At 56.0% G+C, this 113,538-nt stretch carries 104 protein-coding genes and 5 pseudogenes (1 of these 109 cut by a window edge); 45 read left to right on the forward strand and 64 right to left on the reverse strand.

Features of this window, described 5'->3' with window-relative positions; translation table 11 throughout:
• A pseudogene (locus MWH02_RS09630) lies at positions 1–60 on the forward strand (NAD-dependent epimerase/dehydratase family protein); it begins 791 nt to the left of the window's first position.
• Here MWH02_RS09630 and MWH02_RS09635 read toward each other — a convergent pair.
• Both MWH02_RS09635 and MWH02_RS09640 read right to left on the reverse strand, forming a co-directional pair.
• Positions 57–392 carry a DMT family transporter gene (locus MWH02_RS09635; protein WP_008106908.1) on the reverse strand — a complete coding sequence of 112 codons (336 nt, stop codon included), beginning with the start codon at positions 390–392 and terminating at the stop codon, positions 57–59. The pseudogene MWH02_RS09630 and the gene MWH02_RS09635 overlap by 4 nt on opposite strands.
• A gap of 48 nt (positions 393–440) precedes the next feature.
• Positions 441–884: a DUF417 family protein gene (locus MWH02_RS09640; RefSeq protein ID WP_217548333.1), complete on the reverse strand. Its 444-nt coding sequence runs from the start codon at positions 882–884 to the stop codon at positions 441–443.
• Between the two features lie 351 nt (positions 885–1,235).
• Between MWH02_RS09640 and MWH02_RS09645 the strand changes: the two genes are divergently transcribed.
• Entirely contained in the window at positions 1,236–2,306 is a 1,071-nt protein-coding gene (locus tag MWH02_RS09645) for an ABC transporter substrate-binding protein (protein WP_271460473.1), read from the forward strand.
• A gap of 93 nt (positions 2,307–2,399) precedes the next feature.
• Here MWH02_RS09645 and MWH02_RS09650 read toward each other — a convergent pair whose 3' ends face one another.
• Positions 2,400–3,188 carry a sulfite exporter TauE/SafE family protein gene (locus tag MWH02_RS09650; RefSeq protein WP_271460474.1) on the reverse strand — a complete coding sequence of 263 codons (789 nt, stop codon included), beginning with the start codon at positions 3,186–3,188 and terminating at the stop codon, positions 2,400–2,402.
• Between the two features lie 117 nt (positions 3,189–3,305).
• Between MWH02_RS09650 and MWH02_RS09655 the strand changes: the two genes are divergently transcribed.
• A complete protein-coding gene (locus tag MWH02_RS09655; RefSeq protein WP_271460475.1) occupies positions 3,306–4,076 on the forward strand; it encodes an AraC family transcriptional regulator in 771 nt (256 codons plus the stop codon).
• Between the two features lie 119 nt (positions 4,077–4,195).
• Here MWH02_RS09655 and MWH02_RS09660 read toward each other — a convergent pair whose 3' ends face one another.
• Entirely contained in the window at positions 4,196–5,074 is an 879-nt protein-coding gene (locus MWH02_RS09660) for a LysR family transcriptional regulator (protein ID WP_271460476.1), read from the reverse strand.
• Positions 5,075–5,196: 122 nt separating this feature from the next.
• Here MWH02_RS09660 and MWH02_RS09665 point away from each other — a divergent pair, with 122 nt between their 5' ends.
• Positions 5,197–6,048: a Vmh family MBL fold metallo-hydrolase gene (locus MWH02_RS09665; protein WP_271460477.1), complete on the forward strand. Its 852-nt coding sequence runs from the start codon at positions 5,197–5,199 to the stop codon at positions 6,046–6,048.
• 126 nt (positions 6,049–6,174) lie between these two features.
• Complete coding sequence (yddG, locus tag MWH02_RS09670) at positions 6,175–7,062, forward strand: aromatic amino acid DMT transporter YddG (protein ID WP_271460478.1); 888 nt, start codon at positions 6,175–6,177, stop codon at positions 7,060–7,062.
• 160 nt (positions 7,063–7,222) lie between these two features.
• On the opposite strand, the gene MWH02_RS09675 is transcribed toward yddG, so the two are convergent.
• Positions 7,223–8,425 carry an FAD-dependent oxidoreductase gene (locus MWH02_RS09675; protein ID WP_271460479.1) on the reverse strand — a complete coding sequence of 401 codons (1,203 nt, stop codon included), beginning with the start codon at positions 8,423–8,425 and terminating at the stop codon, positions 7,223–7,225.
• Positions 8,426–8,479: 54 nt separating this feature from the next.
• Complete coding sequence (locus tag MWH02_RS09680; protein ID WP_271460480.1) at positions 8,480–9,415, reverse strand: AraC family transcriptional regulator; 936 nt, start codon at positions 9,413–9,415, stop codon at positions 8,480–8,482.
• A gap of 111 nt (positions 9,416–9,526) precedes the next feature.
• On the opposite strand from MWH02_RS09680, the gene MWH02_RS09685 reads away from it, so the two are divergent.
• Positions 9,527–10,360: an oxidoreductase gene (locus tag MWH02_RS09685; RefSeq protein ID WP_271460481.1), complete on the forward strand. Its 834-nt coding sequence runs from the start codon at positions 9,527–9,529 to the stop codon at positions 10,358–10,360.
• 102 nt (positions 10,361–10,462) lie between these two features.
• Here MWH02_RS09685 and MWH02_RS09690 read toward each other — a convergent pair whose 3' ends face one another.
• Together MWH02_RS09690 and MWH02_RS09695 are read right to left on the reverse strand one after the other, a co-directional pair.
• On the reverse strand, positions 10,463–10,789 hold the full coding sequence (locus MWH02_RS09690) for a helix-turn-helix domain-containing protein (protein ID WP_101761582.1): 327 nt from the start codon (positions 10,787–10,789) through the stop codon (positions 10,463–10,465).
• Positions 10,782–11,165, reverse strand: a complete 384-nt coding sequence (locus MWH02_RS09695; RefSeq protein WP_271460482.1) for a type II toxin-antitoxin system RelE/ParE family toxin — start codon at positions 11,163–11,165, stop codon at positions 10,782–10,784. Before MWH02_RS09695 ends, MWH02_RS09690 begins: the two co-directional genes overlap by 8 nt.
• Before the next feature lie 274 nt (positions 11,166–11,439).
• On the opposite strand from MWH02_RS09695, the gene ycgZ reads away from it, so the two are divergent.
• The gene (ycgZ, locus tag MWH02_RS09700; RefSeq protein ID WP_110866812.1) at positions 11,440–11,691 is read left to right on the forward strand and encodes a regulatory protein YcgZ; all 252 of its coding nucleotides are present in this window, start codon (positions 11,440–11,442) and stop codon (positions 11,689–11,691) included.
• Positions 11,692–11,808: 117 nt separating this feature from the next.
• A complete protein-coding gene (locus MWH02_RS09705; RefSeq protein ID WP_101761585.1) occupies positions 11,809–12,099 on the forward strand; it encodes a hypothetical protein in 291 nt (96 codons plus the stop codon).
• 199 nt (positions 12,100–12,298) lie between these two features.
• Here MWH02_RS09705 and MWH02_RS09710 read toward each other — a convergent pair whose 3' ends face one another.
• The 4 genes from MWH02_RS09710 to MWH02_RS09725 all read right to left on the reverse strand — a co-directional run bounded on the left by MWH02_RS09710 (position 12,299) and on the right by MWH02_RS09725 (position 14,882).
• The gene (locus tag MWH02_RS09710) at positions 12,299–12,649 is read right to left on the reverse strand and encodes a DUF3147 family protein (protein WP_222233881.1); all 351 of its coding nucleotides are present in this window, start codon (positions 12,647–12,649) and stop codon (positions 12,299–12,301) included.
• 26 nt (positions 12,650–12,675) lie between these two features.
• Positions 12,676–13,539 (reverse strand): substrate-binding domain-containing protein, encoded by an 864-nt coding sequence (locus MWH02_RS09715; RefSeq protein ID WP_217548363.1) that lies wholly within the window; start codon positions 13,537–13,539, stop codon positions 12,676–12,678.
• 122 nt (positions 13,540–13,661) lie between these two features.
• Positions 13,662–14,303 carry a LysE family translocator gene (locus tag MWH02_RS09720; protein WP_271460483.1) on the reverse strand — a complete coding sequence of 214 codons (642 nt, stop codon included), beginning with the start codon at positions 14,301–14,303 and terminating at the stop codon, positions 13,662–13,664.
• A gap of 225 nt (positions 14,304–14,528) precedes the next feature.
• Positions 14,529–14,882 carry a DUF1428 domain-containing protein gene (locus tag MWH02_RS09725; RefSeq protein ID WP_271460484.1) on the reverse strand — a complete coding sequence of 118 codons (354 nt, stop codon included), beginning with the start codon at positions 14,880–14,882 and terminating at the stop codon, positions 14,529–14,531.
• Between the two features lie 178 nt (positions 14,883–15,060).
• Between MWH02_RS09725 and MWH02_RS09730 the strand changes: the two genes are divergently transcribed.
• Positions 15,061–15,747, forward strand: a complete 687-nt coding sequence (locus tag MWH02_RS09730; RefSeq protein WP_101761782.1) for a RipA family octameric membrane protein — start codon at positions 15,061–15,063, stop codon at positions 15,745–15,747.
• Positions 15,748–15,785: 38 nt separating this feature from the next.
• Here the strand turns inward: MWH02_RS09730 and MWH02_RS09735 are convergent, their stop codons facing one another.
• The 5 genes and pseudogenes from MWH02_RS09735 to MWH02_RS09755 all read right to left on the reverse strand — a co-directional run.
• Positions 15,786–17,219: a 6-phospho-beta-glucosidase gene (locus tag MWH02_RS09735; RefSeq protein WP_271460485.1), complete on the reverse strand. Its 1,434-nt coding sequence runs from the start codon at positions 17,217–17,219 to the stop codon at positions 15,786–15,788.
• A gap of 18 nt (positions 17,220–17,237) precedes the next feature.
• Positions 17,238–18,746: a PTS transporter subunit EIIC gene (locus MWH02_RS09740; RefSeq protein WP_271460486.1), complete on the reverse strand. Its 1,509-nt coding sequence runs from the start codon at positions 18,744–18,746 to the stop codon at positions 17,238–17,240.
• A 117-nt stretch (positions 18,747–18,863) separates the two neighbouring features.
• Positions 18,864–19,622 (reverse strand): MurR/RpiR family transcriptional regulator, encoded by a 759-nt coding sequence (locus MWH02_RS09745; RefSeq protein ID WP_271460487.1) that lies wholly within the window; start codon positions 19,620–19,622, stop codon positions 18,864–18,866.
• A gap of 158 nt (positions 19,623–19,780) precedes the next feature.
• A complete protein-coding gene (locus MWH02_RS09750) occupies positions 19,781–20,263 on the reverse strand; it encodes a glutathione peroxidase (RefSeq protein WP_101761592.1) in 483 nt (160 codons plus the stop codon).
• Positions 20,264–20,357: 94 nt separating this feature from the next.
• Positions 20,358–20,621 (reverse strand): annotated as a pseudogene (locus tag MWH02_RS09755) (MFS transporter); the annotation flags it as partial.
• 7 nt (positions 20,622–20,628) lie between these two features.
• Here MWH02_RS09755 and MWH02_RS09760 point away from each other — a divergent pair.
• From MWH02_RS09760 to MWH02_RS09780, 5 genes and pseudogenes are all read left to right on the forward strand, one after another.
• Positions 20,629–20,709, forward strand: a pseudogene (locus MWH02_RS09760) (hypothetical protein); the annotation flags it as partial.
• Positions 20,710–21,100: 391 nt separating this feature from the next.
• Positions 21,101–22,249, forward strand: coding sequence for a glycosyltransferase family 4 protein (locus tag MWH02_RS09765; protein ID WP_271460488.1), 1,149 nt, complete (start codon positions 21,101–21,103; stop codon positions 22,247–22,249).
• Between the two features lie 364 nt (positions 22,250–22,613).
• Complete coding sequence (locus tag MWH02_RS09770) at positions 22,614–24,314, forward strand: ABC-F family ATP-binding cassette domain-containing protein (protein ID WP_271460489.1); 1,701 nt, start codon at positions 22,614–22,616, stop codon at positions 24,312–24,314.
• Between the two features lie 353 nt (positions 24,315–24,667).
• A complete protein-coding gene (locus MWH02_RS09775) occupies positions 24,668–25,843 on the forward strand; it encodes an efflux RND transporter periplasmic adaptor subunit (protein ID WP_271460490.1) in 1,176 nt (391 codons plus the stop codon).
• The gene (locus tag MWH02_RS09780) at positions 25,840–27,777 is read left to right on the forward strand and encodes a MacB family efflux pump subunit (RefSeq protein WP_101761679.1); all 1,938 of its coding nucleotides are present in this window, start codon (positions 25,840–25,842) and stop codon (positions 27,775–27,777) included. Before MWH02_RS09775 ends, MWH02_RS09780 begins: the two co-directional genes overlap by 4 nt.
• Before the next feature lie 119 nt (positions 27,778–27,896).
• Here MWH02_RS09780 and MWH02_RS09785 read toward each other — a convergent pair whose 3' ends face one another.
• Positions 27,897–28,724: a MurR/RpiR family transcriptional regulator gene (locus tag MWH02_RS09785; protein WP_271460491.1), complete on the reverse strand. Its 828-nt coding sequence runs from the start codon at positions 28,722–28,724 to the stop codon at positions 27,897–27,899.
• Positions 28,725–28,875: 151 nt separating this feature from the next.
• Here MWH02_RS09785 and MWH02_RS09790 point away from each other — a divergent pair, with 151 nt between their 5' ends.
• Entirely contained in the window at positions 28,876–30,435 is a 1,560-nt protein-coding gene (locus tag MWH02_RS09790; protein WP_101761681.1) for a PTS transporter subunit EIIC, read from the forward strand.
• Positions 30,432–31,121: an N-acetylmannosamine-6-phosphate 2-epimerase gene (locus tag MWH02_RS09795; protein ID WP_101761682.1), complete on the forward strand. Its 690-nt coding sequence runs from the start codon at positions 30,432–30,434 to the stop codon at positions 31,119–31,121. Before MWH02_RS09790 ends, MWH02_RS09795 begins: the two co-directional genes overlap by 4 nt.
• A gap of 202 nt (positions 31,122–31,323) precedes the next feature.
• Here the strand turns inward: MWH02_RS09795 and MWH02_RS09800 are convergent, their stop codons facing one another.
• The 5 genes and pseudogenes from MWH02_RS09800 to MWH02_RS09820 all read right to left on the reverse strand — a co-directional run bounded on the left by MWH02_RS09800 (position 31,324) and on the right by MWH02_RS09820 (position 33,807).
• A complete protein-coding gene (locus MWH02_RS09800; protein WP_192413150.1) occupies positions 31,324–31,635 on the reverse strand; it encodes a cupin domain-containing protein in 312 nt (103 codons plus the stop codon).
• A 142-nt stretch (positions 31,636–31,777) separates the two neighbouring features.
• A complete protein-coding gene (locus MWH02_RS09805) occupies positions 31,778–31,993 on the reverse strand; it encodes a YdgH/BhsA/McbA-like domain containing protein (RefSeq protein ID WP_110866788.1) in 216 nt (71 codons plus the stop codon).
• Positions 31,994–32,187: 194 nt separating this feature from the next.
• Positions 32,188–32,403, reverse strand: coding sequence for a YdgH/BhsA/McbA-like domain containing protein (locus tag MWH02_RS09810; RefSeq protein WP_007890154.1), 216 nt, complete (start codon positions 32,401–32,403; stop codon positions 32,188–32,190).
• Between the two features lie 154 nt (positions 32,404–32,557).
• A pseudogene (locus MWH02_RS09815) lies at positions 32,558–32,665 on the reverse strand (dihydrodipicolinate synthase family protein); the annotation flags it as partial.
• A 53-nt stretch (positions 32,666–32,718) separates the two neighbouring features.
• Positions 32,719–33,807 (reverse strand): YncE family protein, encoded by a 1,089-nt coding sequence (locus MWH02_RS09820; RefSeq protein ID WP_271460492.1) that lies wholly within the window; start codon positions 33,805–33,807, stop codon positions 32,719–32,721.
• A 452-nt stretch (positions 33,808–34,259) separates the two neighbouring features.
• Between MWH02_RS09820 and fhuE the strand changes: the two genes are divergently transcribed.
• Positions 34,260–36,413 (forward strand): ferric-rhodotorulic acid/ferric-coprogen receptor FhuE, encoded by a 2,154-nt coding sequence (gene fhuE / locus MWH02_RS09825; RefSeq protein WP_271460493.1) that lies wholly within the window; start codon positions 34,260–34,262, stop codon positions 36,411–36,413.
• A gap of 37 nt (positions 36,414–36,450) precedes the next feature.
• Here fhuE and MWH02_RS09830 read toward each other — a convergent pair whose 3' ends face one another.
• Both MWH02_RS09830 and MWH02_RS09835 read right to left on the reverse strand, forming a co-directional pair.
• Positions 36,451–37,002, reverse strand: coding sequence for a C40 family peptidase (locus tag MWH02_RS09830; protein ID WP_101761687.1), 552 nt, complete (start codon positions 37,000–37,002; stop codon positions 36,451–36,453).
• A 238-nt stretch (positions 37,003–37,240) separates the two neighbouring features.
• Entirely contained in the window at positions 37,241–38,218 is a 978-nt protein-coding gene (locus tag MWH02_RS09835) for an isopenicillin N synthase family dioxygenase (protein WP_271460494.1), read from the reverse strand.
• Positions 38,219–38,263: 45 nt separating this feature from the next.
• Between MWH02_RS09835 and MWH02_RS09840 the strand changes: the two genes are divergently transcribed.
• From MWH02_RS09840 to MWH02_RS09850, 3 genes are all read left to right on the forward strand, one after another.
• A complete protein-coding gene (locus MWH02_RS09840) occupies positions 38,264–38,557 on the forward strand; it encodes a hypothetical protein (protein ID WP_271460495.1) in 294 nt (97 codons plus the stop codon).
• Positions 38,558–38,725: 168 nt separating this feature from the next.
• On the forward strand, positions 38,726–39,694 hold the full coding sequence (locus MWH02_RS09845) for an ABC transporter substrate-binding protein (protein ID WP_271460496.1): 969 nt from the start codon (positions 38,726–38,728) through the stop codon (positions 39,692–39,694).
• Between the two features lie 7 nt (positions 39,695–39,701).
• Positions 39,702–41,117 carry an amidohydrolase family protein gene (locus MWH02_RS09850; protein ID WP_101761690.1) on the forward strand — a complete coding sequence of 472 codons (1,416 nt, stop codon included), beginning with the start codon at positions 39,702–39,704 and terminating at the stop codon, positions 41,115–41,117.
• 5 nt (positions 41,118–41,122) lie between these two features.
• On the opposite strand, the gene MWH02_RS09855 is transcribed toward MWH02_RS09850, so the two are convergent.
• Positions 41,123–42,643, reverse strand: coding sequence for an MDR family MFS transporter (locus MWH02_RS09855; protein WP_271460497.1), 1,521 nt, complete (start codon positions 42,641–42,643; stop codon positions 41,123–41,125).
• Positions 42,644–42,722: 79 nt separating this feature from the next.
• Between MWH02_RS09855 and MWH02_RS09860 the strand changes: the two genes are divergently transcribed.
• A complete protein-coding gene (locus MWH02_RS09860) occupies positions 42,723–43,388 on the forward strand; it encodes a TetR/AcrR family transcriptional regulator (RefSeq protein ID WP_217548407.1) in 666 nt (221 codons plus the stop codon).
• A 161-nt stretch (positions 43,389–43,549) separates the two neighbouring features.
• Here the strand turns inward: MWH02_RS09860 and MWH02_RS09865 are convergent, their stop codons facing one another.
• Both MWH02_RS09865 and MWH02_RS09870 read right to left on the reverse strand, forming a co-directional pair.
• On the reverse strand, positions 43,550–44,032 hold the full coding sequence (locus MWH02_RS09865; RefSeq protein WP_206098199.1) for a type II toxin-antitoxin system YhaV family toxin: 483 nt from the start codon (positions 44,030–44,032) through the stop codon (positions 43,550–43,552).
• Between the two features lie 17 nt (positions 44,033–44,049).
• Positions 44,050–44,388, reverse strand: a complete 339-nt coding sequence (locus MWH02_RS09870; protein ID WP_101761693.1) for a type II toxin-antitoxin system PrlF family antitoxin — start codon at positions 44,386–44,388, stop codon at positions 44,050–44,052.
• Positions 44,389–44,609: 221 nt separating this feature from the next.
• On the opposite strand from MWH02_RS09870, the gene MWH02_RS09875 reads away from it, so the two are divergent.
• The 5 genes from MWH02_RS09875 (at position 44,610) to yahO (ending at position 48,042) form a co-directional block, all read left to right on the forward strand.
• Positions 44,610–45,176 (forward strand): peroxiredoxin, encoded by a 567-nt coding sequence (locus MWH02_RS09875; RefSeq protein ID WP_110866778.1) that lies wholly within the window; start codon positions 44,610–44,612, stop codon positions 45,174–45,176.
• A gap of 15 nt (positions 45,177–45,191) precedes the next feature.
• Complete coding sequence (locus tag MWH02_RS09880) at positions 45,192–46,421, forward strand: protein-disulfide reductase DsbD family protein (protein ID WP_110866777.1); 1,230 nt, start codon at positions 45,192–45,194, stop codon at positions 46,419–46,421.
• Positions 46,422–46,438: 17 nt separating this feature from the next.
• Positions 46,439–46,996, forward strand: coding sequence for a sigma-70 family RNA polymerase sigma factor (locus tag MWH02_RS09885; RefSeq protein ID WP_210080418.1), 558 nt, complete (start codon positions 46,439–46,441; stop codon positions 46,994–46,996).
• A complete protein-coding gene (locus tag MWH02_RS09890; protein ID WP_210080419.1) occupies positions 46,983–47,612 on the forward strand; it encodes an NrsF family protein in 630 nt (209 codons plus the stop codon). Before MWH02_RS09885 ends, MWH02_RS09890 begins: the two co-directional genes overlap by 14 nt.
• Positions 47,613–47,772: 160 nt before the next feature.
• A complete protein-coding gene (yahO, locus tag MWH02_RS09895) occupies positions 47,773–48,042 on the forward strand; it encodes a DUF1471 family periplasmic protein YahO (RefSeq protein WP_101761698.1) in 270 nt (89 codons plus the stop codon).
• Positions 48,043–48,209: 167 nt separating this feature from the next.
• Here the strand turns inward: yahO and MWH02_RS09900 are convergent, their stop codons facing one another.
• Complete coding sequence (locus MWH02_RS09900; RefSeq protein WP_217548414.1) at positions 48,210–49,277, reverse strand: SDR family oxidoreductase; 1,068 nt, start codon at positions 49,275–49,277, stop codon at positions 48,210–48,212.
• Between the two features lie 100 nt (positions 49,278–49,377).
• Between MWH02_RS09900 and MWH02_RS09905 the strand changes: the two genes are divergently transcribed.
• Positions 49,378–50,280, forward strand: coding sequence for a LysR family transcriptional regulator (locus tag MWH02_RS09905; protein ID WP_101761700.1), 903 nt, complete (start codon positions 49,378–49,380; stop codon positions 50,278–50,280).
• A 90-nt stretch (positions 50,281–50,370) separates the two neighbouring features.
• Here the strand turns inward: MWH02_RS09905 and MWH02_RS09910 are convergent, their stop codons facing one another.
• The 7 genes from MWH02_RS09910 to MWH02_RS09940 all read right to left on the reverse strand — a co-directional run bounded on the left by MWH02_RS09910 (position 50,371) and on the right by MWH02_RS09940 (position 58,443).
• Positions 50,371–51,021: a methionine ABC transporter permease gene (locus tag MWH02_RS09910; RefSeq protein ID WP_061719142.1), complete on the reverse strand. Its 651-nt coding sequence runs from the start codon at positions 51,019–51,021 to the stop codon at positions 50,371–50,373.
• Positions 51,005–52,105 (reverse strand): methionine ABC transporter ATP-binding protein, encoded by a 1,101-nt coding sequence (locus tag MWH02_RS09915; RefSeq protein ID WP_271460498.1) that lies wholly within the window; start codon positions 52,103–52,105, stop codon positions 51,005–51,007. Before MWH02_RS09915 ends, MWH02_RS09910 begins: the two co-directional genes overlap by 17 nt.
• Before the next feature lie 2 nt (positions 52,106–52,107).
• Positions 52,108–52,914, reverse strand: a complete 807-nt coding sequence (locus MWH02_RS09920) for a MetQ/NlpA family ABC transporter substrate-binding protein (protein WP_271460499.1) — start codon at positions 52,912–52,914, stop codon at positions 52,108–52,110.
• 20 nt (positions 52,915–52,934) lie between these two features.
• A complete protein-coding gene (locus tag MWH02_RS09925) occupies positions 52,935–54,296 on the reverse strand; it encodes an LLM class flavin-dependent oxidoreductase (protein ID WP_271460500.1) in 1,362 nt (453 codons plus the stop codon).
• Entirely contained in the window at positions 54,293–55,495 is a 1,203-nt protein-coding gene (locus MWH02_RS09930) for an SfnB family sulfur acquisition oxidoreductase (protein ID WP_110866770.1), read from the reverse strand. Before MWH02_RS09930 ends, MWH02_RS09925 begins: the two co-directional genes overlap by 4 nt.
• A gap of 9 nt (positions 55,496–55,504) precedes the next feature.
• On the reverse strand, positions 55,505–56,710 hold the full coding sequence (locus tag MWH02_RS09935) for an SfnB family sulfur acquisition oxidoreductase (RefSeq protein WP_271460501.1): 1,206 nt from the start codon (positions 56,708–56,710) through the stop codon (positions 55,505–55,507).
• Between the two features lie 302 nt (positions 56,711–57,012).
• On the reverse strand, positions 57,013–58,443 hold the full coding sequence (locus MWH02_RS09940) for a hypothetical protein (RefSeq protein WP_271460502.1): 1,431 nt from the start codon (positions 58,441–58,443) through the stop codon (positions 57,013–57,015).
• Between the two features lie 275 nt (positions 58,444–58,718).
• On the opposite strand from MWH02_RS09940, the gene MWH02_RS09945 reads away from it, so the two are divergent.
• On the forward strand, positions 58,719–60,113 hold the full coding sequence (locus tag MWH02_RS09945) for an amidase (RefSeq protein WP_271460503.1): 1,395 nt from the start codon (positions 58,719–58,721) through the stop codon (positions 60,111–60,113).
• 118 nt (positions 60,114–60,231) lie between these two features.
• On the forward strand, positions 60,232–61,179 hold the full coding sequence (locus MWH02_RS09950; protein WP_271460504.1) for a helix-turn-helix domain-containing protein: 948 nt from the start codon (positions 60,232–60,234) through the stop codon (positions 61,177–61,179).
• Here the strand turns inward: MWH02_RS09950 and MWH02_RS09955 are convergent.
• The 7 genes from MWH02_RS09955 to MWH02_RS09985 all read right to left on the reverse strand — a co-directional run bounded on the left by MWH02_RS09955 (position 61,168) and on the right by MWH02_RS09985 (position 67,964).
• A complete protein-coding gene (locus MWH02_RS09955) occupies positions 61,168–61,746 on the reverse strand; it encodes an ANTAR domain-containing response regulator (protein WP_101761709.1) in 579 nt (192 codons plus the stop codon). The two genes, MWH02_RS09950 and MWH02_RS09955, sit on opposite strands and share 12 nt — an antisense overlap.
• A gap of 238 nt (positions 61,747–61,984) precedes the next feature.
• The gene (locus MWH02_RS09960; protein WP_101761710.1) at positions 61,985–62,689 is read right to left on the reverse strand and encodes an ABC transporter ATP-binding protein; all 705 of its coding nucleotides are present in this window, start codon (positions 62,687–62,689) and stop codon (positions 61,985–61,987) included.
• Positions 62,682–63,413 carry an ATP-binding cassette domain-containing protein gene (locus tag MWH02_RS09965; protein WP_137387268.1) on the reverse strand — a complete coding sequence of 244 codons (732 nt, stop codon included), beginning with the start codon at positions 63,411–63,413 and terminating at the stop codon, positions 62,682–62,684. Before MWH02_RS09965 ends, MWH02_RS09960 begins: the two co-directional genes overlap by 8 nt.
• Positions 63,410–64,438, reverse strand: coding sequence for a branched-chain amino acid ABC transporter permease (locus tag MWH02_RS09970; RefSeq protein WP_271460505.1), 1,029 nt, complete (start codon positions 64,436–64,438; stop codon positions 63,410–63,412). Before MWH02_RS09970 ends, MWH02_RS09965 begins: the two co-directional genes overlap by 4 nt.
• The gene (locus tag MWH02_RS09975) at positions 64,438–65,307 is read right to left on the reverse strand and encodes a branched-chain amino acid ABC transporter permease (protein ID WP_192234635.1); all 870 of its coding nucleotides are present in this window, start codon (positions 65,305–65,307) and stop codon (positions 64,438–64,440) included. The genes MWH02_RS09970 and MWH02_RS09975 overlap by 1 nt, the downstream gene beginning before the upstream one ends.
• An 11-nt stretch (positions 65,308–65,318) precedes the next feature.
• Positions 65,319–66,560 carry an urea ABC transporter substrate-binding protein gene (locus MWH02_RS09980; RefSeq protein ID WP_110866760.1) on the reverse strand — a complete coding sequence of 414 codons (1,242 nt, stop codon included), beginning with the start codon at positions 66,558–66,560 and terminating at the stop codon, positions 65,319–65,321.
• A gap of 291 nt (positions 66,561–66,851) precedes the next feature.
• Positions 66,852–67,964: a lactonase family protein gene (locus tag MWH02_RS09985; protein WP_271460506.1), complete on the reverse strand. Its 1,113-nt coding sequence runs from the start codon at positions 67,962–67,964 to the stop codon at positions 66,852–66,854.
• Positions 67,965–68,352: 388 nt separating this feature from the next.
• Here MWH02_RS09985 and MWH02_RS09990 point away from each other — a divergent pair, with 388 nt between their 5' ends.
• Positions 68,353–68,991: a LysE family translocator gene (locus MWH02_RS09990; RefSeq protein WP_192413203.1), complete on the forward strand. Its 639-nt coding sequence runs from the start codon at positions 68,353–68,355 to the stop codon at positions 68,989–68,991.
• Positions 68,992–69,027: 36 nt separating this feature from the next.
• On the opposite strand, the gene MWH02_RS09995 is transcribed toward MWH02_RS09990, so the two are convergent.
• The 4 genes from MWH02_RS09995 to MWH02_RS10010 form a co-directional block, all read right to left on the reverse strand.
• Positions 69,028–69,828 carry an inositol monophosphatase family protein gene (locus MWH02_RS09995; RefSeq protein ID WP_101761717.1) on the reverse strand — a complete coding sequence of 267 codons (801 nt, stop codon included), beginning with the start codon at positions 69,826–69,828 and terminating at the stop codon, positions 69,028–69,030.
• A gap of 14 nt (positions 69,829–69,842) precedes the next feature.
• Positions 69,843–70,904, reverse strand: coding sequence for an ABC transporter ATP-binding protein (locus MWH02_RS10000; protein ID WP_061719127.1), 1,062 nt, complete (start codon positions 70,902–70,904; stop codon positions 69,843–69,845).
• On the reverse strand, positions 70,901–73,123 hold the full coding sequence (locus MWH02_RS10005; RefSeq protein ID WP_271460507.1) for an ABC transporter permease: 2,223 nt from the start codon (positions 73,121–73,123) through the stop codon (positions 70,901–70,903). The genes MWH02_RS10000 and MWH02_RS10005 overlap by 4 nt, the downstream gene beginning before the upstream one ends.
• A 140-nt stretch (positions 73,124–73,263) precedes the next feature.
• Complete coding sequence (locus MWH02_RS10010) at positions 73,264–74,292, reverse strand: ABC transporter substrate-binding protein (RefSeq protein ID WP_101761718.1); 1,029 nt, start codon at positions 74,290–74,292, stop codon at positions 73,264–73,266.
• 217 nt (positions 74,293–74,509) lie between these two features.
• Between MWH02_RS10010 and MWH02_RS10015 the strand changes: the two genes are divergently transcribed.
• On the forward strand, positions 74,510–75,544 hold the full coding sequence (locus MWH02_RS10015; RefSeq protein ID WP_271460508.1) for a LacI family DNA-binding transcriptional regulator: 1,035 nt from the start codon (positions 74,510–74,512) through the stop codon (positions 75,542–75,544).
• On the opposite strand, the gene MWH02_RS10020 is transcribed toward MWH02_RS10015, so the two are convergent.
• On the reverse strand, positions 75,502–76,437 hold the full coding sequence (locus MWH02_RS10020; RefSeq protein WP_271460509.1) for a LysR family transcriptional regulator: 936 nt from the start codon (positions 76,435–76,437) through the stop codon (positions 75,502–75,504). The genes MWH02_RS10015 and MWH02_RS10020 overlap by 43 nt on opposite strands.
• 132 nt (positions 76,438–76,569) lie before the next feature.
• Here MWH02_RS10020 and MWH02_RS10025 point away from each other — a divergent pair, with 132 nt between their 5' ends.
• A complete protein-coding gene (locus MWH02_RS10025; RefSeq protein ID WP_271460510.1) occupies positions 76,570–77,250 on the forward strand; it encodes an SDR family NAD(P)-dependent oxidoreductase in 681 nt (226 codons plus the stop codon).
• A 30-nt stretch (positions 77,251–77,280) separates the two neighbouring features.
• Here MWH02_RS10025 and MWH02_RS10030 read toward each other — a convergent pair.
• Positions 77,281–77,752: pseudogene (locus MWH02_RS10030) on the reverse strand (LysR family transcriptional regulator).
• 83 nt (positions 77,753–77,835) lie between these two features.
• Here MWH02_RS10030 and MWH02_RS10035 point away from each other — a divergent pair.
• Together MWH02_RS10035 and MWH02_RS10040 are read left to right on the forward strand one after the other, a co-directional pair.
• Entirely contained in the window at positions 77,836–78,657 is an 822-nt protein-coding gene (locus tag MWH02_RS10035) for an MBL fold metallo-hydrolase (RefSeq protein WP_271460511.1), read from the forward strand.
• A 4-nt stretch (positions 78,658–78,661) separates the two neighbouring features.
• Positions 78,662–79,984, forward strand: a complete 1,323-nt coding sequence (locus tag MWH02_RS10040) for an amidase (protein ID WP_271460512.1) — start codon at positions 78,662–78,664, stop codon at positions 79,982–79,984.
• Positions 79,985–80,047: 63 nt separating this feature from the next.
• Here MWH02_RS10040 and MWH02_RS10045 read toward each other — a convergent pair whose 3' ends face one another.
• From MWH02_RS10045 to MWH02_RS10060, 4 genes are read right to left on the reverse strand one after another with little or no spacing between them, the layout of a single operon-like run.
• A complete protein-coding gene (locus MWH02_RS10045; protein ID WP_110866750.1) occupies positions 80,048–80,455 on the reverse strand; it encodes a DUF2000 family protein in 408 nt (135 codons plus the stop codon).
• 34 nt (positions 80,456–80,489) lie between these two features.
• Complete coding sequence (locus MWH02_RS10050) at positions 80,490–81,347, reverse strand: AraC family transcriptional regulator (protein ID WP_137387257.1); 858 nt, start codon at positions 81,345–81,347, stop codon at positions 80,490–80,492.
• Positions 81,348–81,368: 21 nt separating this feature from the next.
• Positions 81,369–82,667 carry an SLC13 family permease gene (locus tag MWH02_RS10055; protein ID WP_271460513.1) on the reverse strand — a complete coding sequence of 433 codons (1,299 nt, stop codon included), beginning with the start codon at positions 82,665–82,667 and terminating at the stop codon, positions 81,369–81,371.
• A 58-nt stretch (positions 82,668–82,725) separates the two neighbouring features.
• A complete protein-coding gene (locus MWH02_RS10060; RefSeq protein WP_271460514.1) occupies positions 82,726–83,625 on the reverse strand; it encodes a LysR substrate-binding domain-containing protein in 900 nt (299 codons plus the stop codon).
• A 99-nt stretch (positions 83,626–83,724) separates the two neighbouring features.
• Here MWH02_RS10060 and MWH02_RS10065 point away from each other — a divergent pair, with 99 nt between their 5' ends.
• Positions 83,725–84,495: a 2OG-Fe(II) oxygenase gene (locus tag MWH02_RS10065; RefSeq protein WP_271460515.1), complete on the forward strand. Its 771-nt coding sequence runs from the start codon at positions 83,725–83,727 to the stop codon at positions 84,493–84,495.
• On the opposite strand, the gene MWH02_RS10070 is transcribed toward MWH02_RS10065, so the two are convergent.
• On the reverse strand, positions 84,490–85,563 hold the full coding sequence (locus tag MWH02_RS10070) for a DUF2817 domain-containing protein (RefSeq protein WP_271460626.1): 1,074 nt from the start codon (positions 85,561–85,563) through the stop codon (positions 84,490–84,492). The two genes, MWH02_RS10065 and MWH02_RS10070, sit on opposite strands and share 6 nt — an antisense overlap.
• 73 nt (positions 85,564–85,636) lie before the next feature.
• Complete coding sequence (locus MWH02_RS10075; RefSeq protein ID WP_271460516.1) at positions 85,637–86,407, reverse strand: transporter substrate-binding domain-containing protein; 771 nt, start codon at positions 86,405–86,407, stop codon at positions 85,637–85,639.
• Positions 86,408–86,794: 387 nt separating this feature from the next.
• Between MWH02_RS10075 and MWH02_RS10080 the strand changes: the two genes are divergently transcribed.
• The 3 genes from MWH02_RS10080 to MWH02_RS10090 are packed head-to-tail and all read left to right on the forward strand — an operon-like array spanning position 86,795 to position 89,614.
• Entirely contained in the window at positions 86,795–87,556 is a 762-nt protein-coding gene (locus MWH02_RS10080) for an alpha/beta hydrolase (RefSeq protein ID WP_271460517.1), read from the forward strand.
• Between the two features lie 22 nt (positions 87,557–87,578).
• Positions 87,579–88,253, forward strand: a complete 675-nt coding sequence (locus tag MWH02_RS10085) for a heavy metal response regulator transcription factor (RefSeq protein WP_271460518.1) — start codon at positions 87,579–87,581, stop codon at positions 88,251–88,253.
• Positions 88,250–89,614 carry a heavy metal sensor histidine kinase gene (locus MWH02_RS10090; protein WP_271460519.1) on the forward strand — a complete coding sequence of 455 codons (1,365 nt, stop codon included), beginning with the start codon at positions 88,250–88,252 and terminating at the stop codon, positions 89,612–89,614. The genes MWH02_RS10085 and MWH02_RS10090 overlap by 4 nt, the downstream gene beginning before the upstream one ends.
• A 73-nt stretch (positions 89,615–89,687) precedes the next feature.
• Here MWH02_RS10090 and nfsB read toward each other — a convergent pair whose 3' ends face one another.
• On the reverse strand, positions 89,688–90,341 hold the full coding sequence (nfsB, locus tag MWH02_RS10095; protein ID WP_101761730.1) for an oxygen-insensitive NAD(P)H nitroreductase: 654 nt from the start codon (positions 90,339–90,341) through the stop codon (positions 89,688–89,690).
• Positions 90,342–90,456: 115 nt separating this feature from the next.
• Positions 90,457–91,458 (reverse strand): zinc-binding alcohol dehydrogenase family protein, encoded by a 1,002-nt coding sequence (locus MWH02_RS10100; protein ID WP_271460520.1) that lies wholly within the window; start codon positions 91,456–91,458, stop codon positions 90,457–90,459.
• Positions 91,459–91,600: 142 nt separating this feature from the next.
• Between MWH02_RS10100 and MWH02_RS10105 the strand changes: the two genes are divergently transcribed.
• On the forward strand, positions 91,601–92,521 hold the full coding sequence (locus tag MWH02_RS10105) for a LysR family transcriptional regulator (protein ID WP_271460627.1): 921 nt from the start codon (positions 91,601–91,603) through the stop codon (positions 92,519–92,521).
• Between the two features lie 241 nt (positions 92,522–92,762).
• Here the strand turns inward: MWH02_RS10105 and MWH02_RS10110 are convergent, their stop codons facing one another.
• From MWH02_RS10110 to MWH02_RS10125, 4 genes are all read right to left on the reverse strand, one after another.
• Positions 92,763–93,536, reverse strand: coding sequence for an FCD domain-containing protein (locus tag MWH02_RS10110; RefSeq protein WP_036650080.1), 774 nt, complete (start codon positions 93,534–93,536; stop codon positions 92,763–92,765).
• 78 nt (positions 93,537–93,614) lie between these two features.
• Complete coding sequence (locus MWH02_RS10115) at positions 93,615–93,932, reverse strand: PTS sugar transporter subunit IIB (RefSeq protein WP_101761733.1); 318 nt, start codon at positions 93,930–93,932, stop codon at positions 93,615–93,617.
• Between the two features lie 9 nt (positions 93,933–93,941).
• Positions 93,942–95,369 (reverse strand): glycoside hydrolase family 1 protein, encoded by a 1,428-nt coding sequence (locus MWH02_RS10120; RefSeq protein WP_271460521.1) that lies wholly within the window; start codon positions 95,367–95,369, stop codon positions 93,942–93,944.
• A 9-nt stretch (positions 95,370–95,378) separates the two neighbouring features.
• The gene (locus MWH02_RS10125) at positions 95,379–96,713 is read right to left on the reverse strand and encodes a PTS sugar transporter subunit IIC (protein WP_061719102.1); all 1,335 of its coding nucleotides are present in this window, start codon (positions 96,711–96,713) and stop codon (positions 95,379–95,381) included.
• Between the two features lie 168 nt (positions 96,714–96,881).
• On the opposite strand from MWH02_RS10125, the gene MWH02_RS10130 reads away from it, so the two are divergent.
• Positions 96,882–97,193 carry a PTS lactose/cellobiose transporter subunit IIA gene (locus MWH02_RS10130; RefSeq protein WP_271460522.1) on the forward strand — a complete coding sequence of 104 codons (312 nt, stop codon included), beginning with the start codon at positions 96,882–96,884 and terminating at the stop codon, positions 97,191–97,193.
• Positions 97,194–97,286: 93 nt separating this feature from the next.
• The gene (locus MWH02_RS10135; RefSeq protein ID WP_271460523.1) at positions 97,287–97,916 is read left to right on the forward strand and encodes a LysE family translocator; all 630 of its coding nucleotides are present in this window, start codon (positions 97,287–97,289) and stop codon (positions 97,914–97,916) included.
• Between the two features lie 69 nt (positions 97,917–97,985).
• Here MWH02_RS10135 and MWH02_RS10140 read toward each other — a convergent pair whose 3' ends face one another.
• Both MWH02_RS10140 and MWH02_RS10145 read right to left on the reverse strand, forming a co-directional pair.
• Positions 97,986–98,471 carry a hypothetical protein gene (locus tag MWH02_RS10140; RefSeq protein ID WP_222234276.1) on the reverse strand — a complete coding sequence of 162 codons (486 nt, stop codon included), beginning with the start codon at positions 98,469–98,471 and terminating at the stop codon, positions 97,986–97,988.
• A 173-nt stretch (positions 98,472–98,644) separates the two neighbouring features.
• Positions 98,645–100,831: a TonB-dependent siderophore receptor gene (locus MWH02_RS10145; RefSeq protein WP_271460524.1), complete on the reverse strand. Its 2,187-nt coding sequence runs from the start codon at positions 100,829–100,831 to the stop codon at positions 98,645–98,647.
• Between the two features lie 278 nt (positions 100,832–101,109).
• On the opposite strand from MWH02_RS10145, the gene fes reads away from it, so the two are divergent.
• From fes to entS, 4 genes are all read left to right on the forward strand, one after another.
• A complete protein-coding gene (gene fes / locus MWH02_RS10150) occupies positions 101,110–102,468 on the forward strand; it encodes an enterochelin esterase (RefSeq protein WP_271460525.1) in 1,359 nt (452 codons plus the stop codon).
• A complete protein-coding gene (locus tag MWH02_RS10155; protein ID WP_110866731.1) occupies positions 102,461–102,682 on the forward strand; it encodes an MbtH family protein in 222 nt (73 codons plus the stop codon). Before fes ends, MWH02_RS10155 begins: the two co-directional genes overlap by 8 nt.
• 52 nt (positions 102,683–102,734) lie before the next feature.
• Positions 102,735–111,128, forward strand: coding sequence for a non-ribosomal peptide synthetase (locus MWH02_RS10160; RefSeq protein ID WP_271460526.1), 8,394 nt, complete (start codon positions 102,735–102,737; stop codon positions 111,126–111,128).
• A 105-nt stretch (positions 111,129–111,233) separates the two neighbouring features.
• Positions 111,234–112,496: an enterobactin transporter EntS gene (gene entS / locus MWH02_RS10165; protein ID WP_271460527.1), complete on the forward strand. Its 1,263-nt coding sequence runs from the start codon at positions 111,234–111,236 to the stop codon at positions 112,494–112,496.
• On the opposite strand, the gene fepB is transcribed toward entS, so the two are convergent.
• Entirely contained in the window at positions 112,493–113,443 is a 951-nt protein-coding gene (gene fepB / locus MWH02_RS10170) for a Fe2+-enterobactin ABC transporter substrate-binding protein (protein ID WP_271460528.1), read from the reverse strand. The genes entS and fepB overlap by 4 nt on opposite strands.
• Positions 113,444–113,538: the final 95 nt, after the last annotated feature.

A 113,538-nucleotide genomic window follows, 5' to 3' on the forward strand; every position in this document is an offset into this window, starting at 1 on the left:
CACGCATTATCCCTTAACGCTAACAGGGAAGCCTGTGCTTCCCTGTTATTACTTCATTAATGCAGAATGGTTTTGGAGAAAACCTGAATTACCACAATGCCTAACCCGATTAACATCAAGCCCGCCATTGCAGCGAAATCTAGTTTCTGGTTGTAGAAAAAATAAGACATGACCGACACCAAAAATATACCCATTCCGGCCCAGATAGAATAAGCAATGCCGACATTCATCTGTTTAACCACTTGAGATAATCCATAAAATGAAATGGCATAACCTATTACCACAACTACGCTGGGAATAAGGCGTGAGAATCCTTGCGAGGCCTTCATCATGGTTGTGGCAATCGTCTCAGCGACGATGGATATCGCCAGTATCACGTAAACATTATTCATAAAGCCCTCTTAAATGCCCGAGAGTAAACATGCGTTATAGAGTAGCTGTTAGAGGTTGTTTTTCCAACGGATTAAATCGCGCTTCAGTAACGTCAGACCAATCGCCACCACCATAATATCTTTAAAAATAAACGAATCGAGTCCGCCTAACTGCGGTAACAGACTTAAGGTAACTAACCCGGTAAGTATCAACAATCCAGCGCCGATCATACCTAACAGTGGACGTTTAAAGCCTGCGATGAGCAGAATAACCGTCGTCATCTCTACTACGCCCAGGAAATAGCTGCTGCCATGGAGACCGAGGAAGTAGGGAAATATACTCAGCCATGTTTTTATAAATATGGGTTCCAGCGCCTGAACTTCGAATTCAAACCACTTCGCCACACCAAAAACCAGGAAAATAATAATCACCGATAATCGCAATACCATCGGTTCTTTGCTCGCGAGGAAATGGACCACTCGTGAAGTACAGACTTGATTAGCTGTTGTCATAATAAACTCTCCAGTGATTTATGCAGCCAGCTCAATAAGAAATGAGCTGGCATAAAGTCATGGTTCATGATCTCGATTACATCTCAACGCTGTCGTAATAGGTAGCGGGCGCTGACACATCTGCTGCGTCACGGGCCGTCCTCGCGCCGCCGGTCCGTCAGGCAGACGAGCGAAGTGAAGGTACCGCGCAAGCGGCGCGAGGACCGCTGGACCAAAAGTGACTTCGGCCTGCGCACTCGTCGCTGGCTTAACTGACAAACATGAGGCCATGTATTGTGATGTTAAAAACAGCCATATCTCCGCTCACTTAATCGCTATATACTCCGGTGCATATCGAATTCAGGAGCTTTTATGCATACCTCTCTTAAGCGGATTATTCTGGCGGAATTACTCACTCTCACCTCGTTTCATAGCTATGCCAGCCGCATCGTCACCGATCAAATTGGTCGTCAGGTGGAGATTCCGGACAGGATTGATCGCGTAGTGGTGCTGCAGCACCAAACTCTGAACCTGCTGGTGCAGCTCAACGCCACCGATAAAATCGTCGGGATTTTGGCGAACTGGAAGCAGCAGTTAGGTGAGGGTTATGCGCAATTAGTGCCGGAACTGACGCACAAAGCGATGCTCGGTGATTTGACGCATGTCGATTTGGAAAAGCTGGTGGCGCTGCATCCGCAGGTGGTGTTTGTCACCAACTATGCGCCGAAAGAGATGATCGACCAGATTTCTGCCCTGGGCATTCCGGTACTGGCGATTTCACTGCGTCACGATGACGCCGGTCAGCAAGGCAAAATCAATCCCAGCATGCAGAATGAAGATCAGGCTTACGATCTCGGTATTAAGGAAGGGATCACGCTTATCGGCAAGGTGGTTAATAAGCCAAAGCAGGCGCAGGCGCTGATTGATGCCGCCTTTGCCGGGCGCAAAATGGTCAGCGACCATCTGAAAAATCTGCCTGAGCAGCAGCGCGTGCGCGCCTATATGGCGAATCCCGACCTCACCACCTACGGCTCGGGCAAATATACTGGCTTGATGATGGCGCATGCGGGCGCATTGAATGTCGCTGCCGCGACCGTGCAGGGTTTCAAACAGGTCAGCATGGAACAAGTAGTGGCGTGGAACCCGCAGGTAATCTTCGTGCAGGATCGCTATCCCAACGTGGTGCAGGAGATCCAGCAGGATGCGCGCTGGCAAACCATTGATGCGGTGAAAAATCATCGGGTGTGGCTGATGCCGGAATACGCCAAAGCGTGGGGCTATCCGATGCCGGAAGCGATTGGCCTCGGAGAGCTGTGGATGGCGAAAAAGCTCTATCCGGAAAAATTCCGCGACATCGACATGCAGCAGCAGGCTGATCGCTGGTATCAGCGCTTTTATCGGACGCACTATCATGACAATGCTAAATATTCTGACAGCCGGTAGTTTGCGCGCGGCGTGGCCGGATCTGGTGGCGGCATTTATCTCTTCAGCCACAGCGCAGCTCATCTTGTACCAGCATGGCTTCCAATCCACGGTTTAAACCGCGATAGCCAACAACACCATGCACAACAGCAGCACATAGACACGCGCATGCCAGACATCGGGCACCGCCGGAATACAGCGCCGGGCAAACAGAATTCCTAAAAATCCGGCGACCACCAGCAGCAACAATATCTTCAGGCTGATAAAGCCGAGATAACCGCTGACGGGAATCTGCTGCCAGCCGCTGATGGCGTAAGTTATCGCGCCAAAAACGGCGACCGGCAGCGACAGCGGATTGGCCGCGCTGACGCAGTCGCGCATGGCATAACCATGACGCCGCAGCAGCGGCACGGTCATTACGCTGCCGCCAACGCCGAGCATGGCGGCGATCACACCAATCACTGTGCCGCCCGCGCTGACGGTCAACCGTGACAACCTTCGCGGTGCAGTGCGGCTAATGAAGCCTTTCCGCAGCAGGCAATCAGCGATAGTAACCACCATGTAAAACATAAACAGCCTGCGCACCCAAATGTCGCTCATCACGCCCGCCAGCCACGATCCCATCACCGCTCCGAACGCGATAAACCAAATTAGCGGCAACAAAGGAACATCATGCAATTTGCCCGCCCGCCAGTTTTGATAACTGGCCCAGCCGGCGTTGAAAATCATCACGGCGGTCGAGGTCGCCACCGCGATATGCATCGCCTGCGCCGCCAGTAACGGCTGCTGCAACAACAATTGATAGACAAACGGCACCACGACAAAACCGCCGCCAAAACCAAACAGCACCGTGGAGATGCCGGTAGCAAAACCCGCCAGCCCAATAATTAACAGCTCGTTCATCGCCTTTCTCTGCATCATGAAAAGAGTGATGCAGCTTACGCAGCAAGCTGCCCACTTCCCATTTGCGCAGCGCTCATTTACCCTTGCAAATCAGTCAATTTGCGGTGGATGTCGGGGATGCGAAATAGCCACATTGATGAATACGACCATATTGATCGTGACGTGGTGGCGCTGGGCAATGACTACGCGCAGAGATTTGTGCTGCCAGAGCATCGCCATCGCCGCGCACAGTTGCTGTATGGCGCAACGGGTTTGATGCACGTCGCAACGCAGGCGGGCGAATGGGTGGTACCGCCGCAGCATGCGGTGTGGATTCCGCCAAACACTGCGCACAGCGTGAAGTTTGTGGGTGTCTCGACGCGCAGTCTGTATATTGAGCCGTTTTGTGCGGCAGCTCTGCGTGAAAGCGATCGCTGTCGCGTCATCAGCGTCTCGCCGCTGCTGCGACAGCTATTGATTGAAGCCGTTAATTTACCGCTGTTATACGCATCCGATCGCGATCGAGCGCTGGTGCAGTTGCTGCTGCTGGAGCTAGCGGCGATGCCTGTAAGGGAATTTGATATTCCACTGCCGCAACATCCGGCGCTGTTGGCGCAATGCCAGAACTTCTTACAAGCACCAACCATTCACGACCCGGCCGATCGTTGGGCCAGCACACTGTTTATGAGTCCCAGCACCTTCCGCCGCCATTTCCTGCAGCAGACCGGTTTGTCTTTTTCCGCCTGGCGACAGCGCGCCTGCGTGGTGACGGCGCTGGCGTGGCTGGTGGCGGGCAAATCCGTTAACGACGTGGCGCTCTCGCTCGGCTATGACAGCAGCTCCGCTTTCTCCACCATGTTCCGTCGCGTCACCGGTCAGGCGCCATCATTTTACATCGACCATAACTGAGCAAAGTTTCACCACTCATTTGGCGATTTCAGGCTGAAATCGGCTTTCTGAGGATACGATCTCATGCATAACACACTGAAAATAATCTAATTTCTTTTGAAACAGATACGTGTCGAAATTCAGTCGGTTAACTGCTGCTGCACCGCATCTAAAAACGCCCGCAGCGCTGCCGGTTGCCGTTCGCGTGACATGTAGAGGCCATAGATCGCCAGCGTTTTTGGCTGATAAGCCGGCAGCACGGTTTGTAGCTGTCCATTGTCGAGGGCGTGACGCGCCTCCATTTCCGGCACCATCGCTAAACCGCAACCGGCAATCGCCGCATCACACAACACCGACGAGATACCGGCGCTGAAATTCCCGTGCACTGCCGCTGAGAGGGTTTCGCCCTGCGCATCAGAAAACTGCCAGCTCTGCCCGGCGAAATGGCTGTAATGCAGGCAATTATGCTGTACGAGATCGGCAGGCGTTTGCGGCGCACCACGCGCCTGCAGATAGCCAGGCGAGGCGCACACCACCGAAACACATTCGCCTAAACGTCGGGCAATGGCGCCAGGTTCGGGATCGTCGGTAATCCGCACCGCCACATCAATGCGTTCGCCGATTAAACTCACCGGTTGATTGTTGATCTCCAGTTCGATACGCACCGCCGGAAAACGCGCGAGAAATGCCGGAATTATCGGGCCCAGAATATGCGTGGCGGTGGAGTGCGCGCAGGCGACGCGCAAGGTGCCGTGCGGTTCGCTATCCGCGCCCTGCTCGGCAATCTCTTCAGCCAATCTCGCCAGCGCGCGCGATTTTTCGAGGATCTTCTCGCCAGCGGGCGTAATGGTCAGTTTGCGCGATGAGCGGTGCAGCAAACGTGCACCGGCCCACTTCTCCATTTCATCCAGATAGCGGCTGACCATCGGCCGCGAAATATCCAGCGCACGCGCCGCAGCACTTAAGCTGCCCAGCTCGCAAATACGGTTAAACACCGTTGCCGCCGTAACTCTGTCCATTTGGGCTCCATCTGATCGTTTTATGAAACTGATCATATCCAGTTTCGGGAATTCTACCAGCCAGCAATTTCTCTACAATAAAGCCCTCAAAGACGGCAAGGTGCCGGATAAAGGAAAATTCGATGAAAATGAAAACGTTGACGCTGGCATTGGCCTTTGCCGCCCTGCCTGCCTTCGCTGCGCCGCTCAATTTAGACGTGTATAACCCGCAGGAGAACGGCATTTTCCCGGTCTCTTCGACGCTGGTTTCTGGTCCGCACGAAGCGATACTGTTTGATGCGCAGTTCAGCACCAAAGACGGCGAAAAGCTGGTGCAGATGATCAAAGCTAGCGGCAAGAAGCTGACGCAGATTGTTATTACCTCCGGCGATCCTGATTTCTATTTTGGTCTGGAACCCATTGTTAAAGCGTTCCCGCAGGTGAAGATCGTGGCAACACCGGAGGTGGTACAACACATCGAAGCCAGTAAAGCCGCCAAGCTGGCATATTGGGGGCCGCAGATGAAGGACGGCGCACCAAAGCAGCTGTATGTTCCGCAGGTTACGCATGCCACGACGTTTAAAATTGATGGTGAAACGCTGGAACTGCGTCACGCCAATGATTACGCGGCTTACGTGTGGATCCCGGCGAACAAAGCGATTCTCGGCGGCACCGGTGTGGCTTCCGGCATTCACGTCTGGACCGCCGATACGCAAACGCCTGCCATTCGTCAGCGGTGGCGCAATGTGCTGAGCGAGATGCAAAAGCTGCAACCTAAGCAAGTGATTCCGGGCCATTATCTCGGCGAGCGCCCGGCGGGCGATGCGGCTGTTAGCTTTACCCTGAACTATCTGCAAACCTTTGAGAAAACGCTGCAGCAGCACAAAGGTTCCGCGCAGGTGATCGAGACCATGAAAGCCGCTTATCCGCATCTGCCGGAGGAGAGTTCATTGGATTTGAGCGCCAAAGTGAATACTGGCGAGATGAAGTGGTAATTGATGTTTCAGTGAGTGAGGTCGCCATAAAAGGCGACCAGCGTCGCAGCAGGAAATCGAGCAAATACAAAGCGCGTTTGATTTGATAGGATTTTGGCCCGAATTTGCGAAATAAGGTGGCGGGTCATGCCCCAAAAAAAGGCGACGCTGATTGGCATGCTGGCCATTCTGCTGTGGAGCGCGATTGTAGGACTGATTAAAAATGTCAGCGAAGGATTCGGCGCGGTAGGCGGCGCGGCACTGATCTACAGCGCCAGTGCGGTTTTGCTAATTTTCACCGTAGGCTTGCCAAAGTTGCGCACTTTTACGCGCAGCTATTTGATTATCGGCAGCGTGCTGTTCGTCTGTTATGAACTCTGCCTGTCACTCTCATTAGGCTTTACCCACAGCGGACGCCAGGCAATTGAAGTCGGCATGGTCAATTATCTGTGGCCAAGTTTGACCATCGTTTTAGCGGTGATAGTGAATCGACAAAAAACCCATCCGCTGATTGTTCCGGGCGTATTGCTGGCGGTTGCCGGCATTTGTCGCGTGTTGGGCGGCGACCAGGGTTTTTCATTCAGCGAAATCGCCCATAACGTGATGGATAATCCGTTGAGTTACGGCTTGGCGCTGAGCGGCGCGGTTATCTGGGCGGTGTATTGTGTGGTAACCAAAAAAATTGCTAACGGCAGCAATGGTATAACGCTGTTCTTTATCCTGACTGCGCTGACGTTGTGGCTGAAGTTTTTGCTCTCACCCCAGCCGCCGTTTGTGTTATCACCTGAAGTTTGTATCAGTCTGGCGCTTGCTGCGATGGCGATGGGTTTTGGCTATGCCGCATGGAATGTCGGCATTCTGCATGGCAACGTGACCATTTTGGCCGCCGCGTCTTACTTCATTCCGATTATCTCTTCGATTCTCGCCGCCTTTATTCTGCGCTCGCATCTGACCGTCGCCTTCTGGCAGGGCACCGCGATGGTCAGCCTTGGATCGCTGATGTGCTGGTGGTCAACGCGCGTGCAGCAAGCATAATGCTTATCCTGAGAACAAAATTAACTCGTTGATCATTTCCTGCACAGATCGCGATCTGTTGCTACTATAGCGACGTAACACACAGCAATGCGTTGCTACGAGAATTTCAGATTGGTAACGTTTACCTGGCCCGCGCTTAGCGGGCTTTTTTTTTTGCCGGTTATAAATAACGCGGCTTTTCGGTGCGGAATCCGAGGCCAATCAAGCGGCCAAACAGATGGCGCAGGAACGGAAAGCGGCTGATGATCTGCGGCACTTTACTTGGTGTGCTGCGTTTGCGCTTGTTGCTGCTCATTTTGATTTGCAGGAATTGGGTGGCGACGGTTGGGAACTGGCGGCGCTGCTGCACTTTTTGCAGATCGTGCAAGGCTACATTGCCCTGCTGCAGCGGTTTGGTCAGCATATTGGCTGCGGCCACCGCATCCTGAATCGCCAGGTTAACCCCCACGCCGCCAATCGGCGACATGGCATGCGCAGCATCGCCGATACAAAGTACGCCAGGTTTCATCCAGCGATCGAGTCGGTCAATGCGAATCGACAACAGCTTCAGTTTGTCCCACTCATCAACTTCCGCCATACGCTCTGCACTGAACGGAGCCACCTGAGCCATGGTGCTTTTCAGCGCACCCAATCCCGCCAGTTTTAACTCGTCTAACTGATTTTTCTGAATGGTGTAGCCGCACTGCCAGTAATCACCGCGATCAATGACGATAAAGTTTTGCTTCGGACCTTTATGACCCATGCCGAGTTGCGGATCGTCGGGATGTTTCTCAAGCCGAAACCACAATACATCGCGTGGCGCACCAAAGCTTTTTCCGGTTAATCCGGCTTTGGCTTTGACCTGCGAATTGCGGCCATCCGCACCTACCACTAAAGCGGTGCGTATGATGTGACACTCGTTACCCTGTAACGTTTTTACGCCACTGATTACGCCATTTTCATAAATAAAGTCATTAAATTCGGTGGATTGCAGCAGGGTAAACCCCGGAAATTCGGCGGCTTTTTTAGCGAGAAAGTTGAGGAAATCCCACTGCGGCATAAAGGCGATAAAGCGGCACTCAACCGGTAGACGTGAGAAATCGGCCATGGTGATCTCTTCACCCGCCACTTCCGCCTGCAGCTTCTCCGCGCGCTGGTGCGGCAAGGTGAGCAGCTCATCGAGCAATCCCAGCTGGCGCATGATCTCCAGCGTTGAGGGATGAATGGTGTCGCCACGAAAATCGCGCAGGAAGTCGGGGTGTTTTTCAATAACCACGGCGCGTAAGCCCGCGCGCGCCAGTAAATAGCCCAGCATTAATCCCGCCGGGCCGCCGCCAACGATACAACAATCCGCGCTTATCGCGTTTTCCTGTGCTACCTGCATCCTCTGCCTCACGCCAAAAATGATAATCGTTATCATTTATAGCATAACCTTGCGCTAATGTGATGAAACGAACGTCGAGGCCTGATGCGCCGGCGGCACGGCAAAGTTACGCTGCATGCGTTTGATCTCCTCGGCCGGCGGTAAACCGAACAGGCGTTTGAACTCACGATTAAACTGCGAGGCGCTTTCATAGCCCACCGCGTTGCTGGCCGCAGCCGCCGTCATCTCCTGACGCACCATCAACATGCGCGCCTGATGCAATCGCACCGACTTCACATACTGCATCGGCGGCTGATTGGTGATGCTTTTAAAATGGGTGTGAAAAGTGGGCACGCTCATGCCCGCCAGCGACGCGAGTTGCCCCAGCGTTAGCGGCTGCGCATAGTGCGCGTGAATGTGGCTCAGCGCTTTGCCCACTTTGCCAAATTGGCCTTGCAAGGTTAACGCCGCTCGCAGCGCGCTGCCCTGCGCACCGGTCAGCACGCGGTAATAGAGTTCACGCACCAGCGCTGGGCCGAGCATCTTCGCATCCAGCGGATGATTTAGCGTTGTGAGAAAGCGCAACACCGTCTCGCGCAACGTCTGGTCCATGGGGCTCGACATCATGCTCTGCGCCGCCTGGCACTCAAACACCACATCTTGCTGCTCCAGCTGCAACAGCAATTCCGTCGCCACGCTGAAATCGAGATGCAGGTAAATCGCCAGCAGCGGATGTTCCGCCGATGCCGCGGTTTCCATGGTAAAAGGCACCGGTACCGAAACCGCCAGATAGTGCTGCTCATCGTAGAGATAAACCTGATCGCCAAAGAAGCCGCGTTTCGATCCCTGACAAACAATCACGATGCCCGGGTCGTATAGCACCGGCGTACGCGCCAGCGGCCGATCGGAACGCAGGATACGCACGTCCGGCAGCGCGGTGAGGTTGTAACCTTCATGCGGCGCTAACGTTTTAAGCAGTTTTACGGTTTGCTGCTGGAGCGTTTCTTTCATCGGATAACATCACATTCATAATATTAGGCAAGGATTAAACAAGATAAGGCCTTATGACCGTTTCAGCGCCAGAATATTATGCATCCTCTACTTTTTGAGGAGAAACCGCAAATGTCCAACGTTAAAACATTATTCATCACTGGCGTCAGCAGCGGATTTGGCCGCGCGCTGGCGCAGGTTGCGCTAAATCGTGGCTATCGCGTGGTCGGTACGGTGCGCAATGCTACGGCAAAAGCCGAGTTTGAAAATTTGCATGCGGAAAATGCCTTCGCCTATGAATTGGATGTCACCCATTTCGCCGCCATTGAGGCGGTAATTGCCGATGTTGAAACCCGCGTTGGCCCAATTGATGTGCTGGTGAACAACGCCGGTTACGGTCACGAAGGAGTGATGGAGGAATCATCACTGGACGAGATGCGCCGCCAGTTTGACGTCAACGTGTTTGGCGCGGTGGCGATGATTAAAGCGCTGCTGCCCTTTATGCGCCAGCGCCGTCAGGGCCACATTCTCAACATCACCTCGATGGGCGGTTTTATCACCCTGCCTGGCATCAGCTATTACTGCGGCAGCAAGTTTGCGCTGGAAGGGATTTCGGAAACCCTGAGCAAAGAGCTGGCGCCGTTCAATATTCATGTGACCGCCGTCGCACCCGGATCGTTTCGCACCGATTGGGCCGGGCGTTCGATGGTGCGCAGCGCACGCAGCATCGCCGATTATGATGCGCTGTTCGATCCGATTCGGCAGGCGCGTGAAGAGAAGAATGGCAAACAGTTGGGCGATCCGTTTAAAGCCGCCAGCGCGATGCTCGATGTGATCGAAAGCAGCAATCCACCGGCGCATCTGTTGCTGGGCAGCGATGCTTTGGCATTGGTGCGGCAGAAGATGGAATCATTTAGCGCGGAGATTGATCGCTGGGAAGCACTGACGCGATCGACGGATGGCTGATGGAATAATTGCGGTGATATTCAGGTGCGCATGAATGCGCACCCTATAAAATCTCGCCACGCTGACATTAATGGCGACCGATTTACCCTCAACTGACAGGCATTATTGCAGCACTTCCAACCCCTTTCGCTCGATAAGATTGAGCAATCGCAGTGCTGCTCCGTTAGGTTTTTTCTCTTCTCGTTCCCACTTCACTACCGTCCCCACTGACATGCCGACGTAGGCGGCCAGCATCGCCTGGCTCAGATTATAACGTTGACGTAACTGATTTATTTCATCTCCCGACATCATGTGCAGGACAGGTAGCGAAGCGCGCAATTCACGCAATCTCACACGAGAATCAATTTTTTCTTTTAGCTCATCGGTGACCACGCCAATTTCATTAAAATCCTTGGCGATCTCTTGTAAATCTTTCAGATGATTAACCATCACATTTTACCTCACGCATCTTGCCAGTATTGATGGCTACTTTTGCTTGTTCTGATGTCATTTCAAACAGTTGTTTGGCCACTTCCTTGTAGAGAGCGAGATCAGATTCAGATATCTCTCGACCACTACTTTTGAATGCGGATTTAGCATAGCCGTTGACGAAAAAAAGATGTTTTTCAGTTTTAAAGGCTACAACCGCCCGGGCCCCGCCACTTTTTCCAGCAACTAAAGGAATGCGCTTCTTGTAAACTCCCCCGCCGAAACTGGCTTCATAAATCCCTGCCATGACTTCCAGCGCCGCTTTGCATAATTTTGCACTATCGATAGCGTCACCTTTGGTGTTTCTATCGAATGGCTTTAAGACATAAATTGCCATGTGTTCCCTCCGTTCTTAATGAGGACTCTCCTTGTCCTGGCATGAAAACCTATTGTACTAAGTGCAATACATATACTCAAGAACAGCCTTCATCACTAAGCATTGTATGAAATACACTCAGCCTCCCTGACCTGTTCCTTAAGTGATTGTTAACAATAAATTAGCACTTTTGGCCAAATGACTAGGCAACTGATTCGCCATATTCCTGTACATATTAATTAAACTTGTATAAGTTTGATGGCTAAAGTTATAAGTCAACCTTGAGGATGGAACCATGCGTCAGGATCGTAACTTTTCCACAGCGTCGGAAGCTATTGCACGCTACTTCAAAGAAGCCTCTTTGCCTTCGCAGCAGGAAACGCTGGGGCAGATTGTGGTTGAAATCTTACGTTCAGGACGGACGTTAAGCCGTAAAACACTATGCACCAAGCTGCTGTGCCGTATGGAGCAAGCACGCGGTACTGAAGCGGAAATTCACTATCAGCAATTAATCGGCCTGATGTTTTCCGTAGAACGAGAAGCCTAAATCAGGCGCAGCTGGCCTGAGAATTAACCAAGTGGTTTCCGCCTCATTCAGCTACTGGTTAGACTGAATCCACTTCGTTATTTGCCGCAGGTCTGCCGCGGTAATCAGAGAGAATATATGTACAGAAGTGATGAAGAACGGCTCACCGACATCATCATGGGCGATGCGATTTTACAGTTGCTGAAAAAATCCGGCCCGGTTTCTACTCGCGCGCTGCTTGATAAATTGCGCGTGATGGCTTCGATTGAACGCGATCCGCCGCGCCAGCAAGCGCTGAGCCGTGCGATGTCGGAAGTGATGAATCATATCGAAACCCCGCAGCAGAGCGGAATAGCGATCAAAAACACCGATAACGTGACGCATATTTTCCGCAATCGTGACGGTTCAGGTAATGGAACCAAGCACTAAACGTTGGGCGAATGCTGGTTGATCCGCGTTCGCCCTTTTGTTTTTCAATGTAAACACATTACGCCTGTTTTCTTCGCGCGCCACCCTGGACCGGAAGGATCGCCTTTCGCCGAGAGCAGCCTGCTGACTCAGCTTATTCCTGAAATGCAGATGGATGCATTGCAAGATCGGATATTGGTGAAGCGTTATCCTAATAAACTTACACCAACTCAATACCAAAACGCTTGAGCAGCGTGGCCCAAAGCAGAAATAGCAAGATGGTGAGCACGCAACTCGCGATCAACGTCGGCCAGAATCCGAGGCGTTGATAGAGAAATGGAAAGGCGACAAACATCGGCAAGGTCGGCACCACATACCAGAAGGTGTACCACGCGTGACTGGCAATTTTGGCCTGACTTTGGCCTTCCAGCTTCATCCAGATCAGCACCAGCACCGTCACCAAAGGCAGTGCGGCAATCAGCCCGCCAAGGCGATCGCTACGCTTAGCCACTTCAGATATCAGCACCACCATGCCAGCGGTTATGGCGTATTTGGCGATGAGCCAGAGCATCCGATTATCCTTCCTGCTTAAGGCGATTAATGCCGAATCGCACATCCGCACTGCGACATTTCGCCCGGCACATGTTTGCCGTGATGTGAATGGCGCACCTGCAATTCGCCCTGCTGCCAGGCGTTACTGGTATCGGCACGGTTTTCCAGTAAACGATTCAGCGCTTCGGCCACCAGCAAATCCCGTCGCTGCGCCCAACTGGTGAGATGCCAGGTTGACGCGCGCGCCTCATCGACATCATCAAAACCCACCACCGCAACATGTGCGCCTTGCGCGAAGTCGCGCACCGCTTGTAACGCGCCGAACGCCAGCACATCACTTTCGCAAAACAGCGCATTGATGCGCTCGGCAGCGCGCGTTTTCTTCAAGTACGCCATCATTGCCTGATAAGCCAGTTCGCGATCGTTGCCACCGGCAGAGAGCTCGATATTCAGTTCTTTCTGTTCAGCTTGCAGGCTAGCGACAAAACCGTCCATCTGGCGCGCGGGTGCGCTATTTTCCTGACTGTGCATAAAGCCGAAACGTTGATGACCTTGCGACAGCAGCAGCAATCCCATCTCTTCGCCTGCGTCATAACCATCCGCAATCACAACGTTAGCATCCGCGCTGGCGCTGTGGCTGAGATGAACCGTTGCCGTCTGCGGCAGAATCTCGGCCGACACACTCAATTCATCGCTAAACAGCGAAGTCAGAAAAACCAAGCCGCCGACAGGAAGTTGCGCCGCATTACGCAGCGCGCTTTGAAAACTTTCGCGGGAATTCGCATTCAGCAGCAGCGTAATAAAACCACGCTCATTCAACTGGCGCGTGACTTCATTAAGCAGCTTTACGGTGTTGGGATTGATGAACTCATCGCTGACAATGCCGACGATATTAGAATTAACGGCCATGAAATGACTCTCCTGCAACTTAGCGTGCGGTAATTATTTGTAGGTAACAAAGTTAAGCATTCCACGTTACCCGAATAATCCGCGAGCGCCAATCGCTGGCCGTTGTTCCTAAGATGAATTTGTTAACGACGCGTCAGCGCCAGGCGTACGCCTAAACCGATAAAGGTGATGCCCACCACACGATCAAGCAATCTCTGCAACATCACATTGCGCGACACCGCGCTAGCCGCGCTGCCAGCAACCAGAGCAAATATCACGTCAGTCATTAAACCCACAACCGCATACGTCAGGCCGAGCAACAGAAACGAGCTGGCATGATGATCGCCATCAACTACCACGAATTGTGGAAAGAAGGAGATGAAAAACAGCAATACTTTTGGATTGGTAATCGATGTAATAAAACCGCGAATTAATAAGCTGCGCGTATTAGAGCGTGGAATTTCAGCCTGCGGTGTTTTCTCTTCTTCACGGCTAAAAAAAGTTCCCCACACCATTTTACTGCCCAGATAAATTAAATACGCCGCACCGATATATTTAATCACCGTAAATAAAAGTGGCGAAGCGGTAATTAGCGCCGTCAAACCGACGGCGCTGGCAATGGCATGCGTGCAACTTCCTAGCGCTACGCCACTCGCTGATATCACACCGCTACGTCGTCCATTCGCTACGCTTTGTCCTACGACATAAGCTAAATCCGGTCCCGGTGTAATACACAGCAGAAATACGGATGCGAGAAAAAGCGGAAAGTGCGTGATATCCAGCATAGTGACTCCTTGTAAAGGGTGAATAATTCCAGCACCTATCGTAGCGGCGCAATTAATTGCACACAATAGAAGTAAGAGACACACAATGATTAAAAAAATAGCGCAATAAATCGCGTAAGGCCGATCAATTAAGTACCGCATCAAATCACCGTACATTTTGTAGCGGCGCGAATTACCGCGCAATAAATTGCGCCGCTACGGTTCACTGCAGTTGCAAATACTCAACTACGCCTCCAGCAAAATCGCGAATCCGCCATAGATCATACGTTTACCATCGAACGGCATATTCTCGCCCATCTCTTTCATACGCGGATCGGACATCATTTTGGCATTGGCGGCGTCACGTACTTCCTGCGATGGGTATTCGATCCAGCTGAACACCACCGTTTCGCCCTCTTCAGCTTTTACCGCGCGATAAAAATCGGTCTGCGCGCCTTCGGGAACATCGTCTGCCCAGCACTCGACAACACGCGTGGCGCCAAACTCTTTAAACAGCGGTGCGGCTTTAGCCGCCATGGCACAATAATCCTCCTTATTAGCCTCCGGCACCGCTACAACAAAACCATCTACATACGACATAGCTCGTTACTCCGTCGTCATTTGCGCGGTCAGTAATAACCGCGCATTAATTGTATAAATGATGTGCAAGCTGAGCCGAAACAGAGATGAAAATTTGCGCGCTTACTCGCAGATTCTGCGCGCGCCAGACGATTTACGTTACACTGACGCCTTTGATCGTTACGTCACCGAGAAATCTATGCGCATCACCATTGAACCGGCCGATCAGCCGTTTATTCACCGTTTGTTGGGTGAAGAGATTGAGAGTATTGACACTGCATCCACCGATGCCACCTTATTACAGCAGGCGCTGCACAGCGCACGACAGCAGAAGAATCACGAAGCCGACCTCGACTGGCGCCGCAACGCGCTGTTTCTGCTACTTTTTGTATTTTTATATGCCGCACTCGGCGCGTCGTTAACGCTGGACCTCACGCCGCAGGCATCAAGCCATAAAAGCCTCGCTTACGCGCTGGAAGCGGTGCCGGTACTGATTGCTTTTTCTGGTTTATTCGTTTCGCTGCTGTACGTATTTCTGACTCGCAGCGGCGCTCGACGCTTGCGTAACTGGGAACAGGGAATTTTTGTGCTGGAGAAATACAGCGGCGCGAACTTCAGTCGGCAGATTAATGAAATGGGATCACGCACCACGGATTATTCGCAATCGGCAATTAACGTTGCGCTGGCGCTGTTTATTTGTGTGACCTGGGTGGTGATGTATAACTATTTCACGTTCACCACCAGCGGCGTGATTGGCAGCGTGATTTCACTGTTCATCACCACCATGACCTACGTGATTCTGGATATTCAGCTGCTGAAATCCAATTCATCCATCGCTATTGATGAACCGCTGATTCCAGTTGAAGACGAAAAAGAGAAGCCATAAGGATCTCAATGTGCGACATCCCTGTCGCACATATTTCGCTAGAGTTCTTCGCCGTTGCTGGCGATGACCCGGCGATACCAGTCAAAACTCTTCTTCTTCAAGCGGGAAAAATCTCCGCTACCATCATCGTTTTTATTTACGTAAATAAAACCATAGCGCTTGCTGTATTGGCCGGTCGTGAAAGATACGCAGTCAATACATCCCCAAGGGGTATATCCCATGAGATCGACGCCATCTTCGGTCACGGCTTTCTTCATCTGTTCAATATGCGCCCGCAGATAATCGATGCGGTAGTCATCATTGATCTCGCCCTTTTCATCCATTTTGTCGATGGCACCAAAACCGTTTTCCACCACGAATAGCGGCTTTTCGTAACGCTCATAAAGAATATTCAGCACATAACGCAGCCCAACCGGATCGATCTGCCAGCCCCAATCTGAAGCTTTAACGTGCGGATTCGGTACGCTGCCCTCAAAGCCTGAAAGCGCCGTCCCGCTGCCGGCATTTTCTTTACTGACCGCATTACTCATGTAATAGCTCAGCCCGATATAATCGGCACAGCCTTCCCGCAGGATCTGCGCATCATCGGCTTCCATTGCAATTTGGTATCCCTTGCGTTGCCATTCATTGAGAATATAAGCCGGATAATGACCGCGCATGTGCACGTCGCTGAATAGGAATCGCTCCCTCATCGCTTCCTGAGCATACATCACGTCATCCGGATGACAGGAAAACGGATAGAGCGGCACCATGGCGATCATGCAGCCAATTTGTAGTGCAGGATTAATTTCATGTCCCAACTTCACCACTTGAGCACTCGCCACAAATTGATGGTGCAGAACCTGATACATGCACTCTTCAGGATTAGGCTCGTGGGTGAAAATAACGCCCGAGCAGCAATAACCAAACAGTGGGGTTTTCCAGTTGCGCTGATTATTAATTTCGTTGAAGGTCATCCAGTATTTTACTTTGTGCTGGAAACGATTAATGACCACCGCGCTGAAGCGGACAAAGAATTCCAAAACTTTTCTATTTTTCCAGCCGCCATATTCGGTTACCAGGAAGTTTGGCATCTCAAAATGGGACAGCGTAATTACCGGTTCAATCCCGTATTTCAGCAGCTCATCGAATAGCGCGTCGTAAAAATGCAACCCCTCTTCGTTCGGCTCGGCTTCATCGCCGCGTGGAAAAATACGCGACCAGGCAATTGAGGTGCGGAAGCAGCGGAAGCCCATTTCTGCCAACAGCGCGATATCCTCAGGATAGCGATGGTAAAAGTCTGATGCCTCGTGATTGGCATAAAAGCAGTCATCCTGAATGTCGGCGGTGATGACGCGATCAACACCGTGCGCCCCGCTGGTCAGGACATCGACTATGCTCGGGCCTTTACCGCCTTTATCCCAGGCTCCCTCGACCTGATGAGCGGCAACAGCACCGCCCCACATGAAATTTTCTGGAAATGGCTTATTCATAATCTGTATCTCTATTTATCAGAGGGTGCCAGGCTGCGGCACAGAGCGAACGTCAGGTTGGCTGTTTTCTTGGAATCCCGCGACCCAAGAGAAAACCATGCCCAATATGAAGGCGACGAATATGGATACCAGGAAGCCGAGGAACTGCGTCATGTGCCCCTCTTTAAAGAACACCGGCAGGACGGCAATGCCGGGAATGCAGTAACTCCATGAAACCGCGTTGAAAGCCCCGGCGATCATGCCGCCGGCAGCGCCCGCCAGGCAGCCACAAATCATAGGTCGTTTAAGACGCAGAGCCACACCGTAAATGGCGGGTTCAGTGATGCCGAACAGCGCCGTTACACCCGCAGAGAGCGCCATGCGCTTAAGCTCAGCGTCTTTCGCCTTCAGGTATACGCCCAGCACCGCACCCGCCATACCGAATACCGCGGAGGCTTGCAGTCCGGTAAAGGTGTCGTAGCCCAGGGTGGCATAGTTACCGACGGTCACTGGCGTGATGCCCCAATGCACGCCCAAGGTAACCAGTGGCATCCAGAAGGCACCCACCACAAATCCGGCAATGGCAGGACTGAGATGATAAAGGGTGTTATAGACGCCACCGATGGCGCCGCCGATCATATTGCCGATCGGACCGAATGCCAGAAGCGTGAACGGAACCATGATGGCGAGGCAGAACATGGGCGTGAACAGGTTGCGTATCACCATCGGAAGCAGGCGCTCGAAGAAACGCTGTACATACGACATGCCCCACACCATCAAAATAATGGGGATTACCGACGAGGTGTAACTCAAATACTCTACCGGCAGCCCCATAAAGGTCAGCGGCGCGGCATCAAGCGGAATGCCAGCGATCTGCACCATCACCCTTGAAATCTCGGGATTTTCAACCGCGCTCTTCATCAAAGCCTGCACTGCGGGATCGGCTGAGTTGGCGGTAAGGATTTTGTTGGCCGTCAACATATTCAGGTAATCCGGCGACACCAGCGCGCAGGCGGAGATAACCGCTGTGAACGGATTGACGTTGAATTTTTTGGCGGCGGTAAACGCCACCATCACGGGCAGGAAGGTAAAGCCGGTCCACGAAACGAAGTTAAGGATGCGATAAGTGCCGCTTGCCGGATCCATTAGGTCGATGGCGGTCAGCAGCGAAATGATGCCCTGCAGCACACCGCAGGCTGCCAGTGGATAGAGAAAAGGCGCAAATATGCTGGAGATGATATCCATAATGCGGCTAACCATACCGACACTAGGCGGTGGTACCGCTGTACTTTCGTCGATAGTGAGTAGATTCTGCACTTCGCGGTAAGCATCACCAACGTGATTACCAATCACCACCTGCATCTGGCCGCTGGCCTGCATCGCGGTGATAACGCCTTTTACCCGCTTTAGTGATTCAACCTCGACCAGAGAATAATCTTTCAGCACAAACCTCAGACGTGTAGCGCAATGTGTCACACTTATCACATTATTATCGCTACCTATCAGTCTAACGATCTCTTTCGCAGAATCCGCATAATCTATTGCCATGGTTTTCTTCCATTGCCAGAGGGAATTCAGCCCGTCAGGAGCGGACTAATTCCGGCAATGTTAGAAAATCATCCCGGCAATGTCACGAGGTCACAATATGTTATAACGGGTCGCTAATTACAAAAATGTCACACCGCGTGACATATCGCTGACATTATTCACCACCAGCTTTCTGCCTATCGATTCAAGAATAAAAATGACCGGAACCTGAGTGGTAATATCGTATTCGCTTTCAATCAAAATGCGAGAAACATGGTAAGGAACAATAAAGTCAGAAAGTTTTGCCAGTGTTGAATCCGGATTGCAGGTAATAGAAATCACTTTGCACTTGTGAATAACAAACTGCCTGGCAAGCTTCAATATTTCGGGAGTTTCGCCAGAGACAGAAAGCACGATAGCCACTGAACTCTGCACCATATCGGTACTCACCGGATAATAGGGATCATCAATGTGATTACTGAACTTGCCTACATTAGAGAAGAAACGCGCACCATACCTGCCAAGCGTGCCAGAGCTGCCTGCGCCAGCAAAGAACACCCGTTCGGCATCACGAACGTATTGAGCCGCCTGATTGATCATCTCATCAAATTCATCGTTTCTGATGCTTTTGAAAAAGGTCAATATTTCCTCAGCTCCATGAGGAATCAGTAATGTGTTATTTTTGTTCAGGTGCAACTTCATACTGGCTTTGAGTTCTGAGTAACCTTTGAAGTCCATTTTTTTACAGAATCTCAGAACAGTCGCGGTAGATACGCCAGAATTATCAGCTAGCTCTCTTATCGTCATATAAATAACGGCATTGATGTTTTTAATAATGTAATTATGCACGCTGCTTTCGAGGGCATTTAAGGTTGATAGTTTTCTGGCGTTAAACATCTATTCAAACATCCTGACGATTCAATTATGACGCTTATCATGTCACAAACCGTGACATCTGAGGGATGTTTAACGAGTAAACCCGCGCGGCAAACCAAAAGAAATTGTATTAATTGTGATAGCTCGCACAATTTGGATCAAGCATGGCGGAATGCATATTAGTTTTCCAGCGCAGTAAGGATCGTCGCTTCCATTTTTTCTGGTTTGGTGATCGGTGCAAATCGCTTGATCGGTTTGCCGTCGCGTCCGATCAGAAACTTTGTGAAGTTCCATTTGATCCGCCCGCCCAACACACCGGGTAATTCGGCTTTCAGGTAGCGAAACACGGGGTGCGTTGCGGCGCCGTTAACCTCGACTTTCTCGAACATCGGGAAGCTCACACCGTAGTTGATGAGGCAGGTCTGCGCGATATCATCGGCTCCGCCAGGTTCCTGCTTGCCAAACTGATTGCAGGGGAAACCCAATATCATCAGCCCATTGTCCGCGTACTTCTTGTAGAGCGCTTCAAGGCCTGCATATTGAGGAGTAAATCCACAATGGCTGGCGGTATTCACCACCAGAACCAGCTTCCCGGCGTAATCGGCCATAGAGATGGGCTGGCCTCGCAAGCTGATGGCATTAAGTTGATGAAAGGTGGTCATGTATCAATCCTCAGAGCAGAATCAGTTCGGCATTAAAGACGGTGCTTTAATCAGCGGCCTCTGCGCCTTATTCTATGATTAAAGCGCCTGCGATTCATGTTAGACGTGATGTGTGAAAAGTCATGACTACCGCACCAAGAAGTAATAAACCACTCAAGCCGAAAGCACTTTGCCAACCCAGACTGTCGAAAATCAAACCCCCAACGGTTGATCCAAGCGCAATGGAGAGTTGGATGACAGCAACCATCAGACCACCACCTGTCTCTGCATCTTCGGGTAGCGTCCGCGCGAGCCATGTCCACCATCCGGTTGGCGCGGCTGTCGCAAGCATTCCCCACAGGCTCAGCAAAACGGCAACGGTTACTCTGGAAGCGTCATTTCTCTATTATCCGCATCGCAATGTGTCACCCGCTTTGCGCGCGGTTATTGATACATTGAGAATTTAAAAGGTTTTCAATGGAAAATATGTATACCTGCCAATATCATCATCTCTCTCATTCGCCCACTGTTAATTAATCCTGAAGTAAATAAAGGCTTCTTAGCAACCTGAAACTTTAATCAGCATTGGCACTCTCCCTCCCGACGTTTTCTGGAAATCGATTAAACATCAGCAAATACACGTATTTTTGCTGTTTGGCCGTGCATAATTTGACATGTTGGGAAGCGTCGCAAAAAGCAGATTTTGCTCTGGTATCAACAGTCTGAATAACCATGATGAATTCAGATCTTATCTGAAAAACCATAGCCTACATAACCCAAATACTTTTTTATCCTCTTAATAACGAGGACATTTAAATTAATTCTGTTAATTTTTTGCACTCGCCAGCAGGGGGAAGAATGAAGATTATCGTCGGTGGAAACGGCTACCCAGAAAAGAGAAACATCATTACAGACCCTTCAAATCGCTATCTGGATTACCGTCCCAGAAATATCTGGACCTGGATCAACGTTATAAGGCGGCGCTTATTGCATAAAAATAAACTGTTTATTTTTCGACCGCTGCCCCTGATGTCTTCAGGTGATGCGGACATTATCCACCTTTTTAACGAAGTTTCTTCGGGGCCAGGCGACTGGGTAGCGACCTTTGAAACCGAACTGCCCCGTGTTCTTCCCGTTGAGGGAATACCCAAATTTGCCAACCCCGAGCTGGCGCGGGAACTCCGGTACGTCTGCTCTCCGCGCTGCAAAGGTATCATCGCTATCTCAGAAGCCACACGTCAGATCCAACTGCGGCTGCTGGAACATTTCCCCAGGGAGCAGGCTATCATCGGGCCCAAACTGCACGTACTGCATCCCCCGCAGCCGGTACTGCAGGAAAAAAATGCTCTGGTTGAAAGAGGTCCGCTGAATTTTACCTTCGTGGGCAAGGAGTTCTATCGCAAAGGAGGGGCAGAAGTTGTGCTAGCCTTTAGCCAGTTATTAAGGGAAAACCTGATAAGTGTGAACGACGTACGCGTAAATCTGGTTGGTGATCCTGGCAAAACGCATAACGTGGCTCACCAGGCGTTCCAGGATGATGACGCATTTAGAAGAAGCGTGGAGGATACACTTCGTGAATGCCCTCTATTCCAGCACTATACGTCGCTGACCAACGACGCGGTACTGGCGTTGATTAAGACCTCTGATGTCGGGCTGCTGCCCACATGGCAGGAGACATACGGCTTTTCCGTTCTGGAAATGCAGGCCTGCGGCTGCCCGGTAATAACGACGAATGTCAGAGCCTTGCCGGAAATCAATCCGGAAAATGCCGGCTGGCTGATTCGCTGTCCACTGAATAGCATGTCGGAGCTGACGGTTGGATCGCTCAACGATAAAGCCGCACTGAGAAGCACCATCGTTTCTCAGTTAAAAGCCCACATTTTACATATCTTAAGCGACAGAAAAATTGTCAAAGTGCGCGCTATACAGTCAGTCGCTCGCATACGTAATGAACACGATCCTATGGAGTTCAGAAATTACCTGAGTGCGATATACAGGGGGTTTTGAGCCAGACAAATAAAGAAATTAACCGTTTTCTGTATGGGTATTGTTCACATTGCTCATACGGATAACCTGCCCTCCCAACATTTCGGGCATTCTTAACTGGAAAACAGACCTTTCCGCCACTATCATCAGCTCACTTATTCACCCACTGATAACTAAGGAGGATTACTATGCCACTGTGTGAATTGTTTATTTACTCACACTTCTACAGTAATTGGCCGCGTTCAGGCATTTCCGCACTCGTGCTGCGATAATCCGTCCTGAGCGAAGTTAACTGAAAATCTAATCCCTTCCTCCGGCTTACCGGGTTGTCGTCAGCGATTTCTGACGTCGGGCCTTTTTGCGCCTGCAACTTATGAGTAAGCACATGAGCACTTTACTGTCCGCCCACGCTGTCGGTTTCGATAACGCCTTCGGCACGCTATTTCACGATATCCATTTCAGCCTGAAAAAGGGCGATCGCATCGGTTTGCTGGGTGATAACGGCACCGGTAAAAGCACCTTATTGAAAATTCTCAGTGGTGAACTGGAAGCCAGCCACGGCAGCGTCACGCCGGCTAATCACTGTTTACTGGCGCGCATCGAGCAGCATCTGCCAGCAGAACTGCACAACGCGTCGCTGCTGGATGGCGTGATGGCGCGCTTACCGGAACAAGCCGATCGCTGGCGCGCCGAAGCGCTGCTGGGCAGCCTGGGTTTCACCGCTGAGCAACAAACGCAAACTGCCGCAACGCTAAGTGGCGGTCAGCATATGCGCCTGCTGCTGGCGCGTGCGCTGATCCTGCAACCGGATCTGCTGCTGCTCGATGAACCCAGCAACCACCTCGATTTGCCGACGCTATTGTGGCTGGAGAATTTCCTCAACGGCTGGAGCGGCAGCTTCGTGCTGGTTTCCCATGACAGCACCCTGCTCGATCGGGTGACTAACTGCAGCTGGATTCTGCGCGATCGCGGTCTGCTATTCTTCCGTCTGCCCTGCAGCGTGGCGCGTCAGGCGCTGATCGAGCAGGATGACGCTGACACGCAGCGTTATCAGGCCGAGCAGAAAGAGATCGAACGCGTAGAGAAAAGCGCCAAACGTCTGGCGATCTGGGGCCGCACTTACGATAACGAAGGTTTGTCGCGCAAAGCGCAGCAGATGGAGAAACGCGCCAATTGGTTGAAAGAAGCACAAACCACGCTGAGCGAAGGATCGCTATGGCGGCTGCAGCTGCAAGGTGAAGCGCTGGATGCCGATCGCGTGCTGGCATTGCCGCAGATGTCGATTCGGCCGGCCGATGACGCGCCTGCACTGTTTTCACTACCAACGCTGCAGGTGAAAAGTGGCGATCGCGTAGCGATCGTTGGCCGCAACGGTTGCGGTAAATCGTCGCTGCTGCGCCATTTGTGGCGTGAATTTCAACAAGCAGATAGCGCGCTTTTTCATCCCCGCACGCGCCTCGGTTATTACGATCAAAGTCTGCATCAGTTGCACGATGCGGAAACGCTCAGTGATGCGCTGGCGCATTTTGCGCCGCTCAGCGATGAGCAGCGCAAGATGGCGTTGATCGGTGCGGGTTTTCCGTATCTGCGTCACCAGCAGCTGATTGGATCACTGAGCGGCGGCGAGCGCTCGCGTTTACTCTTTGTGGGGCTGACGCTGGCGCGCTATTCACTGCTGCTGCTCGATGAACCCACTAACCATCTGGATATGGTAGGGAAAGAGGAGCTGGCGGAGGCGCTGAATCAGTTCGAGGGCGCGGTGTTGCTGGTGTCGCACGATCGTCAGTTAATCGCCAACAGCTGCAATCGTTTCTGGCTGATAGAGGACCAGCAACTCAGCCAGTGGCACGATTTTGACGCGGTGACCGAGCGCCTGCGTGCTGAACAGGTGATATCCATGTCTGAGGTTGTTGCACCTGCGGCGACGGAAAACGCGTTGGATGAAGATGCTTTGCTGCTGGCGTTATTAGAGGTGGAAAGCAAACTGGATGAGGATCTGGCGCGTAAGCCGAAGCATCAGAAACCCGCGTTGCAAGCGCAGTGGCGTGAGGAGATCGCGAAGCTGAAAACCCAGCTCGATCTGTAAATCGGTAGTGAACCGGTCGCCATAAATGACGTAATGCCGCTCAGTTAAGCGTCGTATCAAATCACCGCACCTTCCGTAGCGGCGCGATTTATCGCGCAATAAATTGCGCCGCTGCAATGTGTGCTCTCGGTGATGAGGGGTTTCATGGCTTAACTGACAAACATTACGCCATAAATGGCGACCCTACGCCCAATCAGTGACTTAGATACGCTGTAAACAACCTAGCCTCCCTTTCTATTCGGAAAACTTTAATCATTTTTCAACCAGCGCGCATTACCCAGATAAATCCGGCGAATTTTCTCCAGTTTGTTCCCTTTAGTGATTATGATTCTCGCTTCATATAAGGGACGCTTATGCTCAATATCTCAAAAAAGTGGCTATTCGCCACGTTCGCTGCAGTCATTCTCCTGCTGTTGATCTGGCATTTCGCCGGTTCACGCCATAAACCTAACGCGGTGGTCACCGCCGAAGTGCGTCAGGGAAATATCGAAAACGTGATTGCTGCCACCGGCAAAATGGATGCGGTTGAACGCGTCAACGTCGGTGCGCAGGTTTCTGGTCAGGTGAAAAAGCTCTATATCAAATCTGGCGATAGCGTCAGCAAAGGCCAGCTAATCGCCGAAATTGATGATCAACCGCAGCGCAGCGATTTGCGTAACGCGCAGGCGGCGCTGAGCGTGGCGCAGGCCGATTTGGAAACCCGCGAAGCCGCGCTGGTGCGACAGCAAGCGCAATATCAGCGTTTGCAGCAAATGATTAAAACCAATGCGATCTCGCGTCAGGATTTTGATACCGCCGAACAAGAGTGGCGCAGTGCACGCGCCGAGCTAACCGCGCAAAAAGCGCGCGTGATTCAGGCGCAGATTGAGGTGGATAAGAAGCAGCTCGATCTCGGTTATACCCGCATCATGGCGCCAATGGACGGCACGGTCATCGCCATCGTCACTAAGCAAGGTCAAACGGTGAACGCGGTACAAACCGCGCCGACCATCGCCAAGCTGGCGCAGCTCGGCACCATGACGATTAAAGTGCAGATCTCCGAAGCTGACATCAACAACGTGCAGCCAGGCCAGCAAGCGTGGTTCACCACCTTCTCCAATCCAGACAAGCGCTACAACGCCACGCTGCGCAGCCTGGAACTGGCGCCGGAATCGGTGATGAAAGATGACGCGCTGATGGGCAACAGCGAAAGCACGCCAGCCAGCAGCACCAACGCCGCAGTCTATTACAACGCGCTGCTGGATGTGCCAAACCCCGACAACGCGCTGCGCATCTCCATGACGGCGCAGGTCAACCTGCTGCGTGATTCCGCCAAAGACGCTTTGCTGGTGCCGGTGCAGGCGACGAAGAAAGACGCGGATGGCAAAACCTACGTGGAAATCCCCGATCAGGATAACCAGCCGGTGAAACGCATCATCACCACTGGCATCACTGACAGCGTTGATATTCAGGTGCTGAGCGGTTTAAAAGTCGGCGAGAAAGTGATCCTTGCTACGCAGACGGCGGGCGCTGACGAGGTGTTGATGTGAATATCATCGAACTGAAAAACATCCAGCGCAGCTATGTTAACGGTTCGCAATCTCTGCATGTGCTGAAAGACATTAACCTGAGCATTGCTAGCGGCGAGCTGGTGGCGATTATCGGGCCGTCCGGTTCGGGTAAATCGACGCTGCTGAATATTCTTGGCTGCCTGGATGCGCCAGATAGCGGCGACTATTTCATTAGTGGCCAAAACACCGCCACGCTGTCGCCGGATGCGCTGGCGAAAGTCCGCCGCGAGCATATCGGCTTTATCTTCCAGCGTTATCATCTGATGCCGGATCTCAGCGCCTTGAGCAACGTCGAGATTCCATCGATCTACGCCAATCTGCAGGGCAAAGCACGGCTGCAGCGCGCGGCGGATCTGTTGGCACGTTTAGGTTTACAGGGCCGCGAACATCACAAACCGGGCGAGCTATCCGGCGGCCAGCAGCAGCGCGTCAGTATCGCGCGCGCGCTGATTAACGGTGCCGAAATTATTCTTGCCGATGAACCGACCGGCGCGCTGGATTCGCATTCCGGCGAAGAGGTGCTGCGCATCCTACACGATCTCAATCGCGAAGGTCACACGGTGATCATCGTCACGCACGACATGAAAGTGGCGCAGCACGCCGATCGCATTATTGAGATTCAGGACGGCGAGATTTTTGCCGACAGCGGCCGCAAACAGGATGCAACCCGCGCGCAATATGTCCCCGCCGCGCCTAAAAGCCAGAGCAAGCTGCGCGGCTTGCTCGATCGCTTTCGCGAATCATTGCGCATGGCGCTGAATGCCATGAACGCGCATCGGCTGCGCACCGCGCTGACCATGACCGGGATTATTTTTGGCATCGCGGCGGTGGTCACGGTGGTGGCGCTCGGCCAGGGCGCGCGGCAAAAAACGCTGGAGAGTATTTCCGGGCTCGGCACCAATGTGGTGTCGATCTATGCCGGCGGTGATTTTGTCGAGGATGAAGCGCATCCGGTGCTGACGCTGGTGATGGCCGATGCCGACGTGATTGGGCGTCAGCAGTTTGTCGCGGCGGTCAGCCCGGAGATGATCGCCAATCAGCCGATTCGCTATCTCTCTAATGCGTCCAAAACCTCGGTGTACGGCGTCGGCAAAGCGTATTTCCAGATTCAGGGCATTAAATTGCTGGAAGGCAGCAACTTCAGCGATGAACGCCACGCACGTCAGGAGATCATTATCGATACCAACACGCGCAATAAACTGTTTGGCGAACACGGGGAAAGCCCAATTGGCAAGATGATCGTGCTGGGTTCGGTGCCGGTGCGCGTGATTGGCGTGGCGGATAATAACGATGGCATGTCGCCCAATCGCCTCAGCGTGTGGCTGCCGTGGAGCACCGTGATGTATCGCATCAGCGGGCAAACCGCGCTAACCAGCATCAGCATTAAGCTGAAGGACGATGTGGTGAGCGGCCCGGCGGTGGAATCGCTGACGCAACTGCTAACCGCGCGTCACGGCAGCAAAGATTTCCTGGTGTTCAACCGCGACAAATACCGTAAAGCGATTGAAGAAGCCGCCGCAACGTTAACGCTGCTGATTCTGCTGGTCGCCTCGATTGCGCTGATGATTGGCAGCATCGGCGTGATGAATATCATGCTGGTGTCGGTAACGGAACGTACCCATGAAATCGGCGTGCGCATGGCGGTGGGCGCACGGCGCGGCGACATCATGCAGCAGTTTATGATCGAAGCAGTTTTAGTCTGTCTGGTGGGCGGATCGCTCGGCGTCGCGCTGGCGCTGGTGATTGGACCGATTATCAGCCTGCTCGCGGGCGGCATGATTACGGCGATCTTCTCATGGCAATCAGCAGGCGCGGCCTTTGCCTGCTCCACCATTATCGGCATGATTTTTGGTTACCTGCCCGCGCGCAAAGCCGCGCGCATGGATCCGGTGGCGGCATTGGCGAGCGAATAACTGAAATACCGCTTTAACCTATTATCACTGTTCCGTAGCGGCGCGATTTATCGCGCTCTTTTGACCTTTTTACACGTGTAAAAATGCACAATAAGTTGCGCCGCTATGGATTTGCCGTTTTACATCAACATCGGCAAGGTCGCCGTTGCCGTTTGCTGGCTGGCCGCCTGATAACGGGCATCATGCGTCATCAACTCGTTAATCAACACTTCCACCAACATCATTGCACCTACTTTACCGCTCAGCGCGCCAGCGTTGAACGGGCCTTCCGGCCGCGCAGCCACCAGCAGCATATCGGCTAAGCTGCCCATCGGGCTGCGCAGCGTGTTGCTCAGCATCAGCACGCGCGCGTTTTGCTTCTTCGCCACCTTGACCACATGCATTACATCTTTGGTCGAGCCGGAAGCGGAGATGGCGATCACCAAATCGCCCTCTCTGAGCGTCGAGGCATTCATCGCCGCGCGATGCATATCACCAAACAGCTGCGCCGATTTACCTAAGCGCAACAGGCGATAGTGCAAATACTCACCGGTAATCGCGCTGGCCGCCACGCCGTAGATCTGGATAGTTTTAGCCTGATGCAGCGCTTCCACCGCGCTCTGAAGCACTTCGCGGTTAATGAATTTCCCGGTATCGCGCAGCGCCTGCACAGTTTCTTCCACCAGCATGTCGATGCTGTCACCGCTAGCGACGGCGGCGGGCTGATTGTGTTGCACATCCAGCGCCAGCGCCATTTTGAATTCGGTATAGCCTTTGCAGCCGAGATGACGACACAGCCGCGTCACGCTTGCTTCGCTGGTGTCGGTCTCGCGCGCTAATTCAGTGATGGTGAGATACAGCACTTTCTGCGGGTCGGTGAGGATGAAATCGCCCAGCTTTTGCAGCGTCGGACTGTAGCCCGGCAAGCCCTGGCGCAGGTGCAGCAAGATGTTTTCGTTGTCCGTCATGGCGGCCTCTTCTTCACGACATTATGGCGCACAGTGTGCAGCAGATTAGGGCATAAGTGAAAGCTATCACAATAATGATGGAAATTTTCATCTTATGAATGAGATTGTGATAATAATTTTTACCACAAAATCACTTCAGGGATAAAAATTTATGTCATCACTGTTCAGCGGTGCCTCTTCAGGGGGTTGGTTTGAAAAAGCCCAGCGGTTTGGTAAGTCGTTCATGTTACCGATCGCCGTGCTACCGGCGGCCGGTTTGCTGCTGGGCATTGGCGGCGCACTTTCCAATCCCAACACCGTCAAAGCCTATCCATTCCTCGATGTCGCCTGGCTGCAAGGCATGTTCACCATCATGGCGAGCGCCGGATCGGTGGTGTTCGCCAACCTCGCGGTGCTATTTGCGGTTGGCGTAGCGGTAGGATTGGCCAAAAGCGACAAGGGCACCGCAGGATTGGCCTCGCTGCTGGCTTATCTGGTAATGAACGCCACCATCAATGCGCTGCTGACGCTGACCGGCGTGCTGGCGCAGGGCAACCTTAGCGCGGTGGGACAAGGCATGGCGCTCGGCATTCAGACGCTGGAAACCGGCGTATTTGGTGGCGTGGTGATCGGGCTGGTGACGGCCATGCTGCATAATCGCTACAACAAAATCGCCCTGCCGCAGTTCCTTGGCTTCTTTGGTGGCTCGCGCTTCGTGCCGATTATCAGCTCCTTCGTCGCCATTCTGGTGGGTGCGGCGATGACCATCGTCTGGCCGCATTTCCAGAAGCTGATTTTTGGTATGGGCGGATTGGTGGATGCCACCGGTTATTTCGGCACCTTTATTTACGGCTTCGTACTGCGCATGCTCGGCCCGTTCGGCCTGCATCACATCTTCTATTTGCCGTTCTGGACCACCGCACTCGGCGGCAGCGAAGTGATCAACGGACATCTGGTGGAAGGCACGCAGCGCATCTTCTTCGCCCAGCTTGCCGATCCCCACACGCAACAATTCTACATTGGCACCGCGCGCTTTATGTCCGGGCGCTTCATCACCATGATGTTTGGCCTGATCGGCGCGTGTCTGGCGATGTACCACACCGCTAAGCCGGAAAACCGTCAACGCGTGGCCGGATTGCTGCTGTCGGCGGCGCTGACTTCTTTCCTTACCGGTATCACCGAACCGATTGAGTTCTCGTTCCTGTTTGTCGCGCCTGTGCTGTATGTCATCCACGCGCTGTTCGATGGGCTGGCGTTTATGATCGCCCACATCCTGCACATTACCATCGGCCAAACCTTCTCGGGCGGCCTGATTGATTTCATTCTGTTCGGCGTATTGCAGGGCGAAGCGAAAACCCATTGGTGGTATGTCCCGCTGGTTGGCGTGCCGTGGTTCCTGCTCTATTACTTTACTTTCCGCTTGCTGATCACCCGCTTCAATTTCAAAACGCCGGGGCGCGAAGACGCCAGCGTTGAAACTGCGCCGATGGTCGCCGGAGAACGTCCACTGCAGGTGATCGCGGCTTTAGGCGGCAAGCAGAACATCGCCGAACTGGATTGCTGCGCCACCCGTCTGCGCATCACGCTGATCGACAGCAGCAAACTCGATGAAAACGCATTGAAAGCTACCGGCGCACGCGCCGTGATCCAACGTGGCAAAGGCGTGCAGGTGGTTTATGGCCCGCACGTCACCATTATCAAAAATGAAGTAGAGGAGTTACTCGCGCTATGAAAGCACCGATGCTGGCCCAGATTCAGGGAAAACTGGTGGTCTCGTGTCAGGCTCTGGAAGATGAGCCGTTACACAGCCCGTTTATTATGTCGCGCATGGCGTTAGCGGCGATGGAAGGCGGTGCGGCGGCGATTCGCGCCAACAGCCTGATCGACGTGCAGCAGATTATGCAAACCGTGGATTTGCCGATTATCGCCATTATTAAGCGCGACTATCCCGGCAGCGATGTGTATATCACCGCGACGCTGCGGGAAGTGGATGAGTTGATGGTGGCGAATCCGGCGATGATTGCGCTGGATGCCACGTTACACACACGTCCCGGCGATTTGCAGCTGCCGGCGTTGGTGGCAGCGATTCGCCAACGCTATCCGCAACTGTTGCTGATGGCGGACATCGCCACGGTGGAAGAAGCGCGTCAGGCGGCGCAATTAGCTTTCGATTGTGTCGGCACCACGCTGCACGGCTACACCGCAGAAACGCAAGGCTGCTATTTGGCCGCCGATGATTGCCGCTTCCTGCGTGACGTGTTGGCTGCGGTAAAGGTGCCGGTGATTGCCGAGGGGAATGTTGAAACGCCGGAAATGGCGGCGCATTGTCTGGCGCTGGGCGCGCATGCGGTGGTGGTCGGCGGCGCGATTACGCGTCCACAGCAGATAACGCGCCGCTTTGTGAATGCCATCAATTAATTTTTGAGGTGCCCATTAGGCACCTCGCCTAAGGTTATCCACAATCCCCGTGCGTAGAGTCGCCGTTAACCTGTGGATAAAACTCGCCTCGCACCACACCGCGCCCGATGCGCGCAGGCGGTTACTTTTCACACGATTGTGAATCTCAAACACGCTAACACACTTGATGCGTTAGCGTGTTTAGGTGAGTCAGTATCCGGCGTTAAACCGAATCTTCTTTTTCGATCACTAATACGCGCGCTTCGCCTTGCGGGTGCGCAACATGCTCGGTGCCGATGCTGGCGTAAAAAATGTCGCCGCTATTCAGCAGCACTTTCTTCACCTCACCTGCTTCGCGGTAATGCATCTCTACCACACCATCCAGCACCGCAAACACTTCCTCGCCATCATTGATGTGCCACTTGTAAGGTTGATTGGTCCAGTGCAGACGCACGCTGGTGCCGAAGAAGTTGGCGATGTCTAACGCATCCCAGGCTTTTGCGGGAGAGAAGTTTTTGCTGACGTAGATTTTCATGCGATATCCGTGTAGGGGAGAACTGCGTTGATGATACACACAGCCCGGGCGTGCGGCGGGACATGCGCAGGCCATTTACGGACATTCAGATACAACAAAGCCGCCCGAAGGCGGCCTTAACACAACTGCTTGTGCAATTAACTTATTTGTATAACTCGGCAGTCATGTGTACGCGGTTGTTAGTGTTGGCTTCAGTAATTTTATACTGAGCGCCCTGCTCTTGCGCCTGCGCTGCGATTTTCGCTTCTGCGCCATCCAGAGTAGATGACTCAACAGATATACTCTGTGCAAAGCTAGCAGCAGACATCATTGAAAGAGCAGCAACAGCGGCGATAGACAGTGTTTTGATAGTTTTCATGGTCATAATCCTTAGTGGTTTAACGAGAAGGCTGTGTGCCTTCGATGAGAATAATAATAACTTAGGTTATCGTTTCAATATTAACCATTAGTGCGATCACGATAACTTACGTAACTGTACAGTTACTGCGTTATATCGACAAAAAAGGCCGCCCGTAGGCGACCCGTTCTGGCACATCCGTATGCAACCATCCGTTATTTGTAAAGTTCTGCGGTCATATGTACGACGTTGCCGTTGCTCGCTTCTAAAATTTTGTACTGCTCACCATTCTGTTTTGCCTGCGCAGCGATTTTCGCTTCAGCACCATCCAGAGTCAGCGAGGTTGCTGAAACGGTCTGTGCGAAGCTGGCAGCAGACATCAGTGAAAGAGCGGCGGCAGCGGCGATAGTCAGAGTTTTGATAGTTTTCATGGTCGTATTCCTTTGGTTGTTTGATTTGAAAGCTGTGCGCCTTCGATGGAAACAATAATAACCATTGAAACTATTATCAGATTAACTATTAGTGCGATCACAGTTAATCAACTCATTATCACTATGCCAGCTCGAGCTCGGTGATGACCTTTTTAACTTTTGCCACATCCATAAGCGCTTTAGCGGTGCGCGGAAACAGTCCGCCGCACACGGAATACCACACTTCACAACCGGCGGTTAGGCCTGCTGCGGCAAAGACATCAGAAACAAAAATGCCCTCTTACGAGGGCATGGATTATCGCTACAGGTCGGGGATTATTTCAGCGCGATGCGCGCAATCTGATCCTGGCCTTTGGTTGAGGAGTCTTTGTTGAACTCCGCTTTCAACGTGACATACAGCGTGTTGTTGTCCGGGCCAATCAGCAGGCTGTTTGGGTTGTTATCAAACGACCAGCTATTTTTCACCGCGTAAGTGGTGGCATCCAGCTGCAGCACTTTCTTCGATTCGCGCTGGCTGATGTAGATCTCATTACGCTTAGCGTTGAATTTAATCGCTAGCGCATCACCTTCAATACGCTTGATCACTTTCCCAGTGCGCTCATCAAACACCAGCGTGGCTTTGCCTTTTGAGTCATCGGTTACGAACAGGCGGCCGGTAGCCGGATCTTCCGCCATGTTCAGGAACAGATACTCTTTACCGTCGCCGGCGGTCCAGCGCTTCTCAATTTTGCGGGTGCGTGGATTGATCACCAGAATTTCGCCCGCGCCGTTGGTCGCGTAAATGCGCTCAGTTAGCGGGGAATAGATGATGCCGGTTACCCATTTGCCTGCATTCTTGATGGTGGCTTTCAGCTTGAAGGTTTTCTCATCAACCACCGAGATGTAACCCGGATCGGCTACGCGACCGACATACAGTTCGTTGCCGTGCCACAGCACTTCACGCGCGCCCGCCGGATAACCTTCTTTATCTTTCTTACCTGGGAAGACTAAACGTTCCAGCACTTTGCCGCTCTGCGCATCCACTTTAGAGATAGCGCCATCCAGCGAGTTGGTGGTGTAGAACACGTTGCCCGCTTCATCGATCGCCGTACCAAAGTTTTTCAAATCGGTATGCGTAACGCCTTTGGTTTCCAGTGTGGTTGGGTCGAGACGATAAATTACACCACCGTTAACGTCTTTAAAGCTCTGCGCGCTGGCAACGTATAACGCTTTCGCAGCAGGCGAATACGCCATTTCATACAGGCCATCGCCCAACGTGCGCTGGGTCAAAGAAGTATCAACTGGCTTGGCAGCGGCGGCTGGCGCTTCGGCTTTTTTCGCCGGAGCCTGGCAAGCGGTCAGGCTGAATGCAGCGACGATCGCTGCCGCTACGGCGGCTTTGCGCGGGCTAAAAAACGATTTCATGCTCAACTCCATCAATGGATGAACGGCTCCGTTACGCGCGTACGCATACGGAAAACTCAAGAAGAATGAGAATCATACGCATTAGCATGAACTTAGCAACTTTCTCGACGATCTTCCTTACGTTGCCGTAGATCGATTCCAGCATGCCGCACACCTTTCTTTACTAAAAACGTCCAAATATCGCCTGAAAAAATAGGAAAACGTGAGCAATTAACAGGTTATTTTCACCCGTAAACCATTGATTCATAACTTACTTACACATTATTACAATTACAGTTGCAACCTTCCACAGATTCTTTAAAGCAAATGATTATCATTGGCTTTCTCAATAAATGCGCAGTGGCGCTTTGCGTGCCTTCTCTTCTGCCCTTTTGGGCGAATGAGTCACGACGTAAACGATAAAAAACGAAGCAAAACAGCTTCCTATAACACGCGTTTCAACAGGAAATTTTATGTCTGGCATCAGGAAAACCTTTAACGTCTCACTGCTGGCGGTGACGATTCATGCCCTACTTACGCCAAGCCCGGCGCAGGCAGCTAGCGATTCGCCGCAGGATTTGGTGGTCGAGGCATCCGCAACCGGCGACAGCGATAACAATGAAAAGCAGGATTACGCGGTAAAAACCACGCGAGCGGGCACTAAGCTGTTGCTGACGCCACGCGATGTACCGCAGTCGATGAGCGTGGTAACGCAACAGCGCATGCAGGATCAGAACCTGCAATCGGTAAACGATGTGCTGACCAACGCCACCGGCATCTCGACCAATCTGATCGACAGCGAGCGCTCGGAATACTATTCGCGCGGCTTTAAAGTCACCAACTTCTCGTTCGACGGCATCCCAACGTCAGTTAATGACAACTGGAACTACGGTGATGCCGCTTCTGATACCGCCATTTACGATCGTATTGAGATCGTACGCGGCGCCACCGGATTGATGACCGGTGCGGGCAGCCCGTCAGCATCGATCAACATGGTACGTAAACACGCCGACAGCAAAACCTTTACCGGTGCGGTCAGCGCCAGCTACGGTAGCTGGAACAAACAGCGTTATGTTGCGGATCTCTCTGCACCGCTAAACCAGGATGGCAGCCTGCGCGGCCGCGTGGTAACCGGTTACAGCGATGAAGACAGCTGGCTCGATCGCTACCACAAAACCAAAAAATTCCTCTACGGCGTGATTGATGCCGACATCACTGAGCACACCACGCTGTCGCTGGGCTACGACTACGAAGATGCTAACACCGGCAATCCAACGTGGGGCGGCTTGCCGATGTTCTACAGCAACAACGCCACCACGCATTACGATCGCAGCCTCAACTCCGCCGCCAACTGGGCGCGCTACAACACCAATTCGCGCAAAATATTCGCCGACATCGATCATAACTTCGATAACGGCTGGAACATCCACGTCAACGGCACGCACGCCGAGAACACCTTCAACGATAAGCTGCTATATGTGATGGGCAGCGCCGATCAGGACAGCGGCGAAGGCACCACCGGCTTCGGCAGCATGGATCGCGGTAAACGTCAGATGGATTCGTTCGACGGCTACGCCAGCGGTCCGTTTGAGCTGTTAGGTCGTCAGCATCAGTTAATGGCGGGCGTGAGCTACAGCCGCCAGCACAACGCCACTTACAGCCAGGATGGCGTTACCGATCTGGAAAACTACAACATCGCCTCAAACGATATGGGCATTTTCAATAACAGCTGGAACGGCAACATTGCCAAGCCGCAGTGGCAAGGTTGGTATCAGAATGCCGACGATACCATTCGCCAGAAATCGGCTTATACCGCCGCACGCTTCTCGCTGGCCGATCCGCTGTCGCTGATTATTGGTGCGCGTTACACGCAGTGGAGCACCAACGGCAGCAGCGGTGATATGACGAACAATAACACCACGCCGTACGCTGGTTTGGTGTACGACATCAACGATACCTGGTCGGCGTACGGCAGCTATACCTCGATCTTCCTGCCGCAAACCGATCGTGACATCAACGGTAAATACCTGTCGCCGGTAACCGGCAAAAGCTATGAAACCGGTCTGAAGTCCGCCTGGTATGATGGTCGATTAACGGCGACGGTGGCGGTATTCCGTATTGAGCAGGACAACGTGGGTCAGGCGATTAATGGCGTCTACCTGAGCGGCAACAAACAGGCTTATGCGCCCGCCAAAGGTGCGGTCAGTAAAGGTGCGGAGTTTGAGCTGAATGGCGCGCTAACGGATAATCTGCAGCTGACGTTCGGTGCCACACGCTACGTGGCGCGGGATAAAGAGGGACGTTTCAACAGCTATCAGCCGCAGACTTCCTTTAAGCTGTTTAGCCGTTATCAGCTGCCGATGTTGCCGGATCTCACGGTTGGCGGCGGCATCAACTGGCAGAACCGCGTGTTTGAAGATGCCACCAATGCCAGCGGCGATAGCGTGCGTGTTTATCAGGGCAGCATTCCGCTGGCTTCGCTGTTTGCGCGCTATCAGGTGACTAAACAGGTGGCGGTGCAGGCGAACGTCGATAATCTGTTTGATCGCGAATATTACAGCTACATGAACAGCTACGTTTATGGCGCACCGCGCAGTGTTTCGATGAGCGTTTCGTATCAATTTTAAATAAAGGCTAAAGGTGCGCATTTATGCGCGCCTCTCATCAAACCTTGTTTTTATAATTGAAACTAATCTGCGAATTCTGTTCTTTCGGCAAGCGGCGCGCCTCTAAATAAACCGATTTCCAGTACGGATTATTTAGCGAAGAGCGCATCACGCCCTGACTCACCGATGCGTGCAGGAACTGATGATCGGTGTCATAAAACCCGACGTGCAGCTCACGCTTAATGCGGAAGAACACTAAATCACCGGGTTGCAAATGCGCCTGATCCACCGGTTTGCCCATGGCAATTAACTCTTTGGTGGTGACGCGATCCATCGGAATATTGAAACGATCTTTCAGCGTGCGCCAGACAAATCCCGAGCAATCGACGCCGGTTAATTGTGTGCCGCCCCACTGATATTTGGTCCCTTCCCACGAATGCATTTGATCGTGCAGCGCGGCAATCACCGGGATTAAATCGGGCTGTTTGCCGTTGTCTGCCGAGGTATCAACGCTTTCCTCAGCAGGCGCATGCGAAGACTTCGAAGAACAACCTGCCAGAGTGAAAACAAACAGGCAGGCGATAACTTTGCTGGCGGCAGAATTGATCATGTGTTGGTGATTTCGCTGAGGGAGACAGTGGTCTGAGATTTATACCGTAAAAAAGTTGCAGAAATAAATAGGCGTGCAGTGAAATCTTTTATTTGTCGGTTGATTTTACCTAAGTTTACGCAACGGTAACATCTTGTATTTGAGTTAAAAATCTATTTTCCACGCTGGGCTTTTCTGTGCAGGAGAATATTTGCGCTCCTGCACAGAACGACATCAATTTCGGCTTACAGCTGTAAGTTTAATACTTGCCGGAGAAATTGGCGCTAATACGCTGCGCCAGATAATCCTTCGCGGAAATAGGCGGGTATTTTTTCTCCGGTCCTTCAATAATCACATCTTCATTCGCCTGGCAGAAAAACGCCAGGCTGTAGCGTGCCGGCACCGATTCACCCGGCAGCGGATTGCTGACGCGATGGAAGTTCGACGGTAACTTGTCATCACTCCAGCGCATCAACATATCGCCGATATTACAGGTAATTAAGCCTTCCAGCGGCGGAATCGGCGTCCAGATTTGCTCTTCCATCTCTTTGCCCGGACACACCTGCAAACCGCCCTGCCCATCACGCTGGAACAGCAAGGTCAGACAATCGAAATCGGTGTGCGCCCCGGCGCGCCATGGACCATCTGGCTCGCCGCTGATGGCGAAGTAGTGCAGCATCCGCAGCGTGCTTTGGTAGGTTTCGCGCGAAGGCTCATGCGCTTTGGCAAAGAAATCGTCGGGGAATCCCAGCTTCAGGGCAAAACAGGAGAGTAAGCGCATGCCGACTTCCCAGCACTGACGCTCGAACTTCAGTACATCATGCTGAAAACCCGGCAAGGTGGCCTCATCCGGCCACAAGCCTGCCATGCGCGGACGCGTCACCTGATACGACTCTTTTTGGTCAGGTTTGCCGGTAGATGGACGGATTTGCGCGCGGTATTCCCAGCCGGCATTGCGGCTAAGTGGATGACGCGCTTTGTCACTTTGCGGCAGAGAGAAAAAGCGCTCTGCGTTGGCAAAAGCCGCATTGATGTCGTCGAGCGGAATACCGTGGCCGGAAACCTGGAAAAACCCAATCTCGGTGGCGGCTTGCCACAGCTGATCGGCTATTTCCGCTTTACGTTGGTCGAAATCGGAGAGATCGATGATACGCACATCACGTGCAGCTTCTACGCCGCGCGCGCCCATACGCGATTCTTTCGCCAGTTCATGCATATCATAAGTGGTCTTTTCCATTGGTGCACCTCGTTATTGAGCGATAACGGATGACTTACCCGCAGCGTGGCAGTCATCCCCGCGCCTGCTGAATGCCGCAGGCGATCGAGCAATGACCCACCGGGTGAAACCACGGTTGACAGCTTCTACTCAGTTTCAGCCAAGCAAAGGCTGTGCCAGCACGCTGCGCCGCTTAAAATCAATACGTTAGGGAATCTGCCACATCCGGTCTGCACAATGGCGGTGCAAAACGCGCTGATTTGCCTCATCAATGAGCGGTCAATGAAGCAAAAGCCCGGCACCATCAATATCAACTCGATTGCTTTCAGTGGGTTGCACGAATGGCATGCGCTTTGCTAAATCCCCACTGAGTATAAGCGGTCAGCGTGACAACAGATGCACGCAGGACATTGCTCTACAGCATTAGCTGTACCTCGTCAGGGGACGATGCGCATACGCATCGTGAGCACGCCATGCGCCGCTACGCCCCTGATGACGACAACAAACTCAACGTTTATTGGGGGTTATATGACAATGTCGCGTTTCCGTTTCTCCTTATTCGCTGCTCTGCTGAGCAGCTCTGCACTGTCGCACGCCGCCGACAAACTGGTATTGCAAACCACCTGGGTCGCGCAGGCTGAACAAGGCGGTTATTACCAGGCGCTCGCCACCGGCATTTATAAAAAATATGGGCTGGATGTTGAGGTGCGCTCCGGCGGGCCACAGCTGAATAACATGACGCTGCTGCTGGCGAATCGTGCTGATGTCATCGTCAGCTATGACCTGCAAGTGCTGCAGGGCGTTGAGCGCAACTTCCCACTGAAAGCCATCGCCGCGCCGTTTCAGTTTGACCCGCAAGGCATTGTCACCCATGGCGATGTGAAGTCGCTGGATCAGCTGAAAGGTAAAACCGTGCTGGTTTCTGCCAGCGGACAAGCCAGCTGGTGGCCGTGGCTGAAAGGCAAATATCAGCTGCAGGATGGTCAGGCGCGCCCTTACACCTTCAACATGCAACCGTTTCTCGCCGACAAAAACACTGCGCAGCAAGCCTACGCCACCTCCGAAGTGCAGCAAATTAAAGAGGTGCAGCCGGACAGCAAATTCTATCTGTTTGCCGATTATGGCTATCCGGCATACGGCGGCATTCTGGTGACGCGCGACGATTTGCTGCAAAAAGAGCCGGATGTCATGAAGCGTTTTGTGGCGGCATCGATGGAAGGCTGGAAATCCTACCTTGCCAATCCGGCTGCCGGTAATGCGCTGATCAAAAAAGAGAACCCGCAGATGACCGACGCGGTTTTGGCCTTTGGCGTATCGCAGATGAAAGCCCTGCACCTGATTGACGGCGGCGATGCCGCGCAGCAAGGTTTAGGCGTGATGACGGATAAACGCTGGCAGGCAACGCGTGACTTTATGGTCAACGCCGGTTTACTCAAAGCGTCCACCGACTGGCAGAGCGCGTTTAGCACGCAGTTTGTTGCGGCGAAAGTGGAGTGAGGTGCTCATGAGCCAACTGCTAATTCAACACTGCGCCGCGATCCTGACCGGCGATAAACAGCAACCGCGTAGCAGCGCGCGCGATATTCGACTGCGCGATGGCCTGATTGTGGAGATGGGCGAACTTGAGGCTGTCGCCGATGAAACCGTGATCGACGCCCGCGATTGCGTGGTTTATCCCGGCTGGGTTAATACGCATCATCATCTGTTTCAATCGCTGCTGAAAGGCGAACCCCAAGGTCTGAATCTAAGTCTGGGCGGCTGGCTGGCGGCGACGCCGTATCGCTTTCGTGGTGCCTTCGACGAACAGACATTTCGCATCGCCGCGCGGGTGGGTCTGGTCGAGCTGGTGCGTTCCGGCTGCACCACCATCGCTGACCATCACTATCTTTATTGGCCTGATATGCCGTTTGATGGCGCAGAAATCCTGTTCGATGAAGCCGACAAGCTAGGCGTGCGCTTCGTGCTGTGTCGCGGCGGTGCGACGCAAAGCCGTGGCTTAGAGAGCGACTTGCCCACCGCGCTGCGCCCGGAAAGCTTTGACAGCATGATGGCCGATGTTGATCGTCTGGTGGCGCGCTATCACCAACCGCAGAATAGCGCGATGCGCCGCATCGTGATGGCGCCGACCACCACGCTGCACTCCACCACGCCGCAGGAGCTGCGCGAGAGCGCGCGCCTGGCGCGTCAGCTCGATATTCGCCTGCACAGCCATCTGTCGGAAACCGTTGATTATCTCGATGCCGCACGCGCGAAGTTCGGTATGACGCCGCTGCAGTTTTGCGCCGAACACGACTGGATTGGCAATGACGTGTGGTTTGCGCATCTGGTGAAACTGCTGCCGGAAGAGATCGCCATGCTGGGCGCGGCGGGCAGCGGTATCGCGCACTGCCCGCAAAGTAACGCGCGCCTCGGCAGCGGCATTGCCGATTTGGTGGCAATGGAACACGCAGGCGTGAAGATCTCAATTGGCGTTGATGGCGCGGCCTCAAATGAAGCGGCGGATATGCAAAGCGAAGCCCACGCCGCCTGGCAGCTCCAGCGCGCACGCAAAGGCATGCTGGCGCAGCCGCGTTATGCCGGTGGAACCTTTGAAGGCGGTGGCGACGCCGCCCGCATTGAAGATGTGGTGCGCTGGGGCACATCCGGTGGCGCGCAGGTTTTGGGCTTAAACACCGGCCGCCTTGCACCTGGCATGGCCGCCGATATCGCCATCTATCGGCTCGACGACCCGCGCTATTTTGGCTTGCACGATCCCGCCATTGGCCCGGTGGCCAGCGGCGGACGCGCCAGTTTAAAGGCGCTGATTTGTGCCGGAAAACTGCTGGTGCAGGATGATGTGATGGCCGGAGTGGATTTAGCGGAACTGGGCCGCGACGCTGCACAAGCGGTAAAAACCTTGCAGCAACGCGCGGCGGTTTAACCGCGTTACGCCGCTGCGTCTTTCTTGCGCAGCGGTGATTCTGGCAGAAACAGCGACAGCACAAAGGCCAGCAGCATCACACCCGCCGCCATTTGAAAGGCTGAATGCACCGCATCGCCAAACACCTGCAAATAGGCTTGCTGGACATCATGCGGCAAACGGTGCACCGCATCAGGATCGAGCGTACGCGGCAATGCTTTGCCCTGCTCCACCAGCGTGGTCAAACCCGATTTCAGCACCTGACTAAACACCGCGCCAAACAGCGCCACGCCAATCGAACCGCCAACCGAGCGGAACAACGTGACCGACGAGGTAGCGACACCGATGCGATCGGGCGTTACGGTGTTCTGTACCGCCAGCACCAGCACCTGCATCACCATGCCCATTCCCATCCCCAACACGCAGGCAAACAGGTAGATATGCCACAGCGGCGCATCAATGGTCAGCGTGGTCAGCAGCGCCATGCCGATAGTCGCCAGCAAGGTACCGCCAATCGGGAACAGGCGATATTTGCCGGTACGGCTAATAATGCGTCCGCTGACGATGGAAGTGATCAGCAATCCGCCCATCAGCGGCAGCAGCTGTAAACCGGCTTCGGTCGGCGTCGAGCCCTTCACCACCTGCAGATAGAGCGGTAAAAACGTCACGCTGCCAAACAGCGACATGCCAACGATAAACGCCATCAAACTGGCGAGCGAGAAGCTGCGATTGCGGAACAGTGACAGCGGAATAATCGGTTCCCAGGCGCGGCGCTCCTCATAAATAAAACCGAGCACACCAATTACACCAAACGCCAGAATGCACCACAGCAGCGGATCGGACCATTCACGTAACGTGCCGCCTTCGCTGGTAAACAGCGTGATACCCACCAGCGCCAGGCTGAGAAACACCGCGCCAGGATAGTCAATCTCATGCGGCTTGCGTTTGTTGTCGGTCTTAAACACCGCGTTGATGATCACCAGCGCAAACAAACCTAGCGGCAAATTGATGTAGAAAATCCAGCGCCATGAAGCGTGCTGTACGATAAAACCGCCCAGTAGCGGCCCAATCACCGTTGCCAGACCGAAAACGCCGCCAAACAGGCCCTGATATTTACCGCGCTCTTGCGGGGGAATCACATCGGCGACCGCCGCCATGCTCACCACCATCAAACCACCGCCGCCTAAGCCTTGCAGCGCACGAGTGAAAATCAGCTGCTCCATATTTTGCGCCAGACCGCACAGCGCCGAGCCGATCAGGAATAGAATCACCGAGATCTGCAGCACCGATTTGCGACCAAACAGGTCGCCGAATTTGCCGTACAGCGGCACCACAATCGTCGAAGCCAGCATATAAGCGGTGACGATCCACGACAGGCGATCGAGCCCACCCAGTTCGCCGACGATAGTCGGCAACGCGGTGGAGACGATGGTTTGATCCAGCGCCGCCAGCAGCATCACCAGTAATAAAGCGCTCATCAGTAAGCGAACAGAAGGAGGATTCTCCTGCCCGCTGCCCGACTGCGGCGCGAGTGTTTGGGGTTTCATAACAGACACCAATTGAAATTAATTAAATACACAATTAATATTGCCTGCAGTCTGTCATGAATCAAGTGAGCGAGTAAAGATGACCGCACGAAAAGTCCCTGCTGACGATATGGCTAACGCAGTCAAACCCCGCCGTCCCGGCCGTCCGCGCGGCGGCGCGATCAACGTGCAGCAGCGCGAACATCTGCTCGACATCACCTTAGCGCTGTATGCCGAAAAAGGCATCGGCGAAACCTCGCTCAACGCGATTGCGCGCAAAGCGGGCGTGAGTCCAGCGATGCTGAATTACTATTTTCAGTCGCGCGAATCGCTGCTGGATATTGTGGTTGAGGAGCGTTTTTTGCCGTTACGCCAGCGCCTGGTGGCGCACTTTATGGATGACCCGCGCGATCCTGTCACCACCTTCAGCGCCTTTATCCGTGAAGTGGCGGACATCGTCACCACACACAACTGGTTCGCGCCGCTGTGGATGCAGGAAGTGATGCAAGGTGAAGGCGGTTTAGGTCAGCACATTAAAAAGCGCTTTGGTCACGGTGAACGTGATGAAGTGAAAAAACTGATTGAAGGCTGGCAGCAGCAAGGATTACTCAACCCCCATCTGGAGCCACAACTGCTGATGACTTCGATTCTCAGCCTGGTGCTGGTGCCCTTTACCCGCTTTGCCAGCGATCCCGCTTACTCGCGTGAAATCATTGTCCAGCACACGTTGAGTCTGTTTTGTCAGGGGATCCAGCCAACTTCGTAGGGTTGCTTATCATGGCGTAATACCGCTCACTTAAACAATAAATTGCCTATGTATGCAGGTGCGCATGAATGCGCACCCTACGAAAACTTTGTCAAACCACTGTAGAGTCGCCATTCATGGCGACCTGGAGTTAAGCAAATTTATTCCATTAAAGGGATAAATTATGAGAATGGTGCCCGGAAAAGAAAACCCGATTCGCCTGTCGATTCACGCAGTAGCTGTCCCCAATCACTCGGTGGATGTCCGGCATCCAACATCCTCTTAAATGTTTTGTATGCATCGTTCTTACTTTCGTAAGCGCGTAATGTGCCAAAATCATTCACCCAGCCAAGAATGATGGTTTTACTCTGTTCGCTACAGCGGAAAAACAATCGAAACTGCTGCAAAAATTTCGCGCGATACCAATATCGATTTTCATCCCCTAAAGTTCCCCCTTGTCGAAACTGGGGATTCAGCGGATCTCGCGCAATAACTTCTGTAACGACCTTATAAATTGCTGCCAGTAATTTCGTCTGTTTCTTTTTATGGTATTCATGCGGTTTTTCAACTTTAAGCTGCAACACTTCCTGCGCTAAAGACGTTACCTGAGCAGTAAAACAAGCGTGGAAATAAAATTTCCATCCGTTGATTTCCATGTAATCCACACCCTTTCTCCCGCAGTTTAGTCATCCGTGAGCGGAGCATCTAAATCAACATCAATTCCAGCGACCAAATTTTCCAGACCTGACCAAAATTCGACAGGAACTGAGTGAATATGCTGCGGGTTATTCACCATATCTCGTTCGAGAAAAGTCAGAAAATGCAGTACAGCAGGATCATCCTGCTCATCATTTTGCTTAGAAATGATGACTTTGCCGCCCGATAACAGGGAATATTCGATAATTTCACCCGGTTTAAGCTGTAGAGCATCGCGAATTGCCGCTGGAATAGTTGTTTGACTCCGTTCTGTCAGCCTCGACTCTGCACGGAGTGATACATCCACTAGATCAAATTTAAACACTTCTTCCTCCTCAGCCGCTCACAAAGCAACATCGCTTATAAAGCCGCCTATCCGCCAAGATGACCCACAGTAATGCATTTGCATTGTGCAATGCAAATGCAAATGCATTACTGCACCTTTTTAAATTATTCTTCCCAGCACCGAAACTTTCCTCCCTGCCCCAGCGAACTGAACTAATGAGATATCCAAATCGGAACTCCCATACATCGCAGGAGCAAAAAATGAAACGCATCAAATCCCTCGTTTGTACCCTGACCATGACAGCAGCGCTGGGTCTTTCCGCCTTTAACGCCGGTGCCGCATTGCCGGTGGGCGCGAAAGCGCCGAACTTCGAACTGCAGGGCGCGTTGGCCGGTAAGCCGTTGACCTTCTCGCTGGAAAAGGCGCTGCAAAAAGGTCCGGTGGTGCTCTATTTCTTCCCGGCGGCGTTTAGCGCGGGTTGTACCATTGAAGCGCACGATTTTGCTGAAGCCACAGACAGCTTCAGCAAAATGGGTGCCACGGTAATTGGCGTGACCGCGGGCAATACCGATCAGGTCAGCGATTTCTCTAAACTCGAGTGCCGCGATAAATTCACCGTTGCCGCCGATCCCGGTGCGAAAGTGGCGGCGCAGTATCAAACCACCATGCAGATGAAAGGCAAAACCCTTTCCGATCGCACCTCTTACGTGATTGCGCCCGATGGCGACATTCTGCTGAGTTACACTGACAGAAACCCGGACACACATATCGAGAAAGCGCTTGCCGCCGTTAAGCAGTACGACGCTTCTCACCCGCAAACTCATTAAGTAAAGAGGCCAGCGATGTTAACCGCCATGCTGGCCGCCTTCATCGGCGGCATCATTCTGAACTTAATGCCCTGCGTGTTTCCGGTGATCTCGCTGAAAGCGCTCGGCCTGTTGCGCCATACCGATAACGCCGCCAGCGCGCGTCGCGAAGGCTTGGGCTTTTTACTCGGCGTTGTGGTGACCATGATGGCGCTGGCCGGCATCCTGCTGGCGGCACGCGCCGGTGGTGCGGCGGTCGGCTGGGGTTTCCAGCTGCAATCGCCGCTGGTGATCGCCTTGCTGTCGCTGGTGATCCTCGCCGCCGCGCTCAACTTGCTCGGCGTGTTTGAAGTAGGCTTATCCGTGCAGCGCGTCGGCTCGGTTGATGTTGGTCGCGGTGCCTTTGCGCGTTCGGCGTTAACCGGTGCGTTGGCAATCGTCGTCGCCACGCCGTGCGCCGCACCCTTTATGGCGAGCGCCATTGGTTATGCGTTGGTACAGCCGCCTGCCGTCGCCTTAGTGATCTTCTTTGCGCTGGCCATCGGCTTCGCCGCACCGTTCACGCTAGTTTCACTGTTCCCGGCGCTGGCGAAATTCCTGCCGCGTCCCGGCGCATGGATGGATGTATTGAAACGCGGTCTGGCGTTCCCGATGTTTGGCGCGTATGCCTGGCTGGTGTGGGTGCTGGCGCAGCAAGCGGGAAGCGCGGCGCTGGCCACCTTGCTGGCCGCTTCCGTGGTGGTCGCCTTCGCCGGCTGGTTGTACGGCATGGCGCAACATCGCCACTTTGCCGGTAAAAGTCACAAGGTGCTGTTTGCCGTTACGGCGCTGCTGATTATCGCGGTGATCGCCCCGCTGCCAACGCTGATCAAACCCGGTGCAGGCCTGGCGGGCGATCAGTTGACGGCGGAAGTGACCAAAGCCAAATGGACGCCGCAGGCGGTTGAAGCGCAGCGCGGTCACGGGAAAGCGATCTTTGTCGATTTCACCGCATCCTGGTGCATCACCTGTCAGGTGAATGAAAAAACCTCGCTCTCAACCCAGGCGGTTAAAGAGGCCATCGCTAAAACCGGCACGCTGTACATGGTGGCAGATTCCACTAAATTTAACCCGGACGTGGATGACACCATGAGTGAGTTTGGTCAGGGCGGATTACCGATGTATCTGGTCTATCCTGCCGACGGCGGACCGCCCAAAGTGCTGCCGCAGGTGCTGACACCGAGTATTGTGGTGAACGCACTGAATCAGGCGAGCAAGAAGGCGTAAGAACAACAAGGCGGATTATGCAAACAAGCGATAGCGCGCGCGAAGGTTGGCCCGCGCTAATGGAACAGGCGCAGGCGGGCGATCAGCTCGCCTATACCCGACTGCTGAAAGCGCTGGTGCCGGTGATTCGTTCGCAAACACGCAAACAGATCGCCGATGATGCACTGGTAGAAGATGTGATTCAGGATGTGCTGCTAACGGTGCATCGGGTGCGTCACACCTATGATCCTGCCTACCCTTTTTTACCCTGGCTGATGGCGATTATCTCGGCGCGCGCGATTGATGCGCTGCGGCGACGTGGCCGCCATCAGCAGTGGGAAGTTAACAACGATATCGTGCCGGAAGCCGCCAGTGCGCCAGACGCACCGCAGCAGGACTCGCAGGAAGAGCTGGCCGGATATCTGCGCCAGCTCCCTTCGCGTCAGCGCGAAATTGTCGAACATGTGCATCTGCGCGAAATGAGCCTGACGGAAGCGGCCGCGCATAACAATCTGAGTGTGGCCGCAGTGAAATCGCTGCTGCACCGCGCGCTGACCAATCTGCGCCGCTTTGGAGCCAATCATGACCGATCATGACCTGTTAATTGAAAAACTCGGGCGCGAGATGCGACCGGTTAAACCGCTGCGCTCCACTAGCTGGCGCGTTATCACATGGCTGTTGCTGGCATTGCCCTGCGGCATTGCCGCCAGCTTCCTGGTGCAGCGCAGTGTCACCGACTGGGCGCAGCCGGGCGCGCTGCAGGCGATCTTGCAGCTGGTGCTGGCCTTTGTACTCGGCACGCTGGCAATTCGTAGCGCTTTCAACATGAGCATCGCCGGACGCCGCAGTATCAGCTGGAAAGCGCTGCTGCCAATTGGCCTGCTGTGGCTCGGCATGAGCATCAGCCAGATTCCCGGTGAAGTGCCAATCGAACATGACAATGACAGCGCGCGCTGCTTTACCTTTCTGCTGGTGGTCAGCACGCCGATGATGGTGCTGATGATCGCCAGCCTACGCCGCACCCGCGCATTGCATCCGGTGCGCAGCCTGGCGATGGCCGGTTTGGGCGTCTCCTGCATGGCGGTCACGCTGCTGGCATTTTGCCATCCGGTGCATCTGCATCCGCTGGATTTTGTCATGCATCTGGCGGCGATAGCGACGATTGTGGCGATGACGGTGCTGGTGGGGAAACGTTGGGTGACATTGAAGTGAGTCGAGTGAAAGAGTGCAATGGTTAAGTTAATTCTTTGGTGTGATATTTCCGCGCAAAAGATTAAAAATCAGCTCACTCACATTGTAAATACGCTATTTCTAAACTATAGAATAATAGCAATAATTACATTCCCATCAATTACCTCATCCAAGGATACGTATGAAAAAGTTAATTTTCGTATTATTAGCAAGCTCGGTATCTTTCAGCTCACTCGCCGCAGACCTGATGAGCAAAGTTGAGTTTGAAAAGGTAAAAGATCAATATGTAGAGGTAGGGAACATTTCCACCTCAGGTGAAACGGATCCCGCCAGCGCCAGAGAGGAACTGTCTAAATTGGCTGAAGAAAAAGGCGGCGATATCTTTGTCGTAACCTCCGCGAATACCAATAACAAAATACATGGTACCGCCATCGTTTATAAGAAAAAGTAAGTTTCCATTTTGCCTCAGTATAAGCTTAAAAACCTAGCTTATACTGGGGCATTATTTTCAATAAATTAAATTGCCGATCCGGTTGCCTGACAATAAAGCGGATAGTGAGTCGCGATATTTTAATTATGCAAAAGCGGCCCCTATGAGCCGCCCTTTTTAATCAAAATTTACTGCGGAATCACTTTCTCCGCTTTCAGTCGATCAAATAACTGCGTAAATGAATCCAGCGTTGAACGATAACCGGTAAAGCCCGCTTTGCGGCTCTTGCTCATATCGGTGAACGCTTCCATTGGGCGTCCCAAATCCGCGTCGGTATGCCACCAGGATGCCAGTTTAGTGATGTCCGCTTCACGCAATTGATAACGTGCCGCCACCTCGCGCCACGTTTCAGCCGCATCCTGCATGCGTCCTTCCAGTGGCATCATCTGCGCCGGATACTCCGCCGCTTCCACGCCAAAGTAAGCCGCCAGACGTGGCCACAACCAGTTCCAGCGGAACACATCGCCGTTCACCGCGTTGAAATCCTGATTGGCCCCTTCTGCCGCAGTTGCGGCCCACAGCAGCTGTTCCGCCAGCAAACCCGCATCGGTTACGTCGGACACACCGTTCCACTGCTCTGGCGAACCCGGGAAGATAAACGGCAAACCTTGCTCGCGGCACAGCGTGGCATACACCGCCAGCGTCTGTCCCATATTCATCGCGTTACCCAGCGCAAAGCCCACAATCGAGTGTGGACGATGTACGCTCCAGCGATAGCCATATTTCTCCGCACCGGCAAACACCTCGTCTTCCTGCGCGTAATAGAAGTTATCGACCGGCTGGCGGCCCTGCTCTTCGCGGAATGGCGTCACCGGCACTGCGCCTTTACCGTAGGCTTCGAACGGGCCGAGGTAATGCTTCAGGCCGGTCACCAGCGCCACATGCGATCCCTTCAGACGCTCGCCCAGCGCGTCAATGACGTTACGCACCATGCCGCCATTGACGCGGATGTTCTCTTTCTCATTTTCCTGGCGCGACCAGACGCTAAAGAACAGCGCATCCGGCTGCTCTTCTGCTAGCGCAGCACGCACCGCATCACCATCCGTTAGATCGGCGGTCAGGCTGCGGCAACCTTCAGGCACTGCGCCACGTCCGCGCGATAAACCGCTGACCTGCCAACCTTCGCGCTGCAATTTTTCCGCCAGCGCACGTCCAATCACACCGCTAATGCCTACAATCAATGCCTGCTTTTGCATTTCAATTCTCCTTGGTTTCAGTAATGATAAGTTTAATAGAGAATTTAATTCCTATCATTGGCATTAATTCACGGCATTCACAACCTGAGTTCACGAATCCATGCACGATCAGCGCCTGAAAGATATCGTTCCTTTTGTTGCCAGCGTCGAGGGCGGCAGCTTTGCCGCTGCCGCTGAGCGCCTGCATCTCACGGGTTCGGCGGTGAGCAAAAGCGTGACGCGGCTGGAAACCCGCCTGGGTTCGCGCCTGCTGGAGCGCACCACCCGCAGCCTGAAACTCACCGACGCCGGAAACGCCTATTACCAAACCTGTTTACGCATTATGGAGGAGCTGGCAGAAGCCGAAGCGGTGCTGGCGGCGCAGCGCACCATTCCTTCCGGCCGCTTGCGTTTAGCGGTGCCGAACACCTATGGACGCCTCGGCGTGATGCCGCTGCTGATTCCGTTTTGCCACCAGCATCCGGATGTAGAGCTCAATCTGACTTTTTCCGATCGCTTTATCGATCTGTTTGATGAAGGGATTGATGTTGCGGTGCGCATTGGTGGATCGCCGGATCTGCCCGCCTCGCTGGGCTGTCGCCAGATGGGCCGCGAACGCATGGTGTTTTGCGCATCACCCGATTATCTGGCGCGCGTGGGTCGGCCCACCAGCGAAGCCGAATTGTTGCAGCATCAGGCGATCATGTATGAACGCGTCGATGGCAGCACCAAGCCGTGGCTGTTCACCACGGAAGATGGCTATCCGCACTGGCGTAACCTGCCGCACCGCATGGCGCTGGGTGATGTGGATGCGCAGATGCAGGCGCTGTGTGCCGGATTAGGCGTGGCACAGATGCCATCGTGGCTGGTGCGTGAACCGCTGGCGCGCGGCGAGCTGGAGATCATTCTGCCCGAGCAGCAGCCGGATGGTTTGGCCTTAACCCTGATTTGGCCGCGCCGCAAGCAGCTGCTACCCAAAGTGGATGCGTTGCTGGCGGCGTTAGAGGGATTGCAGATCAGATAGAAACATAAGGCCAAAAGCGCGCGATGAATCGCGCCGCTATCCCTCTGCACACCTGGCATAGCGGCGCAATTTATTGCGCTTTTCCTAATATCAACGATGGTTCAACCGGCGCGACAACCTGTCGCCAAAGAACTGCAGCACCGTCACCAATGCCACCAGCACCACAATCACCGTCAGCATCACCTGCATATCAAAACGCTGATAACCATAACGATACGCCAAATCGCCCAAGCCGCCCGCACCAATCGCGCCGGCCATCGCCGAGGCGTTAATCATCGTCACCAGCGTAATGGTAAAGCCGCTCACAATGCCGGGCCGCGCTTCGGGCAATAAGACATGCCAGATAATATGCCAGCGATGAAAACCCATCGCCTGCGCCGCTTCGGTCAGCCCTTTATCCACTTCGCGCAGGCTCACTTCGGCGATACGCGCAAAGAACGGCGTCGCCGCCAGCGTCAGCGGCACCACCGCCGCCCACACGCCGTAGGTGGTGCCGACGATCCAGCGGGTAAAGGGAATCAGCGCCACCATCAGAATCAAAAACGGGATCGAGCGGAACAGGTTCACCACCCAGCCCAGCACGCGATTCAGCAGCGGGCTGGGAAACAGATCGCCGCGTCCGGTTACCACCAGAATCACCGCCATCGGCAAACCCAGCGCCAGCGCCAGCAGCGACGACACGCCCACCATCAGCAGCGTGTCCAGCAGCCCAATCCATAAACGATCAATAGCCAGTGACATAGCCCGGTATCTCCAGTTGATCCGCAATCGGAGTTAAAAGCGTCCGCGCGGTGTCAGCGTCATGCTGCGCATCAAGCAGCAGCAACATTTGCCCGGTCGGTTTGCTGTCCACCCACTCCACCGCGCTATACATTAACGTCAGTTCCCCGCCAACTCGTGCGCTTAGCGCCGCCAAATCCGGCTGTGCGCCCTGTCCGGTGTAGCGCAACCGCACCAGCAGACGTGAATCGCCACGCTCGCGCGTCGGCGTCAGCAGCGGTTGAATCGCTTCCGGCAGCGCGCTGAACTGCGGATTGAGCAGCTGCCGCGTAGTCTCTTGCTGCGGATCGCTGTACACCTGCCACACCGGCCCGCGCTCGATGATTTCGCCCTGATCGATTACCGCCACCTGATGGCAGAGATCGTGCACCACGTCCATTTCATGGGTAATCAGCACAATGGTGATGTGACGCTGTTGATTGATCTTCTTCAGCAGCGCCAGAATCGAGCGCGTGGTTTCTGGATCGAGTGCCGAGGTGGCTTCATCACACAGCAGCAATTCCGGATCGTGCACCAGCGCGCGCGCAATGCCAACGCGCTGCTTCTGCCCGCCGGACAATTGCGCTGGCCACGCGTGCTGGCGCTGCTCAAGGCCCACCAGCGCCAGCAGTTCATCCACTTTGCGCCGCCGCTCCGCCGCAGGCACGCCCGCCACTTTCATCGGCAGCTCGATGTTTTCGCGCACCGTTTTCGCCGACAGCAAATTGAAGTGCTGGAAAATCATGCCGGTACCGCGTCGCCAATCCACCAGCTGACGATCGCTCAGCGTACCGAGGTCAATCCCGTCAATCACCACCAGACCGCGAGTAGGCTTTTCCAGCCGATTAAGGCAGCGGATCAGCGTCGATTTACCGGCCCCGCTGCGGCCAATGATGCCGAATATCTCGCCGCGCTTAACCTGCAGATCGACCTCTTTCAGCGCATCCTGGGCTTGGCCGGGATAGCGTTTACTCAAGCCACGAATCTGCACGTGGATTTTCCCTGCCGTCTCGGCCGTCGGTGACAGCAACGCATCGCGCTCGCCGGGTAGCGTCAGGCTCACCATGCTTACTGGCTCCAGCCCGGCTGATACAGCTTGCCGTAAAAGTCATCGAGTTTGGCGCGTACCACCGGCGAATGCTGGTAGATATCAACGAACTTCGCCAGGCGCGGATCGTTCTGATGACCGTCGCGGATCACGAACTGAATTACGTATTCCGGATGTTCCAGGCCATCGAACAGCAGCGCGTTGTTCGGATCGATGGTCTTCGACAGGCGCAGATAGTGCGGATAACCCTGCGCTAAATCGACTTCATCCAGCGAACGCGACAGCTGCACCGCTTCCACTTCGATAATCTTCAGATGCTTTGGATTACTGACAATGTCATTCACGGTAGATTTGAGGCCCGCGCCCGGTTTTAAGCTAATCAGCCTGGCTTTTTGCAGCAGCAGCAGGCCGCGCGCGCCGTTAATCGGATCGTTGGCAATCGCCACCGTGCCGCCATCGGGAATCTGGTCAATCGCGGTATGTTTTTTCGAATAGAGGCCGATGTTGTTAATGATCGCTGGCGCGAACGGCACCAGATGGAATCCGCCCTGCTGGTTGGCATTCTCCAGGAACGGTTTGTGCTGGAACAGGTTCACATCGATATCGCCGTTTTCCACGCTGACGTTCGGCGCGGTCCAGTCGGTGAACTCCACCAGCTCAACGTTCAAACCCTGTTTTTTCGCCTCAGCCACCGCGGTTTCCAGCGGCGGCGCAAAGGCCGCAGTAGTACCGACTTTCAGCGGTCCGCTGTAGTTTTCGGCGGCGACGGCGCTAAACGCCAGCAGTGCGACGCTGGCAGCCAGCGCAAAATGACGTGCAATGTTCATATCAGATCCCTGAGGTTAAATTAACGAAGGTTAACGCCGTCGCGCCAGCGCGCCGCCGGATGGCGATCGGGCAAGCGGTCCTGCTGTTGAAAAATTTTCTGCCGCAATGAACCGTGCTGATACGCGGTCTTGAAGCGGCCGCGCTGCTGTAATTCCGGCACCACCAGATCGATAAAATCGCGGTAGCTCTGCGGATTAAGGATGCGCGTCAGGTTAAAGCCATCGATATCGCCTTCATCGATCCACTTAATCAGCGCATCCGCGACCTGGCTCGGATTGCCAACGATCAACGGATAGCGGCTGCCCATCGCGTGCTGCTCCAGCAAACGACGCCGCGTCCAGCCGCTGAAGGCTTTGCTCACCGATTCTATGGCGCGCGTGTCGCCGGTCTGAATCGGCTCATCGAGTTCGAACGCCGCCAAATCCAGGCCAATCGAGCTGGAGAAGTGCGCGATGCCGGCTTCTGGGCTGGCGTAGGCGAGGTAGCTTTGATGCTTCTCCTGCGCTTCACGTTCGGTGGGCGCGACAATCACGCTGACGCCCATAAAGATGCGCAGATCGTCAGGATGGCGTCCGGCCTGCACCGCCGCCTGGCGCAAGCGCGTCGATTGCTCGCGCATCGCTGCCGGTGACGCGGCATTTACAAAGCTGCACTCGGCGTGACGTCCGGCGAACTGTACGCCGCGCGCCGAGGAACCGGCCTGGAACAGCAGCGGCGTGCGCTGCGGCGACGGGCTGCTCAGGTGATAACCCTGCACCTGATAGAACTCGCCCTGATGATTGATTTGGCGGATTTTATTGGCATCGGCGTATTGGCGATTGGCTTTATCCTGCACCAGCGCATCATCCTGCCAGCTGCCTTCCCACAGCTTGTAGGTGACATCGAGAAACTCATCGGCCTGATCGTAGCGGCGATCGTGCGCCAGCAGCTGTTGCTGGCCCATGGCACGCGCGGCGCTATCGAGATAACCGGTGACGATGTTCCAGCCGATGCGCCCTTTGGTCAGGTGATCGAGCGTGGAAAGGCGGCGCGCGAACGGATACGGCGCTTCATAACTCAGGTTGGCGGTGACGCCAAAACCCAGATGCTGCGTAACGCTGGCCATGCCGGAAATCAGCATCAGCGGATCGTTCACCGGTAGCTGAATCGACTCTTTGGCGGTCAGGCCAATGCCTTGCTGATAAACGTCATACACGCCGAGAATATCGGCGATAAACAGCCCATCAAACAGCCCGCGCTCCAGCAAACGCGCCAGATCCAGCCAGTGATCCAGCGAGTTGAAATCCACCGAACGATCCTGTGGATGCGTCCACATACCGTGATGAATGTGCCCAACGCAGTTCATATTGAAGGCGTTAAGCAGAATCTGTTTTTGACTCATATTGTCCCCCGACGCGGCGGCAACACGCCATTCAGCAGGTAGTTGCCGATGGCCGGATATTTCCAGCGCACCGGATCGTGCAAGGTGTGGGTACGCGCATTGCGCCAGTGGCGGTCAAAGTTGTGCTCGCGCAGGCTGGATCGCGATCCGCCAAGTTCAAACAGCAGGTTGCTGGCCTCCAGCGACACGTCCGTGGTCCAGGCGCGGGCTTTGGCGACTTCTACCGACGCCAGCGCCACGTTTTCGGCGCTGGGATCGCGCTGCGCCACGTCAACCGCATCACCCGCAATCGCCAGCAACGCATCGCCGGCGCTCAAACGTGCGGCCAGACGACCGGTACGATCAAGCGTCAGCGGATCGTCGCTCGCACGGTCGACGCCGCTGTCCGGCCACGGCCGCGCGCGCTGACGCAGGAAATCGAGCATGTCGTCAAACGCCGCCCGCGCGATGCCCTGATCGATAGCCGCATGCATAATCTGCGCAAAGGGCCCAACGGTGCTCGGACGCTCAAACGCCGTCTGGAACGGCACCACATCTTCCGGCGCAATCGCTACGTCGCGGAACTGCACGCTGCCGCTGCCGGTGGTGCGCTGGCCAAAGCCGCTCCAGTCATCAATCACGTTGACGCCGTGCTGATGGCGCGGCACAAACACCAGCTGCTCTTTGCCATCATCGGCAATCGCCAGCGTCGGAATGCGATCGGCATACAGCGCGCCGGTGCAGTAAAACTTATTGCCGTTGAGGCGTAATCCTTCCGCCTGCTGCGAAACGGCCGTAGAACGCTGATGCGCGGCGGGCGAACTGAATTCCGCCAGCGCGTTGCCGTGATGCACGCCTGCCAGCACTTCGGCATAGAGCCGCTGTTTCTGCGCCTCGCTGCCGTTGATGCGCAACACTTCCAGCGCATAAAAATGGTTCTGCGGCACCTGACCAATCGAACCGTCGGCGGCGCTCAAAAGCACGAAAATCGCGGCCAGTTCGGCGGTAGAAATCTCAATGCCGCCAAAGTCACGCGGCACGGTGATGGCGCCGAGTCCGGATTGAAAAAGCTGCTGCAACTCGGTGTGCGGCAGTTCACGTTCGCGGTCGCGCTGGGCAGAACCGGCACGAAAACGCTCCGCCAGCTCCTGCGCGACCTGCAACGCCTGCTGGGCATTCTCAATGCGCGTCGCGCGCTGTTTAGGCGATACCTGCGTCATGGTTACTCCTTAAATCCACGCATGACGCGCAGGCAGCGCATCATTGAGGTAATAGTTGCCGATGGCATGAGTTTTCCAGCGCACCGGATCGTGCAGCGTGTGAGTGCGCGCATTGCGCCAGTGACGATCAAGACCGTGACGCAGCAAGGTGCCGCGACTACCGCCCCATTCCAGCAGCTTCTCACTGGCACGCAGCGCCACTTCGGTGGTCAGCACTTTGGCTTCCGCTACCGCAATCGATGCGCGTGCGCAGTTTTCGGCGGTCAGCGCCTGTTGATCGATGCTATCGAGTACGCGGGCAGCACGAGCCAGCAGCGCGTTGGCGGCGCTCAGTTCGGTGCTGATGCGGCCCACATCGGCGAGGATGTAGGGATCGTCGGCATTGCGACTGACATTGGCATCCACCCAGGGTCGCGAGCTGCTGCGCACAAACTCCAGCGCCTCATCCAGCGCACCTTGCGCAATGCCCGCATCAATCGCCGCCTGAATCAGCTGGGAAACTGCGCCGCGCAGCGTCGGCTTTTCAGCGGGAGGCAACGACATCAATAACGCGGGATCAACCACAACCTGATGCAACTTCACCGTACCGCTGGCGGTAGTGCGCTGGCCAATACCGGACCAGTCATCCACAATTTCCACGCCCGGCGTCGGCAGCGGAATAAAGGCCATTTTCGGCTGCTGATCGTGCATCGCCGTGGTGACCAGAATGTCGGCGAACAGCGCGCCGGTAGAGTAGAACTTCTCGCCGGTGAGTTGCACGCCGTGTGACGTTGTCACTAGCTGCGCCTGTACGTCTCGCGTATGTTTGGTGTTTTTCTCCGGTCCGCCGTTACCCAGACGTTTGCCCTGCACCACCGCGCTCAGCAGCCGCTGCTGTTGCGCGGCAGAACCTTCGCCAAGGATGAACTGGATCAGACCAAAGTGGTTTTGCGGGATTTGCCCCAGCGAGGGATCGCTGGCGGAGATCAGACGAAACACTTCGGCCATGGTCTGGTACGACAAACCCGCACCACCCAATTCGCGCGGCACGCTGATGCTGCCAAGTCCCAACACGGTGAACTGGTTGAGCAGCGCGATGGGATAGATGCGTTGCTGATCGCGCTCAATTGCGCCACTTTTCGCCTGCCCGGCCAAATGGCGTGCCGCGGCGATGGCTTCTTCATCGCTGTTTAATACCGCTGCGCGGTTAATAATCTCGTCACTGTTTTGCGTCATAGCTGATTTCACTTTACTGCACAGCGAAGTGTAAGCCTGCACTGAAAAACTCAGCAGGCCGTGGAATGAATAACGGATTGAAAGCGATGATAATCAGCGGGGTTAAAGCAAGTAAATAGCGCGGTTATGCTATATCCGGCAATGCGTTGCCATTATTAAGCTATGGATTTATTGAAGCACAACAATAGGCTAGCGGCGGCGCTGCAGGCAATTAGCGAGTATTAAAAAGCAGTGAGTAATTCTTAAGATCAAATAACGCTAAGAAAAGTTTAATTCCGCAAATAATGTAGCGGCGCGAAATATTAATTATTTAATTGCGCATCAAACTGCGCGGCAGCGAAACTGCGGGTGGATTCGCTCTTCACACTATGCGGAATCTGCACGCTATCGATCAACTTCGCCAGCTGATAGGTTTTCACCGTCTCATTTTGCGTTAGCTGCTGCGCATAATTCGCGGTCAAATCCCCTTTCTTATTCTGCGTCACCGAGGTCTGGCTGCGCTCTTCATCATCGATCAAATGATACTTATAGTTTTGCGACGACTTCTGTTCGGTCAGCTTCGCCGCTGAGACAGAATCCAGCGCGGTGTGGAAGCTGGCCTTGAGTTTAAACAGCGTTTGCTGGGTCAAATCCTGGGTATCACCATGCGTTTGCGTAGCGGTTTTCTGCGCCACGTTCAGGGAGAAGGTGTCTTGCTCTTCCGGCTTATACGGATTACCGGAAACCGGCGTCTGCTGATAGCTCGCCGAGAAGTCCGCCAGTCCGCTGATTGCGCCGTTCTTCGCCGCATTGGCATCAATCGACTTCACACGCTGCGTATTGATGCTTTCAGCCGCTCTGCCTTCGGTGGTATTGAGCGCGCGGAAGCTGTCTTTAAACAGCGTCAACATGTCGCTATCGCCGTGACCGCGCGAAGCGGCCTGATCAAATTTGCTGCTCCACTGATCCAGCGCCGCTGCCTGCTGTGCCGCGCTGCCCGCCTGCGTCAGTTTCGAAACATCGGTATCGAGTTTGATGCTGACATCGCCGTTGTGGAAGCCGAGCCAGCGTGCCTGATCGTCGGCATGCAAGTTCAGCGACTGCGTGACGTTATTGCCATTACGCAGATCGGTCTTCAAATCGACGCTTTTCAACACTGAAGTGTCGAACTTCATCAGATCGCTGATATCGAGTTTGGTGGTGCTGCCATCCAGGCCATCCAGCGCCTTCTGCAAACCGGTGGATAGCTGACCCATCGCCGCCGCTTCAACGTTGCTGAGCTGGCCGCCGCTGGTTTTCAGCTCCACCACCATGCCGCCCTGTTGACGCGTCATCTGCAAACTCACCTGCACACCAGATTGGGTAGTGATGGTCAGCGCCAGCGCACTTTGGCTGCTGCTCTGCGCGCCGTTCAGCGCTTGCGTCGCTGGCACGCTTAAGGTTACGTCGCCGCGATGGCTGGCCAGATTACTCAATAAGGTGCTGCCGAGACCGTTCATGCCGACGCCGCTGGCGTGCGCGGCACCGTTGAGCTGCGCTTGCAAGCTGCTGGTGACATCGACGGAACTCTTGACCTGCGCGGGCTCGATTTTGTAGATCGCGGCGATGGCGTCACTCGCCTCGCTAAAGATGACTTTGGTCGACGCTTCCGCCGTCAGAGCGTTTTGCGAGGATTTGTTGTTCATCGCCGGCGTCACCACCGCATTCGATGCGATTAAATTTCTCAGTACGCTGCTGCCAATCCCATTTAGCATGAAAATAATCCTCGTTGTGTACTATTCCTGAGAGTTATCGGCGAAATGTTCAGCGGCTTTAATGGTTTTTGCCCTCACCCTAACCCTCTCCCATAAACGGGAGAGGGAACCGATTGTGCACCGTCTGCTCCCTCTTCCGCCTGCGGGAGAGGGCTGGGGTGAGGGAAATGCATTGGCAGTTCTGACATACCATTTGTCCGCCTAAACACAGCCGCACTTCACGCAGTGACTTAGGTTATTCATCAACACATCTCTCACTCACGAGGTAGGTCACGATGGATAATCTGCATTACAAAAGCTTGCTGGAAATTGGCCGCTTGATTCAGTCGGGCGAAATCTCTTCGGTAGAAGTCACGCAAACCCTGCTGACGCGCATTGATACGCTCGATCGCGACTTACACAGCTACTTCTACGTGATGCGCGATAGTGCACTGCAACAGGCGGCCGAAGCCGATGCTGAAATAGCCCAGGGCAAAATGCGCGGTCCGCTGCACGGCGTGCCGATCGCGCTGAAAGATCTGATCTGGACCAAAGACGCGCCCACCAGCCACGGCATGATCATCCACAAAGATCGTTACCCAACCGAAGACTCCACCGTGGTGGAGCGCTTCCGCGCGGCGGGGGCGGTGATTCTCGGCAAACTGACGCAAACCGAAAGCGCCTTCGCCGATCACCATCCTGATATCACCCGGCCCAATAATCCGTGGAACAATGCGCTGTGGACCGGCGTCTCCTCCAGCGGATCCGGCGTCGCCACCGCCGCAGGGTTATGCTTCGGCTCAATTGGCACCGATACCGGCGGATCGATTCGTTTTCCCTCCAACGCCAACGGCCTGACCGGCATTAAACCGACGTGGGGCCGCGTCACGCGTCACGGTGCCTGTGAACTGGCGGCATCACTGGATCATATCGGCCCGATGGCACGTAACGCCGCCGATGCCGCCGCCATGTTGCAGGCGATTGCCGGTCGCGATGATAAAGATTCCACCTCCAGCAGCGAGCCGGTGCCCGATTATCTGGCGCTGATGACGCGCGGCATAAGCAAGATGCGTATCGGTGTTGATAAAAGCTGGGCGCTGGAGAAAGTCGACGAGGAGACGCGTGCTGCGCTGCAATCCGCGATCGCCACCTTGAGTTCGCTCGGCGCGACGCTGGTAGATATCACCTTGCCCGATACCGAAAAAGCCGCCGCCGAGTGGAGCGCACTCTGCGCCGTGGAAACCGCGCTGGCGCATGAAGAGACCTATCCGGCGCAGAAAGATCACTACGGTCCGGGCCTCGCTGGTCTGCTGGATCTCGGTCTTAGCGTCACCGCGCTGGAGTATCAACGTTTGCTACTCAGCCGTGCGGCGCTGCGCGGCGATATCTCAGCGCTCTTTACTCAGGTTGATCTGATTCTGGCACCCGCTACCGCGTATGCCGGATTGACCTGGGACACCATGACCCGTTTTGGTAGCGATCAGGCACTGTTTAACGGCGTGCTGCGCTATACCAGTGCATTCGATGCCAGCGGTCATCCCACCATCAGCCTGCCGTGCGGCAAAACCGCAGGCGGCGCGCCGATTGGCTTCCAGTTGGTGGCAGCACATTTCGCCGAAACCACCATGATTCAGGGCGCGTGGGCCTTCCAGCAGGTCACCGACTGGCATAATCAGCATCCTGCGTTATAAATCTGCGTTGTTTGCCGCCCCGATAGCTTCGGGGCGGTCATTTCACCCGCTCATGGCCTGAAACTTGCTTCAACTTCCTGACTTCCGCCCTTTTTCGCCATGTTTAGGGGATGCTGATATGAAAGAGCTTTTCACCACCGACGATCTTGATAACCGTCATCGCTTCGATGCCTGGCGTGATGCGGTGTGCTCGCGTCTGATCAACGCACAAGCGCGACAGATGCATTCAGGCACATTTTCCGGCAGCTTTGCCTATTCGATGCTCGGTCACATGGATATTGCCAATCACGTATCGCATACCGCGCTGATGTGGCAACGCACAGCAGAATGCATCCGCCGCCATCCTAATCACGATTTCTATCTGGGCTACGTCTGCGCCGGCAGCGGCACGCTGCGGCAGAATGGCCATCAATCACGCGTCAGCGCCGGCGATGTGGTGATTTACGATGCTGCCACGCCGTTTGATTTTGCGATGGAGAAGGTGGCGATCAATATCGTGCATCTGCCACGTCACATCATGGAGAAGGAAGCGCCTGCCACCGCCAAACTGGCAGGCAAAACGCTGGATCTCACGCGCCCCGGCATGGCATCGCTCAAGCTGCTGCTGCAGGAAGCGTTCGTGTTTAATCCCGACCGCGAGAACCCGTTTCTGGCCGAGCAGTTTGCCAACACGCTGCTGAATATGATTTCGGTGAGCGTCAATTTGCAACACAGCGAAGAGGCGCTGAAGCCGGATCTCTACTCACGCGTAGTGAGTTTTCTGCGTCACAACCTGCAGGAGCCAGAGCTGTCGGTGGCGCAGATCGCCAATGCGCATCACGTCTCTCCGCGCACTATCAGCCGGGTGTTTGCCGCGCACGGCACCACGCCGATGAACTTTCTCTGGCAGGAGCGATTGCAGGCGTGTCATCGCATTCTCGCCGAAGGCAAAGCGCGCAATGTCACCCAGGTGGCGTTGGATCACGGCTTCAGCGATATGTCGCACTTCAGCCTGGCGTTCCGCAAAACCTTTGGTTATACGCCCAGCAGCCTGTTACGGCAGCCGGACGCGCCGCTACTTTTGTAGCGTGGTGATCACGCGCTCGGCGGTGTATTCCATGCTGCTGCGCGTGTTCATCGCTTCACTGCGCATCAAGCGGTACGCCCCCGATTCATCCAGCCCGAAGGTTTGCATCAGCACGCTTTTGGCTTGCGCCAGTCGCTCACTACGCGCTTGACGCGCCTGCTGTACCGCACGCAACCGCTGCTGGTGACGCACGGTTTTTAGCGTGCCAATCATTTGCACAATCAAGGCAAACGGATTGAGTTCACGCGCAGCGATGGCATTCGGCTGGAGTTGCAGCAGTAGCGGAAACAGCCGTGCGTTGTGGCTATCCGCCAGCGCGATGATGGGAATATCCCTCTCGCGCGCACTGATAAACAGCGGGGTTAACAGTGGCTGCTGATGCATATCGATCGCCACCAGCAGCAGCTGCGTATCCGTGGAGAGTGACGCGGCAGGCGGCCAGCTGTGCTGCGCGTGACAGCCCAGCTGCGTCAGCGAGGCGCAAAACGCGCGCACGCTCTGTGAATCAGGATGGAAAATATGCAGCCGGACACCAGAAAGCGTTGCCAGTAATGATTGTTCAGTCATGCTTCACCCTATGCGCATCCCGAATGAGGAAAGCTCACAGTAAGCGAGCGGATGGGTTAACGCTTTGCTGATGCTGCCGGGTGCTGTGTCAGGGCGGACAATGTCCGCTGCGCGCTGATGCCCTCACCCCGGCCCTCTCCCACAGGGAAAGGGAGACACTGCCATATACGAGCCCGCTCAATCTGTCCCCTCTCCCGCCTGCGGGAGAGGGCTAGGGTGAGGGCAAGGGTAAAACAGCTCAAGCATGAAACCCCAAAAACTGTTCCGCCACGCTGGCGCTCGACTGGGTTTTCGGATCGATCCTCTGCACAATCTGCCCCTTTTCGATCACATGAATCTGGTCAGAGAGCGCGTATAGAAACTCGATATCCTGCTCCACCAGAATGATCGAAATATCCATCTCATGCCGCAGCCGTCGTAATGTCTCGATAATCTCCTCGCAGATATTCGGTTGAATCCCTTCCGTTGGCTCATCCAGCAGCACCAGCTGCGGCTGGCCGCACAGGCAGCGCGCCAGCGCCAATAGCTGCTGCTCGCCGCCTGATAGCGCACCGCCGGGCTGCGCCAGCAGGCGTTTCAGGCGCGGAAAATACGCCAGCATCTGCTCGATAATCTCTCCGGCGCGGGAAAAATGTTTCACGCAGCCCATGCGCAGATTTTCCTCCACCGTCAGCTGCGGGAAAATCTGTCGCCCTTGCGGTACAAAACCGATGCCCGCCACCGCCCGCTGGTGCGCCTGATAACGGGTAATATCGATGCCGTTCAGCGCGATCTGGCCTTGCCAGGCCGGCAGTTCCCCCATAATGGTGCGCAGCAGCGTGGTTTTGCCCATGCCGTTGCGGCCCAGCACGCCGGTAAACGACTTCGCGCCGACAAACAGCTCGGATAAGTTCAGCACCGGAATCTTGTTGTAGCCCGAGACCATCTCTTTAATTTCAAGCATGTTTAATCTCCAGATTGCCGAGATACGCCTCTTTCACCCGCGGATTTTGCGTCACCTCGCGGAAGCTGCCTTCCGCCAGCACCGCGCCCTGGTTAAACACCGTCACCTGCTGCGCAATCATGCTGATGAACTCCATGTCGTGTTCCACCACCACCACCGTGCTCTGCTGATTAATCGCCTTGATCAGCTGCGCGGTTTTGCGCACTTCCTGATGCGTCATACCCGCCGCCGGTTCATCCAGCAGCACCAGCTGCGGTTTGGAGATCAGGATCATCCCCAGCTCCACCCACTGCCGCTGACCATGCGCCAGTTCCGAGAGCACCGCATGTTGCAGATCGACCAGACCGATATCCTCCAGCACCTGTTCTATCGCCGCCGGCAGCGCCGCTTTCGCCAGCTTATTTGCTGCCGCCTGCCACAGGTTTTCCCGCACGCTTAAGCCTTCGAACACGCTCGGCACCTGAGTTTTAATGCCAATCCCCAAACGCGCGATTTCCCATGGCCGTTTGCCGGAGATCACCTGTTCGCGATAGCGGCACTCGCCGCGCGTTGGCGTGACCTGGCCGCTCAGCATCTTGAAGAAAGTGCTTTTGCCTGCGCCGTTAGGGCCGATCAGGCAGCGCAACTCACCTTCACGTAGGGTGAAATCCACCTCTTTCACCGCATGCACGCCGCCAAAACTGACGCCCATTTTGCGGGTTTCCAGTAACACGTTGGCCGTCATGGTTTCACCTCACTGACCTGCGCGCGGCTGGCGGGCGCGGCGGGACGCTTGCGCCGCCGCAGGCGCTGCAACGTTGGCAGAATGCCGCCTGGAATCAGCAACACAAACACCGCCAGAATCACGCCGAGCACTAAGTTGACATCCACGGTTTGCTGCGCGCCCAGCCGCGTCACCATCCACTGCAACAGCACGCAGCTGATCACCGGACCCAGCAGCGTGCCGCGGCCACCGACAATCACCCAGATAATGATCTGCGCCGACTGGCTGATGCTAAACACGCCGGGACTGACAAAGGCACCCCAGTTGACATACAAACAGCCCGCCAGTCCGGCAATGGCCGCGCCGATGGCGAAGGTTGCCAATTTATGCGCCGGCACGTTATAGCCGAGCAATCCGGCGCGCTGCTCGTTCTCACGAATCGCCACCACGGTTTTGCCAAAACGGCTCAGCAGCACGAACTTCAGCAAGGCGTAGCACAGCGCCAGACATCCGGCGGTGACCATAAAGATCGCCTCGGGCGATAAAATCGCATCCGGCTGGAACGGCAGGTTAAGCGTCGGCACCGAAGGAATGCCGTTAAAGCCGCCCAGCAACGCCTCGCCGATGTGGTATTCGCTGCCGGAGGTGGAGTTGACCCAGTTAAACAGCACCAGACTCACCGCCAGCGTGATGGCGCCGAGATAGACATCGCTGACGCCGCCATAAAAAATCACATAGCCGAGCAACAGCGAGAACAACGTTGGCAGCAGCACCGCCATCACCACCGCCCAGGTCGAATCGCCCCAGTTGATAGCGCAAATCGCATAGGTATAGGCCCCTAAACCGAAAAACGCCGCCTGACCAAAGCACAGGATGCCGCCGTAGCCCCAGATGAACGCCAGGCTGAGCGACAACAAACCCATCACCAGAAACACCGTCAGCGACAGCAAGGTGTAGAGCTCAATCGCGCCTGACAGCCACAGCGCCACCAGCACCATCGCCAGTGAGATGACGATAATCTGGATCTTTTCCGAGAACAGTTTCATTACAGCGATCTCCTGAAGAAGCGTCCGGTGATGCCCTGCGGCAGCAAGCGCAGCAGCACAATGGCGCTCAGCAATAGCGCGACGGCACCAAACACCGGCGTGGAGAAGTAGGTCACCAGCTGCGAAATGGTGCCGAACAGCGTCGAGGCGGAGAGCGTTCCGGCGATGATGGCGCTACCACCGCCAATCACCGTGATAAAGGCTTTAGCGATAAAGCTGACGCCAATGGTCGGGATCACGCCGGTAATCGGCGCTAACAGCGCGCCGCCTAAACCCGACAGCGCTGCGCCCAGGCCAAACGTCAGGCTGTAGATTTTGCCCGGATTGCTGCCGAGCGCCGCCGCCATGCGCGCATTCTGCATGGTGGCGCGCGCGCACAAACCTAAAGTGGTGAAGCGCAGCAACAACCACAGCGCGCCGAGCAAGCCGATCGCAAACACAATCATGAACAGCGAATAACCGCTGGTGCTGTAGCTGCCGATGCTGACGCTGGGCAGCGGTGAACTGATGCCCAGCGTGGTGTTGCCGAACAGCATGGTGGCGGCACCAATCAGTGCCAGACTCAGCCCCCATGTCGCCAGCATGGTGTCGATCATCCGCCCGTACAGATGACGGATAATCACGCGCTCAATCACCGCGCCAAACACCCCCACAGTGAGCGGCGCAATCACCAGCATCGAGATCCAGATCGGCACGCCCCACTGATTGGTGGCGAGAATAGCGCTGTAGCCGCCCAGCATCATGAATTCGCCGTGCGCCATATTGACGATTTTCATCATGCCGAACACCACCGCCAGCCCGACGCTCATGATCACCAGCACGGCGATGGCATTGAGCACTTCAATGGCGTAGATAATGAACAGATCCATAGCGGCTCCTGTCACAGCTCAATTTGATACTGTTTGGTATCGCGCGGGTTTTTCTTCAGATCGCACACCATCGCGGTATCCACCGGCGCTTGATCGGTGAAGGTTTGCAGAATTTTCATCTGATGGTTTTCCACTTCGGCGATATGCACATCCAGCGAACAGTGATGCGTCGCAGGATCCACGCTCAGCTTGCCGCTCGGCGAGGTCAGCGTGACGCCGGACTCCAGTGCCTCGATCACCTTCATGCGATCGATATCGCCCGCTTTGCGCACCCCTTCCGCCCAGATCAACATGCCCTGATAAGCGCCCATCGCCAGGTCGCTGATGTACGGCGTATTGGCGCCGTAGCGCGCATGGAATCGCTCAACGAAAGCTTTGTTTTCCGGCGAGGGGATTTCCTGCATATAGTTGGCGGCAACCAGAATGCCGTTGCTCTCTTCCGGCGACAGAATGATATGTTCGTTGCCGCCGCCAAACACCGTGGAGGCAATCGGGATCTTGCCGCTCATACCAGCCGCATGCCACTGGCGATAGAAGGAGATGTGCGCGCCACCGACCAGCGCTGACCACACCATGTCGGGTTTTGCGCTCTGGATTTTAGAGATCGCCGCACCAAAATCGGTGACATCCAGCGGAAAGAATTCAACCGTCACCACTTCACCGCCGTTATCGTGTACCGATTTTTTCACCCACGCCGAGACAATTTGGCCGTAGTTATAATCCGCCGCCAGCACGTAGACTTTTTTGCCCCACTTCTTCACCGCATAAGGCACCAGCTTTTCCACGGTTTGTGCCGGCGTAGAACCGGATGAGAAGTAATTGCGATCGCACACGCCGCCTTCATATTGCGCCGGATAAAAATAGAGTGAACGAAAACGATCCAATACCGGACGAATAACCTCACGCGAGGCCGAGGTAATACCACCATGCACCACCGCCACTTTATCTTTCAGCGCCGCCTGCTGCGCATATTGCGCATAAAGCTGCATATTGGATTGCGCATCGTAATTAATCACCTGCAACGGTCGACCTAATAAACCACCCGCCGCGTTGATCTCTTCTGCCGCCAGATTAATGGCGTTCGACATCGGCTTACCGTAAATATCGAGCCCGCCGGATAAGTCGAGAATACTGGCGATTTTGATGGCGTCTTTGCTGTCGGCGGCGAAAGAGAATTGAGGCGCAACGCCTGCAGCCAAGCCTAATGCCGAAACGGCTGAACCCTGGATAAATGAACGACGACTAATAGCCATAGCAACCTCTTGAAAAGAGAAGGATCAAACAGGAGTGTTTCCGGGAGGCCGGAGAGAATAAAAGCGATCTACAGACGGCGCTGTCTGCATTGACAAGAGGGTTGCCACATCGTTGGGGCGTTATTTTGTATGAAGCAAGAAGTGGGCCAAATTAATTAGGCTCTGCACATTCACATAGCGGCGCGATTCATTGCGCGATAAATCGCGCCGCTACGACAACGTGCGCACTGTTAAATGGCAATTAGCACCAATTAGGTGCGAGGTCGCCATTCATGGCGACCTCAATAAAACTCAGTTAAAAAACTTAATATCCGTCGGCGTGGCAATCTTCGCCACTTCACCCGCGGCTTTCAGCACACCGCTCTGTTCATCGAAATGGAACAGGGTGATGTTATTGGTAAACACGTTCGCCACATAAAGGTATTTGCCGCTGGCATCAAAGGCGAAAGCGCGCGGTTCAATGCCATCCGCTTTATAGCGCACCGGCGATCCCAGTGAACCATCCTGCTCAATGCGGAACACCACTAAGCTGTTATCCGATCCGCGATTAGCCGCAATCACAAACTTGCCGTTCGGGCTGAGGATAATGCCGCCGCCGCTGCGGTACTCGGCGCTGCTGTTTTCCGTATTCAATTTGACGCTGGATTGCTGCTGCAGACGATCGTCCTTAACCGCAAACACCGCCACTTCACCGGCCATTTCGGTGGTGACATAGGCGTGTTTGCCATCCGGTGAAAACACCATGTGACGCGGGCCCGATCCGGCCGGGAAGGTGACATCGCGTGAAGTATCCGCTTGCAGCGGCTGAGCGTTGCCCGCGTGATAGGCATAAGCGTGCAGTTTGTCGCCGCCGAGATCTGCAGCGTAAAGGTATTTGCCATCATGAGTGAAGGTGGTGGAGTGCGCATGTCCGCTATCCTGACGATCTTTCACCGCCCCGCTGCCGCTGGCGAACGGGAAATTCTGTACCTGCTCGCCGAGCGAACCGTCGTGATGAATCGGGAATACCGCCACGCTGGCACCGCCTTTAGCCACCGAGTAGTTGGCGACAAACAAGAATTTCCCGTCCGGGCTAATGGTGGCATGCGTCGGCTGCTGGCCGTGGCTATCCACCGCGTTAATCACGCGCACTTCGCCGCCGTGATCAATCGCCAGCGCAGTCACAGCACCGGCGTTTTCTTCGTTAGTGGTGTAGGCAAAACGTCCATCGTGCGATTTCACAATCCACGATGGGCTTTTCATTTTGATGAAATCGAGCGGCGTTAGCGTGCCGTCGCTATTGACCTTCAAACGGTATAAACCTTCGCTGGGATGACCTGGATTTTGCACTAACGGCGCATCCGGGATGCTGGTCCATGTGCCCACTAAAGCCGTTTGGTTATGATGTTCCGCTGCAGTTGCCATTGCACTTCCCGCTAATGTGAAAACAGCTAGCGATAATGCCACGCTTAAACGTGACGCCATACCGCCAGACACCGTTTTATTGTGATTTTTCATTGTGGTACCCACCATAATCGGAATGTTCTTTATAAAAATCGTTCGCAGAGTTGGATTTTTTATTGTGATTGCGGCTAATGCTGCAGGCCGCATAACGACTATAGTGGGATTGCTTTGATTCGCGGCGAACAGGCGTGATCGTGTTCACATTATCGTGGATTTATCCGCCGGTAGAGCACGATTACCTCCAAACGTGGCAGCCGGAATAGCACAAATGCGTAATTCTTATTATTACTGCGTTTTCCTGCATGCTTTAATACAGCCTTATTAACATGCCAGGGATGCTGACGTTGCTATGCTGCAGTTTTCAAATGGTTTTCTGCTGAGTTTGTCGTTATGCCTTGATATCGGTCTCGCCAATATCGCCATGATCACGCTGGCGATGCAGCGCGGCTATTTTCACGGTTTTTGGTTGGGGATTGGCACCTGCATTGGTGACTTAGTCTATGCGGTGCTGGCGCTGGCGGGCATGGCGATAGTGCTTCAATTCACCGCCGTGCGCTGGATATTGTGGATTGGCGGCGGTGTGATGCTGCTGTGGTTTGCCGGGAAAATGCTGTATGCGGCGTTGCAAAAGCAGGCTGCACTGCCGGAAACCGAACAACAGCCCTATCGATCGCTGCTGCGCGAGTTCAGTCGTGGCGTGATGCTGGCGATGTCATCGCCGACTGCAATTTTGTGGTTTGCCAGCGTCGGCGGTGCGTTGATTTCCCGCATGGGACACGGCAGCGCGGCGGCAACCTCATCGTTTCTTGGCGGCTTCTTTATTGCGGGCGTAGTGTGGACCTGCGTGCTGTGCCTGGTGGGGAGCATGGGCGGCAAGCTGCTGGGGCAGCGTTTGTTGAAGTATTCCTATCTTGCTTCGGCGTTGATTTTTGTTTATTTCGCCATCTATGTGATTTGGTCGGGTTACCGGGAATTTATTCTGGTTTGATAGAAGGTCGCCATTCAATGGCGACCGCAACCAACATCACAACCCGGCAATCCGCTTCAAATCGGCTTCCGCGCCTGGCGCAACCGCCAATACCTGTGCGCCTTTCAACAATCGTTCACCTTCGGTATTGAACGGGTGATACCAGCCGCCCGCTTCCTTCACCAGGCAATAACCGGCCAGGCAATCCCACGCATGCATGTACGGTTCGTAATAACCGACCACGCGCCCAGCCGCGACCCACGCCAGCATCAATGCGCCGGACCCAATGCGGATAAAATTCCCCCCTGCCGCCAGCAGCGATGCGAGGATTTTCCCTACTTCATCCGGGCTGACGTGGCTGTTGGCACCAAAACCGGTGACGTGGTTTTGCAGCGTGCGCGACGCATCCACCTGCAAGCGCTTGCCGTTGAGCGTGGCACCCTGACCCATCGCCGCCACGTAACACTCCTGATAAGTGGGCGCGAAAATCACGCCAATCACCGGCACGCCGTCATGCAGCACCGCCACGGACACGCACCAGTTCGGCATGCCGTTAAGGAACGGGCTGGTGCCGTCGATCGGATCGACCACCCACGTATAACCCGATGAACCTTCCTGCAATCCGTACTCTTCGCCGAGGAAACCGTCGTCGGCAAACTGCGCGCGAATTTGCTGGTCGATCATCTGCTCCACTTCGCGGTCAGCGCGCGACACCACATCCTGCAAATCGTATTTGGTCTCCACCACCAAGGTTTCACGCTGATGGAAATACTCCAGCGCCTTCGCGCCGCCGGCGCGTGCCACCTTCTCCGCCAGAATCAGGCGCGATAACAGCGGGTCATTGTCTAATTCACTCATCATCCATCCTTACATTAACCGGCAATCAGGGCCAAACCCTGAGGTTTAAAATCAATCGCGACGTTCGAGGCCAGCGGCAACTGCTGCTCCATCTCGGCATCGACAATAAACAGTGAACCCAATTCGGTGGCGACTTCATATTCGATATGGTCGCCGAGCCACGTGCTGTGCGTCACTTCGCCGCGCAGTGCACCTGCGCCTTCTCCGCGCAGGGTGATGAATTGCGGTCGCACCGACAGCTGTGCTGCGCCGGTTTTCAGGCCGTTGCCGCGCACGCGATAGCGCTGGCTGCCGAGTCGCACCAGCGCTTCGCTGCCATCAAGCTGCTCCACTTCGCACGGCAGGATATTGGCCTCGCCCATAAAGTCGGCGATAAACACCGAGTTCGGCGCGTGATAAAGACTTTCCGGCGCGCCCTGCTGTGCAATATCCCCCTCTTTCATGACAATAATCTTATCGGAGACCGCCAGCGCCTCTTCCTGATCGTGCGTGACGTACACCGCGGTGAAGCCGAGTCGCTGTTGCAGATCGCGGATATCGGTGCGCACCCGGCGACGCAAACGCTCATCGAGATTCGAGAGCGGTTCATCCAGCAGCAGCACCTGCGGCTCCAGCACCAGCGCGCGCGCCACCGCAATGCGCTGCTGCTGCCCGCCGGAGAGCTCAGACGGCAATCGCTGGCCCTGATGTTCGAGGCCCACCAGCTTCAACCCTTCGCGCGCGCGGTCCTGCGCTTCACGTTTATTCATGCCCGACGACTGCAAGCCATACATGATGTTGTCGAGCGCGCTCATGTGCGGGAACAGCGCGTAAGACTGAAACACCATCGCCACGTCGCGCTCATTGGCGGGCAAGTTGGTGACATCTTTGCCGCCAATCAAAATGCGCCCGGCGCTGGGATGCTCGAGCCCGGCCAGCAGGCGCAGCGTGGTGGTTTTGCCGCAGCCGGACGGACCCAGCAGCGTTACCAGCGTGCCGGGCTCCACCGTCAGCGAGAGATCGGGAATGGCATCAAATCCGGCAAAGCGTTTCGAGACGTGTTCAAACACCACAGATCCAGCGGTTACGCGTGTCATACGGCTCTCTCCTGCGTTAATGAGGTTGTTGCGGGCGGCACCGCAATATCGACCGGACGGGCCACGCGGCGCAAACGCCGTTCGCCCACCAGCCACTGGAACATGCCGATGATCAGCAGCATCACCACAATCAAGACGGTTGAGTAAGCAATCGCCACACCGTATTCGCCGTTTTCCACCAGCCCGACGATGTAAGAGGTTGCCATGTTGTATTGCGCGCTCACGAGGAAGATCACCGCACTGATTGAGGTAATGGCACGCACGAAGGCGTAGACCAGCGCGGCGCTGATGGCAGGTTTCAGCAGCGGCAGTACCACTTTGCGCAGCGTGCGGAAGCTGTTAGCCCCGAGCGTTAATGACGCTTCATCCAGACTTTTATCCAGCTGGCTCATCGCCGCGATGCCGCCGCGCACGCCGACCGGCATGTTGCGGAACACAAAGCAGGCTACCAGGATCATCGCGGTACCGGTGATCTCCAGCGGCGGCAGGTTATAGGCCATCACATAACTCACGCCGATCACCGTGCCGGGAATGGCGAAGCTCAGCATCAGCAGGAACTCGAAGGTCTGACGACCGGCAAACTTCTGACGCACAATTAGCCATGCGGTAAGCAGGCCGACAATCGCCGTCAGCGGCGCGGCAATCAGCGCGATCTCCAGCGTGGTCCAGAACGAGTTCCACGCAACGCCGCTCCACAGCAGGTGCCCGTTGCTGAAGCTGACGCCAAAGGCGCGCACGTAATGCTCGATGGTCAGCGCATCATTCAATCCCCACGACTGCACAAAGCCGCCGACCACAATCATGCCGTAGATCACCAGCGTGAACAGGCCCCACGGAATCACCATGCCGTACACGCCAAAGCGCAGCACGCGCGGCAGCTGCACATGTTTGCCGCCGTCGCCTTTGCCGGTGACGGTGGCGAAGTTTTTACCGCCGAGCCACCAGCGCTGCAGCACAAAGGCCGTCAGCGTGAAGCACAGCAGAATCATCGCCAGCACGGCCGCACGACTTGGATCGTTCTGCGCGCCAACTACCGAGAAGAAGATCTCCGTGGAGAGCACGCCGTGACTGCCGCCCAGCACCATCGGATTACCGAAATCGGCCATGCTTTCGATAAAGCCAATCAGGAAAGCGTTGGCTAAACCCGGCGCCATCAGCGGCAGCGAGACGCGCGTAAAGGTGCGCCAGCGATTGGCACGCAGCGTTTGTGATGCCTCTTCCAGCGACGGACTAACACCTTCCACCACGCCAATCAGCACCAGAAACGCGATCGGCGTAAACGACAGCACCTGCGCAATCCAGATGCCGGTTAAGCCATATAGCCAGCGGCCCGGCTCGATGCCAAACAGCGCCGCCAGATGTTCCGTCACTACGCCGGAGCGACCAAACAGCAGGATCAGCGCCAGACCAATGACAAATGGCGGCGTGATGATCGGCAAAATGGTCAGCATGCGCAGCGCTTTCTTAAACGGCAGCGGCGTGCGCGTAGCGGCTAAGGCAAACGCCAAACCGAGCAGCGTTGATCCGGCGGCAGTCATCAGCGCCAGCCACAACGTGCGCCATGCGGTGCCGCAGGTGCCGCCCGACAAGCAGGACAAGCTCCAGATCGACGGATCCTGAATGTTGCTGATTAAGCCATCCGGTTTGAAGCTGCCGTCTACGTCCTGCACCGACACCACAAACATGCTCAGCACCGGATAGAGCACAAAGATGCTCACCAGCGCGGTGAGCAGCACCAGCGACGCCACCACAAAGGCGTCGCCTTTCATCACGCCGCGTTCAGCCAGCGCGAAGGAGAACAGCAGCAGAAAAGTGGTCAGCAACAGCAGCGCACCTGCGCCCATTGCCGGCTGGCCGGATGCGAGCGTGCCGAAGCGGTTTTCCAGCCACAGCCAGCTCCAGCCGCTGTAGCCAATGGCGTGACCTTCGATGATGAGGAACAGCACGCCAAGTGCGCTGAACAGCAGCAGCAAACGGCTGCGCGCCGCGCCCGGCAGGAGGCCGCAGCCAGCGCACAGCACAAACAGCGCGATGGCGATGATGAGCCACGGATGTTCGCCCACTTGCCACAACGCAGGCGCGTTGGCGCTATCGCTCCACAGGCTGGTTAACCAGCCGCGGCTGAAGAAACCGGCTTCCAGGCTGAACCACGGCAGCAGCAGTAACGCCACTGCGCCGATGAGCAGCGCGCCTGTCAGACGACGATTATTTGCATTCATCCAATCCCCCAAAACGTCATTGCGTGCACGTATGCGTAGCGGCGCGATTTCTCGCGCGTCTTTGCTTTTCAACATTCGAACCGCATGCACCGACGAACAACGCGCAATAAATTGCCACGCTACGGTGTGCGCAAATTCTGTTACTGCGCGCTGGCACCAATCTCTTTATCCCAACGTCCCAGTAACGCTTTACGTTTGGCCGAATCGCCGTAGGTCTTGAAGTCGTAATCGATCAGTTTGATGTTCTCAAAGCGCGGCGCGTACTCTGAAATCTCCGCGTTGCGGTTCGACGGCAGCTGGAAGGATTTAGCCTCTTTCATATGCGATTGTGCTTCGGCGCTCAGCGCCCAGTCGTACCAGACTTTGGCGTTCGCGAGATTGCGCGCTCCTTTAACAATCGACATTGAGCCAATCTCATAGCCGGTGCCTTCGCAGGGCGCCACGGTCTTAATTGGGAAACCGTCGACTTCCATCGCCACCGCATCATGCATAAACACAATGCCCACGGTGGTTTCGCCACGCGCCGCCGATTTCACCGGCGCCGAGCCGGATTTGGTGTACTGCGAAATATTGGCGTTGAGTTTTTTCAGGTAATCAAAGGCCTGATCTTCACCCATGATCTGCACCAGCGTCGCCAGCGTGTTGTACGCCGTGCCCGACGAGTTCGGGTTGGCGATCTGGATTTCCCCTTTGAAGCTTGGGTCCAGCAGATCGGCCCAGCATTTCGGCTCTTTTAGCTTTTTCGACGCCAGTAATTTGGTGTTATAGCCCCAACCGAGCGCGCCGGCGTAGATGCCCACCGTGCGGTAATGAGAGTTTTCCGCCTGCTTCTGCGCCCAATCCTGCTGCTGATCGAGCAGCGGCGATTTGTACGGCTGCGTCAGCCCCTCTTCCGCCGCCTGCATATGCGGATCGCCGGTGCCGGCCCACCAGATATCAGTGCGCGGATTGCGTGCTTCGCTGCGCAGGCGCGCATAAGCTTCGCCCGCCGAGAGGCGCACCATGCTGACTTTGATATCCGGATGTGCCTTGCTGAAGATGTTGGTCATGTGCTCGCACACCACCACATCGGCGGAGCAGACCATGTTCAGATTGCCCGCCGCCGAAGCGGCAAAAGGTATGGCAGTGCAACAGAGGGATAGCGCGATGGCCATTGAGGTGACTCGCATAGTGTTCTCCTGGATTGTAGGGTTGGTGCTTCATTGGCACCTTTTCTTGCACGTGTGTGCAAAGTAGTAATGAACAAGAAATGTCCTGTCAAACACCAAGCTGCGCAATTGTTAGGCGATGTCACAAAAATGCAACAAATGAGATCTTAAGCAGTTTGCACAGCTTTGCAATCTGAGGCAGACTCAGTTGCAGCCAGATTGTGAAGAGGTGTTGAACATGCAGCATGAGAAAGCGGTGGTGAGCGCGCAGGATGTCGCTGAACGCGCGGGCGTATCGCGCTCAGCGGTGTCGCGCGCGTTTACGCCGGGCGCCAGCGTGTCACCGGCAACGCGAGAACGGGTGATGAAGGCGGCGGAAGAGTTGGGGTATCACGTCAATCATCTGGCGCGCGGTCTGGTGCGCAATCGCAGCAGCATTGTCTGCCTGATCGTCTCGGAAATCGCCACGCCCTATCGCGCCAGTCTGGTGCGCTGGCTGACGCAGTTTTTGCAGGAAGCAGGCAAAGTGGCGATGCTGATCAACACCGATCGCTCGGATAACAGCGTTTCGGCGGCATTGCAGCAGGCGATTAATTTCCGCGCCGATGCCTCAATCATTCTCTCCGGCATGCCGGATCGCACCATCACGCGCCAATGCTATAAACACGGCCAGCGCATCATTTTGATCAACCGCGACGAATCGCTGCCGGGCTCGCTGAGCATCAATCTCGATGCCGAAAGCGCCGCGCAAACGGCGGTGATGGCGTTTCAGCGCGCCGGTTGTCAGCATCTGGCGTTTGCCAATTCGCTGGCGGGCACGCCGAGCCTGAAAAAGCGCGAAGACACCTTTGTGCTGGCGGCCGAACGGGCGGGATTAACCGTGACCATCGAACGTTTTGGTACCACTTCGTACGAGAGTGGGCAGATTCTGGCGCACCGCTTGCTGACGCGTCATCAGCGCCCAGACGGCGTGTTTTGCGTCACCGATTTGGTGGCCTGCGGCTTTATGGATGAAGCGCGCCACCGCTTTGCGCTGCGCGTGCCGGAAGATCTCTGTTTGATCGGTTACGACAACATCGCGCAGGCCGGCTGGTCCTCCTACAATCTCACCACGTTTTCCCAGCCGGTTGAGCAGTTCGCACAGGACGCGGTGAAATGGTTGATACAAACCGAGCAGGAGGAAACCGGCTTCACGCCGCAAGTTGAACAGCAGCACGACAGCCTGCTGTATCAGGCCGATGTAGTGTGGCGTGGTTCGGTGCGCGGCGGCTGACAAACCTTTTTTACCACGCCGCGTAACCAATGATGCGCCGCGTCATTTTCCAGTCGCGGATGCCACAGTTGTGACACGGTCATTTCTGGCGTGGCGAACGGCAGTTCAAACATCGCTAAGTGGGTGCTGTTTTTGATCAACGGATGATGCAGAAACAGCGAACGCGGCACCAACGCGACGAGATCCGATTCCTGCGCCAGCGCCACCGCGCTGGAGAATGCCGCTACCACCGCCGCCACCTTGCGGGTTAATCCTGCCTGCTGTAGCGCATCGTGAATCGGCCCGCCAAGCTCACCGCGCCGTGACGCCACGATATGACCAAAAGCGGCGAACTGGGTGATATTCAGCCGCTGCGTGAGCGGATGCCCGGCGCGCACCACGCCAACGAAGCTATCGCGGAACAGCGCCTGCAGGCGAATCTCCGGGCCCATATTGCCCAGGACGCCAATCTCCAGATCGATGTTGCCTTCGCGCAAATCGCGCGCGCTTTTCTCCGGCTTGGGCACAAAACTGAGCCACGCGTGCGGCGCTTGTTGCGCCACGGCAGCGATAAGCGTGCTGCCAAAGGCTTCGACGAACCCTTCATTGGTGCGCAGGGTGAAGCAGCGATCTAGCTGATGCAGATCCAGCGACTGCGCCGTCGGGCTCAACACCGCACGCGCCTCGCGTACCGTGTGATGCGTGCGCTCGCGAATCGCTTCGGCATAAGGTGTCAGCACCATGTTACGTCCGGCGCGCACTAACAGCGCATCGCCGGTGGTGGCACGTAAGCGTCCCAGCGTGCGGCTCATCGCCGATTCGCTCAAGCTCAAGCGACGCGCAGCGCCAATCACGCTGCCTTCAATCAGCAGTGCATCCAAAGCAATTAACAGATTCAAATCGGCATCATTCATACGCTTTATCCTCGCCTATTGCGCACTTTGAGACAAGGCGTTTGGCGCAGGTTAATACTGCGAGTGCTGCGCGTTCCGCCTGCCCTAACCCGGCGCTACACTCTTCTTATCGCAAACACCAAGGAGAACAACATGAAGATATTACTGATTGGCGCATCGCGTGGCCTGGGTTTGGCACTGGCGGAAACCATGCTGCAGCGCGGTTTTCAGGTGGTCGCCACCGGACGTGAAAACTCGACAGGGAATTTACAACAACTGGTCGATCGCTTCCCCGCACAGTTGACGGTGGAAAGCGTGGATATCAATGAACCGGAACAGGTCGCAGCGCTGCATACGCGGCTAGCGGATTGGCAGTTCGATATGCTGTTCGTCAACGCAGGGGTGAAAAATGATGACCGCGAAACCATCGCCGATGTTTCCACCGAAGAGTTCACCCGCGTGATGGTGACTAACGCGCTAAGCCCGTTGCGGGTGATTGAAACCTTTAAAGATCGCGTTACGCCCAGCGGCACTATTGCGGTGATGTCATCTGGCCAGGGCAGTTTGACCAACAACACCAACGGTAACTACGAGGTGTATCGCGGCAGCAAAGCGGCGCTAAATATGTTTATGCGCAGCTTCGCCGCACGTAGCGGCGGCGAGCGCACGCTATTGCTGATGGCACCCGGCTGGGTGCGCACCGATATGGGCGGCCCGGAAGCGCGCCTGACCATTGAGGAGAGCATTCCGAACTTGCTGAACACTATGGAAAGCTACGCTGGGCGACGCGGAATTCATTATCTGGATTATTTAGGGCGTGTGGTGCCGTGGTAAACGTGCAGGTCGCCATTTATGGCGACCTCATCAAAGCGGCTTACTCTTTATCAGCCCGCGCAGCCTCTCCCGCAGCCAGCGGTTGGCGGCATCTTCGCTGCGCGCGTTATGCCACAGCAGCGACACTTCATAATCCGGCATATTGACCGGTACTGGCGCGGCGCTCAGGTCATACAAATCGCACCAGGATGGTACCAAACCCTGCGGCACCGTAGCGAACAGCGGCAAACGCTTAAGCAGCATCGGCAACGCGGAGAAATTTGGCGTCACATAGCGCACGCGCCGCGCTACACCTTGTTATTGCAGCTGCCGATCCAGCGCGCACAAATAGCGGATCGTCAAACATCTCGCGCAGCCGTTTTAACGCCGCGCTCACTGCCGGTTGTCCGAGATAGAGCCGATTTGCCGCTTGCGTGACACTGCGCACCTCGTACATCACCAGCAACACCACCAGCAAATTCAGGTCGATGCGCAAGAAATCATTTTCGTTGATGCTTTGCATGATTCTAATCGATTTAAATAATGATCGTGCCGCCAGTATAGTGAGGCTTCTTCCCTGCTACCAAAAAACTTTAGGAGCTCCTCATGACGATTCGCGTCGGCGATTGCCTGATTACCAAAGTGAGCGAACAAACCGCTGCCTTCCCGCTGGGCGTGCTGTTTACGCCACATCGCGCGGAAATGAGTGACGAATTAGCTGAGCAGCCCGCCGAAATGTCGATTCATAGCTGGGTGGTGCGCACCGGTGAACACACCATCATTATCGATACCGCCACCGGCAACGGCCGCAATCGCGATAACAAGCCGCTGTTTCACCAGCTGAATACGCCGTATGCCGCAAACCTCGCGCAGGCGGGCGTTGATCCAGCCGAAGTGACGCTGGTGCTGATGACGCATATTCATACCGATCACGTTGGCTGGAATACGCATCAGCGTGATGGCGAATGGCTGCCGATGTTCCCGAATGCGCGCTATATCTGCTCGGCGCGGGAACTGGCGCACTGTCAACAGAATCCGGCGGCGCAGGAGCTCTATCGCGACAGTATTCTGCCGCTGATCGGGAGCGGCCAGCTTGAGACTATCAACGTGCAGGATTCACCTTTGTTTGCTGGCGTGCTGCGCTATTTCTCCACGCCCGGTCACAGCGTTGATCATGCATCGATTGTGCTGGAAAGCGCCGGTGAATCGGCGATCTTTGCCGGCGACGTGATGCATAATGCCATTCAGTTTCAGTATCCGTACTGGAACTCACTGTTTTGCGAGGATAAAGCGCTGGCGGTCACTTCACGGCAACGGGTGGTGGACTGGTGCGCACAACATCAGGCAATCTGGTTCAGCACCCACTTTAATGGCAGCGCGTGCGGACGCGTCACGCGCGACGGACAATGGATTCCGCTGGAGAATTAACCTAATGCAATACGCTGATTATCCCACCGCTTCGATTAACGATTTACATCAGGCGCTGACCCAGCGCACGGTGAGCGCGCGCCAGTTAGCTACCTTCGCGCTGCAGCGCATTGGCGAGGTGGATCAACCGCGCTACAACGCCATCACCTGGCTGTTTGCCGAACAAGCCTTAGCGGCAGCGGACGCCAGCGATGCGCGTCGTCAGCGCGGCGAGGCGGCGGGACCGCTGGAAGGTATTCCGGTTCTGATTAAAGACAATATCGAAGTGCAGGGCTGGCCAACCAGCGCCGGTTCGGTGCTGCTGCGTGAGGTTATTGCCAGCGACGATGCGCCGCTGGTTACCCGACTGAGAAAGGCAGGCGCGATTCTGATCGGCAAAACCGCCATGCATGAGCTGGCGGCGGGCATTACCGGCGCGTCGTCGTTAAGCGGATTTACCCATAATGCGTGGGTTGAAGGCCGCTCGCCGGGCGGATCGAGCAGCGGTTCCGCCGTGGCGGTCGCAGCCGGTTACGTGCCGCTGGCGATCGGCAGCGATACCGCCGGATCGGTGCGCATTCCGGCGGCGTTTAACCATCTTTTTGGCCTGCGCATGACGCGCGGTGCAATCAGCACCGACGGCATTGTGCCGCTGTCGCCAACTCAGGATATTCCCGGCCCGCTGGCGCGGTCGGCGGCGGATTTACGTTTAGCGTCTGAAATTCTTAGCGGACAACAGTTTGCGGAGAGCGATGAGCCGCTGCGCATCGGCATCTGGCTGGAAGGGTTTGCAGCCGATGAAGACGAGATTAATCAGGCGGTTCGCGCGGCACTGGCGGATTTCGCGCCGCGTGAGGTGAGTTATCCGCAGCTGGAGACGTTGGCCGCCGACGCCAATATCATCGGCTACGAATTTGCCGCTGCGCTGGCGGCGTATCTGGCGAATAAATCGCAGGCGCAGGTCCGCACGCTGGCGGAAGTGGTGGCGTCCGGGCGCTATCATCCGCAGCTGGAAACGGTGTTTACCACGCGGGCCCAGCATCCGGGCGTTGAGAGTGAAGGTTACCGGCGGGTGCAGCAGCGTCAGCGCGATCTGTATTTGCAGCTGGCTGAATTTTTCGCCGCGCAGCAGATCAATCTGTTGGCTTATCCGGTAGTGCGCCGTGCGCCGGTTAAGCACGGTGAGATGCAGGAAGGCAGCAACGCGCTGATTTCAGCGGTGACCGGCGCGCCGGCGATCAGCATTCCAGCGGGATTCAGCGCCGCAGGATTGCCGATTGGGCTGGAGCTGCTGGCGCTGCGTGGGCGGGAAGATTTGTTGCTGAGCGCGGCGGATAAGTTTGTTTAATAGCGCCCTCACCCTGGCCCTCTCCCGCCCGCGGGAGAGGGTTAGTGTGAGGGAAAACGTGCTTTACCCGTGCAACGCCAATCCCTTAATCGCCTTATCCACCGCCTTCTTCGGGCCGCGCAGCGCAATGCCGACCAGATTCAAATGATCAGCATCCTCCGCCATAAACACTTCGCGGTTCGCCGCATCGTGACCGGTGGAAAACATCGCTTCCACGTAAGGAATAATGGTTAACTCGCGCTCCAGTCCCTGACGGTGCGCACGCTGCAAACCGGCCAAATCCCCGGCAAACACCAGCATCGGCTGGCCCGCCATGTTGCCGTACTGTCGCGCTTTGGCATCAATATAAGGTTCGCCCATCATCTCGGGGGCGGCGGACGCCACGCCGGTAGCGAGGAACGCCACCACATTCAGGCGCTGCCAGGTGGCTAAATCATCACGTACGATCAGGGCGATTTTGGTATCAAACATCTGCAACAACTCTCCAATGACAACGAAAACCTCATCATCTAAGAGCAGGTGGGGAAGCGTATAGAACGTTTGTGCACTGACGTTGATAAGCGGCGGGCGTCATGCGATAGGCGCGCTGAAACCAACGGCCCAAATGACTTTGATCGGCAAATCCAACCTGCGCCGCCACCTGCACCGGCTCAATGCCCTGCGCCAGCAACGTGCGCGCGCTGCGCAAACGCAAACGCACCAGATAGGCATGCGGCGATTGGCCGAACGCCTGTTTAAACTGGCGCGTCAGGCGAAATCGATCAATGCCGGAAAGGCGCGACAGTTCATCCAGACCAATATCCTGCGCCATAAAATCGTGCAGATAGTCGCGCAGCAGCTGCATCTGACGCATCGCTTCGCTGTGCTGCAGGCTTGGTTTGGTATCCAGATGGCGTGACAGCAGGGTGAGCAAATGATCGAGGCTTTGATCGCGCGCCAACCGCCCTTCGCCCTGATGCACGGCAAACCAGGCTTGCTGAATGGCGCTGGCTAACAGCGCATCGTCAGTCAACGTGTGGCGGAAAGCGCCTTCGATATTCGACACATCACCCAAGCCGCGACGCTGCATCATTTCCGCCACCCAGCTTTGCGGCAGATAGAGCATCACGTAAGTGAAACCCTCGGCGTCCGGCGCATGGCCATCATGTACCGCACCCGGTTCAATCAAAATCGCCCGGCCCGGCGTGCTGGTGTGCAGCGAACGATGGCAGTTAAAACGTTGCAAACCTTGTTGCGTCACGCCCACCAGCAGTTCGTCGTGATCGTGCGGATCGTAAGCGTGTCCGCGAAAGTGCGCGTTGACGCTTTCAATTCCGGTTTCATCATCACGACGAAAATCAACCCAATCATTATTGGCTGGCATAGGCAATCTCTGGCAAACACATCAGGCATAGCCTAGCAGCCGAAACCACAGATAATCCAGCGGTAACAGCAACACCGCGCTAAGCAGAAAAATCAGTGCGCACAGCTGTAAACCGGCCTTCGCCGGAACGTTGCCGAGTCCCATCGCCACCACCACCGGCGATGCCTGATACGGCAGCAGCGGCGTAGCGTAGGCAAACACCTGCAACATGATCACGGTGAGTAGCGGAAAGCCAGACGCGTTCGCCAGTTCTTGCGCCATCGGCGTCACCATCGCCGGTACGCCGTTGGCGGTGAGCACGAAATTCAGTAGTGACACCAGCGCATTGAGCACCGCGAAATTGCTGAAGGACGGGTGTTCGTGCAGCGGTAACACGTTAAGCAACGCATTGGCGATCATCCGTCCCAGGCCTGAATCCACTACCAGCGTGGCGACACCAAGAATCCCGGCAATGTAAATGCAGGTGCGGAAATTTACCCCGCTGGCAAAGTCCTCGCTGGAGATAAAACCTACGCGCGGCAATAAACAGATACAGGCTGCCGCCAATCCCACCCACGCAGCCGGTAAGCCGTGCACGCTGTCGGTCATCCACAGCAGCAAAGTGATCGCCAGCAGACCAATCAAGCGCCATTCGCTGCGGCTAAGCGCGGTTAAGCTGTCGCGCTGGTGGACCGCTTTGGGCTGCGCGCGAAACAGAAACAGCAGGCAACCTATCAACAACAAGCCCTTAACGACGCCCACCACCGGCATATGCAGCAACCACCACGGCAACCATTGCAGGTGCAGCTGATACGCGCTCTCCGCCGCGCCGCTCAGCACCAGATTCGGCACATTGGCGGGCAAAATACTGGCGGAGAGCTGGAAGGTGCCAAATCCCACTGCCAGCGCCAGGCCAATACTGCCGCGGCTGCCCGCTTTGATTCCTGCGCGTTCGCCCATCGCCAGCACCACCGGCATCAGCAGCGCGATGCGTCCCATATTTGAGGGCATAATAAACGCCAGCAGGTAAGTCAGCAGCACGGTTCCCGCAATCATACGCGGCCAGCTTTGGCTAAGCGGCACCACCAGCCAGTTCGCCCAGCGCTGCGCCAGACCAACTTTGCGGATCGCCGCGCCCAGCACAAATCCGCTGAGCACCAGCCAAAACGCCGACGAGGCAAAACCGCTGAATATGCTGCTGGCAGGAGCCAACTTTAGCAACATCGCCGCCGTGAAAAACAGCAGCGCGGTGACGTATTCCGGCAAACGCGCGCTGGCCCATAGCAAAATGGTGCTGCCCACCACCAGCGCGGTGAGCCAGAAGTTGAGATCGGCGGTCATTGATGAACTCCCTTTCTTTTCCAGGTCGCCATAAAGGGCGATGCTACGAGTGGGTATATTATCCCGCCAGCTGCGTGAGCCAGTGGATTAGCGCAGCGCTGCCCGGCTGGCTGAGCGAGCGCTGCGGCCAGACGAGGAAATAGGGTTTGCTGAGCGGCAAGCTAAGCGGATCGACAACCACCAGCTCGCCGCGCGCCAGTTCGTTGGCAATCAAACGCCGCTGACCGAGCAGCAAGCCCGCGCCTGCCACGGCGGCATCAATCGCCAGCGAGGTAAGATTGAAACTGAACGACGGCTGCGGCGGCGCATCGTCAATGCATTTAGCCTGAAACCAGCTGCGCCAGTCAGGTAAGAAACGCCCTTCGTTGCCCCAGTCGAGGTGAATCAGCGGCGCGTACTGCAACACATCCATACCGGCAAAACGATGCAGTAGCGCCGGGCTCGCCACTGGCAACACCTCATCGAGAAACAGCAGCTGCTTGTCCAGCTGCGGATAGCGATCTTCGCCGAAACAGATGACAAAATCGGCTGGCGTGGCGTTGAAATCCACTTGCGTATGGGTGCCGTGCAGCGATAAATCAATTTCAGGACAGTGCGCGCGCCACTGCGCGATGTTCGGCAGCAGCCATTTTGAGGCCAGCGCCGGCAGCGAATAGAGCGTTAATCGCGGTGCCGACGCCGCATGGCGCAGGTTTTGCTGGCCGAGGTGCAGAATGTCGAACGCCTCAGTGACATAACGCAGATACTCTTTGCCCATCTCCGTCAGCATCACGCCGCTTTGTGTGCGCACAAACAGCGTGCTGCCCAATTGCTCTTCCAGTTGGCGAATTTGCTGGCTCACGGCGGCGGGCGTTAACGCCAGCTGCGCAGCCGCTTTCGCCAGGCTGCCCAGTTCCGCCGCCACTTTGAAGGATTGAATGACGCTGATTTTGGGCAAACGTGGTGATGGGGCGGGCATTAAGGTTTCCTTAGCAAGGTGTTAAATTTTTATCGTTACGTATTAACATATCAGCGAGTTACAGTCTTTACACACCTGTAACACATGAGAAGTAAAACTATGTCTGCCTTGATTCGTTTCGATCTGCATCCGCTGGCCGATGCCGACTGGCGTCGCACCTGCCGTGACCAACTTAATCAGCACGGCGCTTTAGTTTTGCGTCAGTTCCTGCAGCCCGCTGCGCTGCAGGCCATCATTGCCGAAGGCGATGCGCAGCGCCATCTGGCGTATCACACCGCCAGCAAACACAACGTTTATCTGATGAAAAAAGATGAGGCTTTCAGCGCCGATCATCCGCGTAATCGCGATGTCATTAGCACCAAAGGCTGCATCACCGATGATGTGATTGCCGCCGATTCGCCGCTGCGCCAGCTCTACAACGATGAACTGTTCAAAAGCTTCCTGTGCGATGTGCTGGGTGAAGAGGCGCTCTATCCGTATGCCGATCCGCTTTCGTCGATCAATCTGCACTACGCGCCCGACGGCCAGGAACTGGGCTGGCACTTTGATAACTCGTCGTTCGCCATCACGCTGCTGGTGCAGAAACCGCGCGCCGGCGCCGTGTTCCAGTATGTGAAAGATCTGCGCGATGCCGATGCCGGTGAGATGAATTTCGACGGTGTGGCGGCGGTGCTGGATCAGCGCCAGCCGGTGGAAGCGCTGGCGATTGATGCCGGGGATCTGGTGCTGTTCCGTGGGCGCAATTCGCTGCATCGCGTTACGCCAACCGAAGGCGATATCACCCGCATGCTTGCGGTGCTGGCGTATAACACCGAGCCAGGCATTGCCCTGTCGGAAACCGCCCGCATGACGTTTTACGGACGCTTATAAATCGATTAACGCCCGCCAGCCACGCACAAAAATCTGCTGGGTGCGAAAAGCCACCAGCGCGCGCCAGTCAGCGTCGGCGGGCCAAAATCCTTCTACCAGCTCCTGCTTAATCGCCCGCCCGCTTTCACTGGCTGGATCGCCTTGCAGATGCAGCCAGTGATCGTCGCGCACGCGGCGATGCATCTCCTCGCCAGGATAGGTGCCGCACTCCACCACCAGCGGCAAAATCTGCGTCTTCGGTAGCGACGTCAGCAGAAATTGCGACACATAGCCGGTAGCCGTCGCGGTCACGCCGGTTTCGCTGTCGCGCCCTGCGCCGGTGAATAGCAGCGTTAACCATTCTCCATAAATCTCCTTGCCCCAGTCATGTGCGGCAAAACGTTGCTCGGCAATCGACAGCAGCATCGGATGTCCCCACGCGCCCGCGCCGGTGTGCAGATCGAAGCTGATGATGGTTTTGGCGTGCGACAAGTGATCGGCGATGATGGTTTGCAGCGTGCGGTACGACCAGCCTGGCTGTTGGCCGCCGAAGAAGAAACCGTCCGCCGCGCCATATTGCCCCGCTTCCACCACGCGTTTTATCGCCGGCCAACCGGCGCTGTTGAGCGCGTCAGCTAACAGCTTATCGGCGCGGGCACGGTCGCCGTGATAAATGCCATGCCACGCGGCGTAATCGGGATTGGCAGGTGTGGGCTGTGAAAAATCGATAAAGTTGCGATTAAGGTCGATGTTGTCTTCATTGACGCGGCGTAAATGCGCCGCGCCCCACGGATTGAGCAGATGCAGCATCACGATAGCAGTATCCGCGGGCAGCGCCGTGAGGTTGAAGGTATCCAGCCAGGCGATCTGGCAATCGGAGCCGTAATAGCCTTCTACGCCGTGCGTGCCGGAGATCACCAGCATCAGCCGTGATGCGTTGGCATCGCCGATTACCGCGACGTCAGTGAAAAGTTCCTCGCCCTGCGGACCGGGTAACGGATGCGCGTAGGACGTTAATGCGCCGTTTTGCCGTTTGACGGCGGCGAGAAAGCGGGCGCGTTGAGTTGGGTAGTGCGGTAAGTTCGTCATGATTTTTGAGTGAGTGTGGGTGCGGTTGGTGGGCAAGGTCGTCATCAATGGCGACCTTGCGTGCATATGACTTTTACGGATAGACCTTGAATTTGAAGTACTTCTTCGCCAGTTGGTCGTAAGTGCCGTTGCTGTGCAGTTCGGCCAGCGCGCTGTTGATCAACTTCAGATTGGCCGCATCGTCTTTACGCAATCCAATGCCCACGCCATTGCCCAACACCTCTTTATCCACCAGCGTGGCACTGATGACGTAGTCTTTGCCGGCTGGCGTGTTAAGAAAACCTTGTTCTGCCGAAACCGCATTGGCCAGGCTGGCGTCGAGCCGTCCCGCCACCAAGTCAGGGTAGATCTCCATCTGATTAGGGTAAGAAACCACACTCACGCCCTTGGTTGCCCACTGCGCTTTGGCGTAGGTTTCCTGAATGGTGCCCTGCGCGACGCCGATTCTTTTGCCGCGCAGCGCGTTAATGTCTCCCGTTAGCGGCGCTTTGGCGGGTGTAAGCAATGCGCTCGGCGTGACGTAAAGCATGTCGCTGAAAGCGACCTGCTCGCGGCGTTTCTCCGTCATCGACATCGCCGAAAGAATCGCATCAAACTTTCTCGCCTGCAGCGCCGGAATGCTGCCATCAAAACCAATCTGCACCCATTGGCACGTCACTTTGGCCTGGGCGCAGATCGCGTTGCCGAGATCGATATCAAAGCCCTGCAAAGAACCGTCGCTGGCTTTGGATTCAAACGGTGGGAACGTCGGATCAACGCCGAAACGCAAGGTTTGCTGGGCAAATGAAGCGTGGCTGAAAGCACTCAGCGAAAGCAGTAAGGCGAAAGAGAGATTCTTCTTCATTATTAACTCCGGCAGGCAGAAATATTCACAAAGGGATGCAGAGTTAATAACATGGTGGACAGGTTGTCACTACAGAAATTACGGATTTTGAGTAGAGCAAATACTTATAATAGTTAATAAGTTAGCTTTTATTTATGCCACATTAAGTTTTACTTAATGCTCGTCGGTCAAGATATGAAAACCGCTAATACCGAGAGCACACATTGTAGCGGCGCAATTCATTGCGCGATAAATCGCGCCGCTACGGAAGTTGCGATGATTCGATACGGCGCTGAACCGAACGGCATTACGCAAGCTGCACGTCATTCTTTTGTCATAACTCGCTCACACTGATGTCAGAGCCGATTGCTTACCCTGATGGCCTACCTTGCCATCTGGAGCATTACGATGAAATTGAACAAACTCACTCTTGCAGCAGGCATGCTGCTGGCTATCGGCGGCGGCGCGGCGCAGGTTCAGGCGCTGCCGGTTAAGAATATTGTGCTGGTGCACGGCGCGTTCGTCGGCGGTGCGGGCTGGCGTCCGGTGTATGACCGTTTGACGCATGACGGCTACAACGTGACGCTGGTACAGGAGCCGCTCACCGGCTTCCCGGAAGATGTGACGGCGACACGCCGCATTATCGATCAGCAAAATGGGTCGGTGATTCTGGTTGGCCACAGCTACGGCGGCGCGATCATCAGTGAAGCCGGTAACGACACCAAAGTCGCTGGGCTGGTTTACATCGCGGCGCATGCGCTGGATAACGGCGAAACCGAAGCCAGCAATGGCAAGAAATTCCCCAACAGCGCGCATCCGTTTGCTAAATCCAGCGACGGTTATCTGACCATCGCGCCGGAAAATTATCACAGCGATTTCGCTGCTGATTTACCCGCAGCGCAGGCTGATTTTGAAGCGCACGCGCAGATGCCCACAAACTCCGCCGTGTTCACCGCCAACATTTCTGACCCGGCGTGGAAGACCAAGCCTAGCTGGTACATGGTGGCGAAAGCTGACAAAATCATCAGTCCCGATCTGGAGCGCATGTACGCCAAACGCGCGCACAGCCACACGGTGGAGATTGCCGGCGCCAGCCATTCGGTGTATCAATCGCATCCTGACGACGTCGCGAAGTTGATCGAGCAAGCCGCGTTACACGCCCAGCCCTGAAACCCCTCCCGCGGAGAAGCGCATGAAAATTTTGGTGATTGAAGATGAAGCCAAAGCGCGCGATTACATGCGCAAAGGATTGACCGAAGCGGGATTTATCGTTGATGTGGCGGAAAACGGACAGGATGGCTTGTTCTACGCGCAGGAGCATCATTACGATTTGATTCTGCTCGACGTAATGATGCCCGGCATCGACGGCTGGCACGTGATGGCGGCGCTGGATAAGCAGATCCACACGCCGGTGATTTTCCTCACCGCTAAAGGCACGCTGGAGGATCGCATCAAAGGGCTGGAATTGGGCGCTGATGATTATCTGGTCAAGCCCTTTTCGTTCGCCGAACTGCTGGCGCGCGTGCGCACCCAACTGCGGCGCGGCGCTCAGCAGAAGTTGCCGGATGTTCTCCAGTTGGCCGATCTGCAACTGGATATCCTGAAACGTCGCGTTGAGCGCGGCGGCCAGCGTATCGATCTCACCAACAAAGAGTTCAACCTGCTGCACTTGTTCCTGCTGCATCCCGGCGAAGTGCTGACGCGCACCGTGATCGCCTCACGCGTGTGGGACATGAATTTCGACAGCGACACCAATGTGGTAGATGTGTCGGTGAAACGCCTGCGGCAGAAAATTGATGGCCCGTTTGCCCAGCCGCTAATTCACACCGTGCACGGCGTAGGTTACCGCTGTGAAGCTGAATTATGAAAACCCGGTCTCTCGCCACGCGTCTGTCGCTGCTGCTGAGCGCCACGGTGATTTTCATTTTCTCCCTCAGCGGCATCGCGCTTTATCACTCGCTGGCGACGCAGATTGGCGTGCGCGACGACGCGGCGCTGCTGACGCGCATCGATCAGATTCGCACGCTACTGCGCGATGAAGATGCGCTTACGCTGATCCAGCAAAAACCCCGTTTGTTCGCCAATATGCTCGGCAATACCGAATCGTTATTGGTGCTGCGTTTTCCCGGCCAGCCGCCGCTGATTGTGGTCAATCCCGGCCAGCGTCCAGTCCCCGCGATTACGCCGGTTGCCGCCGATCAGCCGCTGGCGCTGTCGTCGGTGCATCATCTCGCCGCCGCCGACGGTACGCCGTTTATTTCGGCGGCCGCGCTGGCGCCAACGCGCGATGGCAATGGCCAGATTGAGATCATCACTGGCCGCCTGATGAGCGACCGCACGCAAACGCTGCGCAGTTATCGCGATCAAATCATCCTCGCCACCGCGCTGGCGGCGTTGCTGGTGGCGGCGATCAGCATCTGGCTAGTGCGGCGCGCTTTAACCCCGCTGCGTCGTTTGGCGGCGCAGGCGGATGCGATTGACGCACGTCATTTGTCGCAGCGCATGCCACAACAGGCAGCGGCGGAATTGCAGCCGCTGGTGGCGGCGTTTAATCAGATGTTGAGTCGCCTTGAGCTGGGTTATCAGCAGTTGAGCCAGGTTTCTGCCGATATGGCGCACGATCTGCGCACGCCGATTAGCACGCTGATCGGCCAAACCGAAGTGGCGCTGAGTCAAACGCGCAGCGTTGGCGATTATCAGGCGCTGCTCGGCTCCAATTACGAGGAGCTGGAACGGCTGGCGAAGATGATCGACAACATGCTGTTTCTTGCCAAAGCGGAAGATGCCAGCCAGGCAATGGATTGGCAGAACATCGATCTGGCGCTGCTCGGCGAGAAGTTGCAGGACTACTTTGACGGCATGGCGGAAGAGCAGTCGATGCGGCTGGAGATGGCGCTGCACGGCGAACTGCTCGCTGATCCGCAACTGCTGCAACGCGCGCTGGCCAATTTGATCGCCAACGCGCTGCGCTATGGCGACCAAAACTCAACCATTCGCGTGTTTAATCAGGACCATTCGTTGACAGTGGAAAACCACGGCCCGGCATTAAGTGAGGAACAGCAGGCGCGCATTTTTGATCGTTTCTGGCGCGCCGATAGCTCACGACATCAGGGCAGCAGCGGTTTGGGATTGTCGATTGTACGCAGCATTATGCGTTTGCATCAGGGAAGTTGTGAGATGCATAGCGAGCAGGGTGTGAACCGTTTTACGTTGCGGTTTCCGTATTGATCTTGCGCGATAAATCGCGCCGCTACACATACGTGCGTCCATCCGTAGCGGCGCAATTTATTGCGCGAAGTATTTAAATAAAGGTAAAAATCTCGTCACGTGGCAAACGTGATTTCGGCAGCGCGGCGTTGAAATCCGCATCGCTGCGATAGCCCAGCGACACCAGCACCACGCTGGTAAAGCCCTTCTCACGCAGACCCAGCGCCTGATCCAGCGCGCGCTGATCGAAACCTTCCATCGGTGTGGCATCAATGCCCAACATCGCTGCGCCCAGCAACAATCCGCCCAACGCCAGGTAAACCTGCTTTTCCATCCACTGCGGCACATCGCGTGATTCATAGCGATGCATATCGACATAGCTGCGACGCACCATGTCATTGTTCGCTTTGCTTTCCGGCCTGGCGTAACGGCCATCAGCATCTTCCTGATCGAGCACGTTCTGCAAATGCGCTTCATCCAGATCGGTGCGCATGCACAGCGCGATAACGTGCGAGGCATTGCGCACTTTCGGGCTGTTATAGGCAAAGGCGCCATCGGTGGATGCGGCGATTTGCTCGCGACCCGCTTCGGTGGACGCCACCACAAAATGCCACGGCTGGGAGTTCACTGATGACGGGCTGTTGCGCAGCACGTTCAGCAGGGTTTCGATTTCATCCTGCGGCAGGCTTTTACCCTGTTCAAAGGCTTTTACAGTGTGACGACGAGCGACTGCATCATTGAGTGTCATGGCCTATTCCTTTTTCTTTGTAGCGCGATAAATCGCGCCGCTACAGAAGTGTGCGGATATCCGTAGCGGCGCAATTTATTGCGCGTGGTTTGCATCATTTATTGCGTTAATTTGGTTAAAACCCGCTCAATACGATCTTACCGCGTGCGCGACCGCTCTCGATCAGCGCATGCGCCTTGCGCAAATTGGCGGCATTGATCATGCCGTGATGTTCGCCGGCGGTGGTTTGCAGCGTTTTGTCATCAATCAGCTGGCTCACGCGCTGCAGAATCTCATGTTGGCGCTGCATATCGGCGGTATGGAACAGCGAGCGCGTAAACATCAATTCCCAGTGCAGTGAAATCGCTTTGCGCTTCAGCGGCACCGCATCCAGCGTCTCGGGATCGTCGATCAACGCCAGCTTGCCCTGCGGCGCGAGCGCATCAATCAGCTGATCGTAATAGCTGTCGGTATGCGTCAGCGAGGCGACATAGCGCACCTCTTTATGTCCAATCGCCGCCAGCTGTTCGCCCAGCGGTTGAGAATGATCAATCACATGGTGCGCACCGAGTGAACGCACCCAATCCGCCGTTTCCGGGCGGGAAGCGGTGCCGATCACCGTCAATTTGGTTAGCTTGCTGGCGAGTTGCGTCAATATGGAACCGACGCCGCCACCTGCGCCAATAATCAGTAGCGCGGCGTTGTCATCGGCTTGTACCTCAAGACGATCAAACAGCAGTTCCCACGCGGTCAGCGAGGTCAGCGGCAGCGCGGCGGCCTCGGCGTCGTTCAGCGAACGCGGTTTGTGCCCGGCAATACGTTCATCCACCAGGCCATATTCGGCATAGCTGCCGGCGCGCGTGATATCACCAGCATAAAACACCTCGTCGCCCGGCTGGAACAGCGTGACATCTGCGCCCACTGCTTCCACCACGCCTACCGCATCCCAACCGAGAATGCGCGGCTGATCGGTTGGCGCACCGGCGCGCACTTTGGTGTCCACCGGATTCACCGCAATGGCGTGAATTTTTACCAGCAGATCGCGTGCGCCCGGCGTTGGCTTATCAACCTCAAGCTCATACAGCGCATTTTCATCGGAAATCGGTAAACCGTTTTGGCTATAAACAATGGCTTTCATCAGGCAGATCCTTATTCATCAGCAGGTTTGGTGAAGTAAATTCAGCATAGCGGTCCGCAGCGCAATGAAAAATGCCAGTTGCAGGTGAACACTTTCACTCTTAGAGTGAAAATCCCTGCTGACTACCACGATGAATAAGAAGATGATCCGACTGGAAGATGTCACTCTGTTTGTGCGTTCAGCCGCACTCGGCAGCTTTTCACGCGCGGCGCGCGAGGTGAATTTACTGCCCGGACAGGTCAGCGCGGCGATTCAGCGGCTGGAGCGGGAACTGGATCGCCGCTTGTTCGCCCGTTCCACCCGCAGCCTGCGCTTAACCGCCGAAGGGGAAAAGTATCTGCCCTTTGCGCAGGAGATGCTGGCGCTGATGCATGCCGGTGCCGAAAGCTTGCAGAGCGATGAAGATGCGCTGAGCGGCGAGCTAAAAATCGCGCTGCCGTCGGATATTGGTCGCAATATTTTGCTGCCGTTGATCACTGACTTTTGCCGCGCGCATCCGGCGCTGGCGGTGCGGCTCTCCTTTTCCGACCAGATCAGCGATGTGTTCCGCGATCCGGTGGATATCGCCATTCGCTACGGCAAGCTGGAAGACAGCAGCTACGTGGCGTTGCCGCTGGCGGAGGACAATCGCCGCGTGATGGTGGCGTCGCCGGATTACCTTGATCGTCACGGTCGACCGCAACAGCTGGAGGAAATCGCCCAGCAGCATCATGGCCTGCTGTTTATGATGGGCGGCCACGTTTACGACAAATGGACCTTTCCGCAGGATGGCATGCGCCGCCAGATCACGGTGAAAAGCCGCATGCTGTGTGATGACGCCGAAGTGGCGCGCCGCTGGGCCATCGCCGGCATGGGCATCGCTTATAAATCGTGGATTGATGTGTGTGAGGATGTGCTGGCCGGCAGGCTGGAACGCGTAATGCCAGAGATGCCGGGCGAAAGCACGCCGCTGCACCTTATCTGCCCGCATCGCAAACAGTTTTCCCCCGCGATCCGCGCGCTACATGAGGTGCTACGCACGCCGCTGCGTGCGTTAACCGCGAAGCTCACCCAGCATGAGTAGCGTCGCGATTTATCGTGCAGCTTAGTCATTGAACTTTGCGCGCTGCGTTGTAATTACTGTCACACAGGGGCCCGCATTTAGGTCGTTATGCTCGTCAGGTAAGACGTGAAAATCCTTAGTTACCGAGAGCTCACATTGTAGCGGCGCAATGCATTGCGCGATAAATCGCGCCGCTACGGAAGAAGCGGTGATTTGATACGGCGCTTAACTGAGCGGCATTACGCCATGAATGGCGACCTCATCACATCAACTTACCCTGGAATATCGGCACGGATTCGAACAAATAGCCATCAAAGTCAGGCGCGTCGGCATCCGATAACTCCAACAACGTGTTCTTGACGTTTTCCAGGTGCTGCCACATCGCCTGCCAGGAACCCATCACATCCCGGCGGCGCAGCGCGGCCAGAATGGTTTGATGATCGCCCAGCCACTTCAGGCGATAGGCGCGGGTTTCATACTGCGGTCGCAGTTGCTGCCAGAGCGGGCTGGCTTCGTGATGACGCCAGACGCTGGTAACGGTATCGAGCAGCATCTGATTTTGCGTCGCGCCTGCCAGTAGCAGATGAAATAACTTGTCGTTATCCTGGCTGCTGTCGTTGAGTGCAATGGCGCGCTGCTCCTGCTCCAGCGTGCGGCGCAGGTTTTCAATATCGGCTTTGGTGGCCATTTTGGCGGCGAAGGCCGCGATGTTGCTCTCCAGCAGCTGACGCGCCTGCAACATCTCGAACGGGCCGACATCGCTGCGGAAAAAGGCCTCTTCCGCATCCTCGCTTTCCGAAGGAATGCGCATCACGTAAACGCCAGAACTTTGACGAATATCCACCGTGCCTTCCAGCTCCAGCATTAGCAACGCTTCACGCACAATGGTGCGGCTCACGCCCCAGGTTTCGGCCAACTGCCGCTCTGGCGGCAGTCGTGATCCAACCGGATAATGACCATCAAGGATTTGCTGACGCAGATGCTGACCAATTTCCTGATACTGCTTTTTCTCTTGTGGCGCTTCGGCTTTTTCCACGCTCTCACCCTTTTGCATCATGGTGCATTCGGCCCGGCCGCGTCCTGTGCGAGCCGGAGCCTGACTGCTATCTGGGCGCTAGTGTACCAAAGCCAGTGCCTGATCGAGTACCTTTGCACCATTCAACGTGCCGTAAGCCACGCTATCGATCACCGCAATCGGCAGCTGATAGCTGTCGGTCAGCTTTTTATTCTCCTCCAGCTTAAAGCGCACCTGCGGTCCCAGCAGCACCACCACCACGTCCTGGCCGTAGTTTTGTAACTCTTCACGCAGGTTTTGTTCCGGAATAGCGTAGATCTGGTACTCAAGACCGCGTGCTACCGCCTCTTTCTCAATGCGGGTGACTAACATCGAAGTCGACATGCCTGCCGCGCAGGCCAGAATAATGCGTTTCATTGTTGGTCCTTATTTGGCTTCATCGTCAATGTTGAGGGTCAATTGCTGGGTATCGCGCAATTGACGGAACCAGTGCGCGGATTTCTTCATCCGCCGCTGCCGCTGGTTGTCGAGGTCGATCTCGATCAGTCCGTAGCGGTTTTTGAAGGCGTTCATCGGCGAAACGTTGTCGGTGAACGCCCACAGCATATAGCCCTGACAGTTGCTGCCCGCTTCACGCGCACGCACCGCCTGGTATAGATGTTCAGCAATAAAGTTGATGCGGTAGTCGTCCTGAATTTCGCCCTGCGCATCCTTAAACTGCGCTTCATTTTCGATGCCCATGCCGCTCTCGGCTACGAACCACGGCAGATTGCCGTACTCCTCTTTCATGCGCTGCGCCATGTCGAAAACAATGCGTGGCTGAATCTCCCAGCCGCGCGAGCTGTTCATGCGGCGGCCTGGCAACTCAAAATGTTCGTAGTAAAAAGCGGGATGGAATGGCGTCTCTGGGTGCCAGGCGCGTGAAGGCGCTTTAACACGATGCGGATAGTAAAGATTCAGCCCCACTTCATCGACGGTGTTGGCGGCGATGATCGCCAGCTCTTCCTCGGTCGCATCCCACTGCACCTCATGTTTATCCAGCAACTGCAGTAATTCCGCTGGATAAACGCCTTTGATTGCCGGATCGAGAAACACCCGGTTGTAAAACAGATCGTAGATTTTTGCGGCTTTAACATCGTGCGCCGCCGACGAGCGCGGATAGGTCACTTCCGGATTGAGAATGGTGCCCACCGTGCCGGCATAACCCTGCTGGCGGAACAGCTTAACTACCTTCGCTGTGGCGAGATTTTTATGGTGATTCCACTGCATCCACTTATGGGTGTTCTGCTCATACGGCCAGCGGAGCGCATCAAGATAGACGCGCGTCTGCACCACAATCGGCTCATTGAAAACAAACCAGCGCGTCACTTTTCCGGCGTAGCGGGCAAACACCTTCTCGGCATAGCGAGTAAAAAGCTCAACCACATGTTTTGATTGCCAGCCGCCGTACTCTTCCAGCAACTGCAGCGGCAGTTCGTAATGTTCGAGACACAACATCAGTTCAATGCCCTGTCGCTGCATCTCATCAATCAACTGGTCGTAATAGGCCGCGTACTCCTCATCAACCACCGCGTTTTCATAATCGGTGAGAAAACGCGACCAGTTGATGGAAGTGCGATAGTGCGTCAGCCCCGCCGCTTTCATCAGCGCCACGTCTTCGCGGAAGCGGTTGATAAAATCTGTCGCCACCGCCGGTCCATAGCCGTTATGCCAGACGTGGCGATCCTGCTGATACCAGGCATCCAAATACGAATCCTGGCCGGCTTTTTTGCCGCTCCAGCCTTCGGTTTGCCAGGCCGATGCCGCCGCGCCGAGAATAAAACCCTGCGGCAGCGCAATGGTGTGCTTACTCATAGATTCTCCTTAATTTTGTGCCAGTTCGGCCTGCAGATTTTTCGCTTCCGCCGCTTCAGCGCGACGCGCGGCCACTTTGACAAAAGGCAGATAAATCAACACCGAAACCACGATGCAGATGATTTGCGTCACCACCGCGCCCATCGAACCGGCGGTAGAAAGCCACGCATTGATGATCGGCGGCGTAGTCCAGGGAACCATCACCACCGCTTTACCGGCAAAGCCCATCACCGTGGCGAAATAGCCAATCGAACCGGTTACCAGCGGCGTGATGATGAAGGGAATGGCGAGAATGGGGTTAAGCATGATCGGCATACCAAAAATCACTGGCTCATTGATGTTGAATAAGCCAGGTCCGAACGACAGTTTGGCGATTTCACGCATCTCTTTGCGTTTGGTGGCGATCATCACGGCGGTTAACAGTCCGATAGTCAGACCGGAACCGCCGATGCTCATGTACACGTCCCAGAATGGCATGGTGATGATGTTTGGCGCTTCCTTGCCCTGCTCGAAGGCGTTCATGTTGACCAGAATCGCCCCCAGCAGCAGCGGCTCACGAATCGGTTTCACCATCTGGTTGCCATGAATACCAATCACCCAGAACAGCTGGGCAACAAACATCAGCAGCAGAATGCCCCACAAGCTCTGCACCACCGATTCCAGCGGCTGCTGCACCACTTTGTACACTGCGTCGTACAGGTACATGCCGGTGATCTGATGGAAGATAAAGCCAAAGGTGGCGACCAGCGTGACGGTGATGATCGACGGAATCAGCGCAGAAAATGACGCGGCAACGTTCGGCGGCACGGTATCCGGCATTTTGATCTTCAGCCGTTCAACCTGCTCCAACCGGCAGTAAATCTCCACCGACAGAATGGCGATAAACATGCCGAGGAACAGACTTTTGGTATCGGAGAACTGTTTCGCCAGCACATCGGTTACCACATGCATCTGGCCATCCACCAGCATTTGCAGCGTGGTGGGCGTCACCGAGATGAAGCAGATGATCGCCAGCAGGCCGGGAAACAGCGTTTTAATGCCGTTAATGCGGCCCAGTTCGATACCAATCAGAAACACCGCGCCGATATTCAGAAAGCTCAGCGTGGCGTAGTTAATGCTGCTGGTGATCGGTTTCAGATCGGCGAGAAACGACAGCGCAGAGAAACTGGCGAGGCCATTTTTCGGATCCAGCACCATGTTGGAAATCAGCACCGAAAACGCGCCGACGATGATCACCGGCATCAGCGTAATAAACGAGGCTTTGATCGCCATAATGTAGCGGTAGCTATTGAATCGTGTGGCAAAGCTACCCAGTGAATCGATAAGACGTTCCTGTAGAGACATTGGTCAACCCTCAGCGGTTTTAGGTGTTATGCATCAGCTTGATGGTTCGTGGCATACCAAAATGGCGATATTCGCCGTTAATTTCTGTGATCATGCTCGCGGAACTCCTTTTTGGTATTCCGGTAGCATCGTTGTTACCAATTTGGCATACCAATAAGTGAGGCGGATATGGATTTTGAACAAACGATGATGGAGTTGCTGATTAATGCCGGTGAGGCGCGATCGCAAGCCATGATGGCGATCCAGCAGGCGCGTAAAGCTGACTGGCAAGGTGCCGATGAGGCATTAGTGGCATCCGACGAGGCGGCTAAGGCAGCGCATAAAATCCAGACCGCGTTAATTGGTGCCGATGAAGGCAGCGGTAAAGTACCGGTCACGCTGATTTTGGTGCATGCGCAGGATCATCTGATGACGGCGATGCTGTGCCGCGATTTGGCGGGCGAGTTGGTGCTGTTAAGGAAGGAGTTGCATGGGAAGTAAGGATGCAGCAAGGATGAATAGTTAAACCATTTTGGAAGAATGCAGCTTCAGGCGATATAACATTGGTTCACTTCCGCCATCGCAGAGGAACCTATGGCGCTGTCACATGAACTGATTCTGATCTACACCACCTATTTCGTCGCTACCGCCAGTCCCGGCCCGAGCAATATGGCGATTATGGGTACGGCGATGAAACAGGGACGCGGCGCGGCGCTGGCATTAGCGAGCGGCGTGATTGGCTGTTCAATGATGTGGGCGCTGCTGGCGGCTTGCGGGGTTCTCACCGTGCTGGCCACCTTTGCGCAACTGCTGATTGTGCTGAAGATTGGCGGAGGACTGTATCTGCTGTGGCTGGCGTTCAAGGCGGGGAAATCGGCGCTGCGTCGGCCAGATGCCAGTGAATTCGCACCGGTCAGCGAAAAAGCGCGCTTCGGCAGAATGTTTCGTCAGGGCATTTTGATGCACGTCGGCAATCCTAAAGCGATTTTGACGTGGGTAGCGATCATGTCGGTGGCGTTAAAACCGGGTGCGGCGGCATCAACCTTACCGATGATTATTGCGGGCTGCGCGGCAATTTGTGTGCTGGTGTTTGGCGGTTACGCGCTGCTGTTTTCCACCGCGGTGATGGCGGCTTTCTATCGCCGCATCCGTCGTGGGCTGGATGCGCTGCTGGCTTGCTGCTTCACAGTTGCGGGATTGAAACTGGTGTTTAGCCGGAGTTGATGTGGGGAGGTCGCCATCAATGGCGACCTGAAAAAACCATATCGGTGCGCATTTATGCGCACCCATACATCAGGAATTATTCGGCGGCGTGGCGTCGGTTTCACTGAACGCGGGCTTCTGGCGCGTTACAGAATAGACCACGTTTTTCGGGCTGTTCGGATCGGTGGTGACATCCACGGACGCGATGGTCACTTTGCCAAAACCAAACAGCGTCTGCACGTAACCACCAATCTGGTGTTTACCTGGCGCAACACGAATTTCTCGTTTTTCACCCTTCTTCAGCAGCCCCGCATCCTGACCATCTACCGTCACATAGACAGAAGAACCGTCATCGGTACGCGTCACCAGATGCGAAACGTTAATCACCGTTGGGCCGGTCTCGAATGGAGAAGGCGAATCATTATTGTCGATTGGCGCGCCGGTTGCAGGCTGAGCGGCGGACGTGTCCGCAGTCGCAGTGCTGTCATGAGATGTACCAGTAACGGCGGCAAGGCGGGCGCAGCCGGTGAGCATGATTGTTGCCATCAAAGTGGCTAAAGTGAAGCGCGATAACATCGTGACGAAAAACCCCTGCTAAATGAGAAGCGCGTATTTTAACGTGACTTGCAGAGTGATGACAGTCACACAAATACAGTATTTTCCGAAAACCGCTTAATAAATACCTGGCTGAAAAGCGCGTCGCACGGAATGCGAAACGAAACGGCGGCCACGCAGGCCGCCGGAGGGAATTACCAGCTGTAGCTGACCGAAGCCACAATGGTGCGACCGCTGCCGTAGAAGCAGGCACTTTCGTTACTGCATGACGCCACGTAGTGCTTATCCGCGATGTTGTTGACGTTCAGCTGCAGCGTGGTGCCACGCAGCGAGTTCGCCGCTTCGCCCAGCTCATACTTGGCCATCGCATCATACAAGGTGTAATGCGGTACTTTGTCGACGCCAATTTCATCCGCTGGCGCGGTGCCGGTATAACGTACGCCGCTGCCCAGCGTTAAGCCGCTCAGCACGCCATCAAGGAAGGTATAGCTGCCCCACGCCGACGCCGCATGACGCGGAATGCTCGACGGTGAATGGCCGATGCGCTGCGTGATGCTGCTCTCTTTGGTCACCGCATCGGTGTAGGTATAGGCCGCTAACAGTTTGATCTCTGGCGTGATCTGCGCATGCGCTTCGGTTTCGATGCCCTTCGAACGCACTTTACCAATCTGCTCGTTGTAGCCGGTCACGCTGTTATAAGCGGTGATGTTTTTCTGCGTGATATCAAACGCTGACACGGTAAACACCGCATCCCAACCCACCGGCTGATACTTCACGCCGACTTCGGTCTGTTCGCCGGTGGTCGGTTTGAACGGATCGGTGCCTGGCGCGCCGCTGTTGAGGTTCGGCTCGAAGGAAGTGCTGTAGCTGACGTACGGTGAAATGCCGTTATCGAAGGCATACAGCAGACCCGCGCGGCCAGTGAACTTGTTGTCATTCTGCTGAGTTTGGCTGTCGTCGGTGCGATCCTCCGTGCGCACTTCGCTCCAGTCGTGACGTCCGGAGAGCAGCAGGTTCCACTGATTCCACTCCAGCTGATCCTGCAGATAAACACCCACCTGATCGAGCTTCTTGCGCGTGCTGGTGGTGAGCGTCAAATCGCTCTCGTTGATCCTGATGCGCGTCGGATTCGCCCAGTCGAGGATGTACTGATCGCCGCTGTCGCGCCACAGTTTGTTATCGACGTCGCTCCACTTGTAATCGAGCCCGCCGAGCACGGTGTGCGCGATGTTGCCGGTTTCAAAGGTGGCTTTCAGCTGGTTATCAAGACCCAACTCTTTCGACTTGATCTTGTCATGCTGCGGACGACGATTGATGGAGTGATCGTTATCGGCATCAAAGGTATACACCAGATATTTGTACGATTTGTCCATGTTGCTGTAGCGCAGATTCTGCGTGAAGCTGATGTTATCGCTTAAATTGTGCTCGAAGATATAGCCAATCGACGTCTGTTCGCGCTTGGCTTCGTTAAAGCTTGGATCGCTGACGTTGAAATCGTAAGGGATAAAGCCCGCGCTGCTCTCTTTCAACGTACCACTGGCCGGCAGGAAGTTACGGTATCCCGCTTTCGGCTCGTTTTGATACATCGTCAGCAGCGTGAAACTGGTGTCTGCGTTCGGCAGCCAGGTTATCGCTGGCGCAATCGCCATGCGCTGCTGTTTGTTGTCCTTAACGAACTCATGTTTGGTGCTGGCAATACCGTTCAGGCGGTAAAACAGCGTGTTGTCATCATTCAGCTTGCCGCCAAAATCAAACGCCGCTTCACCCAAATGCTGATTGCCGGTGCTGAGCTGTACTTTGTGAATGCTCTGCGCGGTCGGGCGCTTGCTGGTCATGGCCACGATACCGCCCGGATTCACCTGGCCGTACAGCACAGAAGCTGGGCCGTGGATCATCTCTACGCGCTCCAGCAACCAGGGATCGATCTGCCCCGCTGCGCCCGCCTGGCCGGATAAACCGTAGCTCAGGCCATCAAGGAACTTCGGCGCATAGCGGAAACCGCGCGCGATGATCTCATCATTTCGGTTGGAGTTACCGCGATAGTTGGTCAACACGCCGCTGCTGTAGCTCAACGCATCCGCGACGGAGGCCGCAGCCTGATCGTCCATCTGCTCGCGGGTAATCACCGAAATGGATTGCGGGGTTTTGCGCAGCGGCGTCGCGGTTTTGGTGCCTGCCGCGCTCTCTTTCGCCACGTAGCCCTGCAGCGGCGAGGTCACGCTTTCACGCGTGTCGGCGTTGACGGTAAGGGTCTCTTCGGCGGCCACGCTGAAGGCGGCTGGTGTCACCAACAGAATTGAGGCCAGAGAAAGGTACAGAGGATTGAATCTGAACTGCCGTGCCACAGCAGGTATTGCTGAATTTTTAGCGTTAACGGACATAGTTGCTATCTCTATTTCAAACTGCCTTGTAGATGAAATAATCCGTTCAGTCGCCCTCGCCCAACGACAAGGGCTGTAACGGATTGAAATATTAATCTCTTGCGTAATTGACGGTCCTAATCTCCCTGCGTGACGTCCTTCACAAAATAATCCACTGAAATTACGAAGGTTTATCAGGCACGAAAAATCATATTGCAAATGTAAATCGTTATCAATAGCATTTGCATTAGCTTTGATTAAGTAAAGACAGTGAACAAAATGTGGAGATGGGTTGCAGGATGTTTCTAACAAGCGCAGAAAATACGACGCAGACGTGGTTGCCCGCCGGAACAGTTGCGCAATGGTTGCAGCAGGCCGAAATAGGAAGCGAAAGCTGGTGGCAGCGGCTGTATGCGGTAGGTACGCCGCTGGTGGAGCGTGACGAAAGCGGTCAAACGACCATGCACTTCTTCTGGCGCGATCCCGAAGGGCATTCCGCACGTTCTTCCACTGAACGGGTTTATGTCGATATTAACGGCGTCACCGATCACCACAGCGAAGCGCCAGAAAGTCTGGTGCGTGTCGGCGACAGCAACGTCTGGCATTGGTCAACCGCCATTGAATCTGACTGGCGCGGCAGTTATAGCCTGATCCCCGCCACCGCGCAGCAGTTACCGCCGCTGTTTTGTGGCGATGATGCCGAATGCCGCGCGCTGCAGCGTAAGTGGTGGATCTCGCTGATGCCGCTGGCGATCCCCGACAAATTCAATCCCACGCCGCCGTTTCTCAGCAGCCGCCGTTTTGCGCTGAGCAACGCGCACATGCCGGATGCGCCGGATCAATCGGCCTGGCGCGCGCTGGATGCCGGCATGGCGGAAACCTGGCCGGATACGCTGCAAACCCTGCAGTGGCACAGCGCGTTGCTCAACGTCACGCGCAACGTCTGGCTTTATAGCACCGGAACAACCGCTCAGCCCGAACAGCGTCCGCTGGCAATCCTGCTCGACGGACAAAACTGGGTGTACGGCCAACCGATTTTCAGCGCGCTGGATCAGGTCACCGCCGATGGCGCACTGCCGCCCGCCTGCTGGCTATTTATCGATGTTATCGACAGCCAGCACCGCGAAGCCGAACTGCCGTGCAATGAAACCTTCTGGCAAGCGGTGCAACAGGAACTGTTGCCGCTGGCACGCCAGCACGCGGCGTTCAGCAGCGACGCCGACCGCACGCTGGTGGCCGGGCAAAGCTATGGCGGACTCGCCGCGCTCTATGCCGGTTTGCACTGGCCGCAGCGTTTTGGCCGCATTCTCACGCAATCCGGCTCCTTCTGGTGGCCGCATCTGCAATACATCCGCGACTACGCCAACCGCGAGCAGCACGCACCCGGCTTGCTACTGGAGCAGCTGCAACAGGGCGATTTACCGCCGGGCAAGCTGAAGATTTTCCAGGAAGTGGGCGATCGCGAGGCGGACATGGTGTACGTCAACCAGCAGATCGTTCCGGCGCTGCAGGCCGCTGGCCATGAATTACATTTTCGCCGCTTCGCCGGAGGGCACGATGCGTTGTGCTGGCGTGGCGGTTTGATCGACGGCTGCCGCTGGCTGCTGGCCGATTTTCTCTCCCCTACATCAACCTCTGAAGGTAACCACCATGTCTGAACAACAGAATCCGTTTGATAACGACGCGCTCGATTTTTTTGTGCTGCTTAACGCGCGCCAGCAATACAGCCTGTGGCCCGCTTTTGCTCCGGTTCCGGCAGGTTGGCATAACGTGGCGGGACCGCTGACGCGCAGCGCTGCCATTGAGTTTATCGAAGCAAACTGGCACGACATGCGGCCAGCGACGCAACAGACGTCGTCTACCGCGCATTAAATTTTTTTAACTTTCTCTTTTTTAAATTGTTTTTCTCGACAGGAATTGTCCTTTGGCAACGTTCAACCAACCTTATCCTTTAGTCGCGGCGCAGCCCGGCATCTGGATCGCTGACAGCATTGCGCAGCAGCGCAATCAATTTACCGTGGCGCACTACAGCGTGCTGCACGGCGACATCAATCGCGCGGCGCTGGACAGCGCCATTCAGCAGGCAATGGCGGAAGCCGATACCGTGCAGGCGCGCTTCGGCCTGGATGAGCAGGGCAATCCGGCGCAGTGGTTTGGTGCACAAGCGCCGGTCGCGCCGGAATGGCACGATTTCAGCCAGCGCGGCGATGCCAGCAGCCAGGCTCAGAAACTGATGCAGGCCGATCTCGCTGCCGATCTGCCCGCCGACGGCGACAAACCGCTCTATCGTCATGCGCTGATGCGCATCGGCGACGGCAGCTGGCTGTGGTATCAGCGCTATCACCATTTGCTGGTGGATGGCTTCAGCTTTGAAGCGCTGACCCAACGCGTCGCGGCGATCTACGCCGCCCTTTGCGCCGGCGAATCGCCCGCGCCCTCGCCGTTTACCCCGTTCACCACGGTGATTGACGAGATTCAGCAATGGCAGGATTCGCCGGCTTTTGCCCGCTCGGCTAGCCACTGGCAAAGTTACGCAGCGGATTTGCCGGAAACCCTGACGCTTGCCAGTGAAAACGTCAGCGATCCCGGCGATCGCCCGATCAGCTGTCAGGTAACGCTGCCGCAACTGACCACGCTGCGTCAGCAGCAGCCACTCGCCGACAGCAGCGAAGGCGATATCGTCAGCGCGCTGTTGGTGACCTATCTGGCGCGCTTCAGTAATTGCCAACGTTTGTCGATTGGCTTCCCGTTTATGCGCCGCATGGGTTCGGCAGCAATTTCTACCCTCGGCCCGGTGGTCAACGTGTTGCCGCTGATTTTCAGCATCAGCGATGAGATGACCTTGCCGATGCTGGTGCAGCAGGTGCAAGGCGAAATCCGCAAAGCGCGCCGTCATCAGCGTTATGAAGCGGAACAGCTGCGCCGCGATCTTGGTCTGGTCGGCAGCAGCCAGGCGCTGTATGGTCCGGTGATTAACGTCAAGGTTTACCACGACGATCTGCAGTTCGATGGCCATGCAGCTCCAACGCACACGCTGGCGATGGGCCCGGTCGACGATCTCGAGTTTGAAGTCGGCTTCCGCGCTGGCGCATTGCAGCTGACGCTGGTGGCAAACCCGCGCCGCTACGAGGCAAAAACGCTACAACGTCACGCCGAGCGCATCAGCCACGTGCTCACGCAATTTGCGGCGGATGCCAACACGCAAATCGGCGCGCTGTCACTGCTGGCGCCCCAGGAACTGATCGATCTGCAACGCTGGTCGACCGGACCAACCATCGTGCCGCCCGTCGCCACTCACACCATCGTCGATATCCTGCTGCAAGCCGCTGAGCACTACGGCGAGCAAACCGCGGTGGTGTGCGGTGCGCGCAGCCTGAGCTATCGCCAGTTAGCCGATCGCGCGATGCAACTGGCGCATCTGTTGATCGCGCGCGGCCTGCAGGCTGACGATGTGGTGGCGATTGGCATTCCGCGTTCGGTGGATTCACTGGTAGCGATGTTCGGCGTGCTGGCGAGCGGCGCGGCCTATATGCCACTCGATCTCGACTATCCGCGCGAACGCCTGGCGCTGATGTGCGATGACGCGCAGCCGAAGCTGCTGCTGACGCACTCCAGCACGCTGGCGCAAATGCCGGAGTTAACGCATCTGCTGATCGATCAGATTGCGTTGAGCACCCTTTCCACCGCACGACCCGATACCCAACTGTGCGGCGACGATCTGGCCTACATGATCTACACCTCAGGATCGACCGGCCGCCCGAAAGGCGTGATGAGCACTCATCAAGGTTTGCTCAATCTGTTCCTGTCGCACCGCGAGCATCTGTTTGGCCCGGCGATTGCGCGCTTCAGCGCTAGCAGCCCGCGCCGCATGTGCGCTGGTCACACCGCTTCCTTCTCGTTCGATTCCTCATGGGAACCGCTGTTCTGCATGCTGATGGGCTGCGAGCTGAATATCTTTGACGAAGAGCTGCGCCGCGATGCCTGGGGCCTGATTCAGCAGATGAACGCGGTGCCGGTCGATTTACTGGATATCACGCCGTCATTCTTCTCGCAGATGATCGACAGCGGCCTGCTGGAAGCCGATAACCATCGTCCCTCTTTCGTGATGATTGGCGGTGAAGCGGCCACGCCAACGCTGTGGAAGCTGATGCAGCAACAGCAGCAGATGGAGATCCACAACTATTACGGCCCATCGGAATACACCATCGATACGCTGGGTGCCAGCGTCATGGCGTCACCGCAGCCGGTGATTGGTCGTCCGGTGGGCAACAGCGAAGTCTATTTGCTGGATAACCAGTTGCGTCAGGTGCCGATTGGTTCTGCTGGCGAGCTGTATATCGCCGGAAGCGGCATCGCGCGCGGTTATCTGCGTCGTCCCGATCTCACCAGCGGACGCTTTGTCGCTAACCCCTTCCGCGATGGCGATGTGATGTACCGCAGCGGCGACCTGATGCGCTGGCGTCAGGATGGACAGCTGGCGTTTATTGGGCGAACCGATCACCAGATTAAAGTGCGCGGCTTCCGCGTTGAACTCGGTGAGGTGGAAAATGCGCTGGTGGCGCTGCCGGAAGTCAGTACCGCCGTGGTGATCGCCGAGGTGATGGGCGCCACGCATCGCCTGATTGGTTACTGCTCGGTGCAGGATGATGCGCTGCGCGCCGATGCCGATCTCAACGCCCGTTTGCTGGCGCAGCTCGCCACGCAGCTGCCGGATTACATGGTGCCTGCGGTGCTGATGGTGATGGACGAATTGCCGCTCAACGTTAACGGCAAGATTGATCGTCAGGCGTTGCCGAAGCCGCAACAGGCGCAGCAAAGTCAAAGTCGCGCCGCCAGCACGCCGCAGGAGCAGCTGATTTGCCACGCGATTGCCAGCCTGCTGGGGCTGGAGAGCGTTGGCGCGGAAGATGATTTCTTCGCGCTCGGCGGCGACAGCATCTCAGCGATGGGGCTCAGCACCGCCGCCCGTCGCGCTGGCTATCTGTTGCGTCCACGCGAAATCTTTGCCGAACGTACCGCTGCACGCATGGCGCGGGGTTTGCAGCCGCTGGCACAACACCACACCGGCGCGCGCGTCGCGCAACAGGGCGCGATTGGCGGCTTGCCGATTCTGCACTGGTTCAACGCCCAGGCGGGCATCAATGCGCGCTTTGCTCACGGCGTGCTGCTGTCGGTGCCGCCGCAGTTGCAGCTCGTTCAGTTGGAACAACTGATCGATCAGCTGGCGCAGGCGCATCCGGCGCTCAACGCCTTTACGCGCGGTGATCAGCTGATTGTCGGCGAAGCGCTGACGACGCGCCCTGCCCGCGTGCGTGCGCTGGAGGTGCAGGATCGCGACCAAGCAGCGGAACGGGCGTTCCGCCAGGATGCTGAGGCGCTCGACCCGGCTAACGGCGCGCTGCTGCACGCCACGCTGCTGCAGCAAGATGGCGCCAGCTGTGGGCTGGTGCTGACGCTGCATCACCTGATTGTCGATGGCGTCTCGTGGCGCGTATTGCTGGAAGAACTGCAACAGGCCGGTGACGCGCTGCTCAATAACACGCCGCTGGTGATCCCCGCCGAGGAAACCTCACTGCACGACTGGTCTGCCGCGCTGCTGGCGAACCTTGCGGCGCGCGCCAGCGAGTTACCGTTCTGGCAGCAGATGCTGGCCGAGCCGCTGCCGCTTGTCGGTCAACGGGCGATTCAGTCCGGCGATCGCCAACAGCATCAACGCACGCTGCTGGATGCATCAACCACGCACGCGCTGCTCAACACGCTGCCGCAGCACTATCGCGCCACCAGCGAAGAGCTGCTGCTGACCTTGTTGACCCTCGCTCTGCGCCAGCTCAACGGCAGCGCACAGCAGCGCGTCACGCTGGAATCGCATGGCCGTGCCGAACTACATGCGCAGCAGGATCTGGCGCGCACCGTCGGCTGGCTGACGGCAGAATACCCTTTACTGCTGCCGTTGCCAGAAAATCCACATGCGCCGCTCAATGAGTGCGTACGCGCGGTGAAAGCGGTACTGCGTGCGGTGCCGGATCGCGGCATTGGCTACGGGCAGCTGCGCTGGCTCGATGCACATCGCGGCGTGACGCTGGAAAAACTGGCAGCGCAACACGCGCCGCAGGTGCTGTTTAACTACCTCGGGCGCTTTACACCGCGCAGCGGTGACTGGACGCCACAGCGCACCGCGCAACAGTTCCGTGACACTTTCGCGGTATTACAGGATGACGCGCTGCCGCTGCAGAACGCGCTGGAACTCAACGTCTTCGTTGAGGAGCAGCCACATGCGGCGCAGCTGGCGCTGAACTGGAGCTGGGCGGACGGCGTGCTCAACGCCGAAGCGATTGCCGATTTACATCAGGCAATGGCGGCTACCGCGCAGGCGCTGATCGCGCTGGCCCAACAGCAACCGCAGCACGCCGCCCACACGCTGGTGGCCGCCGAGGTGGCGCTGGAAGGCGTTGATGACGCGCTGCTGCAACAGCTGCATGCGCGTCACGGTGCGTTTAGCCATGCGCTGCCGTTGTTACCGCTGCAAAAAGGTTTGCTGTTCCACGCGCAAACCACCGCGCAGCAAGGCAGCTATAACTCATTAACCCGCCTGACGCTGAGCGGCGACATCAGTGCCGCAGCGGTACAAACCGCGCTCGACGCGGTGTTACAGCGTCATCCGCAGCTGGCGGCGCGCTTCGACGCCGAACTCAGCCTGCAACCGCTGCAGCTGATACCGGAAGGCGAATTGCACTGGCCGCTGACGCTGCTTCAGTTGGGCGAGGAAGAGGACATTCAGGCGTTGGAACATCAGGCGCTGGCGCAGGATCTGTTTAGCCAGCCAATCATGCTGCACGCCACGCTGATCGCCCATCGCGATGGCGCGCGCTGGACGCTACTGCTCAACGCGCATCACTTGGTGGTGGATGGTTGGTCAACGCCGGTGATCCTCAACGATCTGCTCAGCGCGCTGCGCCAGCAAATCTTGCCCGCGCACAGCAGCAGCTACGCCGACATCGTGCGTCAGCTCAGCCAGCGCGACAGCCATGAAGCGCGTCAGCAGTGGCAAGCTTGCCTGAAAGACGTGCGTCCGACGCTGCTCTATCCGCAGGCCGCCGACAGCGCGGTCAACGAAAAGCGCATTACGCTGGATGCCACGCTGGAGCGGGAACTCTATGCCCTATGCCGGGCGCGCGGCTTAACCCTGAACACCGTGATGCAGGGATTGTGGGGCTTGCTGCTGTCGGTCGCCAGCGGCCAGGAAGACGTGGTGTTTGGTGCGCCGGTTTCTGGCCGTTTTGGTCAGATTGACGGCATCGATCAGCACGTTGGCCTGTTCAGCAACACGCTGCCGGTGCGCGTACGCTTCGATCATCAACGTTCGTTACTGGCGCAGCTCGCCGATCATCAGGCGCAGCAAATCCAGCTGATTGAGCAGGATTGCCTTGGCCTCGCCGAGATTCAGCAATGTGTCGGCGCCGGTACGCTGTTCGATACCTTGCTGGTGGTGGAGAACTATCCGGACAACCAAACGCTGCTGGATGCCAACGCCACCGTGCGCTGCGAAGCGATCCATAATCGCGGTTACACGCACTATCCGCTGACGCTGTTGGTGCTGCCGGGCGAACAGCTGACGCTGCTGATGGAGTATCGCGACTGCGTTAGCGAGCCGGAACGTCTGGCCGAGCGGCTGTTATTGCTGTTGCAACAGCTGGTCAGCACGCCGGATCTGCCGCTGACGCAGTGGAAGTTGCAAACGCTGGCCGAGCAATCGCTGCTCGCCTGGGTGAATAACACCGGCGTGCAGCTGGAAAATGAAACCCTGCAACAGGCGATTGCCCAGCAGGCGGCGCGCACGCCCGACGCGCTGGCGCTAATGGATGTCGACCACCGTCTGAGCTACGGCGAAATGCAGCGTCAGGCCGCGCTGCTGGCGGATCGCCTGATTGAAGCGGGCGTAATACCAGGCGATATCGTCGCCGTGGCGCTGCCGCGCTCGGTGCGTCTCAGCATTGCACTCACTGCCATCCTGCAGGCGGGCGCGGCCTATTTGCCGCTGGATATCGGTTATCCCGATGAACGTCTGGCTTATATGGTGGAAGATGCGCGGCCGTGGGTGCTGATCACCGAATCCGCGCTGGAAACCCGCTTTGCCACGTTTGGCACGCTGATGATGTTTGATGGTTTAGCCAATGAAAACCTTCAGCCGCGTCACCCTTTGCCGCAGGCGGACGCCAGTCGCCCGGCTTACGTGCTTTACACCTCGGGCTCGACCGGTAAACCTAAAGGCGTGGTGGTGAATCAGCGCGCCATCGTCAACCGCCTGCGCTGGATGCAGGCCAGCTATCCGCTGCGCGCCGACGATGTAGTGTTGCAGAAGACGCCGTGCAGCTTTGATGTATCGGTGTGGGAGTTTTTCTGGCCGCTGATGACCGGTGCGCAGCTGATGATGGCGCCGCCGGAAGCGCATCGCGATCCGCAGGCGCTGTGGCAGCTGATCGACGATTATCGCGTGACCACCCTGCACTTCGTGCCCTCGATGTTAGCGGCCTTTGTCGGCCATCTCGCCGCGCAAACCGAGCAAGCTTGCCCAACGCTGCGCCGCGTATTCTGCAGCGGTGAAGCGCTGGCGTGCGACCTGGCGCGCAGCTATCAGGAAGCGATCGCCGCGCCGCTGCACAATCTGTATGGTCCAACCGAAGCCGCCGTCGATGTCACCTGGCAACCGGCCAGCGGCAGCGCGCTGGAAGGCCTTAACGGGCCGGGCGTGCCGATTGGCCGTCCGGTGTGGAACACGCAGCTGCATATTCTCGATAGCCTGCTGCGACCGGTGCCGGTTGGCGTGCCGGGCGATCTCTATCTCAGCGGCGTGCAGCTGGCCGATGGCTATTTGCATCGCGCTGATCTTACGTCACAGCGCTTTGTCGCCGCGCCGTTTGCCGAAGGCGAGCGCATGTATCGCACCGGCGATATCGCCAGCTGGCGCGCCGACGGCGCGGTGGAGTATCTCGGCCGCAGCGACGATCAGCTAAAAATGCGTGGACAACGTATCGAGCCGGGCGAAATCGAACAGGCGCTAGTGGCGCTGCCGGGCGTGGCGCAGGCGGTGGTGGCGGCGCGCGCGCTGACGCAGCACGCCACGCTGGGCGTCGATAACCGTCAGCTGCTCGGCTGGCTGGTGGCCGAAACGGGCGTGGCGCTGGATATCGACGCGGTTAAGCAGCAGCTCGGCGAACGTCTGCCGGCGCATATGCAGCCGGTCAGCTATCTGCTGCTCGACCATCTGCCGCTCAGCGCCAACGGCAAGCTGGATCGTAAAGCGCTGCCGATGCCGCAGCTCAGCGCGCGCAGCGGCCGCCTGCCGCACAGCGCCAACGAGCGTTTGCTGGCGGATCTGTTCCAGCAGCTGCTTGGTTGCGACAGCGTGTTTGCCGATGACGACTTCTTCGCGCTCGGTGGTCATTCGCTGCTGGCGATGCGTCTGGCGGCGGAACTGCGTCGTCGTGAGGTGCCGCCGCTCAGCGTCGGGCAGATCATCGCCGCGCGCAGCGTGGAGAAGCTGGCGGCGCTGCTTGACGGCGGTGCCAACAGTGAAAGCGGTGGCAACGGCGAACTGCTGCCGCTGCGCGCCGGTCACGGCCCGACGCTGTTCTGCATCCATCCGGCATCCGGCTTCGCCTGGCAGTACAGCGCCCTGCTGCACTATCTCGACGGCGACTTCCCGATTGTCGGCCTGCAATCGCCGCGGCCAAACGGCGTGATTGCTGCCTGTCACAGCGTGGAGGCGATGTGTGAACGTCATCTGCAGGCGATTCGCCAGCAGCAGCCGAGCGGTCCGTATTTCCTGCTCGGCTATTCACTCGGCGGCACGCTGGCGCAAGGCATTGCGTCACGTTTGCAGGCGCAGGGTGAAACGGTGGCATTTCTTGGCCTGCTGGATACCTATCCGGCAGAAGGTCAGGACTGGCGCACGCCGGATGCCGATGAAGCGGAACAGGAAGTGGCGCGTGAGCAGGCCGGGTTTATGGCTGCGACCGAAGATGAGCGCGATCCGCTACTGCGTGAAGAGAAGGCGGCGATGTTTAGCACCATCGTCGCGAACTACAAAGACGCCGTCGCACGCCTGGCTGAAGCGCGAACGCCGCGCTATGCCGGCCACGCCACGCTGTTTATGGCCGAGAAAACCCTGCCGCCGGAGATGGATGTGCGCGCCAGTTGGGCACTGTTCGTTGATGAATTGACGATCTTCCCGCTGGATTGCGAACACGCCGATATTCTTTCAGCAGATTCGTTGCAGGTGCTGGGACCGTTGATAAATCGTTTGTTAGCTCGGCGTTAATTAAGGCACATACCGTAGCGGCGCGATTCATCGCGTTTTGACAAAAAACGCGCAATAAGTTGCGCCGCTACGGGTGATGCAAATGTGATTCACCGTTGGAGATTTATGGCTAAGCCCTCGATATTCCTAGATTTCAGTTTGCTTAAAAACAATGCATCCTTCCGCGCGATATTCTGCGCGCGCATGCTCTCGGTATTTGCCCTTGGCATGCTGGCGGTTGGCGTGCCGGTGCAAATTCAGGCGATGACCGGCTCCACGTTGCAGGTTGGTGTGGCGGTAATGCTCGATGGCATCGGCATGTTTATCGGCCTGCTGCTCGGAGGCGTGCTGGCCGATCGCTACGATCGCCGCAAATTAATCCTGTTCGCGCGCGGCACCTGTGGCATCGGTTTTGTGCTGCTCAGCCTCAACGCCTTCAGCCCAGCACCTTCGTTGCTGGCGCTCTACTTCCTCGCTTTCTGGGATGGCTTCTTTGGCGCGCTTGGCATGACCGCGCTAATGGCAGTGATTCCGCTGATCGTCGGACGTGAACATCTGGCGGAAGCAGGTGCGCTCAGCATGCTAACGGTGCGCCTCGGCGCGATTTTGTCGCCCGCGCTCGGCGGCATGATCATCGTTGCGGCGGGTGTCGGTTGGGCGTTTGCGGTCGCCGCGATTGGTACGCTAGCAACGCTGATTCCGCTGGTGCGTTTACCGTCGATGAAGCCCGAACAACAGGAGCCGGAGCATCCGCTGCGCGCGCTGGCGAGCGGCATGCAGTTTGTCTGCCAGCATAAAGTGGTCGGCGCGGTAGTGCTGGTTGGCTTGCTGCTCAGCATGGTTGGCGCGGTGCGTATTCTGTTCCCGGCGCTGGCGCTGACCTATCACGCCGATGCATCCGCATTAGGATTGATGTACTCGGCGGTGCCGCTGGGTGCGATGATCGGTGCCTTTACCAGCGGCTGGGTGCGGCAGTTAACGCGCCCGGGATGGGTGCTGATGGGTTGTGCGCTGCTGGCATTTGCCTGCATCGCCTCGCTCGGTCTTTACAGCCATCTGCTGCCCGCACTGCTGGCGCTGGTGTGTTACGGCTACAGCAACGCCATCGCCTCGCTATTGCAGTTTATGCTGACGCAGCACCACACGCCGGATGCGCTGCTGGGACGCGTCAACAGCCTCGGCACCGCGCAGGATGTGACCGGCGATTCGGTCGGTGCATTGGGTTTAGGCGCGCTGGCACGCGTGCTGGCACCGTTGAGCAGCGTGCTGTGGTTTGGCGGATTGGCGGCGGGATTGCTGGTGCTGTTGTCGCTGGCGGCGCGCGGCCTGCGCTCGGCGCGCCTCAGTGAACAACCGGACGCGCCGCAGCCCGCCACCGCAGAGGCTTAACGGGTAAACTGCCGCTCGATGCTGCTGAGCATATTGCTGGCGCTGTAGTAATCGAGACGAAAAGTATCGTTACCCACGGCAAAGATGTCGTGCTGCTGTACCGCCGGCAGATGGGCGAGGAATGGATTCTTCGCCACCTGCGGCACGGTTTTCACATCAGCGGCGAACAGCAATAGCGTGTTGCCGGTGATGCCATCGGCCATGTTTTCGCCATTCAGCTGAATAATGTCATTGCGCTTACCCATGCTGGTGCTGCCCTGAAAACTGGCAGGCGGCGCGGCCAGCGTAAAGCCCAAATCCTGTAATAGCGCGCCCTGCGCCGATGCTGGCGTCCACAAGTTCATTCCGCGTCCATCTTCGTAATAGACCAGCGCAGAGGTCGGCTGCGGCGGCAGCGTAATCTTGTGACGCACTGCTTCGACTCGTTGGTCGAATGCTGCGATCACCTTTTTGGCATCAGCTTCATGGCCGGTAATCTCGCCCAGCTGCAGGGTCAATGCCTGCCAGCTCTTATCGCCATAGTCGATCACTAACACCGGCGCGATGGTTTGCAGCTGATCGTAGAGGCGCAGCGCCGAATCGCCGCCGGTGGCGGCAATCACAATCAAATCCGGCGCTTCGGCGGCAATCGCTTCGGCATTCGGCTGTGAAATATAGAGCGGTTTAACCTGACGCGCTTTGGCCACCGCGCTCCATTGCGTAAAAAAGCCCTGCGCATCCGATACGCTGCTATTGCGACTGGTGGCGCCGGAGCCAACCAGCGGCGCGTTAATTGCCAGCAAAGTGCCACTCAGCGTAACGCTGGTCGAGACAATGCGCTGCGGCGGCTGTTGCAGGGTGAAGGGGCCTTTCGGTGTGGCGATAGTGCGCGGCCAGGCGGCGTCGGCTTGTACATGGGTGCAGATGAAAAACAGGCTAAGCAGCAGAGAAAGAGCGGGGAAACGCATCAGGTTGTCCATCACTTGATAGTTGAGAATAAATATCATTATCAAAAATAAGTGTAGGTGCAAGGGAAATTGTGCGTGGTTTCCCCTCACCCTAA

Origin of the sequence: Pantoea leporis (genome assembly GCF_028048155.1) — a bacterium.
Lineage (GTDB): Bacteria > Pseudomonadota > Gammaproteobacteria > Enterobacterales > Enterobacteriaceae > Pantoea > Pantoea leporis.

Bases quoted from the DNA above. Each gene is read 5' to 3' on its own strand.
- MWH02_RS09885 (WP_210080418.1), top strand. From the start codon at position 46,439: ATGCAAACAAGCGATAGCGCGCGCGAAGGTTGGCCCGCGCTAATGGAA.
- MWH02_RS10120 (WP_271460521.1), bottom strand. From the start codon at position 95,369: ATGAGTAAGCACACCATTGCGCTGCCGCAGGGTTTTATTCTCGGCGCG.
- MWH02_RS10130 (WP_271460522.1), top strand. From the start codon at position 96,882: ATGGATTTTGAACAAACGATGATGGAGTTGCTGATTAATGCCGGTGAG.
- MWH02_RS09685 (WP_271460481.1), top strand. From the start codon at position 9,527: ATGTCCAACGTTAAAACATTATTCATCACTGGCGTCAGCAGCGGATTT.
- MWH02_RS09785 (WP_271460491.1), bottom strand. From the start codon at position 28,724: ATGACGGACAACGAAAACATCTTGCTGCACCTGCGCCAGGGCTTGCCG.
- MWH02_RS10140 (WP_222234276.1), bottom strand. From the start codon at position 98,471: ATGTTATCGCGCTTCACTTTAGCCACTTTGATGGCAACAATCATGCTC.
- MWH02_RS09695 (WP_271460482.1), bottom strand. From the start codon at position 11,165: ATGGCAATTTATGTCTTAAAGCCATTCGATAGAAACACCAAAGGTGAC.
- MWH02_RS09955 (WP_101761709.1), bottom strand. From the start codon at position 61,746: ATGACTGAACAATCATTACTGGCAACGCTTTCTGGTGTCCGGCTGCAT.
- MWH02_RS09665 (WP_271460477.1), top strand. From the start codon at position 5,197: ATGAAAATGAAAACGTTGACGCTGGCATTGGCCTTTGCCGCCCTGCCT.
- MWH02_RS09835 (WP_271460494.1), bottom strand. From the start codon at position 38,218: ATGGAAAAGACCACTTATGATATGCATGAACTGGCGAAAGAATCGCGT.
- MWH02_RS09920 (WP_271460499.1), bottom strand. From the start codon at position 52,914: ATGAACATTGCACGTCATTTTGCGCTGGCTGCCAGCGTCGCACTGCTG.
- MWH02_RS09845 (WP_271460496.1), top strand. From the start codon at position 38,726: ATGACAATGTCGCGTTTCCGTTTCTCCTTATTCGCTGCTCTGCTGAGC.
- MWH02_RS10155 (WP_110866731.1), top strand. From the start codon at position 102,461: ATGTCTGAACAACAGAATCCGTTTGATAACGACGCGCTCGATTTTTTT.
- MWH02_RS10020 (WP_271460509.1), bottom strand. From the start codon at position 76,437: ATGAATGATGCCGATTTGAATCTGTTAATTGCTTTGGATGCACTGCTG.
- MWH02_RS09960 (WP_101761710.1), bottom strand. From the start codon at position 62,689: ATGCTTGAAATTAAAGAGATGGTCTCGGGCTACAACAAGATTCCGGTG.
- MWH02_RS09935 (WP_271460501.1), bottom strand. From the start codon at position 56,710: ATGACGCAAAACAGTGACGAGATTATTAACCGCGCAGCGGTATTAAAC.
- MWH02_RS09850 (WP_101761690.1), top strand. From the start codon at position 39,702: ATGAGCCAACTGCTAATTCAACACTGCGCCGCGATCCTGACCGGCGAT.
- MWH02_RS09930 (WP_110866770.1), bottom strand. From the start codon at position 55,495: ATGACGCAGGTATCGCCTAAACAGCGCGCGACGCGCATTGAGAATGCC.
- MWH02_RS09720 (WP_271460483.1), bottom strand. From the start codon at position 14,303: ATGCTGGATATCACGCACTTTCCGCTTTTTCTCGCATCCGTATTTCTG.
- MWH02_RS09775 (WP_271460490.1), top strand. From the start codon at position 24,668: ATGCTCAATATCTCAAAAAAGTGGCTATTCGCCACGTTCGCTGCAGTC.
- MWH02_RS09770 (WP_271460489.1), top strand. From the start codon at position 22,614: ATGAGCACTTTACTGTCCGCCCACGCTGTCGGTTTCGATAACGCCTTC.
- MWH02_RS10005 (WP_271460507.1), bottom strand. From the start codon at position 73,123: ATGAATGCAAATAATCGTCGTCTGACAGGCGCGCTGCTCATCGGCGCA.
- MWH02_RS09655 (WP_271460475.1), top strand. From the start codon at position 3,306: ATGCGAAATAGCCACATTGATGAATACGACCATATTGATCGTGACGTG.
- MWH02_RS09710 (WP_222233881.1), bottom strand. From the start codon at position 12,649: ATGCTCTGGCTCATCGCCAAATACGCCATAACCGCTGGCATGGTGGTG.
- entS (WP_271460527.1), top strand. From the start codon at position 111,234: ATGGCTAAGCCCTCGATATTCCTAGATTTCAGTTTGCTTAAAAACAAT.
- MWH02_RS09965 (WP_137387268.1), bottom strand. From the start codon at position 63,413: ATGACGGCCAACGTGTTACTGGAAACCCGCAAAATGGGCGTCAGTTTT.
- MWH02_RS09905 (WP_101761700.1), top strand. From the start codon at position 49,378: ATGCACGATCAGCGCCTGAAAGATATCGTTCCTTTTGTTGCCAGCGTC.
- MWH02_RS10050 (WP_137387257.1), bottom strand. From the start codon at position 81,347: ATGCCAGCCAATAATGATTGGGTTGATTTTCGTCGTGATGATGAAACC.
- yddG (WP_271460478.1), top strand. From the start codon at position 6,175: ATGCCCCAAAAAAAGGCGACGCTGATTGGCATGCTGGCCATTCTGCTG.
- MWH02_RS09635 (WP_008106908.1), bottom strand. From the start codon at position 392: ATGAATAATGTTTACGTGATACTGGCGATATCCATCGTCGCTGAGACG.
- fepB (WP_271460528.1), bottom strand. From the start codon at position 113,443: ATGCGTTTCCCCGCTCTTTCTCTGCTGCTTAGCCTGTTTTTCATCTGC.
- MWH02_RS09880 (WP_110866777.1), top strand. From the start codon at position 45,192: ATGTTAACCGCCATGCTGGCCGCCTTCATCGGCGGCATCATTCTGAAC.
- MWH02_RS09650 (WP_271460474.1), bottom strand. From the start codon at position 3,188: ATGAACGAGCTGTTAATTATTGGGCTGGCGGGTTTTGCTACCGGCATC.
- MWH02_RS09745 (WP_271460487.1), bottom strand. From the start codon at position 19,622: ATGTTTAACGCCAGAAAACTATCAACCTTAAATGCCCTCGAAAGCAGC.
- MWH02_RS09730 (WP_101761782.1), top strand. From the start codon at position 15,061: ATGCGCATCACCATTGAACCGGCCGATCAGCCGTTTATTCACCGTTTG.
- MWH02_RS09765 (WP_271460488.1), top strand. From the start codon at position 21,101: ATGAAGATTATCGTCGGTGGAAACGGCTACCCAGAAAAGAGAAACATC.
- MWH02_RS09875 (WP_110866778.1), top strand. From the start codon at position 44,610: ATGAAACGCATCAAATCCCTCGTTTGTACCCTGACCATGACAGCAGCG.
- MWH02_RS09750 (WP_101761592.1), bottom strand. From the start codon at position 20,263: ATGACCACCTTTCATCAACTTAATGCCATCAGCTTGCGAGGCCAGCCC.
- MWH02_RS10070 (WP_271460626.1), bottom strand. From the start codon at position 85,563: ATGACGAACTTACCGCACTACCCAACTCAACGCGCCCGCTTTCTCGCC.
- MWH02_RS09950 (WP_271460504.1), top strand. From the start codon at position 60,232: ATGAAAGAGCTTTTCACCACCGACGATCTTGATAACCGTCATCGCTTC.
- MWH02_RS10045 (WP_110866750.1), bottom strand. From the start codon at position 80,455: ATGTTTGATACCAAAATCGCCCTGATCGTACGTGATGATTTAGCCACC.
- MWH02_RS09805 (WP_110866788.1), bottom strand. From the start codon at position 31,993: ATGAAAACTATCAAAACACTGTCTATCGCCGCTGTTGCTGCTCTTTCA.
- MWH02_RS09855 (WP_271460497.1), bottom strand. From the start codon at position 42,643: ATGAAACCCCAAACACTCGCGCCGCAGTCGGGCAGCGGGCAGGAGAAT.
- MWH02_RS09940 (WP_271460502.1), bottom strand. From the start codon at position 58,443: ATGCTAAATGGGATTGGCAGCAGCGTACTGAGAAATTTAATCGCATCG.
- MWH02_RS09735 (WP_271460485.1), bottom strand. From the start codon at position 17,219: ATGAATAAGCCATTTCCAGAAAATTTCATGTGGGGCGGTGCTGTTGCC.
- MWH02_RS10090 (WP_271460519.1), top strand. From the start codon at position 88,250: ATGAAAACCCGGTCTCTCGCCACGCGTCTGTCGCTGCTGCTGAGCGCC.
- MWH02_RS09820 (WP_271460492.1), bottom strand. From the start codon at position 33,807: ATGAAATCGTTTTTTAGCCCGCGCAAAGCCGCCGTAGCGGCAGCGATC.
- fes (WP_271460525.1), top strand. From the start codon at position 101,110: ATGTTTCTAACAAGCGCAGAAAATACGACGCAGACGTGGTTGCCCGCC.
- fhuE (WP_271460493.1), top strand. From the start codon at position 34,260: ATGTCTGGCATCAGGAAAACCTTTAACGTCTCACTGCTGGCGGTGACG.
- MWH02_RS10085 (WP_271460518.1), top strand. From the start codon at position 87,579: ATGAAAATTTTGGTGATTGAAGATGAAGCCAAAGCGCGCGATTACATG.
- MWH02_RS09640 (WP_217548333.1), bottom strand. From the start codon at position 884: ATGACAACAGCTAATCAAGTCTGTACTTCACGAGTGGTCCATTTCCTC.
- MWH02_RS09985 (WP_271460506.1), bottom strand. From the start codon at position 67,964: ATGGCAACTGCAGCGGAACATCATAACCAAACGGCTTTAGTGGGCACA.
- MWH02_RS10105 (WP_271460627.1), top strand. From the start codon at position 91,601: ATGATCCGACTGGAAGATGTCACTCTGTTTGTGCGTTCAGCCGCACTC.
- MWH02_RS09945 (WP_271460503.1), top strand. From the start codon at position 58,719: ATGGATAATCTGCATTACAAAAGCTTGCTGGAAATTGGCCGCTTGATT.
- MWH02_RS10135 (WP_271460523.1), top strand. From the start codon at position 97,287: ATGGCGCTGTCACATGAACTGATTCTGATCTACACCACCTATTTCGTC.
- MWH02_RS09705 (WP_101761585.1), top strand. From the start codon at position 11,809: ATGTACAGAAGTGATGAAGAACGGCTCACCGACATCATCATGGGCGAT.
- MWH02_RS10065 (WP_271460515.1), top strand. From the start codon at position 83,725: ATGTCTGCCTTGATTCGTTTCGATCTGCATCCGCTGGCCGATGCCGAC.
- nfsB (WP_101761730.1), bottom strand. From the start codon at position 90,341: ATGACACTCAATGATGCAGTCGCTCGTCGTCACACTGTAAAAGCCTTT.
- MWH02_RS09800 (WP_192413150.1), bottom strand. From the start codon at position 31,635: ATGAAAATCTACGTCAGCAAAAACTTCTCTCCCGCAAAAGCCTGGGAT.
- MWH02_RS09675 (WP_271460479.1), bottom strand. From the start codon at position 8,425: ATGCAGGTAGCACAGGAAAACGCGATAAGCGCGGATTGTTGTATCGTT.
- MWH02_RS09910 (WP_061719142.1), bottom strand. From the start codon at position 51,021: ATGTCACTGGCTATTGATCGTTTATGGATTGGGCTGCTGGACACGCTG.
- MWH02_RS10025 (WP_271460510.1), top strand. From the start codon at position 76,570: ATGAAGATATTACTGATTGGCGCATCGCGTGGCCTGGGTTTGGCACTG.
- MWH02_RS10060 (WP_271460514.1), bottom strand. From the start codon at position 83,625: ATGCCCGCCCCATCACCACGTTTGCCCAAAATCAGCGTCATTCAATCC.
- MWH02_RS09795 (WP_101761682.1), top strand. From the start codon at position 30,432: ATGAAAGCACCGATGCTGGCCCAGATTCAGGGAAAACTGGTGGTCTCG.
- MWH02_RS10075 (WP_271460516.1), bottom strand. From the start codon at position 86,407: ATGAAGAAGAATCTCTCTTTCGCCTTACTGCTTTCGCTGAGTGCTTTC.
- MWH02_RS10010 (WP_101761718.1), bottom strand. From the start codon at position 74,292: ATGCGAGTCACCTCAATGGCCATCGCGCTATCCCTCTGTTGCACTGCC.
- MWH02_RS10015 (WP_271460508.1), top strand. From the start codon at position 74,510: ATGCAGCATGAGAAAGCGGTGGTGAGCGCGCAGGATGTCGCTGAACGC.
- MWH02_RS09790 (WP_101761681.1), top strand. From the start codon at position 28,876: ATGTCATCACTGTTCAGCGGTGCCTCTTCAGGGGGTTGGTTTGAAAAA.
- MWH02_RS09975 (WP_192234635.1), bottom strand. From the start codon at position 65,307: ATGGATCTGTTCATTATCTACGCCATTGAAGTGCTCAATGCCATCGCC.
- MWH02_RS09740 (WP_271460486.1), bottom strand. From the start codon at position 18,746: ATGGCAATAGATTATGCGGATTCTGCGAAAGAGATCGTTAGACTGATA.
- MWH02_RS09900 (WP_217548414.1), bottom strand. From the start codon at position 49,277: ATGCAAAAGCAGGCATTGATTGTAGGCATTAGCGGTGTGATTGGACGT.
- MWH02_RS10125 (WP_061719102.1), bottom strand. From the start codon at position 96,713: ATGTCTCTACAGGAACGTCTTATCGATTCACTGGGTAGCTTTGCCACA.
- MWH02_RS09660 (WP_271460476.1), bottom strand. From the start codon at position 5,074: ATGGACAGAGTTACGGCGGCAACGGTGTTTAACCGTATTTGCGAGCTG.
- MWH02_RS09830 (WP_101761687.1), bottom strand. From the start codon at position 37,002: ATGATCAATTCTGCCGCCAGCAAAGTTATCGCCTGCCTGTTTGTTTTC.
- MWH02_RS09925 (WP_271460500.1), bottom strand. From the start codon at position 54,296: ATGAGTCAAAAACAGATTCTGCTTAACGCCTTCAATATGAACTGCGTT.
- MWH02_RS09915 (WP_271460498.1), bottom strand. From the start codon at position 52,105: ATGGTGAGCCTGACGCTACCCGGCGAGCGCGATGCGTTGCTGTCACCG.
- MWH02_RS09645 (WP_271460473.1), top strand. From the start codon at position 1,236: ATGCATACCTCTCTTAAGCGGATTATTCTGGCGGAATTACTCACTCTC.
- MWH02_RS09970 (WP_271460505.1), bottom strand. From the start codon at position 64,438: ATGAAACTGTTCTCGGAAAAGATCCAGATTATCGTCATCTCACTGGCG.
- MWH02_RS09890 (WP_210080419.1), top strand. From the start codon at position 46,983: ATGACCGATCATGACCTGTTAATTGAAAAACTCGGGCGCGAGATGCGA.
- MWH02_RS09860 (WP_217548407.1), top strand. From the start codon at position 42,723: ATGACCGCACGAAAAGTCCCTGCTGACGATATGGCTAACGCAGTCAAA.
- MWH02_RS10080 (WP_271460517.1), top strand. From the start codon at position 86,795: ATGAAATTGAACAAACTCACTCTTGCAGCAGGCATGCTGCTGGCTATC.
- MWH02_RS09725 (WP_271460484.1), bottom strand. From the start codon at position 14,882: ATGTCGTATGTAGATGGTTTTGTTGTAGCGGTGCCGGAGGCTAATAAG.
- MWH02_RS10145 (WP_271460524.1), bottom strand. From the start codon at position 100,831: ATGTCCGTTAACGCTAAAAATTCAGCAATACCTGCTGTGGCACGGCAG.
- MWH02_RS10035 (WP_271460511.1), top strand. From the start codon at position 77,836: ATGACGATTCGCGTCGGCGATTGCCTGATTACCAAAGTGAGCGAACAA.
- MWH02_RS10040 (WP_271460512.1), top strand. From the start codon at position 78,662: ATGCAATACGCTGATTATCCCACCGCTTCGATTAACGATTTACATCAG.
- MWH02_RS10000 (WP_061719127.1), bottom strand. From the start codon at position 70,904: ATGACACGCGTAACCGCTGGATCTGTGGTGTTTGAACACGTCTCGAAA.
- MWH02_RS09990 (WP_192413203.1), top strand. From the start codon at position 68,353: ATGCTGCAGTTTTCAAATGGTTTTCTGCTGAGTTTGTCGTTATGCCTT.
- yahO (WP_101761698.1), top strand. From the start codon at position 47,773: ATGAAAAAGTTAATTTTCGTATTATTAGCAAGCTCGGTATCTTTCAGC.
- MWH02_RS10055 (WP_271460513.1), bottom strand. From the start codon at position 82,667: ATGACCGCCGATCTCAACTTCTGGCTCACCGCGCTGGTGGTGGGCAGC.
- MWH02_RS10115 (WP_101761733.1), bottom strand. From the start codon at position 93,932: ATGAAACGCATTATTCTGGCCTGCGCGGCAGGCATGTCGACTTCGATG.
- MWH02_RS09980 (WP_110866760.1), bottom strand. From the start codon at position 66,560: ATGGCTATTAGTCGTCGTTCATTTATCCAGGGTTCAGCCGTTTCGGCA.
- MWH02_RS10100 (WP_271460520.1), bottom strand. From the start codon at position 91,458: ATGAAAGCCATTGTTTATAGCCAAAACGGTTTACCGATTTCCGATGAA.
- MWH02_RS09680 (WP_271460480.1), bottom strand. From the start codon at position 9,415: ATGAAAGAAACGCTCCAGCAGCAAACCGTAAAACTGCTTAAAACGTTA.
- MWH02_RS09715 (WP_217548363.1), bottom strand. From the start codon at position 13,539: ATGGCCGTTAATTCTAATATCGTCGGCATTGTCAGCGATGAGTTCATC.
- MWH02_RS09995 (WP_101761717.1), bottom strand. From the start codon at position 69,828: ATGAGTGAATTAGACAATGACCCGCTGTTATCGCGCCTGATTCTGGCG.
- ycgZ (WP_110866812.1), top strand. From the start codon at position 11,440: ATGCGTCAGGATCGTAACTTTTCCACAGCGTCGGAAGCTATTGCACGC.
- MWH02_RS09690 (WP_101761582.1), bottom strand. From the start codon at position 10,789: ATGGTTAATCATCTGAAAGATTTACAAGAGATCGCCAAGGATTTTAAT.
- MWH02_RS09810 (WP_007890154.1), bottom strand. From the start codon at position 32,403: ATGAAAACTATCAAAACTCTGACTATCGCCGCTGCCGCCGCTCTTTCA.